At 70.6% G+C, this 115,343-nt stretch carries 63 protein-coding genes and 1 tRNA gene (2 of these 64 running past the window's edge); 41 read left to right on the top strand and 23 right to left on the bottom strand.

The window, feature by feature from the left end; all coding sequences use genetic code 11:
* The 7 genes in view from JYK02_RS35515 to JYK02_RS35485 are tightly spaced (at most 30 nt apart) and all read left to right on the top strand, a layout consistent with a single transcriptional unit that may run on beyond the window.
* Positions 1-1,367, top strand: partial view of a hypothetical protein gene (locus JYK02_RS35515; protein ID WP_207057395.1) — the end only. It extends 6,235 nt beyond the left edge of the window; only the last 1,367 of its 7,602 coding nucleotides appear in the window; its start codon lies off the left edge, out of view; it ends in the stop codon at positions 1,365-1,367.
* Positions 1,368-1,397: 30 nt separating this feature from the next.
* Positions 1,398-1,739 carry a hypothetical protein gene (locus tag JYK02_RS35510; protein ID WP_207057394.1) on the top strand — a complete coding sequence of 114 codons (342 nt, stop codon included), beginning with the start codon at positions 1,398-1,400 and terminating at the stop codon, positions 1,737-1,739.
* Complete coding sequence (locus JYK02_RS35505; protein ID WP_207057393.1) at positions 1,739-1,948, top strand: hypothetical protein; 210 nt, start codon at positions 1,739-1,741, stop codon at positions 1,946-1,948. The genes JYK02_RS35510 and JYK02_RS35505 overlap by 1 nt, the downstream gene beginning before the upstream one ends.
* A complete protein-coding gene (locus JYK02_RS35500; RefSeq protein ID WP_207057392.1) occupies positions 1,945-3,132 on the top strand; it encodes a phage baseplate assembly protein V in 1,188 nt (395 codons plus the stop codon). Before JYK02_RS35505 ends, JYK02_RS35500 begins: the two co-directional genes overlap by 4 nt.
* Before the next feature lie 4 nt (positions 3,133-3,136).
* Positions 3,137-3,331, top strand: coding sequence for a hypothetical protein (locus JYK02_RS35495; RefSeq protein ID WP_158625583.1), 195 nt, complete (start codon positions 3,137-3,139; stop codon positions 3,329-3,331).
* The gene (locus JYK02_RS35490; RefSeq protein ID WP_207057391.1) at positions 3,300-4,919 is read left to right on the top strand and encodes a hypothetical protein; all 1,620 of its coding nucleotides are present in this window, start codon (positions 3,300-3,302) and stop codon (positions 4,917-4,919) included. The genes JYK02_RS35495 and JYK02_RS35490 overlap by 32 nt, the downstream gene beginning before the upstream one ends.
* On the top strand, positions 4,916-7,087 hold the full coding sequence (locus JYK02_RS35485) for a hypothetical protein (RefSeq protein WP_207057390.1): 2,172 nt from the start codon (positions 4,916-4,918) through the stop codon (positions 7,085-7,087). The genes JYK02_RS35490 and JYK02_RS35485 overlap by 4 nt, the downstream gene beginning before the upstream one ends.
* Before the next feature lie 947 nt (positions 7,088-8,034).
* Here the strand turns inward: JYK02_RS35485 and JYK02_RS35480 are convergent.
* On the bottom strand, positions 8,035-8,235 hold the full coding sequence (locus JYK02_RS35480) for a hypothetical protein (RefSeq protein WP_207057389.1): 201 nt from the start codon (positions 8,233-8,235) through the stop codon (positions 8,035-8,037).
* Between the two features lie 107 nt (positions 8,236-8,342).
* On the opposite strand from JYK02_RS35480, the gene JYK02_RS35475 reads away from it, so the two are divergent.
* Positions 8,343-9,038: a hypothetical protein gene (locus tag JYK02_RS35475; protein ID WP_207057388.1), complete on the top strand. Its 696-nt coding sequence runs from the start codon at positions 8,343-8,345 to the stop codon at positions 9,036-9,038.
* A complete protein-coding gene (locus JYK02_RS35470; protein ID WP_207057387.1) occupies positions 9,035-9,256 on the top strand; it encodes a hypothetical protein in 222 nt (73 codons plus the stop codon). Before JYK02_RS35475 ends, JYK02_RS35470 begins: the two co-directional genes overlap by 4 nt.
* A gap of 17 nt (positions 9,257-9,273) precedes the next feature.
* On the opposite strand, the gene JYK02_RS35465 is transcribed toward JYK02_RS35470, so the two are convergent.
* From JYK02_RS35465 to JYK02_RS35440, 6 genes are all read right to left on the bottom strand, one after another.
* A complete protein-coding gene (locus tag JYK02_RS35465) occupies positions 9,274-10,209 on the bottom strand; it encodes a hypothetical protein (RefSeq protein ID WP_207057386.1) in 936 nt (311 codons plus the stop codon).
* 101 nt (positions 10,210-10,310) lie between these two features.
* Complete coding sequence (locus JYK02_RS40630) at positions 10,311-11,852, bottom strand: SUMF1/EgtB/PvdO family nonheme iron enzyme (RefSeq protein ID WP_207057385.1); 1,542 nt, start codon at positions 11,850-11,852, stop codon at positions 10,311-10,313.
* Positions 11,852-12,622 (bottom strand): hypothetical protein, encoded by a 771-nt coding sequence (locus JYK02_RS35455; protein WP_207057384.1) that lies wholly within the window; start codon positions 12,620-12,622, stop codon positions 11,852-11,854. Before JYK02_RS35455 ends, JYK02_RS40630 begins: the two co-directional genes overlap by 1 nt.
* A 12-nt stretch (positions 12,623-12,634) precedes the next feature.
* Positions 12,635-13,159 (bottom strand): hypothetical protein, encoded by a 525-nt coding sequence (locus JYK02_RS35450; RefSeq protein ID WP_207057383.1) that lies wholly within the window; start codon positions 13,157-13,159, stop codon positions 12,635-12,637.
* Positions 13,160-13,171: 12 nt separating this feature from the next.
* Complete coding sequence (locus JYK02_RS40845) at positions 13,172-20,986, bottom strand: hypothetical protein (RefSeq protein ID WP_207057382.1); 7,815 nt, start codon at positions 20,984-20,986, stop codon at positions 13,172-13,174.
* Between the two features lie 231 nt (positions 20,987-21,217).
* Positions 21,218-23,575: an AAA family ATPase gene (locus tag JYK02_RS35440; RefSeq protein WP_207057381.1), complete on the bottom strand. Its 2,358-nt coding sequence runs from the start codon at positions 23,573-23,575 to the stop codon at positions 21,218-21,220.
* Between the two features lie 125 nt (positions 23,576-23,700).
* On the opposite strand from JYK02_RS35440, the gene JYK02_RS35435 reads away from it, so the two are divergent.
* Positions 23,701-24,201, top strand: a complete 501-nt coding sequence (locus tag JYK02_RS35435; RefSeq protein ID WP_207057380.1) for a flavin reductase family protein — start codon at positions 23,701-23,703, stop codon at positions 24,199-24,201.
* A gap of 45 nt (positions 24,202-24,246) precedes the next feature.
* Positions 24,247-24,846: a superoxide dismutase gene (locus JYK02_RS35430; RefSeq protein ID WP_207057379.1), complete on the top strand. Its 600-nt coding sequence runs from the start codon at positions 24,247-24,249 to the stop codon at positions 24,844-24,846.
* 79 nt (positions 24,847-24,925) lie between these two features.
* Here the strand turns inward: JYK02_RS35430 and JYK02_RS35425 are convergent, their stop codons facing one another.
* From JYK02_RS35425 to JYK02_RS35400, 6 genes are all read right to left on the bottom strand, one after another.
* Positions 24,926-25,135 carry a hypothetical protein gene (locus JYK02_RS35425; protein ID WP_207057378.1) on the bottom strand — a complete coding sequence of 70 codons (210 nt, stop codon included), beginning with the start codon at positions 25,133-25,135 and terminating at the stop codon, positions 24,926-24,928.
* Between the two features lie 45 nt (positions 25,136-25,180).
* Positions 25,181-27,898, bottom strand: coding sequence for a serine/threonine-protein kinase (locus JYK02_RS35420; RefSeq protein ID WP_207057377.1), 2,718 nt, complete (start codon positions 27,896-27,898; stop codon positions 25,181-25,183).
* 30 nt (positions 27,899-27,928) lie between these two features.
* Positions 27,929-28,891 carry an SMP-30/gluconolactonase/LRE family protein gene (locus tag JYK02_RS35415; protein WP_207057376.1) on the bottom strand — a complete coding sequence of 321 codons (963 nt, stop codon included), beginning with the start codon at positions 28,889-28,891 and terminating at the stop codon, positions 27,929-27,931.
* Between the two features lie 76 nt (positions 28,892-28,967).
* The gene (locus JYK02_RS35410) at positions 28,968-29,873 is read right to left on the bottom strand and encodes a sigma-70 family RNA polymerase sigma factor (protein ID WP_207057375.1); all 906 of its coding nucleotides are present in this window, start codon (positions 29,871-29,873) and stop codon (positions 28,968-28,970) included.
* Positions 29,874-29,887: 14 nt separating this feature from the next.
* Positions 29,888-30,433, bottom strand: coding sequence for a hypothetical protein (locus JYK02_RS35405; protein WP_242589561.1), 546 nt, complete (start codon positions 30,431-30,433; stop codon positions 29,888-29,890).
* 315 nt (positions 30,434-30,748) lie between these two features.
* A complete protein-coding gene (locus tag JYK02_RS35400) occupies positions 30,749-32,128 on the bottom strand; it encodes an amidohydrolase family protein (protein ID WP_207057373.1) in 1,380 nt (459 codons plus the stop codon).
* A 292-nt stretch (positions 32,129-32,420) separates the two neighbouring features.
* Here JYK02_RS35400 and JYK02_RS35395 point away from each other — a divergent pair, with 292 nt between their 5' ends.
* From JYK02_RS35395 to JYK02_RS35375, 5 genes are all read left to right on the top strand, one after another.
* Positions 32,421-43,772 (top strand): SDR family NAD(P)-dependent oxidoreductase, encoded by an 11,352-nt coding sequence (locus tag JYK02_RS35395; RefSeq protein WP_207057372.1) that lies wholly within the window; start codon positions 32,421-32,423, stop codon positions 43,770-43,772.
* Entirely contained in the window at positions 43,769-49,312 is a 5,544-nt protein-coding gene (locus tag JYK02_RS35390; RefSeq protein WP_207057371.1) for a non-ribosomal peptide synthetase, read from the top strand. Before JYK02_RS35395 ends, JYK02_RS35390 begins: the two co-directional genes overlap by 4 nt.
* 89 nt (positions 49,313-49,401) lie before the next feature.
* Complete coding sequence (locus JYK02_RS35385; protein ID WP_207057370.1) at positions 49,402-53,028, top strand: beta-ketoacyl synthase N-terminal-like domain-containing protein; 3,627 nt, start codon at positions 49,402-49,404, stop codon at positions 53,026-53,028.
* Positions 53,025-53,516, top strand: a complete 492-nt coding sequence (locus JYK02_RS35380; protein WP_207057369.1) for a hypothetical protein — start codon at positions 53,025-53,027, stop codon at positions 53,514-53,516. The genes JYK02_RS35385 and JYK02_RS35380 overlap by 4 nt, the downstream gene beginning before the upstream one ends.
* A gap of 11 nt (positions 53,517-53,527) precedes the next feature.
* On the top strand, positions 53,528-54,004 hold the full coding sequence (locus JYK02_RS35375; protein WP_207057368.1) for a hypothetical protein: 477 nt from the start codon (positions 53,528-53,530) through the stop codon (positions 54,002-54,004).
* A gap of 88 nt (positions 54,005-54,092) precedes the next feature.
* Here JYK02_RS35375 and JYK02_RS35370 read toward each other — a convergent pair whose 3' ends face one another.
* Positions 54,093-54,773 carry a DUF1579 family protein gene (locus JYK02_RS35370; protein WP_207057367.1) on the bottom strand — a complete coding sequence of 227 codons (681 nt, stop codon included), beginning with the start codon at positions 54,771-54,773 and terminating at the stop codon, positions 54,093-54,095.
* A gap of 127 nt (positions 54,774-54,900) precedes the next feature.
* Between JYK02_RS35370 and fabD the strand changes: the two genes are divergently transcribed.
* The 9 genes from fabD to JYK02_RS35315 are packed head-to-tail and all read left to right on the top strand — an operon-like array spanning position 54,901 to position 87,881.
* Positions 54,901-58,278 carry an ACP S-malonyltransferase gene (gene fabD / locus JYK02_RS40175; RefSeq protein WP_242589560.1) on the top strand — a complete coding sequence of 1,126 codons (3,378 nt, stop codon included), beginning with the start codon at positions 54,901-54,903 and terminating at the stop codon, positions 58,276-58,278.
* 20 nt (positions 58,279-58,298) lie between these two features.
* A complete protein-coding gene (locus tag JYK02_RS35350) occupies positions 58,299-58,544 on the top strand; it encodes a phosphopantetheine-binding protein (RefSeq protein ID WP_207057366.1) in 246 nt (81 codons plus the stop codon).
* Between the two features lie 10 nt (positions 58,545-58,554).
* Complete coding sequence (locus JYK02_RS35345) at positions 58,555-59,817, top strand: beta-ketoacyl synthase N-terminal-like domain-containing protein (RefSeq protein WP_207057365.1); 1,263 nt, start codon at positions 58,555-58,557, stop codon at positions 59,815-59,817.
* Positions 59,814-61,076: a hydroxymethylglutaryl-CoA synthase family protein gene (locus tag JYK02_RS35340; protein ID WP_242589559.1), complete on the top strand. Its 1,263-nt coding sequence runs from the start codon at positions 59,814-59,816 to the stop codon at positions 61,074-61,076. Before JYK02_RS35345 ends, JYK02_RS35340 begins: the two co-directional genes overlap by 4 nt.
* Complete coding sequence (locus JYK02_RS35335) at positions 61,067-61,870, top strand: enoyl-CoA hydratase-related protein (RefSeq protein ID WP_207057364.1); 804 nt, start codon at positions 61,067-61,069, stop codon at positions 61,868-61,870. The genes JYK02_RS35340 and JYK02_RS35335 overlap by 10 nt, the downstream gene beginning before the upstream one ends.
* Positions 61,871-61,892: 22 nt before the next feature.
* Positions 61,893-62,630: a polyketide synthase gene (locus JYK02_RS35330; protein WP_242589558.1), complete on the top strand. Its 738-nt coding sequence runs from the start codon at positions 61,893-61,895 to the stop codon at positions 62,628-62,630.
* 8 nt (positions 62,631-62,638) lie between these two features.
* Positions 62,639-74,833: an SDR family NAD(P)-dependent oxidoreductase gene (locus JYK02_RS35325; protein ID WP_207057362.1), complete on the top strand. Its 12,195-nt coding sequence runs from the start codon at positions 62,639-62,641 to the stop codon at positions 74,831-74,833.
* Positions 74,826-80,882: a beta-ketoacyl synthase N-terminal-like domain-containing protein gene (locus tag JYK02_RS35320; protein ID WP_207057361.1), complete on the top strand. Its 6,057-nt coding sequence runs from the start codon at positions 74,826-74,828 to the stop codon at positions 80,880-80,882. Before JYK02_RS35325 ends, JYK02_RS35320 begins: the two co-directional genes overlap by 8 nt.
* A gap of 3 nt (positions 80,883-80,885) precedes the next feature.
* Positions 80,886-87,881, top strand: a complete 6,996-nt coding sequence (locus JYK02_RS35315) for an SDR family NAD(P)-dependent oxidoreductase (RefSeq protein WP_207057360.1) — start codon at positions 80,886-80,888, stop codon at positions 87,879-87,881.
* 78 nt (positions 87,882-87,959) lie between these two features.
* Here the strand turns inward: JYK02_RS35315 and trxA are convergent, their stop codons facing one another.
* Positions 87,960-88,301, bottom strand: a complete 342-nt coding sequence (trxA, locus tag JYK02_RS35310; protein WP_207057359.1) for a thioredoxin — start codon at positions 88,299-88,301, stop codon at positions 87,960-87,962.
* A 168-nt stretch (positions 88,302-88,469) separates the two neighbouring features.
* Here trxA and JYK02_RS35305 point away from each other — a divergent pair, with 168 nt between their 5' ends.
* The gene (locus JYK02_RS35305) at positions 88,470-89,222 is read left to right on the top strand and encodes a VOC family protein (RefSeq protein ID WP_207057358.1); all 753 of its coding nucleotides are present in this window, start codon (positions 88,470-88,472) and stop codon (positions 89,220-89,222) included.
* Positions 89,223-89,415: 193 nt separating this feature from the next.
* On the opposite strand, the gene JYK02_RS35300 is transcribed toward JYK02_RS35305, so the two are convergent.
* Both JYK02_RS35300 and JYK02_RS35295 read right to left on the bottom strand, forming a co-directional pair.
* Positions 89,416-89,514 (bottom strand) — tRNA-Sec (locus JYK02_RS35300).
* A 43-nt stretch (positions 89,515-89,557) separates the two neighbouring features.
* Positions 89,558-90,526 carry an SAM-dependent methyltransferase gene (locus JYK02_RS35295; protein ID WP_207057356.1) on the bottom strand — a complete coding sequence of 323 codons (969 nt, stop codon included), beginning with the start codon at positions 90,524-90,526 and terminating at the stop codon, positions 89,558-89,560.
* 187 nt (positions 90,527-90,713) lie between these two features.
* Between JYK02_RS35295 and JYK02_RS35290 the strand changes: the two genes are divergently transcribed.
* The gene (locus JYK02_RS35290) at positions 90,714-93,107 is read left to right on the top strand and encodes a DUF3857 domain-containing protein (RefSeq protein ID WP_207057354.1); all 2,394 of its coding nucleotides are present in this window, start codon (positions 90,714-90,716) and stop codon (positions 93,105-93,107) included.
* A gap of 4 nt (positions 93,108-93,111) precedes the next feature.
* Here JYK02_RS35290 and JYK02_RS35285 read toward each other — a convergent pair whose 3' ends face one another.
* Positions 93,112-93,420, bottom strand: coding sequence for a hypothetical protein (locus JYK02_RS35285; RefSeq protein WP_207057352.1), 309 nt, complete (start codon positions 93,418-93,420; stop codon positions 93,112-93,114).
* Between the two features lie 29 nt (positions 93,421-93,449).
* Positions 93,450-94,523 carry a metallopeptidase family protein gene (locus JYK02_RS35280; RefSeq protein ID WP_207057350.1) on the bottom strand — a complete coding sequence of 358 codons (1,074 nt, stop codon included), beginning with the start codon at positions 94,521-94,523 and terminating at the stop codon, positions 93,450-93,452.
* Positions 94,524-94,611: 88 nt separating this feature from the next.
* On the opposite strand from JYK02_RS35280, the gene JYK02_RS35275 reads away from it, so the two are divergent.
* Both JYK02_RS35275 and groL read left to right on the top strand, forming a co-directional pair.
* Positions 94,612-94,968, top strand: coding sequence for a response regulator (locus JYK02_RS35275; protein ID WP_120546639.1), 357 nt, complete (start codon positions 94,612-94,614; stop codon positions 94,966-94,968).
* Positions 94,969-95,147: 179 nt separating this feature from the next.
* Complete coding sequence (gene groL, locus JYK02_RS35270) at positions 95,148-96,791, top strand: chaperonin GroEL (RefSeq protein ID WP_207057338.1); 1,644 nt, start codon at positions 95,148-95,150, stop codon at positions 96,789-96,791.
* 85 nt (positions 96,792-96,876) lie between these two features.
* Here groL and sinK read toward each other — a convergent pair whose 3' ends face one another.
* A complete protein-coding gene (gene sinK / locus JYK02_RS35265; protein ID WP_207057336.1) occupies positions 96,877-98,394 on the bottom strand; it encodes a hybrid histidine protein kinase/response regulator SinK in 1,518 nt (505 codons plus the stop codon).
* 169 nt (positions 98,395-98,563) lie between these two features.
* Between sinK and JYK02_RS35260 the strand changes: the two genes are divergently transcribed.
* Positions 98,564-98,953, top strand: a complete 390-nt coding sequence (locus JYK02_RS35260; protein WP_120557645.1) for a demethoxyubiquinone hydroxylase family protein — start codon at positions 98,564-98,566, stop codon at positions 98,951-98,953.
* Positions 98,954-98,971: 18 nt separating this feature from the next.
* Here the strand turns inward: JYK02_RS35260 and JYK02_RS35255 are convergent, their stop codons facing one another.
* Complete coding sequence (locus tag JYK02_RS35255; protein ID WP_207057329.1) at positions 98,972-100,354, bottom strand: GGDEF domain-containing protein; 1,383 nt, start codon at positions 100,352-100,354, stop codon at positions 98,972-98,974.
* A gap of 52 nt (positions 100,355-100,406) precedes the next feature.
* Between JYK02_RS35255 and JYK02_RS35250 the strand changes: the two genes are divergently transcribed.
* The 4 genes from JYK02_RS35250 to nadC all read left to right on the top strand — a co-directional run bounded on the left by JYK02_RS35250 (position 100,407) and on the right by nadC (position 107,014).
* Positions 100,407-101,222, top strand: a complete 816-nt coding sequence (locus JYK02_RS35250; RefSeq protein ID WP_207057323.1) for a chemotaxis protein CheW — start codon at positions 100,407-100,409, stop codon at positions 101,220-101,222.
* Positions 101,223-101,339: 117 nt separating this feature from the next.
* On the top strand, positions 101,340-102,605 hold the full coding sequence (locus JYK02_RS35245) for a response regulator (RefSeq protein WP_207057319.1): 1,266 nt from the start codon (positions 101,340-101,342) through the stop codon (positions 102,603-102,605).
* A 53-nt stretch (positions 102,606-102,658) separates the two neighbouring features.
* Entirely contained in the window at positions 102,659-106,126 is a 3,468-nt protein-coding gene (locus tag JYK02_RS35240) for a valine--tRNA ligase (protein ID WP_207057316.1), read from the top strand.
* A gap of 9 nt (positions 106,127-106,135) precedes the next feature.
* A complete protein-coding gene (nadC, locus tag JYK02_RS35235; protein ID WP_207057314.1) occupies positions 106,136-107,014 on the top strand; it encodes a carboxylating nicotinate-nucleotide diphosphorylase in 879 nt (292 codons plus the stop codon).
* 73 nt (positions 107,015-107,087) lie between these two features.
* Here the strand turns inward: nadC and JYK02_RS35230 are convergent, their stop codons facing one another.
* Positions 107,088-108,707, bottom strand: a complete 1,620-nt coding sequence (locus JYK02_RS35230) for an alkaline phosphatase family protein (RefSeq protein WP_207057313.1) — start codon at positions 108,705-108,707, stop codon at positions 107,088-107,090.
* A gap of 93 nt (positions 108,708-108,800) precedes the next feature.
* Between JYK02_RS35230 and JYK02_RS35225 the strand changes: the two genes are divergently transcribed.
* The 4 genes from JYK02_RS35225 to JYK02_RS35210 all read left to right on the top strand — a co-directional run bounded on the left by JYK02_RS35225 (position 108,801) and on the right by JYK02_RS35210 (position 111,278).
* Positions 108,801-109,211: an acyl-CoA thioesterase gene (locus tag JYK02_RS35225; RefSeq protein WP_207057312.1), complete on the top strand. Its 411-nt coding sequence runs from the start codon at positions 108,801-108,803 to the stop codon at positions 109,209-109,211.
* Between the two features lie 43 nt (positions 109,212-109,254).
* Positions 109,255-110,220 (top strand): class II fructose-bisphosphatase, encoded by a 966-nt coding sequence (glpX, locus tag JYK02_RS35220; RefSeq protein ID WP_207057311.1) that lies wholly within the window; start codon positions 109,255-109,257, stop codon positions 110,218-110,220.
* Positions 110,221-110,265: 45 nt separating this feature from the next.
* The gene (locus tag JYK02_RS35215) at positions 110,266-110,691 is read left to right on the top strand and encodes a type II toxin-antitoxin system RatA family toxin (RefSeq protein ID WP_014396139.1); all 426 of its coding nucleotides are present in this window, start codon (positions 110,266-110,268) and stop codon (positions 110,689-110,691) included.
* 407 nt (positions 110,692-111,098) lie between these two features.
* Complete coding sequence (locus JYK02_RS35210; protein WP_120556713.1) at positions 111,099-111,278, top strand: hypothetical protein; 180 nt, start codon at positions 111,099-111,101, stop codon at positions 111,276-111,278.
* Positions 111,279-111,395: 117 nt separating this feature from the next.
* On the opposite strand, the gene JYK02_RS35205 is transcribed toward JYK02_RS35210, so the two are convergent.
* On the bottom strand, positions 111,396-112,484 hold the full coding sequence (locus JYK02_RS35205; RefSeq protein WP_207057310.1) for an ADP-ribosylglycohydrolase family protein: 1,089 nt from the start codon (positions 112,482-112,484) through the stop codon (positions 111,396-111,398).
* A gap of 80 nt (positions 112,485-112,564) precedes the next feature.
* Between JYK02_RS35205 and eno the strand changes: the two genes are divergently transcribed.
* The 3 genes in view from eno to JYK02_RS35190 are tightly spaced (at most 44 nt apart) and all read left to right on the top strand, a layout consistent with a single transcriptional unit that may run on beyond the window.
* Positions 112,565-113,863: a phosphopyruvate hydratase gene (gene eno, locus JYK02_RS35200; RefSeq protein ID WP_207057309.1), complete on the top strand. Its 1,299-nt coding sequence runs from the start codon at positions 112,565-112,567 to the stop codon at positions 113,861-113,863.
* A gap of 2 nt (positions 113,864-113,865) precedes the next feature.
* Complete coding sequence (gene surE, locus JYK02_RS35195) at positions 113,866-114,657, top strand: 5'/3'-nucleotidase SurE (protein ID WP_207057308.1); 792 nt, start codon at positions 113,866-113,868, stop codon at positions 114,655-114,657.
* A gap of 44 nt (positions 114,658-114,701) precedes the next feature.
* A protein-coding gene (locus JYK02_RS35190) for a M23 family metallopeptidase (protein WP_347402656.1) crosses the window boundary here: on the top strand, positions 114,702-115,343 show its 5' portion. It continues 243 nt past the right edge of the window; the window shows 642 of its 885 coding nt (coding positions 1-642); it begins with the start codon at positions 114,702-114,704; its stop codon lies off the right edge, out of view.

The raw sequence follows: 115,343 nt of genomic DNA, 5'->3' as shown, positions 1-115,343 counted from the left end.
GCGTGCCGTTCCTCGCCACGGATCCGGTGCCCAAGCCGGGCACGGAGGGCCGCACGGTCCCCGGCAAGCCCCTGCCGTCCGCCGTGGCCACGCTCGCGTCGGTGCCCCGCGTGGAGGACCTGGTGCAGATTGGTTCGCTGAAGCAGAAGTTCGCCGCCGGGCCCGTGCTCAACCGCGCGCTCACGGTGACGGCCCCGGACTTCACGCCCTCCCAGAGCGCCAGCGCGGCGGCCTCGCGCTACCTCACCGCCACGGCGGCGCTGGTGAAGCCCGCGCTGGTGGACTTCCTCGTCAAGCCCATCCCCATCATTCCCCGGCCGCTGGTGAAGGCGAAGCGGGGCGTGCAGGTGGAGGGCAACGACGTCACCGCGCGAGGGCCCGCGCTGCTGCTGCTGGGCAACGGCGGCGCGGTCATCTCCACCGCGGTGTCCGGCAACGAGCTGCGCAGCGAGGGCGGCGTGGGCGCGGTGTACCTGCGCCGCGCGGACTCCACCGTCTTCAGCGGCAACCGGTGCCAGTGCCTGGACGCGGTCAACGTCGTCGTCCTGCGCGTGGAGCGCGCGCCGGTGACGTTCACCGGCAACGTGGTGCTGGGCGCGGAGACGGTGACGCCGCCCCGGAAGGTGCTGCGCCCGCCGTGGACGCTGCCCTCGGACAAGCTGACGCTTCAGATCCCCGTGGGCGGCGGCTCCACCCTGGGCGTGCCCCTGGACCAGGAGCTGCTGCTGGGCGGCCTCCAGCGCCGCCGCGACGTGGCGAGCGACGCCTTCTCCACGCTGCTCGCGGAGCTCGTCACCCAGCCCCAGGCCCGCGCGGAGATCCCCTCCAAGGCCGTGCTCGACCAGAGCACCGTGGAGGACGTCCGCTCGAAGCTGCCCGCGACCATGGACGTGCGGCTGGGAGCCCGGACGCTCTACGGCATCGCGGTGACGAAGGATGACTCGCCCACGAGCGCGCTGCGCGACCTGGTGAACCGCGTCGCGATGCACGCGGACCGGCCGGAAGATGTGCAGGGCCAGGTGCGCTCCGTGCTGGCCGCGTCGGACGGCGACCCGAAGAAGGCCCTCCAACTGGTGGACAAGAGCGTGCTCGGCATCGACTCGGCGGCGTCCACCGTGAAGGAGAGCATCCTCAACGTCTCCGTGCTGCACGAGGTGCTGGCGGACTCGTTCTACTCGGGCGGCGACAAGGGCCCCAAGCCGGTGCAGGACGCGGGCGTGCTGCCCGTGCCCGAGGAGCCGCCGCCCGACCCCTACGCCCACTCCGTCGTCATCCTGGGCGGCTCGCGCGTGGCGGCCGTCGGCAACGCGACCACCTCCGGCGTGCACGTGCAGGAAGCCGACGCGGTGGTGGAGCTCAACCCGTAGCGCTGGACCCCCTTCGAGGAAGACACCCCCATGCCCGACCCCTTCGCCCTCAGCGGCCGCGTCGCCCTCCAGCGCACCGCGCTGCCCGAAGTCTCCCTCTCCGCCACGCCGGACGCGGCCGACGCGAAGGCCGCCGCGCTGGAGAACCTGGCCGGCACGCGCGTGAAGCTGGACCTGGACGCCGCCGTGCTCAAGGCCCTGGACGTGCGCATCTCCCGCTTGCCGCCCATCCCCACCGTGCCCGCGACGCTCCAGGACCTGGTGCGCGCCGCGCGCCGCAAGCTCGCCTCCGAAAGGCAGCGCGAGGTGGGCGTCTGGGTGGACACGCGCGCGAAGCTGGCGACGCGGCTCGTGCAGAAGCTGGAGGAGTGATGCGCAAGCTGCTCGAAGCCAGCATGGGCCAGCGCTGCTACCTCTTCACCACGCTGGGCCAGGTGTACGTGGGCCTGGTGGTGGAGCTCATCGACGACGTCGTCCACCTCACCGGGCCGGACGGCATCACACCCGTCTACATCAACCTGTCGGACGTGTCCGGCGTGCGCCAGTACGACGAGGACAACGACCTGGGGACCGCGCGATGATTGAACAACTGCTGCAGCAGCTCATCGAACGCACGGAGAGCCGCTACTTCGGCAAGTACCGCGGCTATGTGACCAACGTCTCGGATCCCCTCAACCTGGGGCGCATCCAGTGCGTGGTGCCGCGCCTGATGGGGGACGTGGCCACCGGCTGGGCCATGCCGTGCACGCCCTACGCGGGCCCGGACCAGGGCCTCTTCGTGGTGCCGGACGTGGGCGCGGGCGTCTGGGTGGAGTTCGAGGGGGGCGACTTGTCCCAGCCCATCTGGAGCGGCATGTGGTGGGGACAGCCGGCCCTCGCGGATTTGGGCCAGCCGGACTCCAGCGCGCGCGTGGCCCCGGACGTCAGCGAGGTGCCCAAGCATGACTACCCCCCGCAGTCCGCGGTGCCGGGCGTGCGGATGCTCAAGTCCGCCACGGGCCACTACATCGTCCTGGATGACCGGCCGGAGTCCGCGCGCGTGGAGATCCACGACCGGCAGGGCAACCGCGTCATCCTGTCCGCGGAGGGCCTGGACCGGCTCATCAGCAACGAGCGCACGGTGAACGAGGGCAACCGCTCGGCTGAAATCGACGGCGACGACCGGCTGGAGGTGGCGGGCAAGCAGGACGAGTCGGTGGACGGCAACCACACCCGCGACGTGGGCGGGGACGTGTCGCTGCACGTGACGGGGTCGCTGACGGAGAAGGTGGACGTGGCGGGCTACAGCCGCGTGGTGGGCGGCACCGGCATGAAGGAGACGGTGGGCGGCCCGCGCGAGGACCGCATCCAGGGCAGCCACACGCGCACCGTGTCCGGCGCGTCGCAGGAGACGGCGGTGGGCGGCTTCGGCGTCACGTCCGGCGGCAACGTGAACCTCGCCGCGGGCAAGGCGGTGAAGGTCGCCGCGACCATGCCGGACATGCCGGGCCCGTCGCTGAACGCCATCTCCATCGACGCGCTGATGGGCAACGTGTCCATCAACACCATGCTGGGCATGTGCCAGGTGGGCGGCATCTCCGCCATCTCGCCCATGGTGCTGGGCGACGGCTTGGCCATCCACTTCACGATGCTGGCGCAGATCCTCAAGGCGGTGAACCCGATGACGGTGGCCGCGTACGGGCCGCTGCTGGATGTCTGGGCCGCGATGACACCGATGCTGGACTGGTCCTACTTCGGCTTCGTCAAGCGCATGCCGGTGGGGTGACGCGATGAAGGAGCCCGGCTGGAGTCCGCTGGAGGCGTCGGTGCTGCGCGAGCGGCTGGAAGAGGTGAAGGCCCTGCTGCTCCAGGCGGCGGCGGTGGGCGTGGCCCAGGACGCCGAGCGGCTGGAGAAGCTGATGGAGCTGGAACAACGCACCCGGGAGGACGCGCGTGGCCGAGTTCAACGACGCCGCTATCGCTGAGCTCCACGGCGCGCTGGAGGTCTGCTGCGAGGAACTGGCGAAGGCGCTGGAGGAGGCGGAAGGCCCCGATTCAACGGGCTCCGGAACCGGGGGCGGCGCCGGTGCCGGTGGCGGGCCCGCGTGGCGGCCACTGGTGATCGGCGTGCCGCCGGGGCTGGAGCAGCTGGTGGGCATCGTCAAGCCGCCGCTCCAGATCATCATCGCGGTGCTCCAGTTCGTGCAGGCGCTGCTCCAGGCGCTGGCGGCCATCCTGCTGGGGCTGCCGGATCCGTTCCGCGCGCTCATCCTCGCGGCCTACGGGCTGCTCAAGGACATCATCAACGACCTGCTCAACGCGGGCGCGTACCTCTACGCGGACGCGCCGGGCATCGGGCCCACGGAGACGAACCTGGCGGAGACGGGCTTCATCCCGAACCTCCCCAAGGACTTCAAGGCGGGCTTCGCGCTGGAGCGGCCGCCGGTGACGCCGGATGGCTTCGCGCGCTGGGCCAGCCGGTTCACCGCGTCGTTCGACGACCCGGGGGACGACTCGCGCCCCACGGTGACGGACGGCGCGCCGGTGCAGGCCGTGTTCATCGTGATGGCGGCGCCGTCGCTGGATGCGCTCCGGCAGGCGCTGTACCTGCTGGGCAAGCTGCTCAACATCAGCGCCTTCAAGAAGGCGTTCGAGAAGTACCCCCGGGGCGCGCTGGATCCGCGCCGCGCCCGGGCCCGTGGCAAGTCGGTGAAGCCGGACTGGAAGTCCGCGCGCATGCGCGACCTGTTCCCGGACCTGGAGCGGCTGACCATCCTGCCGGAGGCGCTCAAGTCACTGCTGCTGGCGGTGGACAACCTGGCGTCGCTCATCCGGAGCCTCGCGGCCGCGATGCAGGACAAGGTGCAGGTGCTGATGAAGCTGGCGCAGGCGGTGCAGGCCATCATCGACCTGCTGGACGCGCTCAAGTCCGCGGGCATGTACGCGCTGCCGGTGTCCACGACGGGCGGGGTCGCGGGGCTGAAGCAGGCCTTCCTCACGGCGACGAACCGGCCACCGGGCGGCTACGTGGGAGGCATCTGCCTGCTGGCGGCGGGGCCCAACCTGGCGAAGGCCGCGATGCTCTGGGAGCTGCTGGGGCTGTCCGCCGCGATGGACCTGGCGTCGGGAGAGCTCACGCTGAAGGACGTGGCGAAGGCCATCGAGAACAGCAAGGCGGCCCAGGTGCTGGAGGCGAGCGCGGACGAGGTGAAGGACGCCTGGGGCAACCTGAAGACGAAGGCCCAGAAGCAGGCGGACAAGTTCGTGAAGGCGGTGGAGGACGCGCCCGAGGACTTCGTGAAGGCGGTGGGGCGCACGCCGGAGGAGCTGAAGGCCGCCGCCGAGCGGGGCCGCTCCACGCTGGTGGAGGTGCTGGACCAGTCGAAGGAGCACGTGGAGGAGCAGAAGGACATCCTGGAGGGCATGCTCTCCACGAAGCACTCCCAGCGCCGGGGAGGACGTTCGCTGGCGATGGGGTTCGGAGGGCCCGGCGCGTCGGAGCGTCCGCCGAGCCCACAGCCGCCCGCGGCCGACACGCCCCCCGGCACGCCGAAGAAAGGAACCGGTCCGTGAGCGCGGTGAAGCGCCTGAGCATGGAGCTGGACGGATGGCAGGCGGCCTGGAAGCAACTGGAAGCCTTCCTGGACCGCCTGGACGGCGTGGCGGATCAGGACGCGCCGCACGTCCAGACGGTGTGCGCGCTGCTGCCGGTATTCAACGTCATCGAGCGGGCCCGCCGTCGCGCGGTCGGAATCGCGCTGGCGCCGGCCGTGGCCAGTTCTCCCCGGGGCGCGGGGCTGCCCGCGGTGTCCGCGGGTTCGCTCGTGGGGACGGAGGGCCGGCTGCCGGGAGTGGAGGAGCTGGAGTTCGCGGTGGGCACCATCGGCACCGACGGCGACGGTCAGCTCACGGGAGCGGCGGTGCTCTCGAGCACCGTCACGCTGTTCGCGTTCCGCGACGAGAAGCACGGCGGCGAGGTGGCGGTGCGCGTGCCCACGTACGACTTCGGACCGCTGTCGGCGAGCGGCGTCGTGTCGGGCGCCATCGACGCGGGCCTCTTCACCACGGGCCAGCGGAAGGATGCCGCGGAGAGTGGCGTCGCGGAGCTGGGGACGTGGACGGGCCTGCGCACCGCGAGGCGGGCGAAGCTGAAGACGACGGCCGAGACGGTGTCCCTCAGCAGCCTGCTGGAAGGGCTGACCGTGTCGTCGCTCTCGAGCGCCTTCGACCCGGTGGCCTCGGGCGCCTCGGCGCGGAAGAGCGAGTGTCTGGCGGACCGGAGCGTGCTGCTCCAGGCGAAGGCCACGGTGGCGGAGCAGGGCGCGGCCTCGGAGCTGACGGATGCGCTCCAGCGCGCGGCGGACTCGTTGCAGGCGTCGGCGAATGACTACGGCACGGTGGCCACGGCGCTCCAGCCCCCGCGCACCGTGACCACGTCCGTGTCGGGACTGGCGTCGCTGAAGACCACGCTGCGCAGGGCGGACTCGCCCGGTGTCCCGGGGCAGCTGTCCAACGAGCTGACGACGCTGGATGTCGAAGCCGGGAAGGGGATGGACGAAGCGGTGGCGGCGCGGCTGGCGTATCCGGACGGCCCGCTGCGGATGCTCCGGACGCTGGAGTGGTCGCTGCGCTTCCACTGGGTATTCCGCCAGCGGTGGTTCGACGCGCGCAACCGGACCGCGCTGGCGCCGCTGCTGCGGCAGGTGCTGAAGCCGTTCTGCGACAGCCTGACGCGGGTGCTCGCGGGACAGTCCACGGGGATTCCGATGGTGGGCCCGGTGCTGCTGGTGAAGGACACGCCCACGCAGGCGACGGCGCTGTCCGTGACGCCGACAGTGGACCTGGGGTTGGTACAGGCAGGGCACGTGGCGCACGTGGGCGGGGACCGGCCCACGCTGGCGCTGGTGCTGGGCTGGGAGGTGAAGGGGGGCACGCCGGGCGAGAAGCGGCTGCGCATCACGCCGCTGAACGTGTCCATCGCGACGGGCGCGAAGCTGCCGGGAGTAGCGGGACTGGTGAGGAGTGGATCGCCGGTGAACGGGAGCGCGGTGTCCATCTCCAAGCAGGAGCTGCTGGACGGGCACGCGGAGGCGGGGCCGCAGGCGGACGGTGTGGTGCAGGAGGCCATCTCCCTGGGCGCGAAGCTGAACCTGCTGCTGGGTCAGGGCGGAGGGGCGCTGGGGCTGGTGCCGCCGGTGGTGGCCGCGCCGTACGCAGGCCAGACGTTCAAGCTGCTACCTCCGGTGGAGGTGGGCGCGACGCGGCTGTTCCTGGACGGGATGCCTGCCGCGAGCACGTCCGGCTCCAGCAAGCCGGTGCAGGTGGCGAGGCCGGGAGAGCTGCTGCTGGTGCGGGGCGCGGACGACGAAGGCACCTGGTGGCAGGGCGTTGCCACGGTCGACACCGTGGACGTGCGAACAGGGGCAGCGGCGCGCGCGGACGATGAGGTGACGACGACGCCCACGCCCCTGTGCTGCGGGGACGACGAGGAGGTCGTGGTCATCACGCTGCGCGACCTGCAATTGCCGAAGGCGCTGGTGCGCGACGTGACGCTGCGGCGCGACTTCAAGGGCTTCGGAGGTCCCAGCCTCGCCACGGGCGTGATGCTGCCCATCGAGCTGGACCCGGGCACGGCGAACATCACCGTGCAGGACGGCGGCGTGACGAAGACGGTGCTGAGGGACCCGGAGCTGCGGGCCGCGACCACGGTCCTCAAGTCCTGGCTGGGAGTGCCGACATGAGCGAAGCGCGAGACGACCTCTTCGCGGTGGCCGCGCTGCTCGCGGACCTGGACCGGGTGCTCCATCCGCTGGAGCGGGGAGAGGGCGGAGACTTCAAGGTGGATCCACCCCTGCCGCCGTCGCTGCCGACACCCGGTGCGCAGAGGCGGGGAGGGGAGACAGGCCGCGCGGTGAAGACCGCGTCGCCCACGCAGGGTCCCAGGTCCATGGGAGCAGCGGAGCCCAGGGACGTGAGTCCTCCGGCGCCCAGGCCGCCTGTCCAGGCCCCGAGCCCCACCAGGACCGAACCCCTCACACCCGTCCGCCGCCGCGTACCCCGGCCTGAAGGAACGCCGGCAGCGACGCAGGAACCCAGGCTCAAGGTCGAAGCTCCATCCCGAATCCAGGAGGAGCCTCCGCGTTTCGTGAAGAACGCAGTCCCTGCGGTCGCCAACGCGCCAGAGCCCCACACGGAGCCCGTGGAGTCGCACCCGGCCCGTCCTCGCATCCAGCAAGCCCCGGCGGTTCCTTCTCAAGACGGTGTCACGCCGGTGAGCCAGGAGGCTCCCGCGGTGTACCCCGAGGCCGAAGCGGCTGTGGTCGCATCGGTGCCCAGAAGGAACCGGGTGCCAAGGCCTTCCGAGGAACGGAGCACCGAACGCCCTCGGATCAGCGCACGCACGCCCGAGTCCTCCACACGTCGTCATCGCGTTGCCCGCGCCGTCGCGCAGCCTCCGCAACAGGTGTCGCCCGTGGCGCCCGGTAAGGCCCCGGTAGGGATAGCGCCACGGCGAAGGCCCCCTCACGCACCGGACCGCTTGCCCGCACCGGAAACGCGAAAGCCCCCACGGGTCCAGGACGCGCCCGGGCCGCGACGTCACGACACCGCCACTCGTTCGGAAGTGATGACCGCGAGGGAATCCGCACCCACGAGACGGACCGGAGCAGGGGAACCCTTACGGCCTGCGTCACGGAGCGCGGGGCGCCCCACCCAGGAGCCGGTGCACATCGAAGTGAAGGCGCTGCTTCCTCCGCCGCGCGTCGAAGCTCCGCCCCTGCAAGAAGCCCTGGATGATGACGTCCAGTGGGTCGAAGCACCGGGCGACGAGCTGGACACCGGTGCCCGGGCCTTCTTCGTGAACGGACGTCGCGTCACGGGCAAGGACCACGAAGCGCTCCAGCAAGCAGAGCAGCGATTGCGGCGCCGGATGACCGGACGCTCTCTGTGGAGGAGGCGAGGATGAACGGACTTCCTCCAAGGCAACGACTGGGGCACTTGTTGCGCTCCCTCTCCAATCACCTTCCAGGTCAGCTCGACGGCCTGCTGGAGCACGCGAGGTTCAAGGATGGCGCCGCCGCGCTCCAGCGGCTGGCGGACCCAGCGCACGTGGAGAAGGCCCTGGCGCGCATGTCGCCCGAGGAGGCCGGCTGGCTCGCGGACCTGCTCACCGAGCGCTGGTCCTGGATCGCCGACGTCCAGCTGGATCCCGAAGTCGCCATCGTCGCGCCCGAGGAACTCTGGATCGGCGCGGAGCCTGTGCGTCTGCCCTTGTCCCTCGCGGCGGTGGGGCTGGATGAGGGCTTCGAAGCACTCTGGGAAGGAGCCGTGCTCCCAGGCCCGCCGTCCTCCAAGGCGACCCTTCTGGCGAAGCCACCTGAAGGCAAGTCCCCCGAAGTCGCGCGGGTCCGGGCCCAGGTCCGAGCCAGCGTGAAGGGCCAGCGCGGCGTGTACATCGCGCAGGCCCAGGTCGCGCTGAGAAGGCCCTCGGTGGTGGTGAGCGACGACCGGCGCAGGCTGCTGGCGCAGGATCAAGCGGGACGCCCTGCCGTGGGCTGCCGCCTGGAAATCGGCGCGGAGGTGCACCGCACCGGTCCCGGAGGCCTGGTGGAGCTGGAAGTCCCAGCGCCAGCGGGTGCGCTGCTCAAGCTGGAAGGCATCCCCGCCGGACGCATCCCAGGAGGCACGCCATGAAGACGATGACGCCCCAGACGCGCAAGACGCCCGACCGCAAGCCGGCCATGAACAAGTCCATCGCGCCCTCGCAGCAAACCAAGACGGACGCCCCCCGGACCCTGCTGGGAAGCGCGGCCGCGGGGCCCACGATGAAGGCCGCGGCCGGAGGCAACTTCAAGGCGAAGAGCGCGCCCAAGGTCGCCGCGAACCCGAGCATCCGGATGCCCAAAAAATAAAATGAAATGAATTGCACTTAGCTGTCCGGAAACTCGGCGCAATAATATTTCTTGAGCGTTTCGAACCGCAGGTCTTTGCAGTCCTTGAAGTCGCTTAGTGAAAGGACAGCCTTGTCGTTGTTTCTTCCCTTGGAGGTGGCATCGAATTCCAGTTTTCGCCCCTCGTAGGCCAGCTGGTATGCCTTCTTGAAGGCCGTCAGCACTTTTAGACATGTAGAGCAGGGCGGTTTGGTTCCCCTGATGACTACGTCCCTCGTTGGTATCAATCCATTGAAGAGACGATTTGCAAGTGCCAGAAGCAGGGTTTGCTCTGCGTGTATTTCTCCGTCTCCGCTCAGGACATGAATCTGTCCTGGCTTGCTGATATTGAGCCACTCGTGGCTAAGACGAGCAGGGTCGTGGTTGCGGAAAAAGATTGCAGCGTTATTGGGGTTTTCATCCTCGATGTTCTTGAGGGAATTCAGGCGAGGAACGATTCCGACCTTCTTGCTGTACTCAGTATTGCTGTTTATTAGGCTGCATCGCTCGGAGAACTCGGCGACGACCTTTTCAAGCATTGGGATATTGTGAGACTGTGAATCGTTGTCCATGGTTTTGATTTTATTCAGTGAGCATTCGAGCAGTTTGGAGAGCTTGGGGGCAACTTCGATCCGTGATTTTTTCTTGCCAAAGAAATCGACGAGATCGATGAACTCCAGGCTGCTGTTTCCGGAGACGAGCATGTGTCCATCAAGCGCCATTGCCTGGATCTCCTGCGGGGCCTTGGCCTTGTTTTTGCTGCTGTTCTTCTTTTCGGCCTCGGCCTTTGCGTAGGCCAGAAACAAGAGCGACGTCATCTGGAGCACGTCTTCTTGTTTCGGCGAGGAAATCTCCGCCAGGGACTCAAGTTGCTTGTTGGATATCACTGGGGTCGCCCGCCTTCTGTGCTGGTTGGGAAATCGGAACCAGATCATGCCGGACTGAAGGCAGGCGCGCCGCGACGTGGCCGGTAGGTCTCACATGCTTGGCATTGATGGGCTGGGAAGCCGAACCGCACAAGGCATTGGATGCCGCGTCAAGCACGCCCTGGGTTGGTCCAGCACACCCACCGCACTGTTCCCACCACCGTCCCAGCCTCCGCCGCCACCTCGCGGCGGGAAGAGCACAGCGGTTGCTCCCGTCCGCCGCAGAGCAGGCCTTCCCGGGTCCACTGCGGCAGCGAATCCACCAGCTTCTCCACCCCCCAGGGAGAAGCACGCGAAGCCCCGTCCTCCATCATCGAACTGCCCCACGGGAACAGCCGCCCATCCGGCCCTCGGGCCGCCATCTCCCATTCCTCGTGGGCCGGCAGCCGCAGCTCCACGCCTTCAATGCGGGCCAGCGCCGAGCACACCTGCTCCGCTTCCGCCCGCGTGCAGGGCAAGGGTTCCTCCGCGTCAGGCCCCACCGTGCCCACCGGCCCCTGTGAAGTCGCCAGCGCCCAGGCCGCCGCGGCCCGGCCCACGGGCACCCGTGCGACGAAGTAGCCCGGTGACTTCACCCGCCGCAGTGTTTCCTCCGCCCCCAGCCAGTGCTCCACGGGCGGCACCCAGCGCGCCTCCAGCCCGGAGCGGCGCAGCCGGTAGATGCCGTCCCGTTCCACCAGTGCTTCCGGCAACGACTCGGGACGCGGTCCCGGATCCACGGGCGTCGTCAGCGCATACAGGAGCAACTGGAGATCGTTCCGCACTTCCACGGGACCGACCAGCGCGCGCAGGAGTGGCTCCATCCGCTCGCGCTTCGCTGAACCCTCCGGGGGCGGCAGCCGGCCCGCGAGCAGCTCGGCAACCACGTTCCGCAGGCCCGCATAGAAGTACCGACCCAGCAGCGCCGCGCCTTTCCGCGTCGACGTGGGGATGTCCGCTTCGCGCACCGCCGGCAGCACCGAGCGGGCCTGCAGCCGCGCCGCCGCCAGCACCGCCGTCATCCGCACCTCCGCGTCCTCATCCACCAGCGCCGAGTTCAGCACCGCGTCGATGTCCGGATTCGACGCCGTGAAGTCGTGGATGAGCCAGCGCAGCACCTGACGCCGCTGCTCCTCGCCGGGCAGGTGCGCGAACAGCACGGAGCGGTCCGGATGCGCCGCCTTCTCCTCCTTCAGCCGCTGGAACGCTTCCTCCGTCCCGTCCGGTACCAGCGACGCCAGCACGCGCTCCGCCGTCCGCGACACGCTGAACTCCGGGTGGAACCGCAGCGCCGCCACGCGGTCCAGCGACGCGCGCTCGCGCAGCGTCTCCGTGGCCAGCAATCCCAGCAGCACCTCGCGCGTCTCCGACGACGTCAGCAGCGCCGCCAGCGCCGGAGCATCCAGCACCGGCACCGCCTTGCGCACGACCGCCCACTGTCCCAACGCATCGCGGCCGGAGAACTCGAGCACCCGCAGCCGGAGCACCGGATTGAACGTGTAGTGCAGCGAGGTGTCCGTCCCCCGGTGCACGTACACCGCGAGCTCCGGCTCACCGGGGATGAGCGGAGGCGTCTGGCTTTCGGACTCGAGGAACCAGCCCATCGCCTCCAGCACCCGGTCCAGCGCCTCGAACGAAACCTCCGGCCGCGCGACGAGGGCAGGGGAGCGCATCAGGCCGGCTTCACTCGCGCATGCAGGGCTTCACCCACCCGCGCCACCGGCCGCCCCTCCACGCCCACGAAGTACGCGCGCGCGGCCCACACCAGGTCACTCCACGAGGCCCGCTCCGCGGCCTTGTTCTTCGGATAGCCCTCCACGTAGGACTCCCACGCGGGCCGCACCGCTTCCGCCCGGGCCTGGACCTTCATCGCCGTCGCCAGGTAGCGCACGAAGCCCTGGACGTTGAAGCCGAACTGCTCCCCGGGCGTGAGCGTCGCCGGGAGCTTCCCGCCCCCCACCAGCTTCGCCGCCAGGTCCGGGTCGCCCAGGCACAGCGCCACCAGCCCGCAGCGGTAGAGCAGCAGGTCGTCCTGCTTCTTCACCGTCTTCGCGATGGCCGCCAGCCACGTCTTCGCGGGCGAAGCCTCCACCAGCCCCCGCGCGGCCCCGCAGGCCTCCGCCGCGTTCGCGAACGACAGCACCTGGATGGCGACGCGCGGAGGATCCACGGACTCGAAGAGCCGCCCGGCCTGAGTGAGCGCGGGCTCGCACATCGGCACCAGCGGCTCGGCCGCCGCGCGGGCCTCCGTGGCACCCGTGAGCACGATGAGCGACGCCAGCACGTCCGCCAGCGTCCGCAGGTGCGTGACCGGGGTGTTCGGCTTCGCCAGCGCCATCGCGGTGAAGCGCTTCATCAGCTCCCGAGCGTGGACGTCCTCTCCCCATTCGGAGGAGAAGAGCCCGGCCCACGTGCCAGGAGCGCTGTTCGAGGACTCGGCCATGGTCATCCCGCCTTACGGTTGCTTCCGCTGCTCGAAGACGGCCATGTGGCGGTTCCACAGGGCGCGGTGCGCATCTTTGACGGGCGTCGCGGCGCGCTGCAATCGATCGAAGAGGCCACCGTCCTCCGCCTCCTTCCGCAGCTTCGCGACGAACTTCGTCTCCGTCTTCAACCCCGCGTCCTTGCTCCGCTGGAGCCGCGCCAGGTTGGCTTCCTCCCACGCCCCCAGGTCCAGTTCGCGCGCCAGCGTCAGCAGCGCGTCCACCTCCGCCTCCGTGCGGGTGAAGCGCTCCAGGAACCGCTCCACCGTCCCGTAGGCCTTCTTCTCTTCCGGTGCGCCGGCCTCGGTGAGCAGCAGGCTCTTGGCCACGCCCACGTCCAGCTTCGGGATGCTCCGCAGGGGAGCGTCACAGAAGGGACAGGCGGACGGCTCCTGGAGGACGGTCCGCCGTCCTCCGTCCAGGTCCACCTTGTTGTGGACGGTGAACGTGGAGCCGCACACGAAGCAGGTGACGGAGGTGGATGGGGCGACGCGCATGTCGGAACCTCATCATGGAGGAGGCCAGATGGGCGGCAAGAGATCGATGACGCGGCGGCCAAAGCTCTCCGCGTCTGTTTCAATGGGCTGACGGAAGTACCGGGGGTCGCCAGGCCCGTAGTAGTGGCCGCCGGAGCCGGGCAGGTTGCGCCACCACCGGCGCGAGAACGGATGCGACTGCCGGCCCAGCGAGTACTGGTAGGCCTGGTACGCCTGGTAGTAGTGGCGCGACTCGTGGACGGCGGTGCCCACCGCGTCGCCCACGTCCAGGTTCTCGTTGATGACGATGACGCCCCTGCGGTTCATGGGCGACAGCCGGCCCTGGGGCGTCACGTTGAAGTTCCACTCCATCCAGCCGTAGTCCCCCGCCGCCAGGTTCTGGAACTCCACCCGGGGACGGCGTGACTTGGGGATGCCCAGCGCGTCCATGGCCGCGCTCACCGACTTCTTGAGCGCCTGCTGCCGGTCGCGCAGCGACAGGGTGCCGTACGTCAGCGGGTCCAGCTCCGGGATGGCCTCCAGCCCCTTCTGGAGGTCGCGCATCTGCGCCAGCTCGAAGGGCTTGAACCGGCGGCTGCGCCAGCTGCGCGAGACGGTGATGTCGAAGTCTCCCCAGCCCAGGATGTTGCCGGTGGGGCCAATGGTGCGCACGCGCTTGGCGGCCTCGAACGGCTCGGTGATGCGGGCGATCTCCCCCGGCTTCACGTTCGGGTCCAGGCTGTGGATGAGGCTCTTCAGCTTGTTGGGGTCGATGTTGTACTGCGCCAGCAGGCCCGGCTTGCGCTTGGAGCCCTTGAGGGCCTTCTCCACCTTCTCCAGCGCCTTCATCGTGGGCTTGACGCGGCCCTTGTGCAGCGCGGCCTTGAACTCCTTCATCAAGGTCTCGATTTCGGCGCGGGCCGCGACGCCCTCGGGGATGACGGCGTGGACCAGGGACAGCTTGCGCCACGCATCCGCGATGCGCTCGACGCGGCCCACCAGGTCCCGGCCCGGCGCGGGCAGGGGCGTCTTGGGCCCGATGCGCAGCTCGATGGAGAGCTGCCATTCATCAATGGCCTTGCCCAGCGCCTCCAGGTGCGCCGGCCCCAGGCCATGCGCCTTCGCCCAGGCCAGGTCGGTCAGCTTGTCGCGCAGCTCGTCCAGGTTCTGGCGGAGGTTCTCTCCCACCGCGGTGAACTTCTCGAGCGTCGGAGCGTGGCCGCCACCCTTGACCTCCACGACATGGAGCTTCGCGAACTTCGGATCCGCGGCGTGGTCGAACTCGACGATGATCTCGTCGAAGCCGCTGCCCTGCGCCTCGCCCAGGGGCTTGAAGTCCAGCCGCCGGAACTTCTCCGTCGGGCCCAGCTGGTTGCCGAGCACCGCCTCCGTCATCTTCTTGGACTGGACGTTCTCCAGCGTCCCGCCGGCCTCGGTGGTGAGGCTGCCGCGCACCTCCCAGCGGTTGCCGGAGCGCTTGGACATGATGAGCTGGAGGTATTCCTTCTCACCGTTGACGCGCGTCACCTCCACCAGCTTGTAGTAGCGGCTCTCCGTGGTGCCGGGTTTGATCTCCTCCCACGCGGGGCCGATCTGCGCCACCGTGTCCTTCGAGTCCAGCTTCAGCGTCGTGCGCTCGCGCTGCGCCTGGGTGAAGACCTCGCGCTCCGCGCCTTCGATGAACGGGTCGTCCTTCAGCGGCGGCTTCTTCGAGAACGGCCCCACGTCCGGGTGCGCGGCATGATGCGCGGTGTTGGGCCAGGCGTCGTTGGCCCGGCCCGTCTGCGCGATGACCGGCTCCGTGTCCGTCACGGTGAGCACCGGCGCCTGCTTCTTCTTGCCGCCTCCGCCCTTCTTGGCCGCCTTCTTCGCCGTCGCCTTCCCGGGCGGGCCTGTCTTCTTGGTGAACAGGCGCGGCGGTTCCTTGAGGTACTGCGGCTTCGCGCGCACGCCCTGGGCGAACTCCGCCAGCTCCAGGGGCGTGAAGGCGTCCACCTCCTTCATGCGCTGGCGCAGGTTCTCCAGCGTCTTCTCGCCCTGCTGGATGCGGCGGGTGGCCTCCGCGGGGTCCATGGACACGCCGCGCTTGCCCTCCAGCGAGGCCAGCAGCGACTCCTGTGCCTCGATCTCCAGACGCAGCTTGTTGCGGTAGAGCTGGACCTGCTTCTCGATGGGCAGCTTGTCCCAGTGGCGCAGGGCCGTTTCGTCCAGCGACTTGACCAGGTCGCGCGTCGCCTTGTCGTGGCGCTGGAGCAGGTGCAGGCCCTCCTCGCCCAGCTCCGACAGGTCCGCGCCCGCCTTGAGGACGATGGTGGGCTTGCCCCGCCGGAACATCGTGACGGCCTGGCCCGTCTTGCTGCCGGTGAGCTTCTGGAAGTCCGCCTCGGAGACCAGCTCGATGGGCGTGTTCGCGAAGGCCTTGCGCTGCGCGGGCGGGATGTGCTCCAGCAGCTCCTTGCGCATGGCGCGCTGGAGCTGCTTCTTGTCGAAGTCGTTCGACAGCTGCTTGATGAGCCCGTCGTCGAACTCGCGCAGGAACTCCTTCATGTTCCCGGCGGGGTTCTCCGCCTTCCACTTCTTGAAGAGGGTCAGCCGCTCCTGCGGCGTGCCCCGGAAGTGGAGCAGGTCCCCGGTGCGCGGCGGCACGTGGGGCTTCGCGATGCCGCCCAGCGCGCCCATGCCGCCGGCGAGGACGGCGCCCGGAGCCGCCTGCATCGCGGTGCCCGCCAGCACGTTGAAGAGCGCGTTGCCGCCCTTGTAGTTCTCGTCGTTGAGGACGTTGCCCAGGAAGGCGGAGGGCACGGACTGCACCAGGCCCTCGGCGCCCTGCGCCAGGCCGTGCGCCGTCATGCGCGCCAGCATCCCGCCTTCCTCGGCCATGCGCGCCAGGAATCCCAGCTTGAGCAGCTTGGAGCCCATGCCCGCCGTCGCCGCGGCGGTGAGCGCGTCCAGCGCGCCCACGCCCGCGTCGGTGGCCGCCTCCTCCCAGCCGTAGGCGGAGCCCTTCATGGCGGCCTTCGTCGCCATCATCACGGCGGCCGTCGCCACCGCCGTGCCCACCAGCACCGTGGAGCTGGCCATGAACGCGCCGAACGCCGCCCAGAACCCCACGCCCGCCGGCGGGAAGAAGATGCTGACGACGACGCCGATGGCGACCACCACGGCCATCACCACCGCGCCCAGGATGTTCACGAGCCGGTCGGTGACGAAGTCCACCTGCTCGCGGTGCATCTTCACTGACTCGTCGGCGTGCTCCGCCTGGACCGCCACGCGCTCGGTCTTCTTCTCCCAGTCGTCCTGCCAGGTGCGCAGCCCGTCGACGGTGTAGTTCGTGTCCCCGGGCCTGGGGCGCATCCGCTCGTGCCGCTCCAGCGCGGCCACCTCGGCGGAGAGCGCGGAGGCCTGATCCAGCACCAGCTGGTACTCCGCGGACGCCATGCCGTTGGTGGAGCGCGCCTCGAAGTCCACGCGGCGCCACGCGCGATCCGCCTTCTCCTGGGGCGTGACGGGCTCGCCAAAGTCCACCAGGTCGAGGATGTCGAACTCCTCGCGTCCGCTGAGGTCCTCGTCCAACCGGTCCCGGAAGCGCTGGTAGGGCGTGCGCGTGTCGCCAGGGTCGGGCGGGTTGTTCTTCGCCCACTCCTCGGCGATGGCTTCAATCTCCGCCTTCGTCTTGCCGGCCAGGACCTCCTTGAGCGCGTCCTCGTCCGTGCCGGCGCCCTGCACGGCGTACTGAACGACCTCCGCGTCGGTGAGGTAGCCCTTCTTCAGCAGCGCGTCGACGGCCTCCCGGTCCGCGCCGGACGTGTCCATCCGGACGGCCTGATCGAACGTGACCTGCAGCTCGGTGCCTTCCACGTAGGCCGAGTCGTACTCGGCGGCCAGCGCCTTCATGTTCGCCGGGGCGTTGGCCTGGGCCTTCGCCTTCGCCTGGACGTCCACCTCCTTGCGTTCCTTCGCGAGGCGGGCCTGGACCTTCTCCGGGCTCCACTTCTCCAGGAACTCCAGCTCGCTGATGCGGCCCTTCTTGCGGTCCTCCTCCGTGAGCGGACCTTCACTGGCGGGCTTGACCTTCGCCTCGTCCAGCCCGCGCTCGATGTCCATCCGCTCCTGCATGTCCAGGTAGCCGTCGCGCCGCGCGTCGGCGATCTGCCGCTTGCCCTCGGCGGACATCGCGTCGCGGATGATCTTGTCGTCGGCGTAGAAGACGCTGGTGTGCTCGATGTGGATGCGCGCCGCATCCACCTGGAGTCCCTTGTCGTCGCGCAGGCCCTCGATGAGCTTGAGCTCGTCGCCCTGCATCTCGTCGTGGAACGCGGCGCTGAGCGCGCTCTCTCCGCCCACGCGCTCGGTCCAGTCCTTGCCGTATTGCTTCTCGTACGCGGCGTCGATCGCCTGGTTGCGCTTGAGCAGCTCCGCGCGGAGCGTCTTGGAGTCCCAGCCGTACTTCTGCGCGTCGGCCTCCGTCTCCTTGCGGATGCGGTCGTAGACGCCCTCCATGGCCTGGCGGTCGGTGCCCAGGCCGAAGAACCACCCACCGCGCATCGCGCGGTCCATCTCGATGGCGCGCGCGTCCTCGGTGCGGCCCTCCACCAGGGCGTGCATCTCGTCCGCGTCGTGCGTCTTGAGCGCGCCGCTGCGCAGCTCGTCGTCCATCTGCGCGACGAGGTCCTTGTTGTACTTCTCGCGGTAGGCCTTCTTGATGGCTTCGATCTGCTCCGGCGTCTTGCCGCGCAGCAGGGTGAGGATGGCGGCCTCGTCCGTTCCCAGGCCCGTGCCCAGGAAGGTGCCCTCCATGGCGTCGTTGAGCTCCACGGCGGCGGCCTTGGCCGCGTTGCCGGAGAGCAGCGCCTCGGCCTTGTCCCAGTCGTGCGTGGTGGTGCTGAAGTAGTCGTCCAGCTCGCTCTTGAGCCGCTCGCGCAGGTTCTCGTTGTGCTCCTGCTGGTAGAGGACCTCGATGTAGTGGCCCTGCAGCGGGTTGAGGTTGGCGAGCGCGTCGAAGATCTTCTTCTCGTCCGTGCCCCACTGGTCCACGCCCTCCCAGACCTTGAGGCTGATGTTGCGGGCGCGGTTGCTGAAGAGGGGCTCCTGCTTGTCGACGACGACCTTCAGGCGCTCCAGGTCGGTGGAGGCGAGCAGCTCCTTCTCCAGCGCCTCCTGCAGCGGCTTCTTGCGCTGGCCGGTGATGCGCACCGCCAGGCCCTCCGCCAGCGCCTGCACGGGGTCCTTGCCGCCCTTGCCGTAGTAGGAGAGCAGGATGGCCTTCTGTTCCTCGCTGAGCGCGTTGTTGCCCTTGATGGCCTCCTCGTTCAGCTCCTCGCCCTGGCGCAGGCGCACCTCCGCGAGGAACAGCATGTTCTGATCCAGCGACGCCTTGTTCTCCTGCGCCCGCGCGGCCTCCCACGCGCGGCTCTCGTCGTGAGCGGCGGCCAGCCAGTCGAGGATCCACCCGAGCAGCCGGTCCCAGAAGCCGCGCTCGTAGCCGATCTGCTTCGCGTGCCAGTCGCGGATGACCTCCTTGGCCTCCTTGCCGGCGTCGCGCAGCTCCTGCTGGTAGCGCTCCACGCTCTGGTCGATGTCGCGCTTCGCCTTCGTGACGACGGCGCCAATCTCCTTGCGGCGGTCGTCCAGCCACTTCTTGGTGGGGCGGTACGCCTCCGTGGCGGCCTTGAGCTTCACCGGATCCTCGCCGGCGTCCTTCTTGAGCTGCCACTCGTCCTGGAGGGCGGCCAGCTCGTAGGCGCGCATCTGGTCCGTCGCGGCCTTCGAGAACGCTTCCTTGAAGCGCTTGCCGTTCTGGTCGTACCGGACGACCCAGTTGCTCACCTTGGTGTCGACCGCGGCGATGAGGGCGTCGCGCTTGCGGCGGGCCTCCGTCAGGTCCACGCCGCCCTGGATGGCGGCGGCCTTGGCCTCGGACTGCGCGTCGATGGAGGCGCGCATGCGCGCCAGGGAGCCCGCGAACGTCTTGCCGCTCTCCTCCAGGCTCTTCTTCGCGTCCTCGTGGGCCTTGCTGAGCGTGTCGGTGGTGGCGGCGTGCGTGTCCACCAGTTGCTTGCGGCGGGCCTCCACCTTCGCGTCCAGGTCCTCCTTCTTGATCTGCGCGGCGTCCGCGACGCGCTGGAGCTCCGCGGCGAAGATGGGGCGTTCCGCCGCGACGAGCGCCGTGCCCCAGGACGCGTCCAGGCCGCCGGGGACGTACGCCTCGCGGGCCTTCTGGACGGCGGCGTCGGCGTACTTGTCCGGGGCGGCGAGCAGCCGCGCCAGCACGTCGCCGATGTCCACGCGCGCGAAGTCAGGGACGTTGATGGGCGCGGGCGCGGGCTGTTCCAGGACGGTGATGCCCTTCGCGGGCTCCTTGGGCTGGACGTTCGCCTTCTTCTGCTTGTCGGCCGCGGCGGTGATCTTCTTCTGGAGGAGCGTCCAGTCCTTGAGCTTGTCGGGGTCGGTGGGCTTCGGGCCGCCGGGCTTGTAGACGAGGTCGCCGAGCGGGCCTTTGATCAGCATGTGCCCGCCGTCGTCGCGCATGAGCTGCGAGCCGATCTCCGGCACGTGGCCCAGCGGGCTCTTCTGCAGGTCGGGGAGCTTCGCTTCCTTGACCTCCAGCTTCCGGTCGCACTTCACGTCCACCAGCGAGGAGGCCTTGCCGGTGGGGTCGTCCGGGATGGCGGGCAGGTCCTTGGGCTGCTGCGCCGGGGTGATGGCCTTCTTGCCCTCGTCCTCCAGTTGCTTGAGGCGCGCGGCGCGGACCGCGTTGGGGTCCACGGCGGCCTGGGTGATCTTGAACGTGTAGCGGGGCGCGGGAGGAAGCTTGGGCTCCGGCACCTTCGCCGTGGTGCCGCCGATGCGGCCCTTCCACGCGGTGACGGGATCCGCGCCCTCGCTCACCGCCGGAGCGGCGGGGATGGGCGCCGCCGAGACGGGCGCCTCCGCCGTGGGCGCGGGAGGCGGCGCCGGAGCCAGGGCAGGGGGCTCCACCGGGATGGCCCCCTTCGGCTCCGGCGCGGTCTCCAGGCCCTGCTGGATGCCCTGGACGCCCTGGGCGTGGGCGTCCGCAAGCTGCTTCTGCGCGTCCATCGCTGCCGGAGCCACGGGGACCGCGAGCGGGGGACGGTCCTCGGGAAGGCCCGTGCCGACCGTGGCATCCGTCTGGATGGGAGGAGGCTTCGCGACGGCGCCAGGCCCGGTGCCACCGGAGGCCGGGCGGATGACGATGCGGACGCCGCTCCGTGCGGCCAGCGCGGACACCACCGTGTCGATGCGCGCGGCTTCGTTCATGCCGCCTGGGGCCGTTCCCGCGGGGACGGCGGCGGGCGCGGGTGCGTGATCCGGCGTGGCCCCTTCGCCGCCCGCGTTGGGGACATCGACGGTGGTGTCTGGCGGGAGCGCGCCGGTGGGCGACGTGCTGCCCCCCAGGCTCGCCGAGCCGGCGTTGGCGTCGAGTGTCGCGGGGCCTGCGGTGAACGGGCCGGGCTCCAGTGGGGTGGAGGGCGTGAGGTCGGAGGCGCGGGCCTCGGCCAGCCACGCGGCCAGGTCCCCGAGCTGATCCGCGGAGCCCGGAGGCAGCACGGACATTCGCGCCGCCTCACGCCTCCGGGCGTCCTCCTCCTGCTGCGCGAGCGTCGCGGGCTGGGCGGCCCCTGACGCCTGCGCGAGCCCGGTGTTCGGCTGGGGCGCGAGCCCATGGATGCCCAGCTCCGCCTCGACGGCGCCGGGCGTGGAGAGCAGCGCGACCTCCGGCGGGTGGCCGGGGCACGGCTCGAAGAGGTGTGAGCGCGGACCGCCCAGCGTCCGCCACGCCGGGTCGCTCCAGCGGCGCTCCTGGTCGCGCGCGGTCTCGCGAAGCACGGACCCATGAAGCGGCGGGGGCGCGCCCTTCAGCGAAGCGAGCCGGGCGGCCAGCTCGCGCGCGGGATTGGACGAGGACGGGCCGCGGGGAACGACGCCCGGTGCACGGGGCAGGGCCGCGGAGGACGAGGGAGTGCGTCCGGAACCCTTCCGGATCGTGGCCTTGGCGGACGCCTTCGAGCCCTGTTCACGGATGCGCACGGTCCCCCCGCACCATCAGTGAAGGGAACGCTAGGCCATCTCCACGTCCAGCACCAGGGAGGCCCGGATGGGATGTCCATGACTGCTCCAGAAGCGGTGGAGCAGGTCGAAGTCGTAGCTCTCCTGGACGCGAGGGGTGACCTTGCGGCCATCCAGCTCATGCGGGAGGCCGCGCGCCAGCAGCCCATGGAGCACGCCGAGCAGCTCGTGCTCCTCCTCCGCGCGGTTGGACCAGGCGGAGACGATGACGCCCAGCCGCAGCGCGCCGCTCTGGGTGACGGCCAGCCGGTACAGCGCGAGCGACACGGCGGGCCGCTTCCCCGCGAGCGCCTCCCGGGTGGGAGAGCCGTGGAGGATGTGGATCTCCTTGAGGAAGTGCTGGCGCAGCTGCGCGTCCAGCGCCTCCTGGAACACCTCCGCCACGCGGCGCAGCCGGGTCCCCGCGTCCGCGGGGGCATCCGCCTCCGGACGCCGGGACAGCCGGCCCAGCTCGTACAGCTCCAGGGCGACGGCGCGCTCCAGGTGCTCCTGGGCCAGCGGCGCACCGGCCTGCTCGGCGAGGAAGATGGCCTTGAGCGCGGCGTTGCGGATGTCGCCGCCCGCCAGCCGGTGCCGCTGGGCCAGCCCCGCCAGGTCGAGCGTCCCCGAGCGGGGCACACCCTCCGGAAGCATCAGCTCCCAGATGCGGCGGCGCTCCTCGACCTCGGGGAAGGGGAACTCGATGCGCGCATGGAAGCGGCGCAGGAACGCTTCGTCGATGGCGGTCTGGAGGTTGGTGGCGAGGATGATCAGCCCGTCGTGACGCTCGATGCGCTGGAGGAGGAAGCCGACCTCCAGGTTGGCGAAGCGATCATTGGCGTTGCTGACCTCCGTGCGCGCGGAGAACAGCGAGTCCGCTTCATCGAAGAACAGCACCGCGCCCGCGCGCTCGCCGTGGGACAGCACCTCGTCGATGTTCTTCTCCGTCTCGCCCACGTACTTGCTGACGAGCCGCGACAGGTCCACGACGTACAGCGGCCGGCCCACCGCGTGGGCGATGACCTCCGCGGCCAGCGTCTTGCCGGTGCCGGAGCGTCCGGAGAACAGGGCCACCGGGCCGGTGTGCAGCCGGAAGCGGCGAGCCAGGCCGCGCTCCTCGGCGACGCGGTCGCGCTGGGCCACGTAGAACAGCAGGCGCTCCAGCGCCGCGCGGGTCGTGTCGCGCACCACCAGGTCCGCGAACGTCCGGGACGTCTCCAGCCGGTAGCCATGGCGCAGCGGCACCTGCACCAGCCGCGACGCCGCGGCGCGAAGGGCGTCCGCGTTCCCTCCCGGAGCTGAATCGAACACGCGGCGGATCTCCTGGAGCCCGCCGCGAAAGCCAGACGCCAGCCGTCCCGCGTCCGCCTCCGTCAATGACAGTCCCCGGGTCCGGGCCTCCTCCAGCCACAGCGCGCGCCGCTGGATGAAGCCCAGGGCCGGGGCCTCGTGGTGCGGCACGGCGACCGGCTGCGCGGAGTCCGCGAGCACCAGGGCCCGCCCGCCGAACCGCTGGCACAGGCCCGACAGCGTCTCCGTGACGGAGAGCGCCAGCGCCCGCTCACACCCGGACACGTCCAGGGCCAGCACGGCGCCGCGCACGGAGGCCAGGCGCCAGACGGCCCGAGCCATGGACGCAGGCTCCTGCGTGCCGGCCCACCGCGCGACGACCAGCGGCATCCCCGCCTCGGCGGCGAGCCCCAGCGCCACGCCCAGGCGTTCACCCTCGCCATGCACGACGGCGAAGTGCCCTGGCGCCGCGCGCTCGCCAGACGGCGGTGCGTCCGCGCCATGCCACTCCAGCGTGAGGTCGCCCAGCACGGAGGGGCGGGGCAATTCCAGCAGGGCCTCGCGGACCTCCGGAGCCAGGTCCACGGGCCGGAGCATGGGAGGAAAGGCGCCAGCGCCCGGCTGCAACAGGCCGCCTCCCACGAGCAGCCCGCTGTCCGTCAGCGACGCCATCAAGCGCTGCGCGCGAGCGGGCGTGCGGCCCAGCACGGTGAGCAGCAGCCGCTCCACGTTCCAGCCCTGCGCGGTCTCGTCCTGGAGCACGGCGAACAGGCGCGGGTAGCGAGGCTCCAGCCAGGCCGCGAGCAAGAGCAGCAGCGCCTCCTCCTCCACGGTGTCGATGCGCAGCGACGCGCGCAGCCGGGCGAAGGGAAGGGGAGGCGAAGCGCCCAGGAGCGGCGTCTCCACGAGCGCGGTGCTGAAGGCCAGCTCCGCCGCGGAGGGTCGCACCGTGGTGCGCACGGCGTCCCAGCCGCTCTCCTGTTCACCCCGAAGCTTCGACGCGCGGGCCTCCTCCAGGTCACACACCTGGACCAGCAGCGCATCCAGACGCCTCAGCGTCTCCCCCCACAACGGATCCATGGGCGCCTCCGGTCGGCCAGCATACGGCAGGGGCCCCGGAGCGGGGGTGCCACTGCGTTGGTATTCCGCCAATGGATTGGAGGAAGTGCTGACCCGGTGGCGGGGCGGGTGGTAGAGACCGGCACATGACTCAGAGCGGTACTGAAGGGGTGTCGGCCCTGGAGTTCCGGGAGGCGATGTCCCGGTGGGCGAGCGGGGTGGCGGTGGTCTCCGTCCGGGACACGGACGGGGTCGCGGCGACGACGGTCAGCTCCTTCAGCTCCCTCTCCCTGACGCCTCCGCTGATTGTCCTGGCGCTCCAGCAGTCCTCCCGCACGCTCAAGCGCGTGGAGGCTGCCCGTCGCTTCAGTGTGAGCGTGTTGTCCACCTCCCAACGCGACGTGTCGGTCCGCTGCGCGAAGGGGGAGGCCGAAGGCCTGGTGTTCGACGAAAGCGCCTTCGTGCAGGACAGCCTGGTGGGTCTGGCGTGCACTCTGTTGGATGTGCACCGTTACGGCGATCACCTGTTGCTGGTGGGCCGCGTGGAGCGCATCCAGCGGGGAGCAGAGGCCGAGCCGCTGCTCTACTGGAACCGGGCGTATCGCGCGCTGACGGCGCACCCGGAGCCAGGGCCCGCCCCGAAGTAGCGAAACCGCAGACGAACCTCACGTAACCCAGAAAGGACGTACCCGATGCCCTTCACGCTGCCCGAGCTCCCGTACAAGAAGGACGCGCTGGCCCCCCACATGAGCGCGGAGACGCTGGAGTACCACCACGACAAGCACCACGCGACGTACGTCAACAAGCTGAACGAGCTGACCGCGGGCAAGCCCGAGGCCGCCAAGTCCCTGGTGGAGGTCATCCTCAGCAGCGACGGCGCCGTGTTCAACAACGCCGCGCAGGTGTGGAACCACACCTTCTTCTGGAACTGCATGACCCCGAGCAACGGCGGTGGCAAGCCGACGGGTGAGGTCGCGGAGGCCATCAACCGCGACTTCGGTTCCTACGAGGAGTTCAAGCGCCAGTTCGCCGACGCCGCCGCCACGCAGTTCGGCTCCGGCTGGGCGTGGCTGGTGCAGGACAGCGCCGGCAAGCTGTCCGTGATGAAGACGGCCAACGCGGACCTGCCGATGAAGCACGGCAAGAAGGCCCTGCTCACCATCGACGTCTGGGAGCACGCCTATTACATCGACTACCGCAACGCGCGCCCCAAGTTCATCGAGACCTTCCTCACCAGCCTGGTGAACTGGGACTTCGTGAACCAGAACCTGAAGGCCACCGACGTCAAGTGATGTGAAGTGACGGGAACCGCGCGGCCCGGCTCGGCACGGTCCGGAGCGGCGCGGTTCCTTGAATCGGTTCGAGCAGGCTTCAGTGCCGCTCGCACCAGACGTCGCGGCACTCGTAGAACTGGTCGTCACAGGCCGCGATCTGCGCCTCCGTCGTCGCGGCGCGCATGCAGGCGGCGCGTCTGTCGATGCAGTACGGACAGGGACCCGCCGCCTCTGCCTGGGTGTTGCTGAAGCCCGCCGCGAATCCCAGACATGCAGCCATCGCTGCCAGCGCCATCTTGAACTTCATCACGACCTCCCGGTGGGTTTGGACCGCAATGACAGCCTCGCACTGTCAGTGTGGCGAATGCCAGGCCTTGGCCAATCCCTCCACCAGGAACAGTCGTGAGAGCGCTTCGTTGTAGCTGTATGCGTAGAACTTTCCGTCCGCGGAGAGCGCCAGCGTCATCACGGAGATGAGGCCCGGCAGGACGCCTCGCGCGGGGACCGTCAGGTGCGGCGTGCTCGCGCCGGTCTTCAGGTCGACCCGGGAGATGCGCACCGGCAGCGAGACGCTTCGAAGGTAGAGGGCTTCGCCGCTCGCGTCCCAGCCCACCACTGACTGGTGCGTGAAGCGGCCGGGGACCGTGCTTCGCGCCTCGCCCGTCGCGGAGAGCACGCGGAGGTTTCCTCCCGCATCCACCGCCGCGAGCCGTGCGCCGTCCGGAGAGATGGCTGTGTCGAAGCCCGTGCCCTCCGCCGTGATGGGCATGGGGGCTCCGGCACCGGGCTCGAACACCCACAGGCGGGCGCGGTGGCCCTCCTCGGTGGCTCTCAGCAGCAATCGCCTTCCATCCGGGAACCAGCGCGCGGTGAGCACCGTGGCGACCGGCGCGAGCGACAGGGGACGCGGCTCTCCCGCGCCCGTGGGCAGCAGCAGGTACTCCATCCGCTCGCCGTAGCGCGCCGTGAACACCTGCTTGCCGTCTGGAGACAGCGCCATGGGGATGCCGTCTCCCAACCGCACCGGCGGGGCGCCATCGGTGGTCCGCAGATAGGCCCCGTAGGTGGGACCCTCCACCTCGCCACCTTCCGCGAAGATGACCGTCCGGCCATCGCGCGACAGGTCCGTCATGAACGAGGAGTCCGACCACGCCAGGTCGCGCTCCGCGCCCTCCTGACCGAACGCGAGCCCGGTGCGGATCACCGGGTGGTCCACCAGCACGGCGCCCTCGCTGGAGATGTCGTGCAGCACCATCCTCCCGGCGATCCGATCCACCGGCCGCGGGGTGCCCCGCAGGTCGACCGCGAACAGCTCGGAGTCGGCTCCCGTGCGGGAGGCGGTGAACCACACCTCGCGCCCGTCCGGAGCCCACGCGAGCCCTCGGATGCTGGCCCAGTCCGCGGAGAGCTCCCGGGGCGGACCGTCCTTCTCCAGCACCCAGACCCCGCCCCGGTCGTCCTTCGGATGCGCGTGGAACAGGAACGCGATCCGTGCTCCATCCGGAGACACGCGCGCGTGGCTGATCCATCCCTGGGACTCGAAGCGCACCGTGCCGGGGGGCTGCTCCAGCCGGAAGTTCTCGCCCACGCGGCGCACCACCGCGAGCGGCCCATCGCTCCGCCCCCAGTCCGCCTCCAGCACGCCGTCGAGCACGGCCCGTGGCGCGCCACCACCCAGCGGCATCAGGCCCAGCGTCCCGCTGCCGTGGTCCGCGTCGAAGAAGCGGGGCTCCAACAACACCGCCAGCTCCCCGCGTGACGATGCGGCGAGCACATCCGCGGGGTGCCCCAGCGGTTGGGACAACGGCCGTTCGGTGCGCGCGCTGTAGAGCTCCGCGCGGCCTCCCTCCCACGCCGCGCCATAGAGCACGGTGTGTCCGTCCGCGGAGAACCGAGCGTTGAGCACGTGGCCCCGGCGGAACGTGATGGGGCGGTAGGTCGGGCGCGACGCCTGAGCCGCGGGGGCCGACTGACCGCGCACGAACGCCACGAGCCCGCCGGCCACGAACAGCAGCACGACGGCCGCGAACGCAACCAGGGCCGCGCGAGGAAGGGGGCGCCGCCGCACGGCCAGGGGCGTTCCGCGAGCCGTGAGGGACTCCAGGGCGAAGGCCAGGTCCTGCGCGGACTGGAACCGGTCGCCCGGGTCCTTCGCCAGACAGCGAGCAATCACCGTCCCCAGCTCTCCCGGCAGCACGGGGGGCTCATCGCGGAGCGCGGCGCTCATCCGCTCCACCGGGCTTTCACCGCCGAAGGGAGCATGGCCGCTCACGGCCTCGTGGAGCACCGCGCCGAGCGAGAACACGTCCGCGCGCGCATCCACGCCCTGTCCGCGGATCTGCTCCGGCGCCATGTACCCGGCGGTGCCCACCACCGCGCCGCTCTGGGTCAGTGACGCGTCCTCGCCGCGCTCGGTGAGCCGCGCCAGGCCGAAGTCGAGGATGCGCGCGCTCCCGTTCGAGCAGAGGAAGATGTTCGCGGGCTTGAGGTCGCGGTGGACGATGCCGCGTGCATGCGCGGCCGCCAGCCCCTGCGCCAGTTGAAGGCCCAGCCGCAGCACCTGCTCCAGCGGCAGCGGTCCGCGCATCAATCGCGTCCGCAGGGTGACGCCGTCCAGCCACTCGGTGACGAGGTACGGCACGTCCTCGTGGGTCCCCACGTCGAACAGGGTGAGCAGGTGCGGATGGGACAGCGCCCCCGCCGCGCGGGCCTCCTGCCGGAAGCGCGCCAGCCGCTCCGCATCCTGGGCGAACCGCGCCGGGAGCACCTTCAGCGCCACGTCCCGGCCCAGCCGCTCATCGCGCGCCCGGTACACGTCCCCCATCGCGCCACTGCCGGCATGCGTGACGATGACGTACGGCCCCACCCGCTCCCCTGGAGCGAAGGAGCGCAGCGGAGGGGCCGCCTCGGCGAGCCGGCCCTCCGCGTGCCACGTCGCCGCGACGGCCGCGAGCAGCGAGCCGCAGGACTCACAGCGTGAGAGGTGGGCCTCGGCGAGGGCGCGCTGCTCTGGCGGCAGGCGGTCCTCCACGAAGGCGAGAATCGTTTCCTCGGAAGGACATCCCGACATGGTGGGACGCGACTCTAGGGGCGTTCGTGCTCACGGCAGAAGCGGGGGCACCGCGACCCGGTACGCGCGGAAGGGCAGGGCGGGCGTCCCCGGCGTGCCGAAGAGGAAGCCCATCTGCGACTCCAGCACCCACGCGCCGTCCTCGGTGAGCGCGGCGGCGGTCGGCTCCACGAACCCGTTGGCGAGCACCTCCTTCACCCCGGCGCCTTCACCGAGCGTTACCATGGAGGCCTGACCGGCCGTGTTCTCCACGACCAGCAGCCGCTCCGAGTCCACCCACTCCAGCCCGTCCGGCGTCACCAGCGCTGGCTCCACCGGGATGGTCACGGGCGCCGATGCGCTTCCATCCGGCTGGATGTCGATGGCGAACAGCGCGCCCGTATCGCTCTTCACGACGTAGAGCCTGCGGGCCCCGTCGTAGGCGATGCCATTGAGGGTGAAGGCGCCCGGCTCGGAGGGCTCGTACGCGGCATCCGCGGACCAGGTCTCCAGCGCCGTCCCTCCCAGGGGCAGCCGGAAGACCGCGTTGCCGAACGAGTCCGTCGCATACACGTTGCCCGCGGCGTCGACGGTCACGTCGTTGCAGAAGCTGACCTCGCTGGGCATGGCGTGGCTGGCCTTCTGGATCCCCGTGGAGAGCGCGTACGCGGTCAGGTACGAGGGCTGCGCGGGCAGCAGGAGGTCGTCGTAGGTGCAGGCCCAGAGCGTGTCATGCGCCTCATCCACCTCGAGCCCGTAGACGCCGAAGGCGGCACGGCCCGGGACGAAGACCTCCGCGCCCAACGCTCCCGGCTTGACGCGAGCGATGGCGCCCGTGCCCAGGCTGCCCGCGTAGAGCGTGCCGTCCTTCGCGGACGCGATGCCCTCCGGATAGAAGTCCTCGCTGGGCCACTGCACCTCGGTGGGGACGGAGCCAGGGGACTGCGGGAAGGGCTCGCAGGCGGAGACGACGGAGGCAAGGGTGACGGCGGACAGCCAGGAAGGGATGCGCATGGGCTTTCCTCGGTGAGGCCCGGAAGGGGCCTTTCGACGCCCTGACACCGGCCGGGAAAACCCTTGCAGCGAAAGTTCAGCCCCCCGGGCCCAGGAGCCGCGTGAGGCTCAAGTCCACCTGGCTCACGACCAGCGCCGCGATGCTGTCCACCGACGACGCACCGACCCCCAGGCGCTCGCAGAGCTGCCGCGTCGTGGTCTCCGCCACCTGTTCGCGGGCGCGGCTGAGCCAGCGCGAAATGGTGGACATATGCACGCGGTACAGCGCCGCGATGGCCTCCAGGGACAGCGCCTCCACGTGGTACAGGCGCATCAGCGTGCGGTCCCGGTCGGACACCTGACCCAGCGCCGCGCGCACGGCCTCCGTGAAGGCCTCGCGGTAGCGAGAGCGCAGGTGATCCAGCTCGGGTCCCAGCTGCTCACCGAAGGCCGTCTCCATGGAGTCCTGGGCCACGGCGTCGGCCCGCGCTTCGGAGCGCTTGAGGTTGAGCGCGATGCGCAGCGCCGCCACCCGCACCCATCCGCCCAGCGCGCCGCCACCGGTGAACTCCGCGATCTTCGGCTCGGAGCCCGGCTCCGCGGTGAACAGCTTCTCGCGCAGAAGCTGCCGCACCTCCGCCACGAACGCGGGCGATCGGTCCACGCCGGACACGAACGCGCCAACCTCGCGGAGGTAGCCGTCCTCGAAGAACTGGAGCGCGGCGCGCTGGTGCCGCAGACACCCGAAGGTCAGGTACAGCTCCGAGAGCGCAGGCGAGTCCCCGGCGAGTGCGGCCAGCAGGGCCGGAGGGGACGTCAGCCGCTCCGCGACGAACACGACGAACTCCCGGGGCTCCACCTCCAGGCCGGCCCAGCGCGAGCCGGCGCGCTCGATGGCCGAGGTGAGCAGCCCCTCCAGCCGCGCGGGCTCCGGAAGCGAAGCCGGCGCGCAGTCAGAGGCCGCGAGGAAGGCGGAAGCCAGCGGGGTGGGAGCAGGGAACACGCCCGGGACGCTACTCAGACATCGCCATTGGCGGAACCCACCAGCCGGATGGCTCCCTTGCCGGATTCGCTGCACGTCGCGTCCACGCTGACGCGCCACGTGGGCACATCCGCGTGGATGGTGACGGAGCCCGTCCACGAATAGCAGCTCGCGCCTGCCCCGGAGATGGAGAGTTGCACCTTGGGATTGGGCAACGTGATGGCCTGTCCCAGCGTGGGAAGCGGACGGGTGACGCTGAGGTAGAGGGACGAACTGGGCGGGGTGGGGCAGGTGCCGGGCACCACACCCGGGACGATCTGCAGCGTGAACAGGTCCTGGGCGCAGGCGGACGGCGCATAACAAGAGCCCTGGACCGGGTTGTAGATCCCGAAGTTGATGCCAGACGTGGCCGGCTGGGTGAAGGACCACTGGCACGTGGCCTTCTGCGTGCGGCAACAGGCGGCGGCGCCGTCCGGACACTCCGTCGTATGGCATCCCGCCGGATTGGTGGGGGAGCCTCCGCCGCAGGGACCGAAGCTCACCGCGTCCGTGCCGGAGCGCGTGCAGTATGAGAGCAGCACGCCGTCACAGAAGGGCTTGTTCGGCGTGCAGACCTGCGCCCCGGTGTCTCCAGGGGCACCCTGGGGACCCTGGGGCCCTTGCGGTCCCGGCTCCCCCTTCGGCCCCGGCGGGCCCACCGGACCTCCGGCGGGACCCGCGGGCCCCTGCGCTCCAGCGGGCCCCTGCGGGCCTTGTGGACCCGCGGGACCTTCCGACGAACACGCGAGGAGGGAGAGACAGAGGACGAGCGGAATCGGCAGGGAGAGCCACTGGCGCATGGGCCCCCCATCTAGACGATGCGCCGTCCCGGGAGAATCCCCCGGCGGTGTGGGTCGCTACGCCGCGGACGTCGACGGCGGCGCGGCCGACTTCAGGCCGTAGCGGAAGCCCATGCCCAGGTGTCCCGGCGGGCCCTGCGTGAGGGGCTTGTTGACCTCCTCCGCCAGGGGGCCGACCTTCGCCGCCACCTGGGCCAGCTTCTGCCGGTCGAAGTTGTACACGTCGATGGCGTTGCCTCCGACCATCATCGACACGTCCAGCGACGGCATCCCGGAGAAGGTGAACTGCATCGACTTCTTCGAGTGCGGCCACGTGCCCTCCAGGTGCGGGAAGTCCGACCCCCAGAGGATGTTCTTCAACCCGATGGCGTGACGCTGCTCCGCCTCCTCGCGGAACATGAACGTCCCCACGTAGCACTGGCGCGCCCAGTACTCGCTCGGCTTCATGCGCAGCGTCTGGCGCACCGCCGCGAACCACGGCATGTCGTAGTAGAAGTCCAGCTCCGCCAGCTTCTGCGGCGCCCAGTACGCGGACTGCTCGGTGAACACCACCTTGAGCTTCGGGTGCCGCTCGAACACGCCGCCCCACATCATGTACCAGAGGGGCGCGGAGCCGTAGAAGCTCAGCTCCGTCATGCGGATGAGGAACGCGTCCGGCGACGTGCCGTACGGCGGCTGGCCGCCACCCGCGTGCACGTTCACGGGCATGCCCAGGTCCTCGCACACCGACCAGAGCGGCTCGTAGATGGGGTCGTTGTAGCCGCGCATCTCCGTCAGCAGCAGCAGCGGCAGCAGCACGCCGCCCGTCAGCCCGGAGGCATGCGCGCGCTTGACCTCCTCCACCATCAAGCCCACGTCATGCGTCGGGAGGATGGCCACGCCCGCGTGACGTCCCGGGTTGGTGGCACAGAACTCCGACAGCCACCGGTTGTACGCACGCGCTCCCGCGGCCACCAGCTCCACCGGATACAGCTCCGGCTGCTTTCCCGGCTCCCCGCCGCCCATCTGGCCAATGCCTCTCCGGCCATGCGCGTACCCCGCGCCAAAGGGCGGCTCGTTGTCCACGTTGCCGTCCGGGAAGATGACGTCACCCACCACGCCGTCCTTCTCCAGCACGGCCAGCCGACGCGCCGGGTCCCACAGGCTCTCCGACGCGTCCGCGAACGACACGTTCGCCGTGAACTCGGACGCGGCCTCCTCGGAGAGGCCAATCGTCTTCATGCTCTCCACGAAGGTGTCCGACGAAGCCTCGGCCGGCGCGCCAGCAGGGGCGGCGGGCTTGCCGTCCGGAGTGCCCCGGCTCTCCTTCAGGTAGTCCTCGAACGCGTTCCAGTGCTTCTTCTCCAGGTAGTCCCGGAACGTGCGGGCCGGCGGTCCGGCGTGGCCGTCCGAGGTGACGACGACGTAGCGGCCATTCGAAAGATGCGGCTCGGTCATGTGGTGTCCTGTGGGAACGGTGCTGCGGGGTGGGCGGGAACACGCGGAGACAGCGCGTTTCGGAGGTTAAACAGAGAGAGCAGCATAAGCCTTCCTGGGGAGGGATTGCAGTCGGGATCCGCCCGCCGAACGGGAATCAAGGGGATGCCGGTGAAGTTCAGGTCACGGGATTAATCGGCGAGATCTGGTTTCCACCTGCATTTCCATTTGTTATCTAGCCGGACCCGGAGCGGGGATCCGGGGTGGGCCATTTCAATGAGGGACGGCCGGGGGATGGCCGCGAGTGCTGCTCGTGAGTCGAGACGGAACCAGAGGCCCGACGCTGTCGGAGGGGGAGAAGAGGGAGCTGCTGATCCGCCTGCTTCAGGGCCGCCGTCCGGGGGCCCGCGCCCAGGCCATTGCCATCGTGGGAATGAGCGGCCGCTATCCGCAGGCCGAAAAGCTTGACGCACTGTGGGAGCACCTGAAGGCCGGCCGCAGCTGCATCAGCGAAGTCCCCGCCTCGCGCTGGGATTGGCGGCGCTTTCACTCGGAAGACCCGGACGCGCCGGAGTCCATCTACAGCCGGTGGGGCGGGTTCCTCGCGGACGCGGACGCGTTCGACGCGGCGTTCTTCAACCTCTCTCCGCGCGAAGCCGACGCGATGGATCCGCAGGAGCGGCAGTTCCTGGAGGTGGCGTGGGCCACCTTCGAGGACGCGGGCTATGACGTGACCGCGCCGTCGCTGGACCGCGACGTGGGCGTGTTCGTGGGGGTGATGAACGGCGGCTACGGCTGGGCGGCGTCGGAGGCGTGGCACTCCGGGCAGCGGACCGCCGCGCGCAGCCCGTTCTGGTCCGTGGCCAACCGCGTCTCGTACCACCTCAACCTGTCCGGCCCCAGCTTCGCGGTGGACTCGGCCTGCTCGTCGTCCTTCACGGCGCTGCACCTGGCGTGTGAGAGCCTGCGTAGGGGCGAGTGCCGCGCGGCGATCGCGGGAGGGGTGAACCTCATCCTCCACCCGATGCACTTCCACGCCCTCACCAGCATGAAGATGCTGTCCCGGGGGGATGCGTGCCGCGCCTTCGGAGAGGGCGCGGACGGCTTCGTGGACGGCGAGGGCGTGGGCGCCGTCCTCTTGAAGACGCTGGATCAGGCGCTGGTCGACGGGGACCGGATCCACGCGGTCATCCTCGGCAGCGCGGTCAACGCCGGGGGCAAGACGAGCGGCTACACCGTCCCGAATCCGCACGCGCAGCAGCGGGTCATCTCCCGAGTGCTGGCGGAGACCGGCGTCCACGCGCGCACGCTGAGCTACGTGGAGGCGCACGGGACGGGCACGTCGCTGGGGGACCCCATCGAGGTGGCCGCGCTCCAGCGCGCGTTCCGCGAGCACACGCAGGAGCGGGGCTTCTGCGCGCTGGGGTCGCTGAAGGCGAACATCGGGCACCTGGAGTCCGCGGCGGGCATCGCGGCGCTGACCAAGGTCGTGCTCCAGCTGCGTGAGGGGATGCTCGTCCCGTCGCCGCACTCGGAGCGCCCCAACCCGAAGATCGACTTCGACGCGTCGCCCTTCTACGTGCAGCGCGGGCTGACGGAGTGGCGCAGGCCGGAGGTGGAGGAGGGCGGGCGCGTACGGCAGGTGCCGCGCCGGGCGGGGATCAGCTCCTTCGGAGCGGGCGGGGCGAACGCGCACGTCCTGGTCGAGGAGTACGTGGCGCCGCCCCAGCGGGACGAGCCCGCGTCCGGGCCGGTGGTGCTGGTGCTCTCCGCGAAGACCCAGGAGCGGCTCCGGGTCCATGCGCGGCAGGTGGCGGCGTTCCTGGTGGAGAACGCGCGGGCGCGCGGCCAGGGGGCGCGTCACGCGGCGCTGGCGGACATCGCCTTCACGTCGCAGGTGGGACGGCAGGCGATGGAGGAGCGGATCGCCGTCGTGGCATCGACGGAGGAGGCGCTGGCGGACGCGCTCCAGGCCTTCGCTTCCGAGCAGCCTGCTTCGACGCCGGTCTTCCACGGCCGTGTCCGGGGGCTTTCGGATACGGGCGCGCAGGTCCCGGCGGAGGGGGCTGACGCCGAAGCGCTGGCGCGTGCCTGGGTGGCGGGTGCGCGCGTGGACTGGCGGGCGGCCCTGCATGCGGGGCGTTCGCGGCAGCGCGTGTCGATGCCGACGTATCCGTTCGTGAGGAAGCGTCACTGGATTGGCGAGCACCGAGCGCCCACGGTCCAGCGCGCGGCGGAGCCCGTCGCTTCCGCGCCCGCCGTGTCGCCCCCGCCCACGGTCCAGGGCGCGACGGAGCCCGTGATCGCCGCGCCCGCCGCTGTCCCGCCGTCCGCCGTCCCCATCCGGCCCACGCCTTCCGCCGCGGAGGTCGCTCCGGCGTCCCCGCCGCCCCCCCGACATGAGGTCCCCATCGTGAACAGACCCAAGATCCAGTTGCGTCGTCCCGGGCAGACCTCCGCGAGGGAGACGCCGCGCGAGGAGGCTCCCGCGGTCCCTGCCGAGCCCGTCCGCGCCGCCGAGCCTGAAGCCATCGCGCCGTCGGCTGCGCCCACGGTGAATCCGGCGGAGGCCCAGGCCCGTTCGGAAGGTCTCAAGCAGACCGTGAAGGGGGCGCTGGCGCGCGTGCTCTTCTGCGAGCCCGGCGACATCGACGAGGAGAAGAACTTCCTCGAACTGGGGCTGGATTCGATCCTGATGGTGGAGCTGACCAAGGGGTTGAGCCAGGACCTCCAGCTCAAGCTCAAGGTCAACAAGCTCTACGACCACCCGTCGGTCCTCCGGCTCGCCGAGTACCTGGCCGCGCAGGTCCCCGCCGCCGCGTCGGCACCCGCGCCGCGTGCCTCCGAGTTGGACGCGCGTGCCGCCACCCCCGCGCCGCGTGCCGCCGAGGCGGTCCCTCGCGAGTCCATCCCTACGTCGCCAACCGCGGCGCAGGAGCCCCACAGGTTCATCGCTCCGCGCGCTGCCGGACAGGAGGCCCACGCGGCCAGCCACGCGACGCGTGAGCCCGGATCCGAGGCTCGCGGTGGCATGCCGTCGACGCGTGCCCCCGAGGTGACTGTCCGCGCTCCCGCCGCGCCGGTTCGTGTGTCCGAGCCTGCGCCTCGCGCTTCGGAACCTGTGGCTCGCACGCCCGAAGCTCCGGCGCGTGTGCCCACTCCGGTGGCTGACCGCATGCGCTCACCTGACACGCACGCGCTGGAGGCCGAGCCTCCTCCGTTCCATGTGACGCTGAAGCGCAAGCCGGTGGCGAGCGCTCCCGAGCCCACTCCGGCTCCCGCCGTGGCCGCGTCCACCGACGTCGCCATCATCGGCATGTCCGCGCGCTTCCCGGGCGCCCGGAACCTGGACGAGTACTGGGAGCACCTGGCGGCAGGCGTGGACTCGGTGACGGAGATCCCTCCGGAGCGCTGGGACGTCCAGCGCTACTACGATCCGGATCCGAAGAAGAAGGACCGCTCCACCAGCAAGTGGGGCGGCTTCCTGTCGGACATCGACAAGTTCGACCCGCTCTTCTTCAGCATCTCCCCGGCCGAAGCCCGGCTGATGGACCCACAGCAGCGCCTGTTCCTCCAGGAGTCCTGGAAGGCGCTGGAGGACGCGGGCTACTCGCCGGAGCAGCTCAGCAAGGCCCGCTGCGGCGTCTACGTCGGGGTGATGAACAACGACTACAACCGGCTCGTGGGCCTGGCGGATCCCGACCGCAGCCCCGCGCTCCAGCTGCTGGGCAACTCCAACTCCATCCTCGCCGCGCGCATCGCGTACCTCCTGAACCTCAAGGGGCCCGCGCTGGCGCTGGACACCGCCTGCTCGTCGTCGCTCGTGGCCACGCACCTGGCCGTGCGCAGCCTGCTCGCGGGTGACGTGGACCTCATGCTCGCGGGCGGCGTGACGCTCTACATCACCGAGGATCCGTACATCCAGATGAGCAAGGCCGGCATGCTCTCGCCCAACGGGCGCTGCCGAGCCTTCGACGACCGGGCGGACGGCTTCGTCCCCGGCGAGGGCGTGGGCGTCGTCGTCCTCAAGCGGCTCGCGGACGCGCTGCGCGACGGCGACCACGTGTACGGCGTCATCCGGGGCTCCGGGACCAACCAGGACGGCAAGACGAACGGCATCTCCGCGCCCAGCTCGGACGCGCAGACGGAGCTGGAGCTCCAGGTCTACCAGCGCGCCGGCATCAGCCCGGAGACCGTGACGTACGTGGAGGCGCACGGCACGGGCACGAAGCTGGGCGACCCCATCGAGGTGGAGGCGCTCACGGAGGCCTTCTCGCGCTACACCGACCGCAAGCAGTTCTGCTTCCTCGGGTCGGTGAAGTCGAACCTGGGCCACACGTCCGCCGCCGCGGGAGTCGCCGGCCTCATCAAGGTCCTGCTGTCCTTCCAGCACCGGCAACTGCCGCCCTCGCTCCACTTCGAGCGGCAGAACAGCAACATCGACTTCGCCGCGACGCCGTTCGTCGTGAACACCGCCCTGCGGGACTGGACTGTTCCCGGCAACGGTCCCCGGCGCGCGGCCCTCAGCGGCTTCGCCTTCAGCGGCACCAACGCGCACGTCCTCCTGGAGGAGCCCCCCGCACGGCCCGCCGCGCCCCGGGAGGCGAGGGGCACCGCGCGCCTGGTCGTCTTCTCCGGCAAGACGGAGGACGCCCTGACGCGGCGGCTGGAGGACATGGCCACCTGGCTGCGCCGCCACGGTGAGTCGCACCGGCTGGGCGACATCGCCTACACGCTGCTCGTAGGCCGGGCCCACCACAAGGTCCGCACGGCGTTCGTGGTGCGCAGCCACCGCGAATTGCTCGACGGCATCGAGGCGGCCCTGGCCGGCCGCGAGGTGGCGTACCCGTTCACGTCGGATCCGCAGGACGCGGCGCGGAAGGTGGATCCGCTCCTCAAGGAGCTGGGGCGGACGCTGATGGCGGAGCTGACCTCGCCGGACGCACAGGCCGGGGAAGGGGCCCAGGAGAAGCTCTCCTCACTGGCGTCGCTCTACGTGAAGGCCGCGCCGCTGAACTGGGCCGCGCTGTTCTCCGGCCCGCACCTGCGCGTGCCGCTGCCCACGTATCCCTTCGCGCAGGAGCGTCACTGGGTCACGCCCGTCATGGGCGCGGCCCTTCCCGAAGCGCCCCGGACGGCGGAGGCGCGGACGGCGCCCGTCCGTCGCCGCACGGTGCTGGAGGCCTCGTCGCCGCTGATGGCGGATCACCGCGTGAACGGCGCGAGCGTGCTGCCGGGCATGGCCTACCTCGAACTGGCGCGTGAGGCCTTCGCGGCCTCGCACGGCGAGGGGCCGGTGTCACTCTCGCAGGTGCTCTGGCTCCAGCCCTGCGTCCTCGACGGTGGGCAGAAGGTGCTGTGGACCACGCTGGAGGAGAAGGGCGGCCACGCGCTCTTCGAGGTCCGCTCCGGCGAGGGCGAGGACGCACTCCTGCACTGCCGGGGACGCATCGAGGCGGCGGTGGAGCGCGCCGGGAGTGAGCCGTTCGCGCTCCGTCCGTTCCAGGCCCGGAGCACGAACCACATCGACGGCGACGTGCTGAACCAGCGCTTCGCCCGGATGGGGATCCACTACGGCCCCACCTTCCGCGCCCTGCGCGAGGTATGGAGCGACGCACGCGAGGCCCTGGGCCGCCTGGAGGGCGCCGCGCCGCGGGACAGCCGCTGGAGCCTTCCGCCGCAGCTGCTGGACTCCGCCGCGCAGGCCGTGGCCGCGCTCACGTCGTCGTCCGGCGCGCTGATGCTGCCCTTCTCACTGGGCGGCGTGGACGTGCGTCGCCCGCTGCCTTCGTCAGGCAGTGCGTACGCACGCGTGCGGATGCAGGACCCCGCGCGCTTCGACGTCGCGCTGCTGGATGAGCAGGGCGAGGTGTGCGTCGAGCTGCGGGACCTGGGCTTCCGCGAGCGCAAGACGCGGGCACAGGGCTTCTTCTACCTGCCTCGCTGGGCGGAGGCGCCGCTGCTGGCGCAGGACCGGGAGCTGGGGCGCGCGGTCATCGTCGCGGGAGCGGACAGCCTGGGCCTGGAGGACGGCCTGGCGGCGGTCCACGCACGCGCGGGCGTGCTGCGGGTCCGCGTGGGAGCGCGCACGCGGCGCGAAGCCGAGGGCCGCTGGGAGTGGTCCAGCGCGGATGAGGCCGGCGTCGAGGCGTGGTGGAACGAGGCCGGGCAGCCCCGGCGGATCTACTTCCTCGCGGGCATCGACGCGCGGGCGGCCGCGCTGGAGGACGTGGAGGCGCTGGAGGCCAGCCAGGAGCGCGGTGTCCTGGCGCTGTTCCGGATGCTCAAGGGCCTGTCGCGGCTGGGCGTGCTCCAGCAGCGCCTGGAGCTGGTGGTCGTCACCGCGGACGTGTTCCCCGTCACCGGCACGGAGCAGGCGCGTCCGTCCGGCGCGAGCCTCCACGGCCTGTGCAAGTCGCTGGCGAAGGAGCACCCGCAGCTGGCGGTGAGCTGCATCGACGTGGGCGCGCGTGACGTGCTCAACGCCCCGGGCGTCCTCGTCTCCCAACTGGTCGCGGAGCCGGAGCACAAGGGCCGTCTGAATGTGGCGCTGCGCGAGGGGCGCCGTCATGTCCGGCAGCTCGTCCCCGCGCGGCTGGAGGCAGGGGACGGCGTCCTGCGCCAGGGCGGCGTCTACGTCATCGTCGGAGGCCTGGGCGGCATCGGGCTGGCGCTCGCGGAGGATCTGGCCGGGCGCTTCCAGGCGCGGCTGGTCCTCACTGGCCGCGGCCCCCTGACGGAAGCACAGCGCGAGCGCATCGCGGCCATGGAGGCGCGCGGAGCCCGCGTGCTTCACGTCCGCGCGGACGTCACGCGCCCCGCGAGCATGCGGGACGTGATGGCCCAGGCGAAGGCGCGCTTCGGGGCGGTCCATGGCGTGGTGCACTCCGCGCTGGTCCTCCGCGACGCGCCCATCGAGCGCATGGACGCGGCGGCGTTCGTGGAGGCGATGGACGCCAAGGTCCGGGGCAGCGCGGTGCTGGCCCAGGTGCTGAAGGACGAGCCGCTCGACTTCCTGGTGTTCTTCTCGTCCATCCAGTCCTTCTCGGGGAACGCGGGGCAGGGCAACTACGCCGCGGCCTCCCTGTTCCAGGACACCTTCGCCGGGTGGCTGGGCCGCTCCGCGCGCTTCCCCGTGAGCGTCGTCAACTGGGGCTACTGGGGCTCCGTGGGCGCCGTCACGGATCCGAAGTACCAGCGCGCCATGGAGCTGCGAGGCGTGCACTCCATCGAGGTCGCCGAGGGCCTGGAGGCCCTGCGCCAGGTGCTCGCGAGCAGCGCGCCCCAGGTGGTCGCCTTCAAGGGCAGCCCGGAGGCGCTGGCCAAGCTGGGCGTCTCTCAAGAAGAGCCCGTCGCGGTCGCGGGCCGCCGTCAGGCGCAGGCGCGTGAGGTCCGGCCTCCGGAGCCGGTCCGCGCGCCCGTGGAGGCACGTCCGTCGCCGAGGCCGGTGCCCGTACGGACGGGGCCGTCGCTCGCGGAGGTGGAGCGCCGCATCGGCCAGCTCACCAGCGAGGCGCTGAGCGTCAGCTCCGACGTCATCAACCCGGAGGTCCCGTTCTCGGACTACGGCGTCGACTCCATCACCGGCGCCGGGATGATCGAACGGATCAGCGAGGCGTTCGACCTCGAGCTGCCCATCACGGTCGTCTTCGACTACTCGAGCGTCCGCGCCCTGGCCCGCCACATCCTGTCGCTCCTCGACGCGGCGAAGCCCCAGGAGGCCGCCGTGGTGCCGCCCGCGCGTGAGCCCGAACCGGCCTTCGTCCCGCCGGAACCGCCGCCCGTGTTCGCGCCGGTTCAGCAGGTGGAATCTCCGAGGCCGTCCCTCCCGATGGTGCCGCCTCCCGCGCCCCAGTCGCAGCCGGTGCGTGAGGCCCCCGCGTCCCGTCCGTCCTCGCGCTCCATCGCCGTCATCGGCATGTCCGGGCGCTTCCCCGGCGCGCCGGACCTGGACACCTTCTGGAAGCGGCTGGCCGCGGGCGACAACCTCGTCGGCGAGATTCCCAAGGAACGCTGGGACATCGACGCGTACTACGACGCGGATCCGCGCAACCTCGATGCGACGAACTGCCGCTACGGCGCCGTGCTCGATGACATCGACAAGTTCGACGCGGCCTTCTTCAACATCGCGGGGCGCGAGGCGGACCTGTCCGACCCGCAGCAGCGCGTGTTCCTGGAGGAGGCGTGGAAGGCGCTGGAGGACGCGGGCTACGCGGCCCGGTCCATGTCGGAGAAGCGCTGCGGCGTCTACGTCGGCGTCGACGTGGGCGACTACGGCTTGCGCATGGCCCAGGCCGGCATCAAGCGCGAGGCCCAGGCCATCTGGGGCAACGACACGTCCATCCTCGCGGCGCGCATCGCGTACTTCCTCAACCTGAAGGGCCCGAGCATGGCCATCAACACGGCCTGCTCCTCGTCGCTGGTGTCCATCCACCTGGCCTGCCAGAGCCTGCTCGCTGGTGAGACGGAGATGGCGCTCGCGGGCGGCGTCTACGTCTCCACGATGCCCAACTTCCACATCTACGCGAGCAACGCGCAGATGCTGTCGGTGGACGGCAAGTGCAAGTCGTTCGCCGCGGGTGCCAACGGCTTCGTGCCGGGCGAGGGCGTGGGCGTCGTCGTCCTCAAGCCGCTGGAGGCGGCGCTGCGCGACGGCGATCAGATCCACGGCGTCATCCGCGCCTCCGCCATCAACCAGGACGGCAAGACGAACGGCATCACCGCGCCCAGCGCCGCGTCGCAGACGGAGCTGGAAGCCTCCGTCTACGAGGCGGCGGGCTGCGACGCGGCGACCATCACCTTCGTGGAGGCCCACGGCTCGGGCACGCGCCTGGGCGACCCCATCGAGGTCAAGGCGCTCACGGACGCGTTCCGGCGCTGGACGGACAAGCGCGGCTACTGCGCGCTCGGCTCGGTGAAGACGAACGTCGGGCACACCATCGCCGCGGCCGGCATCGCGGGCGTGCTGAAGGTGCTGCTGTCGCTGCGGCACGGGGCCATCCCTCCGTCGCTCCACTTCGACACGCCCAACGAGTTCATCGACTTCAAGAACAGTCCCTTCGTCGTCAACACGCGGCTGAAGCCCTGGGAGCCCGCGCCCTCCGCGCCGCGCAGGGCCGCCGTCAGCTCCTTCGGCTTCAGCGGCACCAACGCGCACCTGCTCATCGAAGCCCCGCCCGAGCAGCCCGCGCCGTCCGCCGTGCACGGCCCTCAGCTCCTGCCGCTGTCGGCCCGGACGCCAGAGGCCCTGAAGGCCGCCGCCACGAGGCTGGCGGACTTCCTGCGCCGTCAGCAGCCCGCCCGCCCCAGCCAGGGCAGGGGAGACAGCTCGCGCATCCGCGAGGCGCTGCTGGAAGCCGCCGCGGGCATCCTGGACGTCCCGGCCTCGGCGCTGGATCCGGAGCGTCCCTTCGAGGAGGCCGGCTTCGACGTCGTCCAGCTCGCGGCGTTCGCGGATGAGATTGGCCGCCGGCTGGACGTCGAGGTGCGCCCGCGCCTCTTCATCGAGTGCCCGACCCTGGCGTCGCTGGAGCGGCACCTGATGGAGCGTCAGCGCGGCGCTGGCGTGGAGGTCCTGCCGGAGGGCAATCCCGTCTCGCTCTCCGACGTGGCGTACACCCTCCAGGTGGGCCGCGAGGCGATGCCGGAGCGTCTGGCGATCGTGGCCCGGGACATCCGCGAGGCCATCGACGCGCTGACTCGCTTCGCCCAGGGACAGACGGCTGCCGGCCTCTTCACCGGCAAGGTGGACGCGGCCCTGCCGCTCGCGGGCCTCCTCTCCGAGGGCCGTGCCGGTACGGCCTTCCTCCAGGTCGCGATGGAGGAGCGTCAGCTCTCCACGCTGGCGCAGCTCTGGAGCATGGGCGTGGAGCTGCCCTGGCGCACGCTCCACGGCGGCGAGCGGCCCCGGAAGGTGTCGCTGCCCACGTACCCGTTCGCCCGGGTGCGCCACTGGTTCCCGGAGTCGCGCCCCGTCACGCAGGAGGCCGCGTCGCTGCTCACGCCGCGCGTGGAGCAGGCGCTGCGCGACAGCACGGTGCGCGAGCTGCCTCCGCCCGCGAGCCGCGAGGACTACGAGCGCTTCAACTCGCTCATGCTGCTGGGCTTCTTCCAGCGCATGGGGGTCTTCCTCCGCTCGGGTGAGCAGTACACGGTGGACGGCCTGCGCTCGAAGCTCCGCGTCGCGCCGGGCTACACGCGCCTGTTCTCCGCGCTGCTGAACATCCTGGCCCGGGCCGGCTACGTGCGCTTGAGCGGCGCGGACGTCACCACGCTGCCGGAGCTGGACGCGGCCGCGCCGCACCTGGAGCGGCAGAGCCTGCAGGCGCGCGGTGAGCGGCTGGTCGCGCAGGCCCCGATGACCGCTCCGCACGTGGCCATCATGTGGGCGTGCTCGGAGCGCTACGGCGAGGTGCTGCGCGGGGAGATCCCCGCCACGGACCTGCTGTTCCCGCAGTCGTCGATGCGGCTGATGGGGCCCATGTACAAGGGCAACCCCGTCGCGGACTACTTCAACGCGCTGGTCGCCGACAGCCTGCGCCAGTACGTCGCCGAGCGGCTCGCGCAGCTGCCCGACGGCGGGAAGATCCGCATCCTGGAGGTGGGCGCCGGCACGGGCGGGACCACGGACCTGGCCCTGAAGGCGCTGAGCCCGTACGCGGACCGCATCGTCTACACGTACACGGACGTGTCGCGTTCGTTCGTCCAGTACGGCCGCGAGAACTTCCGCTACGGGTTCATGGAGTACTCGGTGCTGGACATCGAGAAGGACGTGGTGCCGCAGGGCTATACGGCGGGCGCCTACGACGTGGTGCTCGCCGCCAACGTCCTGCACGCGACCGAGGAGCTGCGCCAGACGCTGCGCAACGTGAAGACGCTGCTGCGCCCCGGAGGCTGGCTGCTCCTCAACGAGGTCACCACCGTGCACGACTTCTCCACGGTGGCCTTCGGCCTGCTGCCCGGCTGGTGGCGCTTCAAGGACGACCTGCGGCTCCAGGACGCGCCGCTGCTGAGCAGTGAGCAGTGGCGGTCCGTGCTGAGCGCGGAGGGCTTCCCGAAGGTCGTCGTGCTGGGCCACCCGGATCAGCACCGCTCCGACCTGGGACAGAACATCATCATCGGTGAGCGTGACCGCCGGAGCCTCGCCACCGCAGCGAGAACTCTGGTAGCGGCGCCGGCCGTTGTCACGAATGGCCATGCCAGCGTGGGGCAGGGGACCCCGGTCTCCACTCCGAGGGGCGCACGGCCGGACCTGGAATCGGTGATCGCCTCGTGCGTGGAGGCCGTCGTGGCGAACGGCGCCGTGCAGTTGGATCCGTCCAAACCGTTCCAGGACTTCGGCGTGGACTCCATCTTCGCCGTCAGCATCATCGAGCGCATCAACGCGGCGCTCGGCATCGCGCTGCGCTCCACGGACCTCTTCAACTACGCGAGCGTCTCGAAGCTGGCCGAGCACATCCGCGCCACCTTCCCGGCCGCCGAGCCGGGAGCACGGTCCGCGCCAGCGCCTGAGCCTGTCTCTCCAGCGGCGCCCATCGTCGTGCAGGCGAAGCCCGAACCGGCACCGGCCGCCGGTGACGACGGACTCCTGGGCCTGCTGGACCGCATCGAGGCGGGCGAGCTGAACCTCGACGCGGTGGAGCGCTTCGTGGGGGGCGCGTCATGAGCCGCCAGGAGGCCATCGCGGTGGTGGGCCTCTCCGCCCGCTACCCCGGGGCGCGGGATGCGCGCGAGCTGTGGCGCAACCTCGTCGAAGGGCGGGACTCCATCCAGGAGGTGCCCCGCGAGCGGTGGGACCACGCCCGCTGGTACGACCCGGATCCGGACGCGCACAACAAGAGCGTGAGCCGGTGGGGCGGCTTCATCCACGACGTGGACCGGTTCGATCCGCTCTTCTTCAACATCTCTCCGCTCGAAGCGGAGTGGATGGACCCGCAGCACCGCCTGTTCCTGGAGGAGGCCTGGAAGGCGCTGGAGGACGCGGGCTGCGCGGCGGGCACGCTGGAGGGCCGGCGTTGCAGCGTCTTCGTGGGCTGCAAGGAGGGCGAGTACGTCCAGAAGCTCCAGGGGCAGGAGCTCAACGCGTTCACGCTGAGCGGCAACAGCGCGGCCATCCTCCCGGCCCGGCTGTCGTACCTGCTGAACCTCCGGGGCGCGAGCGTCCCGGTGGACACCGCGTGCTCGTCCTCGCTGGTCGCCGTCCACCTGGCCTGCGAGAGCATCCGCAGCGGCTCGTGTGACATGGCCATCGCGGGAGGCATCGCGCTGATGCTGACGGCGCGCACGCACGTGGTGCTCGGCAAGGCAGGCATCCTGTCGCCGCAGGGCCGCTGCCGGACCTTCGACGACGCGGCGGACGGCATCGTGACAGGGGAGGGCGTGGGCGTCGTCGTGCTCAAGCGCCTGGAGCAGGCGCTGGCGGACGGGGACCGGATCCACGGCATCATCCGGGGCTCGGGCATCAACCAGGACGGCAGGACCAACGGCATCACCGCGCCCAGCGCGCCGTCGCAGCGCGCCCTGGAGCTGGACGTCTACGAGCGCTCCGGCGTGCACCCGGACACCATCGGCTACGTGGAGGCGCACGGCACCGGCACGAAGCTGGGCGACCCCATCGAGCTCCAGGCGCTCACGGAGTCCTTCCGCCAGCACACCGGCCGGAAGCAGTTCTGCGCCATCGGCTCCATCAAGACGAACATCGGACACACGATGGAGGCGTCGGGAGTGGCGGGCCTCATCAAGGTCCTGCTGTGCCTCCAGCACCGCACGCTGGTGCCGTCGCTGCACTACACGCGTTCGAATAGGCACCTGGACTTCCCCAGCACGCCCTTCTTCGTGAACACGGAGACGCGCGAGTGGCGCACCGACGGACATCCGCGAAGGGCCGCGCTCAGTTCTTTCGGCTTCAGCGGTACCAACGCGCACCTCGTGGTGGAGGAAGCCCCGGAGCTGCCCGCGCGTCCGAAGTCCACCGAGCAGCGGCTCCACGTCCTCCCCGTGTCAGCGCATTCAGCGCAGGCACTGCGGCAGCGGATGGCGGACCTGCGTGGGTGGCTGGATACGGAAGGGGCCCAGGCAAGGCTGGACGACCTCGCGCTGACGCTCCAGGTGGGCCGAACCCACTTCGCGCTGCGAGCCGCCTTCCTGGTCCGAAGCACGGGCCACCTGAAGGACCTGCTCGACGCGTCCCTGCGAGGCGAAAGGCCAGAGGGGCTGTGGGTGTCCACCGCCGGAGCGCAGCCGAACGCGCGCAAGGACGCAGGACTCCTCACGCTGGGCAACACCCTGCTGGCCGGTTCACGAGCGCCCATGGCGGAAGCGGAGGCCTGGCGCCGCATGAGCGTGGTGGCCGGTCTCTACGTGAAGGGCTACGCACTGGACTGGCGAGGGGCGCACGGACCGGAGACCCGGCGGATCCCGCTGCCCACGTACCCCTTCGCCCGTGAGCGCTACTGGTCGGAAGGAGGACCGTGGAGCGACGCCGCGTCCCCAGAAGGTTCCAACGCGCCTGCTGCTGCACGGTCTTCCGCCGCAGCCCTGGAAGGCTCGCCCGCGCTGCGGTCCTCCGCCACAACGCTGCAAGCTTCCTCCGTGCCCGCTTCGGCGCGGTCCTCCGCCGCAGTGCCTACGGAGGGCGTGCTGCCTGTCCTTCGCGGGATGATCGCTTCGCTGTTGAAGCTGCCGGAGGCCACGCTCCAGCCGGATGAGGAGCTGATGGTCTACGGCTTCAACTCGCTGATTGGGGCCCGGCTGCTTCGCCGCCTGGAAGAGACCCATGGCGTCGAACTCACCAACGCGGCGCTCCTGGAGGCCGGAACGCTCCGGCGACTGGCGGAACTCGTCGCCCGGGAGATGGGCACGGCGGCAGTCGCCACGCCACCACCGGCTCCAGTCTCAATGCCCACTCCCGTGCGTGCGCAGCCCGCCGCCGTGGAGGAGAAGCCCGGCCCGGCCCGTCATCCGATGTCCGCGGGACAGCTGGGCCTGTGGATGATCCAGCAGCTCTCCCCGGAGAGCAGCGCCTACAACGTGCCGTGCGCCTTCCGCATCCGGGGCACGCTGGATGTTCCGGCTCTCAAGGCCGCGCTCCAGCGGCTCTGGACCCGGCATCCCAGCCTGCGCGCACGCGTCGTGGTGGAGGACGCGCAGCCCCTGCTGGCGATGTCTCCGGCGTCTTCGGAAGTACCGTTCGAAGTTCACTCACTGCCCGTCGCCGCGCCGGAAGACGAGCATGCCTTCCTGTCTCGCCTGGGCTTCAAGCCGTTCGACCTGTCGCGAGACGTGCTCGCACGCGTGCACCTGGTGCAGCGGCCGGGCCGTGAACCGCTGCTGGTGCTCGCGGCGCACCACCTGGTCATGGACGGAAGCTCGCTCCAGCTCCTCGTGAGGGACCTGGAAGCGCTCTACCGCGCGGAGCGGACGCATGGGGACGCGGCGCTCGTGCCCCTGACCGCCACCTACGCGGACTTCGTCGCGTGGCAGGCGCGGATGCTCGCGTCCGACGAAGGCCTGCGCCACCGCGAGTTCTGGCGAAGCCGCCTGCTGCCGCCCCCCCCCGCGCTCCAACTGCCCACGGACCGGCCGCGTCCTGCGAAGCGGCGCCTGGAGGGCCGGGTCCACGCGACGACGCTCCCGCTGGAGCTGGCCCTGGACGCGCGCCGCCTGGGCGCCACGCAGCGCATCTATCCCTTCAGCCTGTTCCTCGCCGCCTTCAAGGCGCTGCTGCACCGCTACACGCAGCAGGAAGACCTCGCCGTGGGCGTACCCGTCGCAGGCCGGCCGCGGACCGAGTTCGAGGACGTCGTCGGCTACTTCGTCAACGTGGTCTGCGTGCGCAGCCGCGTGGCGTCCGACCTGCCGTTCCTCGACTACGCACGCTCGCTCCAGACCACCCACCTGGAGGCGCAGGAGCACGCGGACTTCCCCTTCACGGAGATGGTGCGTGAAGCAGGCGGGGCGAGGGATCGCGGCCTCATGCCGCTCATCCAGGCCCAGTTCGTCTACCAGAACTGGCTCTCCCAGGACGGCCTGGGCACCGGCGCCGCAAACGGCCTCGCGCTGGACGCCGTCCTCGACCTCCAGCAGCAGGGCGAGTTCGACATCTCCCTGGAGCTGGTGGAGACCGAAGGCCGCGTCCATGCCTTCTTCAAGTACGCCCCCGACCTCTTCGACGCCGCGACCGTCGAGCGCATGGCCACACACTACGAGGGCCTGCTGCGCTCGGCACTCCGCGACCCGCGTCAGTCCATCGGAGCACTGGAGCTGCTGGGGCCCGTGGAGCGCTACCAACTGGAGACCGAGTGGCGGCGCACCGCGCGGCCGTTCCCTCGCGAGAAGTGCGTCCACGAACTCTTTGAAGAGCGCGTGGCGCACGGCCCGGACGACGTGGCCGTCACCTTCGAGGGCCGCCGGCTCACCTACGGCGAGCTGAACACCCGGGCCAACCGCCTCGCGGCGACGCTGCGGCAAGCGGGCGTGGGTCCGGACTCCATCGTGGCCATCGTCGCGGAGCGCTCGCTGGAGTTGATGGTCGGGCTGTACGGCATCCTCAAGGCCGGCGGTGCGTACCTCCCGGTGGATCCGCGCTACCCGGCCGACCGCATCCGCTACATGCTCGACGACAGCCGCACGGACGTGGTGCTCGTCAGCGACGCGCGCTTCACGCCGGAGGGCTTCTCCGGCCGCGTGTTCGACCTGCGCGACGCGGCGACGTTCAGCGGCGACGGCGCGAACCTCACGCCTCGCGCCCGGCCGGATTCGCTCGCCTACGTCATCTACACGTCGGGCTCCACCGGCCGTCCGAAGGGCGCCATGCTGGAGCACCGCGGCCTCGTCAACCGGCTCAAGTGGATGCAGAACCGCTATCCCCTGGGCCGGGGCGACGTCATCCTCCAGAAGACGCCGTACACCTTCGACGTCTCCGTCTGGGAGCTCTTCTGGTGGTCGCTGGAGGGCGCGAGCATGGCGCTCCTGGCCCCGGGCGCGGAGCGGGACCCGCGCCAGGTCGCGGACGCCATCGCCCGCGAACGCGTGACGGTGCTGCACTTCGTGCCGTCCATGCTCGGCGTCTTCCTGGAGTACGCGCGGACGCTCGACGACGTGTCGTCGCTGTCCAGCCTGCGCCAGGTGTTCGCCAGCGGCGAGGCCCTGACGGTGTCCCAGGTGGAGCGCTTCAACGCGCTCCTGCACCGGCACAACGGCACCCGGTTGGCGAACCTCTACGGGCCCACCGAGGCCAGCATCGACGTCTCCTCCTTCGACTGCTCGGAAGCCGAGCATCACGAGCGCATCCCCATCGGCCGGCCCATCGACAACATCCAGCTCCTCGTGCTGGACCGGGGCGGGCGCATGCAGCCCATCGGCGTGCCGGGGGAGCTGTGCATCGCGGGCGTGGGGCTCGCGCGCGGCTACCTCCACAACCCGACGCTGACGGCGGAGCGCTTCGTCGCCCACCCCTTCGCGCCGGGCGAGCGGCTCTACCGCACGGGAGACCTGGCGCGCTGGCTGCCCGACGGCAACCTGGAGTACCTGGGGCGCCTGGACCGGCAGGTGAAGGTGCGCGGGCTGCGCATCGAGCTGGGCGAAATCGAAGCCGCGCTCTGCGCGCTGCCCGGCATCCAGCAGTCCTTCGTCATGGCCCTGTCCGCCGCGGAGGGCGCGGGCCACGACCGCGTGGTGGCGTACTGGGCGGGCGACGCGGCCCAGCCGTACACGCCCGAAGCGCTCCGGAAGCTGCTGGGCCAGCGGCTGCCGGAGTACATGGTTCCGTCGGCCTTCCTGCGGCTCGCGTCGCTGCCTCAGACGGCGCACGGCAAGGTGGACACGCGCGCGCTGCCGCCGGTGGAGCAGGGGACCGCTACCGACGAAACCACCCGCGGCGAGGACGCGCGGCCGGGCCTCGAGGGCACCATCGCCGGCATCGTGCGGCAACTCCTGGGCGGCCGTGGGGTGGGGCGGAAGCAGAACTTCTTCGACCTCGGGTGCCACTCGCTCCAGCTCGCGCAGGCCGCCATCCGGCTGAGCGCGGCGCTGGGACGCGAGGTGCCGGTGGTGGCCCTGTTCGAACACCCCACGGTGGAGGCCCTGGCCCGTCACCTCTCTCCCGGCGGACAGGAGCGGGGGCTGGCGGAGAGCGCACGGCGCGGACAGCGGCAGCGGCGGATGCTCGCCGCGCTCGCGGCCTGTCCCGAGGACCCACGGGCCTGAGGCGGCGACAGGCACGGCTGGAACTGGAAACAGACCTTTGAAGCCGCCGGGTCCTCGAGGCGAGGGCCTGGCGGGATGGAGTGCGAAGCGTGCGTGACGATTCGAACGAGTCAGTGAACGGGCTGGATGTCGCCATCGTCGGCATGGCCGCGCGCCTTCCTGGCGCGAAGGACGTGGATCAGTTCTGGAAGAACCTCTGCGACGGCGTGGAGTCCATCCGCGTCTTCTCCGACGAGGAGCTGCTGGCGGCCGGGGTGGACCCCGCGGCGCTGAAGGACCCGAACTACGTCCGGGCCTCGCCGGTGCTGGACGACATCGAGTCCTTCGACGCGAGCTTCTTCAACTTCAGCCCGCTGGAGGCGAAGGTGATGGACCCGCAGCGGCGGCTCTTCCTGGAGTCGTGCTGGCACGCGCTCGAGGACGCGGGCTACACGCCGGAAGGCTTCGCGGGGACCATCGGCGTCTACGCGGGCGCGGGGCTCAACACGTACCTCCTGCAGAACGTGCTGGGCGACGAAGCGCTCGTGCGCAACATCGGCCTGCAGCAACTGCTCATCGCCAGCGACAAGGACTTCCTGCCGACGCACGTCTCCTACAAGCTCAACCTCACCGGCCCCAGCGTCAACGTCAACACCGCGTGCTCCACGTCGCTGGTGGCGCTGCACTTCGCCCGTCAGGCGCTCATCCTGGGCGAGTGCGACATGGCGCTCGCCGGAGGCGTCTCCCTCAACGTCCCGCACCTCGCCGGCTACCACCACGTGCAGGACAGCATCCTGTCCCCGGACGGGCACTGCCGCGCCTTCGACGCGCAGGCCCGGGGCACGCTGTGGGGCAACGGCAGCGGCGTGGTCGTCCTCAAGCGGCTGGCGGACGCGCTCGCGGACGGCGACGACATCCGCGCGGTCATCAAGGGCTCGGCCATCAACAACGACGGCTCCACCAAGGTGGGCTACACGGCCCCCAGCGTGGAGGGCCAGGCGAAGGTCATCGTCCAGGCGCTCGCGACGTCGGACGTGGCGCCGGAGTCCATCAGCTACGTGGAGGCCCACGGCACGGGCACGGAAGTGGGTGACCCCATCGAGCTGGCCGCGCTGACGCAGGCCTTCCGCCTGCACACCGACCGCAAGGGCTTCTGCGCCATCGGCTCGGTGAAGACCAACATCGGTCACCTCAACGCGGCCGCGGGCGTCGCCGGCCTCATCAAGGTCGTGCGCGCGCTGGAGGAGCGCAAGCTGCCGCCGAGCCTCCACTTCCAGACGCCCAACCCGAAGATCGACTTCGACAACAGCCCCTTCTTCGTCAATACCGCGCTCACGGACTGGAAGCGCGGGCAGACGCCGCTGCGCGCGGGGATGAGCTCGCTGGGCATCGGCGGAACGAACGCGCACGTCATCCTGGAGGAGGCGCCGGCGCGGCCCCCTCGCAACGAAACCTCCCAGGACGAGCAGTTGCTGGTGCTGTCCGCGCGAAGCCCGGAGGCGCTCGACCGCGTCACCGTCCTGCTGGCGGATCACCTGGAGGCGCACCCGGAGCTGTTCCTGCGCGACGTGGCCTTCACGCTCCAGCGCGGACGCCGCGCCTTCACGTACCGCAGGGCCGTGCGCGCCCGCACGGTGCCAGACGCCGTCCGCGCGCTGCGGGAGCGCCGGTTCGCGTCCCCGGACGCGGGCTCGGTGCCCGCCTCGTGGCAGGCCCTGCTCGGACCCTGGCTCGCGGGCGACGAGGTGGACTGGTCCATGCTGCACGACGGCGCCTCGCCCCGCCGCGTGCGCCTGCCGCTCTATCCCTTCGAGAGGCAGCGACTGTGGGTGGAGCCGCGCCCCCCGGAGGCCCAGGCCCCCGTGAAGGACAAGGACGCCTTCTGGCGCAAGCGCCCGGACATGGCGGACTGGTTCTACCGCGCGCAGTGGAAGCAGTCCGCGCTGCCGCTGGAGCCCGCGCCCACGGCGCGTGAGACGTTCCTCGTCTTCTCCGACGGCGCTCCGCTCACCCGCAAGCTCATCGAACGGCTGGGCCGCCGGGGCACGGTCGTCACCGTGACGCCCGGCGCGACGTTCGCGAAGCTGGGCGACGCGGCCTTCAGCCTGCCGGTGTCCGACCGCAAGGCCTACGAGCTGCTGGTGCTGGAGCTGCGAAGCCGCCAGCTCCTGCCGGACCGCGTGCTCCACTTCTGGGGCCTTCAGGCCGTGGACGCGCCCCGGCCCGCCAACGACCTGGACGCGCTGGTGGCCTCGCAGGAGCAGGGCCTCTTCAGCCTCCTGTTCTTCGGTCAAGCGCTGGGGCAGCTCGCGGTGACGCGCTCCATGCGGCTGCTCGCGTTCTCCAACGACGTCTTCGACGTCACCGGCGAGGAGGCGCTGCGCTACGAGCAGAGCTCCGTGTCGGGCATCTGCAAGGTGCTCCAGCAGGAGTACAACAACCTCCACTGCCGCGCGGTGGACCTGTCCGTGCCGGAGGGCGGCGCCTGGAAGGTGGACGCGCTCGCGGACGCGCTGGAGCGCGAGGTGCTGTCCTCCATCGGGGACGTGCTGTGCGCGTACCGGGGCACCCGCCGGTGGATCCAGTTCTACGAGCCCGTGCGCGTGACGGCCGACGCGCCGAAGCCGCCGCTCGTCCACAAGGGCGAGACGTACCTCGTCTATTACGGCCTGGAGGGCATCGGCTTCCTCACCGCCCGGCGCATGCTGGAGCAGGGCGCGCGGCTCATCATCCTGGAGGAGCCGGACTTCCCGGAGCAGGACGCGTGGGGGCAGTGGCTGGGCGCGAAGCGCCGCGAGCCGATTGGCGTCCGCGTGGGCAACGCGGTGGGCCTCCAGGCGGCGGGCCATGACTTCGTGCTGAAGAAGGCCCGCCTGGACGACGTGGAGGCCATGCGGCGCGTGCTGGCCGACGCCGAGAAGGAAGCAGGCCCCATCCGCGGGCTGCTCCACGCGTCGGGCGCGTCCAACTTCGAGCGCATCAAGCCCCTGCGCGACGCGGACCGCGAGCTGTGCAAGCAGCACTTCGCCTCCATCCCGCACAGCCTGCGGATGCTGGACGAGCTCCTGCGCGAGCGCGACCTGCGCTTCCGCGTGATGATGAGCTCGCTGGGCTCGGTGCTGGGCGGCCTGGGCTTCATCGCCATCGCGAGCGCCAGCAGCCTCGCGTCCAACTACACCGTCCTCCAGAACCGCCAGCACGCGCAGAAGTGGGTGGTCCAGTACTGGGACTCGTGGGACATCGAGTGGAAGAAGGCGAAGGAGATCGTCCACCCGTCGATGTACGAGCGGCTGGCGCCCAGCGTCCTCACCGAGCCCGAGGGGCTGGAGTCCTTCCACCGCCTCTTCGCCATCCCGGACTCCACCCAGGTCGCGGTGTGCGCGACGGACCTCCAGGCCCGCTACGACAAGTGGGTGAAGCTGGAGGCCGTGCGGCAGGAGCCCGGCACGGCGGAGCTGCTCAAGCGCCCTGACCTGGACACGCCCTTCGTCGAGCCGCGTGACGAGATGGAGCGCACCATCGCGTCCGTCTACCAGGAGTTCCTGGGAGTGGACCGCGTGGGCGCGGACGACGGCTTCCATGAGCTGGGCGGCCACTCGCTGCTGGCCACGCAGATGGTCTCCCGGCTGCGCGAGGTGCTGCAGGTCGACGTGGAACTGTTCGTCGTGCTGGCGCACCCCACCGTCTCCAGCCTGGCGGCCCACCTGTCCACCGTGGCGTCCGGAGCCCGGGCATGAGCCACCCTGAAAGGAACGCGATGCAGCCCGAGTTGGTGAAGATGAGCATGGAGGACTTCGAGTCCATGGACGACCTGGCGCTGTGCCGGGCCTGCGTCTGGGACGCGAGCATGAAGATGCGCGGCACCGACAACGAGACGCGCTCGCGCGTCTATGGCTCGCTCACCGAGGGCCAGCGCGCGGTGTTCATGTTCTGGGTGCTCAACGCCCGGGGCCCGCGCGGCTTCACGCAGCTTCACGAACAGCTGCCGCACCTGGTCTACGAGGACTCGTTCTGGGACGGGCTGCGCGCCGCCGGCCGGCTGGTGGGCGTGCAGGAGCTGGTGACGCTCACCGACGCGTTCCTCGCCCTGCGCGACCAGGAGGGCAACGAGGACGCCATCGCGAAGCTCGACAACGCGCTCGCCCAGCTCATCCGCCGCGAGCTGCCGCGCTTCTCCGCCTTCATCCGCGCCAATCCGGGCCAGTTCGTGCAGCTGGACAGCTAGGGGACACGCCCATGGGAACCACGTTGATCCGCATGACGCGCCAGGAGCTGGCCTCGCTGGACGACACGGCGCTCTGCCAGAAGTGCGTGCAGCCCGCCGCGCTGGCCATGCGCGGCCGGGGCAGTGACGTGCGCGAGGAGGTGTACGGCTCGCTGACGCCCGGTCAGCGCGCGGTGTTCATGTTCTGGGTGCTCTACGCGCACGGCCGCGGCTGGACGCAGATGTGCGCGGAGCTGCCGCACCTGGTGGGCGAGGACTCGTTCTGGCTCGAGCTCAAGCTGGCCGCGAAGCACCTGAACCTGGACGAGCTGCTGGCGCAGACGGAGGCCTTCGAGAAGCACCTGCGCGCGGCCCGCGCGGCGAACCGGCCCCTCCAGGGCAAGGAGCAGGACGACGCGCTGCTGGCGAAGACGCTCGCGCGGGACATCCACACCGTCGCGAAGTACATCCGGGCCAATTCCGGTCAGTTCGTCGAGCTGAAGGACTGACATGCGCCGCGGACCTTCCCCAGCGCAGCGCGGGACTCCCCGGCCGGCCACGTTCGAGCGTGCCGGCCAGGGCTCCGCGTGGGACCTGCTAGCGCTTGCAGGTCTCCTCGACCATCACCACCCACTGGCCGCCGATGTTGGCCTCGCCGGTGTGGGACATCTCCTTCGCGCTCTTGCGGTGGAAGACGCCACGGGCGCCGGACTTCATGCCGCCCATGTTGTACTCGCCCACCCAGGTGAAGGTGTCGCCCTGCCAGCCGGTGGACAGCTGCTCGCTGCGGCCACCGAAGTTGTCGTGCCAGAGCGCCAGCAGCTGGTTGCTGCCCGGGTCGAAGCCGAGCGCGTAGTCACCCACCACGGGGAACTGGTTCTTGGCGGTCTTCTTCTCCTCCAGGCGGATGGAGACCCAGAAGCCGCTCAGGTCCTTCTTGCCCGTCCACGTCGTCTCGATGGGGTACGCGGGCACGCCCGGCATCGGAACGCGCGTGCCGGAGCACTTCCACTTGCCCTCGAAGTCCTTCAGCTGCGCCAGCATCGGCGAGGGCTGCGGCAGGCCGGGCGGCGGGCCCTGCTGAGCGGCGCCAGCGGGCGGCGCGGCGGTGGGGGCCGCGGGAGCGGCGGTGTTCGCGACCGGCTTGGCGGCCGGCGCGGCGGGGGTGGCGGGCGTGGCGCCGGGCTTCGCGGCGGGAGCCTGGGGCTCCGCGGCCAGCGCCGCCTGGGCGGACAGCAGGGTCAGGCACGTCAGGGAGACTGCGAGTCGGTTTGTCATGGTCATGGTGTTTTCCTCGGACTACAGGGAGAGACCATAACGGCGGGTTTGCGATGACAGAAATTGTTTCGTCACCGGGTGCATGTCTGGCTATCGGCCAGCGCGACGAGGTTCGGGGGAGCTGGTCATGAGCGCGCCATGGGTCTTCCTGTGTTCGGGACAGGGGTCGCAGTACCTGCAGATGGGGGTGGACCTGTACCGACACGACCCGGTGTTCCGGGAGTGGGTGCTGCGGCTGGACCGCGTGGCGACGCCGCTCATCGGCACGTCGGTGGTGGGGCTGTTGTATGGGGACGGCCGCTCCGGAGCGCCGCTGCCTCGCGCGCTGCACAGCAACGCGTCCATCTTCACGGTGGAGTACGCGCTGGCGCGCTCGCTGATGGCGCGGGGGCTGGAGCCGGCGATGACGCTGGGCGTGAGCCTGGGGGAGATCGTCGCGGCGGCCATCGCGGGCATCTACGAACCGGAGGCCGCGCTGGAGGCGTGCGTCCGGCTGGCCCGGGCGGTGGAGGGCGCGTGCGAGGCGGGCGGGATGCTCGCGGTCCTGCATGATCCGGCGCTGATGGAGCGCGAGCCCGGGCTCTTCCAGGGCGTGGAGTACGCGGGGCGCAACGACGCCTTCCAGTTCGTGGTGTCCGGCCGCGTGGAGGCGCTGCGCGCGGTGGATGCGCGGCTCCAGGCGCGGGGCATCACGACCTTCGAGCTGCCGGTGGCTCACGCGTTCCACTCGTCGTACATGGACCCCGCGCGGGAGCGCTACCTGGCGGACCTGCGGAGCCTGCCGCAGCGGCCCGCCCGCATCCCGGTGGTGTCGGGGCTGGACGGCGGCATCCGCCGCGAGCTGCCCCCCGAGCACCTGTGGGGCGCCATCCGGGGCCCCATGGCGTTCTCCGACGCCGTTCGTGGGCTGATGGCCCGGGGCGAGTACGCCTTCATCGACGTGGGGCCCTCCAGCTCGCTGGCGAACCTGTTGAAGGCGGGCGTCGCGAAGAGCGGACGCCCCGCGGTGTTCTCCGTGATGACGCCGGCCCACGGCGAGGTGGAGCGCTTGAAGCAGCTGGAGCGCTCGTTCGTGCCTCCTCCTGCCGTGTCCTCACCTCCACTCCAGCATGAGAAGAAGAGCATGATCGCGTACGTCTTCCCGGGGCAGGGCACGCAGCGCAAGGGCATGGGGGCGCGCCTGTTCGAGCCGTACCGGTCGCTCACGGACAAGGCCAGCGAGATCCTGGGCTACTCCATCGAGGAGCTGTGCCTCCAGAACCCGGACAACCGCCTTGGGCAGACGCAGTACACGCAGCCGGCGTTGTACGTCGTCAACGCGCTGTCGTACCTGGAGAAGAAGGCGAAGGACGGGGAGCCGGACTTCGTCGCCGGTCACAGCCTGGGTGAGTACAACGCCCTCTTCGCCGCGGGCAGCTTCGACTTCGAGACGGGCCTGCGGCTGGTGAAGCGCCGTGGCGAGATCATGGCCGAGGCCAAGGGCGGCGGCATGGCGGCCGTGGTCGGCCTGTCTCGCGAGCGCATCGAGGAGGTGCTGCGCTCGTCGGAGGAGTTCGGCGCGCTGGACGTGGCGAACTTCAACACGCCGAACCAGGTGGTCATCGCCGGGCCCGCGGACGTGGTGCAGCGCGCGAGCCCGGCCTTCGAGGCGGCGGGGGCGAAGGCGTACGTGCTGCTCAAGGTGAGCGCGGCCTTCCACTCGCGCTACATGGCCCCGGCGTCGGAGACGTTCCGCCGGTTCCTGGCGGGCTTCGACTTCCAGCCGCCTCGCATCCCGGTCATCTCCAACGTGGAGGCGCGGCCCTACGAAGCGGCGCGGTGCCGCGAGTTGCTCGCCATCCAGATCGCCAGGCCGGTGAACTGGACGGGCACGGTGCGCTACCTGCTCGCGCAGCCGGGAATGAAGATCGTGGAGGTGGGCCCCGGCATCGTGCTCGCCAACATGCTGAGGGACTTCGAGGGTGAAGCTCCGTCCGCACCCGTCGCGGCGGCACCAGTCCCCACCCCGCCTCCCGCGCCGTCCGCGCCCGAGGTGAGCGCGCCGGTGGCACCTCCACCTGCGGCTCCCGAGCCCCGGCGCAACGGGGTCCCCCGGCACGAGTCGCGTGAAGCCGCTCCGGTGGCGACGGAGGGCTTTTCCGCGCAGTCGCTGGGCAGCGCGGAGTTCCGGGCCGACCACGGCATCAAGTACGCCTACGTGGCGGGCGCGATGTACCGGGGCGTGGCCTCCAAGGAGATGGTCGTCGCCATGGGCAAGGCCGGCATGCTCGGCTACTTCGGCTCCGGCGGCGTCCCGCTCCGCGACACCGAGGCCGCCATCCTCCACATCCAGCGGGAGCTGTCGCGAGGGCAGGCCTACGGCATCAACCTGCTGAGCAGCCCGCAGAACCCGCAGCTGGAGGAGGACACCGTCGACCTCTTCCTCCGCCACGGCGTGCGCCACATCGAGGCCGCGTCGTACATGGCCGTGACCTCCGCGCTGGTGCGCTACCGGCTGGTCGGCCTGGAGCGCGACGCGCGCGGCAACGTCGTCCCGAAGAACCGCATCGTGGCCAAGGTGTCCCGCCCGGAGATCGCGGAGGCCTTCCTGCGTCCCGCGCCGGAGCGGCTGGTGCGGCGCCTGGTGGAGCAGCGGCGCATCACCCCGGAGCAGGCCGAGTGGTCCCAGCGCGTCCCCCTGGCGGACGACCTCTGCGTGGAGGCGGACTCCGGCGGCCACACGGACCAGGGCGTCGCGTACGCCCTCACGCCCGCCATCATCCGCCTGCGCGACCGCATGATGGCCCAGTACGGCTACGCGAAGCGCGTGCGCGTGGGCGCGGCGGGAGGCATCGGCACGCCGGAAGCCGCCGCGGCGGCGTTCATGCTGGGCGCGGACTTCATCCTCACCGGCTCCATCAACCAGTGCACGGTGGAGGCGGGCACCAGCAACGAGGTGAAGGAGCTGCTCCAGGGGCTCAACGTCCAGGACTTCGACTACGCCCCCGCCGGCGACCTGTTCGAGCTGGGCGCGCGCGTCCAGGTGGTGAAGAAGGGCCTCTTCTTCTCCGCCCGCGCGAACAAGCTCTACGACCTCTATCGCTTCCACGACTCGCTGGAGCAGATCGACGCGAAGACCCGCGAGCACCTGCAGACCGCCTACTTCCGCAAGAGCTTCGACGCCGTCTACGAGGACGTGAAGGCCTACTACCCGCCCTCGGAGATTGAAAAGGCGGAGGCCCTGCCCAAGTACAAGATGGCGCTCATCTTCAAGTGGTACTTCGGCTACAGCACGCGGCTCGCGCTGGGCGGCTCCAAGGACAGCCGCATCGACTACCAGGTCCACAGCGGCCCGGCGCTCGGCGCCTTCAACCAGTGGGTCAAGGGCACGCCGATGGAGCGCTGGGAGAACCGGCGCGTCGCGGAGATTGGCGAGCTCCTCATGCAGCAGACCGCCCAGGTCATCACCGACCGGATGCGCGCCTTCGGTGCGCTCCCGCGCGGCAACGTTCACGCAGCAGCTTGAGCAGGACAGGAACAACGACGATGAGCACGGACCTCTTCCAGGTGATTTCGGAGAACATCCTCAAGGTGCTGCCGGACGTGGACGCGCGGCTGATCACCCCCGAGCGGCAATTGAAGGAGCTGGGCGCGAACTCCATCGACCGGATGGAGATCGTCATGGGCACGATGGAGGACCTGGGCATCAACGTCCCCGTCACGGAGCTCAGCCAGGCCAAGGACATCGGCTCGCTGCTGGGCATCTTCCAGCGGCACCACGCCCAGCGCTGAGCCCCGCACCGTGAGCGACCGCCGCATCTTCATCACCGGCATGGGGGCGCTGACCGCCCAGGGCATGGGCGTGCCCGCGCTGGCTCGAGGCCTGCGCGAGGGCCGCGTCGCCATCCGTGCGCCCCAGCAGCCCGCCCTGGCCGGCGTCCCGGCCGCGGCGGAGCTGGACGGCTTCACGCTCGCGGACGCCCTCAAGTCGTTTCCAGAGGGGGCCGGGCCGCTCCTGGACAAGGCCCGCCGCCTGGCCCTGCGCGCGCCGCGCCCCATCGAGTGCGCCACCTTCAGCGCCCTGGAGGCCTGGCTGGACGCGGGGCTGCACGCCGCGCCGGTACCCGCGGAGCGCGTGGGGCTGGTGGTCGCGGGCAGCAACCTGTCGCTGCGGCTCCAGCACGACACGGCGAAGAAGTTCGTGGCGAACCCGGAGTTCATCGACCCGCGCTACGCGATGCGCTTCCTGGACACGGACCACGTGGGGATCCTCAGCGAGGTGCTGGGCATCCGGGGCGAGGGCTTCACCGTGGGGGGCGCGTCCGCCAGCGGGAACGTGGCCCTGCTCAAGGCGTGGCAGCTGCTCCAACTGGGCGAGGTGGACGCCTGCCTGGTGGTGGGACCCCTGGCGGACCTGTCCCCCATGGAGCTGCGGGCGCTGCACCACCTGGGCGCGCTGAGCCCGGGCGGCGGCCGCGAGGCGGATCAGGTGTGCCGGCCCTTCGACGCCGGACGCGACGGCTTCGTGCTGGGGCAGGGGACGGCCTGTGTCGTCCTGGAGCGGGAGGACTCGGCGCGCGGGCGCGGGGCGCCGCTGCACGCGGAGCTCGCGGGGGCCAGCCTGGTGCTGTCCGCCAGCCACTCCGCGGCGCCGGACGTCGCGGGTGAGGTCGCGGCGATGCGCAACGCGCTGGCCCGTGCGGGCGTGGCACCGGAGGCCGTGGAGTACGTCAACGCCCACGCCACGGCCTCCACCGCCGGTGACGAGGCGGAGGTGCAGGCCCTGCGTGACGTGTTTGGCGGACACCTGGGCCGGGTGTGGCTCAACGCCACCAAGGGGCTGCTGGGCCACTGCCTCTTCTCCGCGGGCGTCGTGGAGTGCATCGCGACGGTGCTCCAGCTTCGCGAGGGCTTCCTCCACCGCAACGCGAACCTGCGCGAGCCGCTCGCCCAGGACTGCCGCTTCTGCGGCGACGCGGCCACCGGGCAGTCCGTCGGTGTGGCGCTCAGCAATTCGTTTGGTTTCGGCGGCATCAACACGAGCGTGGTCATCCGCAGGTCATGAACGGACACGAGGCGCAGCGCATGGAGTTCGGCATCGAGGCGATGAACGCGTACGGCGGTGAGGCCTACCTGGACATCCGCACGCTCTTCGAGAAGCGGGGGCTGGACCTGACCCGCTTCGACAACCTCCTGATGGAGAAGAAGGCCGTCGGCATGCCCTGGGAGGACGCCATCACCAACGGGGTGAACGCCGCCAAGGCGCTGGTGGACGCGCTCACTCCGGAGGAGCAGGCCCGTATCGAGCTGGTCATCGCCTCCACGGAGTCGGGCGTCGACTTCGGCAAGGCCATCAGCACGTACATCCACGACCACCTGGGCCTGCACCGCCGCTGCCGCGTCTTCGAGGTGAAGCAGGCCTGCTACGGCGGCACGGCCGCGCTCCAGATGGCGCTGGGCTTCGTCGCGTCGGGCGTGTCCCCGGGCGCCAAGGCGCTGGTCATCGCCACGGACGAGGCGCGCAACGGCTCGCGCAACACGTACCACGAACCTTCACAGGGCACCGGCGCGGTGGCGCTGCTCGTGGGCTCCGAGCCGAAGGTCCTGAGCATGGACCTGGGCGCCAACGGCTACTACAGCTACGAGGTCATGGACACGTGCCGGCCCCAGGTCGGCATCGAGGCGGGTGACCCGGACGTGTCGCTGCTGGCGTACCTGGACTGCCTCCAGAACAGCTTCAAGGGCTACGCGGAGCGCGTGGAGGGAGCGGACTTCCGCACGAGCTTCGACTACCTCGCGTTCCACACGCCGTTCGCCGGCATGGTGAAGGGCGCGCACCGCAAGATGATGCGCGCCTTCGGTGGGCCGGGCATGGGCGCCGCGCAGATTGAAGAGGACTTCCAGCGCCGCATCGTCCCGGCCACGCGCTACTGCACGCAGGTGGGCAACATCTACTCGGCCACCGTGTTCCTGGCGCTGTGCGGCCTCATCGACAACGCCAACGCGCAGGACTTCCACCGCGTGGGCCTCTTCTCGTACGGCTCCGGGTGCTCGTCGGAGTTCTACAGCGGCACGTTCGACCGGAACTCGCAGCGGGTCCAGGCGCGCTTCGACATCGGCGGGCACCTGGCGCGCCGGCATTCGCTGTCCATGGACGAGTACGAGCGCATCCTCGACCGGAGCATGGAAATTGGCTTCGGCACCAAGGACGCCGAGGTCCAGGTGGGCGACCTGTCCAACCTCTACGCGCGCCAGTTCGAGGGCCGCAAGCGCCTGCGCCTGGTCCGCGTGAAGGGCTTCCACCGGGAGTACGCATGGACCTGAGCGGCCATGGCGGACTCCAGACGCTGCGCGTGGACGCGGCGGACGGCGTGGTGACGGTGACGCTCCACCGCCCGGAGGCGCGCAACAGCATCAACGCCACGCTCCTGGAGGAGCTGCACGCGGTGCTGGACGCCGTGGAGGCGGACGTGCGCCAGCAGTTGATCGTCCTGCGGGGCCAGCCGGGCACGTTCTGCACCGGCATGGACTTCGACGAGGTGTCCACGCTGCGCCCGGACGCCACGGCCGCGGAGCAGGAGGTGCTGACCCGTCCGTACATGCAGCTCTTGCGGCGCATGGCGACGATGCCGCGGGTGATCATCTCGCACGTGGACGGCGAGGTGCTGGCGGGGGGCGTGGGCTTCGTGGCCGCCAGCGACCTGGTGGTGGCCACGCCGCGCTCGCGCTTCAGCCTGTCGGAGGTGCTCTGGGGGCTCATGCCCGCCATGGTCATCCCGTACCTCATCCGGCGCGTGGGCTATCAGCCCGCGTACCGCATGGCGCTCACCACGCAGCCGGTGTCCGCCGAAGCGGCCCTGGCGATGAACCTCGTGGACGAGGTGAGCGACTCACCGGAAGCCGCGCTGCGCCGGCTGAAGGCGCGGCTGTCGCGCGTGCAGCCCGCGACGGTGGGGAACCTCAAGCGCTACTTCCGCCAGGTCTGGGTGCTGTCCGACGAGGTGGAGGAGCTGGCCGTGTCGGAGATCTCCCGGCTGATGGTCCACGGCGACTTCCAGAAGAACCTGCGGGACTTCGTGGAGCACCAGTTGTTGCCCTGGGAAGCGAAGGACCGCTGAGGCGCGGGAAAGGGGGCGTGTGATGGACGACGTGGTGAAGCTGACGGTGGAGGGGAGCATCGCGGTGGTGCGCATGGAGGAGCGCGCCCAGAAGAACACCTTCTCCCGCGCGCTGGTGGAGGGGCTTCAGGGAGCGTTCGCGCAGGTGGCGCGGCGGCCGGACCTAAAGGTCGTCGTGCTCACGGGCTACGACACCTACTTCTGCTGCGGCGGGAACAAGGAAGAGCTGCTCGCGATGAACGAGGGCCGGATGCGGTTCACCGACATGGCCTTCTACGACCTGCTCCTGCGGTGCGAGCTTCCCGTCGTGTCGGCCATGCAGGGGCACGGCATCGGCGGCGGGCTGGTGTTCGGCTGCACCGCGGACGTCATCGTGATGGCGCTGGAGGCCGTCTACTGCACGAACTTCATGCGCTACGGCTTCACGCCGGGGTTCGGCGCCACCTGTGTCATCCCCCGGAAGTTCGGTGATGTGCTCGCCAGCGAGATGCTCTTCACGGCGGCCAACTACACCGGCGCCCAGCTCAAGGAGCGCGGCGCGCCCATGCACTTCGTCTCGCGCAAGGACGTGCTCGCGGTGGCGATGGCCAAGGCGGAGGAGCTGGCGGACAAGCCGCTCGTGTCCCTCAAGCTGTTGAAGCAGCGGCTGACGGCGCGGCTCCGCGCGGAGCTGGCGGACGCCGTCGACGCGGAGCTTCGGATGCAGGAAACGACGTTCACCCTCCCCGAGGTCCGGGAGCGCATCGAAGGTCAGTTCTAGGAGGCAGCATGCGCAGCAAGTCGGGTGTGCCAGGGGAGTCGATCGCCATCATCGGGATGGCCTGCCGGTTCCCGGGGGCGAAGGACGTCGAGGCCTATTGGCACAACCTCGTCGCGGGGGTGAGCTCCATCCAGCCCCTGCCGCGCGAGCGCTGGGTGACGAAGCCGACGAGCCAGGGCCAGTGGAGCGGGCTCGTGGAGCACGTGGACTCGTTCGACGCCGCCGCCTTCGGCATCTCGCCCGCCGAGGCCGACAACATGGACCCCCAGCAGCGCCTGGTGCTGGAGGAGGCCTGGCACTGCTTCGAGGACGCGGCGGTGCCGCTGGACCGGCTGCGCGAGAAGAAGACGGGCGTCTTCATCGGCACCATGAGCAGCGACTATCTCCAGGAGCTGGGGATGGCCGGCGTCACGGCGAGCCGCTACGCGTCCACGGGCGGGTTCGCGTGCATCGTGGCGAACCGGGTCTCGTACGTGTTCGGCTTCCGGGGGCCCAGCATGGCCGTGGAGGCGGCCTGCACCTCGTCGCTCGTGGCGCTGCACGAAGCGAAGGAAGCGCTGCTGCGCGGTGAATGCGATTACGCGCTCGTGGGCGGCGCCAGCCTCAACCTGCACCCGTGGAAGTTCGATGCCTTCGAACAGCTCCGGCTGTTCAGCCCGGAGGGCAAGAGCAAGACCTACGACGTGGACGCGGACGGCTACGCGCCGGGAGAGGGCATCGGGCTGGTGCTGCTCCAGCGGCTGAGCGACGCTCGGGCCGAGCACAACCGGGTCCTCGCGCTCGTGCGCGGCACGGCGGTGAACCACAACGGACACGGCCGCGGCCTCACCGCGCCCAGCATGCCGGCCCTGCGCGACGTGACGCTGGCCGCCAGCGAGGACGCGGGCTTCGGCCTGGATACCGTGAGCTACATGGAGTCCCACGGGACGGGCACGTCGCTGGGAGACCCCATCGAGTTCGAGGGGCTCACGCAGGCGTTCCGCAAGCACACGCAGGCGCGCAACTTCTGCCAGTTGGGGTCGGTGAAGCCGAACGTCGGCCACCTGGAGCCCGCGTCCGGCGTGGCGAGCCTCATCAAGATCCTCCTGATGCTGAGGCATCGGTGGATCGCGCCCAGCATCGACGTGAAGACGGTGAACCCGCTGGTGGACTTCGACGCCAGCCCGTTCCAGTTCGCGCGGGCCTCGGTGCCTTGGAAGAGCATCCGGGAGGACGTGCCGTTGCGAGCGGGCATGACCTGCTTCGGCTTCGGCGGTGTGAACGCGCAGGTGCTGGTGGAGGCCGCGCCGCCGGACACCGCGCAGCGTGAGCCGGTCGGGCAGGGCCCGCAGGCCTTCACGTTGTCGGCGAACTCCGCGGCCAGCCTCTCGAACCTGGTGGAGGCGTGGAGCGCGTTCGCTTCGGGGAAGGACTTCGACGGGCTGCGGCTGGAGGACGTGTGCGGGACGCTCGCGCGGGGGCGGCAGTCGCTGCCGTACCGGCTGGGCGTCGTCGTGGAGGAGCGGGACGGCGTGCGCCGCTTCCTGGCGCAGGCACCCCAGGCGGAGCGCCATGGCCCGCGGTCGTGGGAGCTGCGGGTGGGGTCCGGCGTGGGAGGGCAGGGGGCGGCTTCGCGGCTGGTGTCAGGCGGCGCGCTGAGGCGGTGGATTGAGGAGACGAAGCAGGCGGAGGCGCTGGCGACGCCGGAGGGTGGCTTCGTGGCGGCGCATGCCTATGTCGCCGGGCTGCTGGCCACGGGCTTCGTGCCCGAGCGCATCACGGGCCATGGCGATGGCGTGTGGCCGGCCCTGGTCGTCAGCGGGGTCATGCGGCTGACGGACGCGCTGCGGGTGCTGCGCGGAGAGTTGTCGCCGGGCGAGGTGGAGCTGTCGCGGCCATCGGTGCCCTTCGTGGATCCCGTGAGCGGCGGCGTGTGGATGCGGTACGCGCTGGACGCGGAGTACCTGCGCGACCTGGTGGCGCGGGCCCATGGCGTGGTGGATACGCTCGTGCCGTGGGTGGAGAGCGCGCGGCTGCTCATCCGCAAGCAGCACTCCTTCCGCAAGCTCGCGGCCGAGTGGGCTCCCGCGCTGGGTGGGCTGCACGCGGGGCTGACCTCGCTGCTGGATGGAACCCATCCGCTGCGGGATGTCGAGGACCGGCACCAGCGGCTGCTGTTCGCATTCGTGAGTGCGGTGCTGCTGCGGTCGCTCCAGCAGAAGTGGGAGCTGGACACCGCGCTGGAGCGGCTGGATCCGATCCTGCGCGAGCTGTTGGAACTGGTGTCCGGCGAGGTGATTCCCCGCAGGGAGTTGGTGGAACTGCTCGCGGTGGAGCAGCCGGACTTCGAGCGCATCGCGAAGCTGGCGCACGCGCGTCAGCGCCGTCTGCGGCCGGGTGCCGTGTGCCCGCTGCTGGAGGGGCGCAGCGGACGGCTGCACGAAGCGGGGGACTTCGCGCAGTGGCTGGGTCGCGCGCAGGCGCTCCCGCAGGCGCCGGATGCCGGGGAGGACTTCGCGTGCCTCGCGCTGGGTGAGACGGCCCTGCCGCGTCCGGCGGAGCTGATCGTGCAGACCGCGCAGGCTCGCACCCTGGATGACAGCTTCTGGGACACGGCGTTGAAGCTGTGGCTCCGGGGCGTGGACGTGCGCTGGGACGAGCTCTATCCGGATGGCGCCTACGCGAAGGTCGCCCTCCCGCTGTACCCGTTCGTGCGTCGTCGCCACTGGATTGAAGACTCGCCGCTGCGCGCCGAGCGCGAGGGCCGGGTGTCCGTGACCACTGCCGCTCCGAAGTCTCCTGTCCCCACGCAGGTGGAGGTTCCCTCCGTGTCGAAGTCCTCGCCTCCGCCTGCTCCGCAGGCCGCACCCGTCGCGCCGTCGCTTCCGGCGGCTCCTAGCGCCCCGGCGATCGACGCACGGGCCTTCACCCGGAAGGTCCAGGCGGAGCTGTTGGCCGCGGGCACGGAGATCCTCCGCGTCGATGCAGGAGCGCTTGGGGCCCACGACAGCCTGGGGGACGTGGGCTTCGACTCGCTGGGGCTCAAGGACTTCGCCGCCCGCATCGAGCGTCAGTTCAAGGTGGACTTCAACCCGTCCCTGTTCTTCTCGCACCCGACCATCGCGAGCATCGCGGAGCACCTCTGGGAGCAGTACGGCGAGGAACTCGCGAAGGCTCAGGCGCCCGCGAACGCCGCATCTGCCGGAGCACCGGCCTCTGCCGGAACGCCAGCGTCTGGCGCAGCCACTACGTCCGCCGGAGCGCCAGCGTTTGGCGCTGCGCCCGCGTCTGGCGTAGCCACCACATCTGCCGGAGCGCCCGCGTCTGGCGTAGCCGCCGCGTCTGCCGGAGCGCCTACGTCTGGTGCAGCACCGATGTCTGCTGGGGCACTGCCGTCTGCCGCAGTACCTGCGCTGGGGGGCGTTCTCGCGTCTGCCTCAGCACCCGCGTCTGCCGCAGCACCTGCGCCTTCGCTTCACGCGGCGCCCCAGGTTTCGGCGAGGGTCGCGACGGAGGCTCCGCGTGCGACGGCCGTGGCCCCTGAACCCCTTGGCGTCCAGCGAGCCGATGGCACGGAGCGGGGCGTGGCGATCATCGGGATGTCCGGCGTGTTCCCCGGCGCCCGCGACGTGGACGAGCTCTGGCGCCGCCTGCGCGCGGGGGATCACCTCATCTCCGAGGCGCCCACGAACCGGTGGGACTGGAGGGCGTGGGGCGAGGAGGACGGCGCCTACCTGCGCTGGGGCGGCTTCGCTCCAGGTTTCGACTGCTTCGACGCGTCGTTCTTCGGTGCCTCCCCGCGCGAAGCGGAGCTGATGGATCCGCAGCAGCGCATGCTGTTGCAGAGCACCTGGAAGGCGCTGGAGGACGCGGGGCTGCCGCCCTCGAAGCTGTCGGGGCGCAACGTCGGCGTCTTCATGGGCGTGTGGTCGCAGGACTACCACCACCGCCTGTCGCATCACGGCCTCCTGCACGCGCAGGTGGAGACCGGCAACGCCCTGACGATGCTGGCCAATCGCATCTCCTACTTCTTCAACTTCCGGGGCCCCAGCGAGGTCCACAACGCCGCCTGCGCGAGCAGCGTCGTCGCGCTCCACCGCGCGGTGCAGTCGCTGCGGTCCGGTGAGTGCGACATCGCCATCGCGGGCGGCGTCAACGTGCTGGCCCTGCCGGAGGTGACGCAGAACCTCGCCCAGGTGGGCATCCTCTCCCGCGACGGGCGCTGCAAGACCTTCGACGCGTCGGCGAACGGCTACGTGCGCGGCGAGGGCTCGGTGGTGGTGGTGCTCAAGCGGCTGGAGCAGGCGGAAGCGGACGCGGACCCCATCCACGCGGTCGTCCGAGGCTCCCGGCAGAACCACGGCGGCCGGGCCAACTCGCTGACCGCGCCGAACCCGAAGGCCCAGGCGGAGCTCATCATTGGGTCGCTGGACGAAGCCGGCTTCGAGCCCGAGACCGTCACGTACATGGAAGCGCACGGCACGGGCACGGAGCTGGGTGACCCCGTGGAGGTGGAGGGCCTGAAGACCGCCTTCACCCAGCTCGCGAAGCGGCGCGGCCGGGCACTGAAGCAGGCGAACTACTGCGGCATCGGGTCCATCAAGACGAACGTCGGGCACCTGGAGTCGGCTGCGGGCCTCGCGGGCGTGGTGAAGGTGCTGATGGCCATGCGCCACGGCGAGCTGCCGGCGAGCCTCCACGTCCAGAAGCTCAACCCGCTGGTCCGGTTGGAGGGCAGCCCCTTCTACATCGTCCACAAGACGCAGCCCTGGAAGCGCCTGACGGACGCCGAGGGGCGCACGATTCCCCGGCGCGCGGGCGTGAGTTCCTTCGGCTTCGGTGGCGCCAACGCCCACGTGGCCCTCGAGGAGTACGTGGCGGCCCGGCCCCAGGACGTCACGTCGTCCGGCCCCTGGCTGTTCCCGCTTTCCGCCCGGAGCGCGGACCGGCTGAAGGATCAGGCCGCGCAGTTGATCCGGTTCATTGAAGAGCGCCAGGGCATTGCTCCGGCAGGTACCGGCACGCGGGGAAGCGCGGAGGACATCGTGCTGACCGCCGCGTCCGCGGTGCTCGGGATTCCGGTGGACGAACTGCGCCGCGAGGAGGACTGGGGCGCGAGGGCGCTCGGGCCCGCGGGGGTTGCGGAGCTGCTGGGCCGGGTGAACGAGTCCTGCGACGTGGAGCTGTCCTCGTCGGTGCTGAGTGGAAGCCTGTCGCTGAAGCCGCTGGTCCAGGCGTTGGAGGCGCGGGGTGTGGGCCGTGCGGCGGCACCGGCGGCGCAGGGGCCGGTGGAAGAGCTTCCGCTCGCGGACGTCGCCTACACGTTGCAGGTCGGCCGCGAGGAGATGGAGGAGCGGCTGGCCATCGTGGCGGGGAGCACGACGGAGCTGCTCCAGAAGCTGCATGCGTTCCTGTCGGGGCGTCAGGACGGCGACACGTTCGTGGGCAGTGCGAAGGGCGCGGGCCGCCGCAACACGCTCCTGAGCGACGACGAGGACGCGCAGGTGATGCTGCGAAGCTGGGCGCGCAAGGGGAAGCTGCCCCGGCTCGCGGAGCTGTGGGTCGGAGGGGCAGGCATCGACTGGGCGGTCCTCCCGCAGGGTGAAGGCTGCCGCCGCATGCCGCTGCCGACGTACCCGTTCGCGCAGGACCGCTACTGGCTGGACGCGCCGAAGACGGCCCGGACCTACCTCCCGTCGCCGATGGCTCAAGCCAGTCTGACTCCGGAACCCGCGGCATCGCGATCCGGACAAGCGGCACCCCAGGCGTTTGACCACGCGTCGAGCCACGGCCCCACGTCCGCGTTCGCGCCAGCGGTGGTGGCATCACCTCCAGCGTTCGCGCCCGTGACACCTCCCTCGGCGTTCACGCCAGCGGGTATGGCCTCCGCGCCAGGATTCGCGCATGGAACGGTGGGTGAGCGTGCGATGGGGCAGGGTCCCTCGCCGATGTCCGCATTCGCGCCCGCCGCGGCCGAGGCTCCTCGAACGGCGCCGGTCCCCTCCTACGGTCATTCCGGTGCGCAGGCGCCTGCAAGCGCGGCGTCGACTCGGCCCGTGGCGCCGCAGCCTCCGGTGGACCTGGGCCGGGCGGTCGAGGGTGAAATCGTGCGCCTCGTCGCGGAGATCCTCGGGATGCCGGAGGACCGCATCGACCGCGAGCAACAGTTCGCGGAGTACGGGATCAACTCCATCATGGGCATCGGTCTGGTCAACAGCCTCAACCGGACCCTGGGCCTGTCCCTGCGCACGACGACCCTCTTCGACTACCCGAACGTCTTCCGCCTCCGGGACTTCCTCCTGAAGACCCACGGCGGCGCCGTGGAGAAGGCCTTCGCCGCGAAGGCCCCGCCGCCGCAAGCAGCACCGCCCGAGGTCCAGCTCGCGGACCGCCAGGTCTTAGAGGCCCACATCCCGACGCCCGAGCCCTCACCCGTGGCGTCATCGGACATCGCCGTCATCGGACTCGCCGGGCGCTTCCCGGGAGCCCCGAACGCGCGTGCCTTCTGGAAGCTGCTGGAGTCCGGCCGCAGCGCCATCACCGAGGTCCCCGCGAGCCGCTGGGACTGGACCCGGCACTACGATCCGGATCCGATGAAGCGCGACAAGACCCACTGCAAGTGGGGCGGCTTCCTCACCGACATCGATCGCTTCGACGCGCGCTTCTTCGGCATCACCGGCCGCGAAGCCGAGCTGGCCGAGCCCCAGCAGCGCGTGTTCCTGGAGGAGTGCTGGAGCGCGCTTGAAGACGCCGGCTACGCCACCGACGAGGCGTCGAAGCTGCGCGTGGGCGTCTTCGCCGGAGTGAACGCGGGCGACTACACCCTCAACCTCCAGCAGGCCGGAGTGCAGACCGAAGCGCAGGCGCTGGCGGGCAACGACTGCTCCGTCATCCCCGCGCGGCTGTCCTACTTCCTCAACCTGAAGGGCCCGAGCATCTCGCTCGACACGGCCTGCTCCTCCTCGCTCACGGCGGTCCACCTCGCCTGCCGGAGCCTGCTCGCGGGCGACTGTGAGATGGCGGTGGCGGGCGGCGTGTTCATCGCCGTGACGCCGTCGTTCTACATCAAGACCAGCAACGCCGGCATGCTGTCCCCGCGCGGCCAGTGCCGCACGTTCGACGACGGCGCGGACGGCTTCGTCCCCGGAGAGGCCGCGGCGGCGGTCGTCCTCAAGCCGTTGGCGGCGGCCCTGCGCGACCGAGATCACATCTACGGCGTCATCAAGGGCACGGGCGTCAACCAGGACGGCAAGACGAACGGCCTGACCGCGCCCAGCGCCCTGTCACAGGAGGAACTGGAGCGCTCCGTCTACGAACGGGCCGGCGTGCACCCGGAAACCATCAGCTACGTGGAAGCGCACGGCACGGGCACCCGGCTGGGCGACCCCATCGAAGTGCAGGCCCTCACGAACGCCTTCCGGGCGTCGACGGACCGCACGCGCTTCTGCGGTCTGGGTTCGGTGAAGACCAACGTGGGCCACACGGCCGCGGCGGCCGGCGTCACCGGGCTGATCAAGCTGCTCCTGTCCCTGGAGCACAACCTGCTGCCGCCAAGCCTGGGACTGGAGCGCGAGAACGAGCACATCGACTTCCAGTCGAGCCCCTTCTACGTCGTCCGCCAGCTCCAGCCGTGGCCGCGCCAGGAAGGCCGTCCGCGCAGGGCGGCGCTCAGCTCGTTCGGGTTCAGCGGCACCAATGCCCACCTCGTGCTGGAGGAGGCGCCCGCTGTCGCCCACGCCACGGGAGAGGTGCCGGACTCCCATGTCCTCATCGCGCTGTCCGGGCGGACGGAAGAAGCCCTCCTGCGCCGGATGCGGGACCTGGACGGATGGCTGGAGGCGGAGGGCACGACCGTCTCGCTGGAGGACGTCAGCCATACGTTGCTCCTGGGCCGCCGCCACTTCGCGGTGCGAGCCGCCTTCGTCGTCCGCGATGTCGCCGAGCTGCGCGAGCAACTGCGTGAAGCCCTCCGGCAGTCGGCGGGTGCGCGGGGGACATGGTTCGCGGAGGTGGCCAACGTCACGTCGCGTCCGCCGGTGGACGCGGCGTCGGACGAGGCGCGCTGGCGGGAGGCACGCGCCTCCGGAACGCGCTTCGTGGAACAGCTCCACATGCTCGCCACGGGCTGGTTGAAGGGCGAGTCCGTGGAGGGCACGCGCCTGTTCGCGGGCCGTGCGCGCCGGCGCGTGTCGCTGCCGACGTATCCCTTCGCCCGGACGCGCCACTGGATTGGTGAGCCCGCGCGAGACGCGCACCTGCTGCTCGGAGCGGTGGAGGCGGGAGGCACCCTGGACACGGGGCTCGTCTTCACGCGGCGCCTGCCCGAGGAGGCCTGGGTGGTGGCGGAGCACCGGGTGCGGGGACACGCCATCCTCCCCGGCGTCGCGTACCTGGAGATGGCGCACGAAGCGGCGCGCCAGGCGCTCGGGCCCGGGCAGTACACGCTGCGTCGCGTGGTGTGGCTCCAGAAGCTCGCGGTGGAAGGCGCGGGGCGCGACGTCCGCTTGACGCTGCGCCGGGGCGAATCCGGCCGGCTGGACTTCCTGGTGCAGAGCCAGGGGACCGAAGGCGATGGCTGGACGACCCACGCGCAGGGAGAGATCCACACGGGCTCGCAGCCCGAGGCGAGCGCACGCGTGTCGTTGGAGGAGCTGCGCGCGCGGTGTGAGCGGAGGCTCGATGCGCCGGAGCTGTACCAGCGCTACGAGGGAATTGGCCTGCGTTACGGCGAGAGCTTCCGGAGCGTGAAGGAGGTCCGCTGTGGCGCGACGGAAGCCCTGTCGCATCTCGCGGTGAACGGGAAGCAGCGGGAGGAGTGGAACCAGTGGGGTCTGCCGCCCGGCATGCTGGACGGCGCGATGCAGAGCGTCCTCGGAGTGGTGGAGCAGGCACCCGGGACCACGGTGATGCCCTTCGCGGTGGAGGAGGTCGTGCTCCGCCGGGCCGTCCCGGCCGAGGCCTTCGCCGCCATCAAGCAGCTAGGTCGCTTGCGCTACGACGTCGCGATCCTCGATGCGAAGGGAGAGGTCTGCGTCGAGCTGAACGAGGTGACGCTGAGGGAGTGGCGCGACACGAAGCCGCAGGCCGCAGCGAAGCCCGAGTCCTCCGCGAAGGCCGAAGCGCTCCTGTACGCGCCCAGGTGGGAACCCGCGCCTGCACCGGTGCGAGCCCGTGAATGGAACGCCTCGACGCAAGGCGCGCGAGTGGTGCTGGTGGGCCACGAAGGCAGCGCCGAGCTGGAAGAGGCACTGGCGCAGGCGCACGCGGCGGACGGTGTGGTGCGGGTGCGGCTGTCGGAGCGGACGCATCGCCACGGTCCAGGCCAGTGGGAATGGAACCGGCGCGACGAGGCCGGAGCGCAGCAGTGGCTGCAAGAGGCCGGAGGCCTGACGCGGCTGTACTTCCTGGGAGGCGTCACGGCCCGCGTGGAAGACGAAGCGGCGCTGGAAGCCAGCCAGGAGCGGGGCGTGGTGGCCCTCTTCAGTCTGGTGAAGGCGCTGAGCGCGCATGGTTGGGCCCTCAAGCCGTTGGAGTTGAGGGTGGTGACGGTGGGCGCGCACCGGGTGGTGGAGGGCGAAAGCCCGCGTCCGTGGGGCGCGAGCGTGCAGGGCTTCGCGAAGGCAGTGGCGAACGAATACCCGGCGCTGCGTGTCAGCTACGTGGACGTGGGGACAGAGGACGTCGCGCGCGGCCAGTGGGTGGACGGAGTGGTGGGGGAGGAAGGGGACGGGAAGGGAGCGGACGTAGCGCTGAGGCAGGGACGCCGGTACGTGCGGCGGCTGCTGCCAGTGAAGCGGTTGCAGCAGGGACGGGTGCCACTGAGACAGCGCGGCGTGTACCTGCTGGTGGGCGGAGGCGGCGGCATCGGGCTGGCGGTGGGCGAGTGGCTGGCGAGGAAGTACGCGGCACGGCTGGTCATCGTCGGAAGGCGCGCAGCCGAGGGCGACCTCGCGCGGAAGCTGAAGGGACTGGAGGCCGCCGGAGCCGAGGTGGAGTACGTGCGGGCGGACGTGACGAAGCCGGGCGAAGCGGCTCGGGTCGTCGCACAGGCGAAGCAGCGCTTCGGCACCGTCCACGGCGTCTTCCATCTCGCCGTGGTGATCCAGGACCAGCTCCTGGAGCGCATGACGGAAGGCATGCTGCGCACGGTGCTGGACTCGAAGGTGAAGGCGAGCGTGGCGGTGCACGCGGCGCTGGAGGGAGAGCCGCTGGAGTGCGCGGTCTTCTTCTCCTCGGGCCAGTCCTTCTGGGGCAACGTGGGCGCGTCGAACTACTCGGCGGGCTGCACGTTCCAGGACGCGTACGCGGCGTGGCTTCGCGAGGTGAGGAACGTGCCCGCGTTCGCGCTGAACTGGGGCTCGTGGGGAAGCCTGGGCCTCGTGGCCGACGAGGGGCTGCGCAGGCGGCTGGAGAACCAGGGCATCCTGCCCATGGATGCCCACGAGGGCATGGAGGGCATGGAGGCGGTGCTCGCGGGCGCGGCGCCGCAGATGATGATCTTCAAGGGCACGCGCCCGCTGCTGGAGCGGCTGGGCGTGGACTTCAGCCGGAGCGTGGAGGTGTACGCACCGGCGCCTCCAGGCCTCGAAGCCCGCGCGCTCCAGGAGGCGCCGGTCTGGGAGCAGCAGGCCGGTGGCCGGCTGCCCGGCGTCGAGGACGCCTATGCCCAGGTGGAGGCCTGGGGCCGCGCGATGTTGCTCGGCGTGCTGAAGCGTCTGGGCGCCGTGGTCCACGCGGGCGAGGAGTGGGACGCCCAGGCGCGGGCGCGGCAGGTGGGCGTGGTGGAGGACCACGCGCGCCTCTGGCAGGCGATGCTGGGCGTGCTGGAGCGCGGCGGCTACGTGGAGCGCCGGGGCTCCTTCATCCGCGTCACGCCCCGCGCGGAAACGTCACCGGATGCGCGCGAGCTGGAGGCCTGGCGTGGGCACCTGCTCGCCACGCATCCGGAGTTCCGGCCGCACCTGGACCTCATGTGGGCGACGCTGTCCCGAGCCCATGAAGTGCTGCGCGGCGAGCTGCTGCCGACGGAGGTGCTGTTCCCGGACTCCTCCAGCGCGCTCGTGGAGGCCTATTACCGGGGCCATCCGCTCGCGGACTACTTCAACCGCCTGGTGGCCATCATCTGCCGCTGGTTCGTGGAGGAGCGCCGCCGCTCCGGAAGCCAGGAGCCCGTCCGCATCCTGGAGGTGGGCGCCGGCACGGGGAGCACCACGGCGTTCGTGCTGGAAGCGCTCAAGGGCGTCGGCGCGGTGGAGTTCGTCTTCACCGACGTGGGCCTGGGCTTCGTCAACGCGGCCCGCAAGCAGTTCGGCGCCGCGTATCCCTTCGCCACCTTCCAGGTGCTCGACGTGGAGAAGCGCCCGGAGGCCCAGGGCCTGGTGCCGGGCTCCTTCGACCTCGTGATGGGGACCAACGTGCTCCACGCGACGAAGAACATCCGCAGGACGCTGGAGCAGGTGAAGGTGCTGATGAAGCACCACGGCTGGCTCGCCATCAGCGAGCTCACGGATGTCCCCGAGTACACGACGCTGACGTTCGGCTTCCTCAAGGGCTGGTGGCTCTTCGAGGACGTCGCGGACCGGCTCCCCGACGCGCCCCTGCTGAGCATTCCCGGCTGGAGCACGGCGCTCCAGGACACGGGCTTCCGGCCGCTCGTGGCCTGCGGTCAGCCCGGCGGGCTGGGGCATGGCCTTGCCCAGCACGTCATGATTGGCGTCAGCGACGGATGCGTGGGCGCGCCCGCCATGGTGTCCGCGCAGCCGCCGGCGACCGTTGTGATGCCCGCACCCGCGAAGCCTCCTGCGCCTCCGGCTCCCGCGCCGAAGCCTCCAGCCCCCGCGCCGCGCGTGACGGGCTCCAGCCAGGAGCAGCGCCGGCAGGTGGAGCGGGAGATCATCCAGGTGGCCGCGGTGGTGCTGCGCATCCCGGAGCATGAGCTGCTTCCGGAGCTGCCCTTCGCGGAGCTGGGCGTGGACTCCATCCTCGCGGTGGACCTGTCGGACAAGCTCAACCGGGCCCTGTCCGTCGCGCTGCGCAGCACGGACCTGTTCAACTACGGCTCCGTCCGGCAGCTCGCCCGGCACATCCTGGAGCTGCGCGCGAGCGTGCCCTCGAAGCCCGTCGCGGGTGGCGAGGACGAAATGCTCTCGATGCTCGCGGCGCTCGAATCGGGCGACGTGTCCATCGACGAGGTCGATGATTTCCTGGAGCGCAGACATGGATAGGGAAGCCCTCCGTCGCAGGGACATCCTGGAGAAGGTGGCGCGCAGGGAGCTGTCGCGCGAGGAGGCGATGCGCCTGCTCAAGGAGACTGCTCCCAGCCCCAGGCCTGTCGCCCCGGTTGCGGCGAACAGCGCGGCCGGTTCGCGAGACATCGCCATCATCGGCATGTCGGGCCAGTTCCCCGGCGCGCCGGACGTCGAGCGGTTCTGGGAGAACCTGCTGGAGGGCCGTGACTCGGTCACGTCCATCCCGAAGGACCGCTGGGACGGAGATGCCTTCTACGACCCGGATCCGCGCGTGCCCGGCCGCAGCACCTGCAACCGGGGCGGCTTCCTGTCGGACGTGGACCGGTTCGACCGGGAGTTCTTCGGCATCTCTCCGCGCGAAGCGCAGCTCATGGATCCGCAGCAGCGGCTGTTCCTCCAGGAGGCGTGGCGGGCGCTGGAGGACGCGGGCTACTCGGACACGGCGCTGGCGGAGCGCTCGTGCGGCGTCTACGTCGGCTTTGGCTGGAGTGACTACCGGCTGGCGATGGCCGAGCGCGACATGGTGCCGGAGGGCTACGCCCTGGGCGGCATCTCCGGCGCCATCCTCGCGGCCCGCATCGCGTACTTCCTGAACCTGCGCGGGCCCGCCCTCACGGTGGACACGGCCTGCTCCGCGTCGCTGGTGGCCATCCACCTGGCCTGCGAGAGCCTCTGGAGCGGCACGGTCCGCATGGCGCTGGCGGCGGGTGTGTCCCTCTTCATGACGCCGGACGTGCACGTGCTGGCGTCGAAGATGGGGATGCTCTCCACGGACGGGCGCTGCAAGACCTTCGATGACGAGGCCAACGGCTTCGTCCCCGCGGAGGGCGTGGGCGTCGTCGTGCTCAAGCCGCTGGAGGACGCGCTGGCGGACGGCGACAGCATCCACGCGGTCATCAAGGCCACGGGCATCAACCAGGACGGGAAGACCAACGGCATCACCGCGCCCAGCGCACCCTCGCAGCTCGCGCTGGAGACGGGCGTCTACACGCGCTTCGGAATCGACCCGGGGACGCTTGGCTACGTGGAGGCGCACGGCACGGGGACGAAGCTGGGAGACCCCATCGAGATCCAGGCGCTCAGCGGCGCGTTCGCGCGGTTCACGGACCGCAAGCAGTTCTGCGCCATCGGCGCGGTGAAGACGAACATCGGTCACTCCATCGCGGCGGCGGGGGTGGCGGGGGTGATCAAGACGGCGCTGTGCCTGAAGCACCGCCGCATCCCGCGCTCGCTGCACTTCCACAAGCCGAACCGGCACATCGACTTCGCGCAGACGCCGTTCTACGTCCCCACGGAGACGCGAGACTGGCCCGCGGAGGCAGGCCGGCCCCGGCGCGCGGCGATCAGCTCGTTCGGCTTCAGCGGGACCAACGCGCACCTGGTGCTGGAGGAGGCCCCGGCGCGCAAGGACGGCCGCCCCTGGCCCGTCCATCTGGCCCTCTTCTCCGCGAAGACGGAGTCCGGCCTGCGCCGGGTGCTGGAGCGCTTCCTGGCGTGGTTGCCGGAGGGGTTGTCGGAGCGCTCGCTCGAGGACGTCACGTACACGTTGCAGGTGGGGCGCACCCACTTCCCGGTCCGCTGCGCCCTGGTCGCGCGCGATGCCGCCGAACTGAAGGCCCAGCTCCAGGCCGTGCTCCGGGGCGAGGCGGTGGAGGGAGCGGGCTCGGCCAACCTGGAGTCGAATCCGGTGCCGTGGGATGCCGCGAGGCAGTCACGCGGAGAGGCGCTGCTCGCGGAGACGGCGGCGCTGGCGCCGGACGCGGAGGCCGCCTGCCGCAACGGGCTCCTGGCGCTGAAGGACCTGTACCTCCAGGGCTATGCGCTGCCCTGGGAGACGCTCCACCACGGCGGGGGACGCCGCCGTGTGTCCCTGCCCACGTACCCGTTCGAAGGCGAACGTTACGGCCTGCCCGGACCACATCCGTCACCGGGGACGGGGAGTGTCTTGGCTGCTCCCACTGCCCCGGTCGGCCCCATTGCCAGCGCAGGGAGCCCTGTGGGGCCTGCGCTCGCCGCGAAGGACTCACCGGCGTCCACAGCTCCGGGGGATGATTCAACGGAACGTCTACGGAAGGACCTGGCGCGGCTCGCGGCGGAGGTCCTCAAGCTGGAGCCGCGTGAGCTGGACCTGCGCAAGCCGCTGAGCGTCTACGGCTTCGACTCCATCCTGTTCACGGAGCTGGTGGGCACCCTGAAGCGGGTCTACGGCGTCGAACTCGACGCGACCGTCTTCTTCGAGCACCCGACGCTGCTGTCGTTCGCGGATCATCTTCACGGCCTGTTGCCGGAGTCCGTTCTGCGCGGCGACACGGCCTCCTCGCGTCAGGCGGACAGCACCCCCGTTGCTGTGGCCACTCATGGTGTTGCCGCAACAGCCGTGGCCGAGACACCTGCGGAAGTGGTGACGGATGAGCCCATTGCCATCGTCGGGATGGCGGGCCGGTTCCCCCAATCTCCGGAGGTGGACGCATTCTGGGAACACCTCCTCGCGGGCGACGACCTGGTGACGGAGGTCCCCTCCGAGCGCTGGGACTGGCGCGCGTACTTCGGCGACCCGGCGAAGGAGCCCGGCAAGACGCGCGTGAAGTGGGGCGGCTTCATCGACGACGTGGACCGGTTCGACGCCCTGTTCTTCGGCATCTCCCCCAAGGAAGCCGAGGTCATGGATCCGCAGCAGCGTCTCTTCCTGGAGACCGCCTGGAAGGCCATCGAGGACTCCGGCCACCGCACCGCGGAGCTGTGGGGCTCCAGGACCGGCGTCTTCGTGGGCATGGCCGCGACGGACTACCCGAGCGTGCTCGCGCGCCAGGGCTCTCCCATCGTGCCGCAGTCAGTGACGGGCTCGTCGCGCTCCATCCTGCCCAACCGCCTGTCATACCTGCTGAACCTGCGAGGGCCGAGCGAAGCGGTGGACACGGCCTGCTCCAGCGCCCTCGTCGCGCTGCACCGCGCGGTGCAGGCCCTGCGGCGCGGTGAATGCGATCAGGCCCTGGTGGGCGGCGTCCACGTGATGCTCGACCCGGACCTGTTCGTCATCGCGGACAAGGGCGGGCTGCTCAGCCCGGATGGCCGTTCCAAGACCTTCGACGCGAGCGCCAACGGCTACGTGCGTGGAGAGGGCGTCGCGGTGGTGGTGCTCAAGCCGCTGCGGAAGGCGCAGAAGGACGGGGACACCATCCACGGCCTCATCCGTGGCGTCGCCATCAACCACGGCGGCCGTTCAACGTCCCTGACCGCGCCGAACCCCGTCGCCCAGGCGGAGGCCATGGTCGAGGCCTATTCCGAAGCGCGGATCGACCCCGCCACCATCACCTACGTCGAAGCGATGGGCACGGGGACGGCGCTGGGAGACCCCATCGAGCTCAACGCGCTGAAGAAGGCATTCACGGAGCTGTACCGGCGCTGGGACCATCCGCCCGCGAGCCAGCCGCACTGCGGGCTCGGCTCGGTGAAGACGAACATCGGCCACCTGGAGCCCGCCTCGGGCATGGCCAGCTTGGTCAAGGTGCTGCTCTCCCTCCGCCACGGCGTGCTCCCGGCCACCCTCCACGTGCGCGACGTGAACCCGCGCATCCAACTGGAAGGCAGCCCCTTCTACCTGAACCGGGAGGCCCGTCCCTGGCCGCGCTTGAGCGACGCGAAGGGGAACGTCGTGCCCCGGCGCGCGGGGGTGAACTCGTTCGGCTACGGCGGCGTGAACGCGCACGTCGTCCTGGAGGAGTACCTGCCGCCGCCCCAGCGTGAACCCGCGCGACGGAGCGAACCCGGAGTGCTCGTCCTCTCCGCGAGGGATCAGGAGCGGCTGCGGGCCTACGCGACGCTGCTGCGGGATGCGCTGGGCCACTCAGCAGCGCCGCGAGCCGGTGCATCCTCCGAAGGTTTGAGGGAGGACGTGGCGGCGCTGTGCGCGGAGCTGCTGGGCGTGGACGCGGCGGAGGTCCTCGCGGACGACTCCATCCTCGGCGCGCTGCTCCAGCGCAACGTCATCGGAAGGCTGGTGGAGCGCATCGAGGAGAAGTGGGACGTCTCCCTGCTGCCCTCGGAGTTCGTGGGCGTGGAGGGACTGGGGGCGCTCATCGAACGCATCACCCGGAAGCGTCCGCAGACCGTGCCCGCGTCCATTCCCGAAGGACCGACCCCGGATGCCTTCGCGTCGGTGCTCTACACGCTCCAGGTGGGAAGGGATGCCCACGACGAGCGGCTGGCGCTCGTCGTGTCGAACGCCAGCGAGGCCCGCGAAGGACTGGACGCCTATCTGCGCGGACAGGCATTGCCGGGCCGGCTGTACCAGGGCCACCGCAAGCGAAGCGCCGAGGCACTGAAGGCCCTGGGCGCGAAGGCGGAAGCCCCGGCGCTGGAAGACCACCTGAAGCACCACCACGCCGCACCCCTGGCGGAGGCCTGGGCCCTGGGCGCCGAAGTGGACTGGTCCCACTGGTACGCGGAGGCCCCGCCACGAAGGGTGCCCCTGCCGACCTATCCCTTCGCCCGCACCCGCTACTGGGCGGAAGCAGGAACCCCGCCCGCCGCGCCGGAAACGCGCTTCACCCACAAGCTGTCGGGAGAAGAGTTCTTCGTGCGCGACCACATCATCCAGGGCCAGCGGTTGCTGCCGGGCGCGATGACGCTGGAGCTGGCGCGAGCAGCGGCCGTGAAGCTGCTGGGCGCCGCGACCGTGAGAGGACTGCGTCAGGTGAGCTGGCGCAGGCCGGTGGTGGTCGATGCCCCACGAGAGATTTCACTGCGGTTCGGCGGCGGAGACGACGGTCTGGACTTCGAAGTCACCATGGACGGGGAGGGCGCGCGCGAGCACGCACGAGGCCGGTTGCTCCTCGGCGCGCAGCGTCCGGCCCCCGCGCCCATCGACGTCGCCTCGGTGCTGCGCAGGTGCCCTGATCGGAAGTCTGGCTCCACCTGGTACGAAACCCTCCGCCAGTCCGGCTCCGGCTACGGCCCCAGCCTGCGAGTCATCGAAGAGCTCGCGTCCGGTGAGCACGAGTCCATCGCGCGGCTGCGCCTGCCCGATTCGCTGCGGGAACACCGCCAGGACTTCGTGTTGCATCCGGCGCTGGTGGATGGCGCGTTCCAGTCGCTCGCGGGCCTGCTCCGGCCTGGAGCGTTCGTCTATGTGCCCGTGGCGCTGGAGGAGCTGGAGCTGTTCGGCCCGCTGCCTCCCGACTGCTATGTCCGCGCCGAGGAGGTGGCGACACCACCCGCCGATGGCCTCCGGGCCTTCCACCTTCAGGTCCTCGACCTGGAAGGCCGTCACGTCGCGCGGCTGCATGGTCTGTCCGTCAAGCCGCTGGAGCGAGGCCTCGCGCGGCCCGCGGCGCCGTTCTACTGCGAGCGGCGATGGGAGCTGTCGCACGCGCAGACTCCCGAGGCCGTCGCGGACGCGGGAGGCCCGCTGCTCGTCTTCGGTCCGGATGCGGCTTCGGTGGACCGGGTGAGGACGCACCTGGATGCGCTGGGAGTCGCCGGCACGGAGGTCCTCTTCGTGCGGCCCGGCGAGCGATTCGAGCGCATCGGGCGGGACGTCTTCACGGTGGCCCCTGGACGTGAAGAAGACTTCGACCGGCTGCTGGACGCGCTGGGCGAAGGACGGCTCCCGGGGCGGCTCCTGCACCTGTGGTCCGAGCCCTCCGTGGGCACGGACGCGGAGGACCTGGAGCAGCAGTTGCTGCTCGGCTTCTACTCGGTGGCCTCGCTCTGCAAGGCCCTGGCGAGCCGCAAGCCGAAGCAGCGGATCCAGCTCCTGCACGCCCACGCCTCCGGGCGGGACGGCAGCGAACCGCTCCACGCGGCCGTCGCGGGGCTGCTGCGCACCGCGAGGATGGAGAGTCCGGCCCTGGCGCTCCGGAGCGTGGAGCTCGCGGACACCGAGCGTCCGTCGCTGACCGCCGCGCGGAGCCTGGCGGTGCTCCTGCGGGAGCTGGGCAGCGTGGATGGGCAGGACGTGGAGATCCAGTACCGGGAAGGGCGTCGTTACGTGAGCAGCCTGGGCGTGCTGCGGGAGAAGCGCTGAGCCATGTCGGTGACGAGCAACGGTGTCGCGCAGCAGTCCCTGCTCCGTGAGCGGGGGACGTATGTCATCACGGGCGGAGCGGCGGGCATCGGCCGGCTGTTCGCCGAGTTCCTGGCGAAGCAGGTCCATGCCCGGCTGGTGCTCGTGGGCCGCTCGGCTCCGGAGGCTCGCACGGCGGAGCTGCTGGAGCGCCTGCGGAGCCTGGGCGGTGAGGCGGAGTACCTCCGCGCGGACGTGTCGGACCGGGCCCAGGTCCAGGGACTCGTCCAGCGGGCGAAGGCCCGGTTCGGACCCCTGCACGGACTCATCCACTCCGCGGGCGTGCTGCGCGATGCGCTGCTGATCAAGAAGACGCGGGAGGACATGCGCGCCGTGCTCGCGCCCAAGGTGCAGGGCGTGATGGCGCTCGACGAGGCGCTGAAGGACGAGCCGCTGGATTTCTTCGTCCTCTTCTCGTCGCTGTCAGCGGTCATCGGCAACGTGGGTCAGGCGGACTACGCGTACGCCAACGCCTTCCTGGACCGCTTCGCGGAGCGACGTGAGCGGCTCCGGGCCCGGGGCGAGCGCACCGGGAGGACGCTGTCGCTGAACTGGCCGTTCTGGCGCGAGGGCGGCATGTCGCTGGATGCCGCGTCCGAGAAGTACATGACGCAGGTCATGGGGCTGAACCCCATCGGCACCGCCACCGGCCTCCAGGCGTTCATGGACGGTCTGGCTTCGCCGCTGTCGCAGTTCGTGGTCGTGGAGGGCGACCGGCAGAAGGCAGGCCGCACCCTGGGACTGCCCGGCTCGGAAGCCCCCGCACCGCGTGCATCCTTGGAGCCTGCGCCTGCCGCCGGTTCCAGCGACCTGCTGGCGCGAACGGAAGCCTTCCTGAAGACGCTGCTCTCACGGGAGACGAAGGTGCCCGTCGAACAGTTGGATCCGACCGAACCGCTCGAGCGCTACGGCGTGGACTCGCTGGTCATCGTCGGAGTCAACACTGCGTTGCAGCAGCACTTCGGTGACATCTCCCGGACGCTGCTGTTCGAGTACCAGACCACGCGCGAGCTGGCCGAGTACTTCGTCCGTCAGCACGGCCCCCGGATGCGGGAGCTGGTGGGCGCCGCCGCCACGGAGGTGAAGGCCCCGGCCGCTCCGGTGCGGGAGCCCGAGCGCGACGTCCGCCCGGCCGCGTGGGAGCGCGCGGATCCGATGGAGGACGCCATCGCCATCGTGGGCGTGAGCGGGCGCTATCCGATGGCGGATGACCTCTGGGCCTTCTGGGACAACCTGAAGGCGGGGCGCGACTGCATCACGGAGATTCCGCTGGGGCGCTGGGAGTACCCGCCCTACTTCGACGCGGACAAGGACGCGGAGGGCAAGAGCTACTCGAAGTGGGGCGGCTTCCTGTCGGACGTGGCGGCGTTCGACGCGCTCTTCTTCAACATCTCCACGCGCGAAGCGGAAGGGATGGATCCGCAGGAGCGCCTCTTCCTGCAGACGGTCTGGTCGCTGTTCGAGGACGCGGGCTACACGCGGCGCACCCTGGCCCCCAAGGCGCCCAGGACGGGCGTGTTCGTCGGAGTGATGTACGGCCAGTACGAATGGCTGGGCGTGGAGGCCGCGCTGCGGGGCCTGGCCTCGCGGGCGCAGTCGGGGCACTGGTCCATCGCCAATCGCATCTCCTACTTCTTCAACTTCCAGGGCCCCAGCCTGGCGGTGGACACGGCCTGTTCGTCATCGCTCACGGCCATCCACCTGGCCTGTCAGTCCCTGCGCTCGGGCGAGTGCGACGTGGCGGTGGCGGGCGGCGTGAACCTGTCCATCCATCCGCACAAGTACACGCTGCTGAGCCAGGGCCGCTTCGCGTCCAGCGATGGACGGTGCCGCTCGTTCGGAGAGGGCGGCGACGGCTACGTGCCTGGCGAGGGCGTGGGCGCGGTGCTGCTCAAGCCGCTGAGCAAGGCGCTCGCGGACGGGGACAGGGTGTACGCGCTGGTGAAGGGCTCGGCGCTCAACCACGGCGGCAAGACGAACGGCTACACGGTGCCCAACCCGAACGCCCAGGGCGACGTCATCGCCGAGGCGCTGCGGCGCGCGAAGGTCGACGCTCGGGAGCTGGGGTACCTGGAGGCGCACGGCACGGGGACGTCGCTCGGGGACCCCATCGAAGTCACCGGGCTGACGCGCGCGTTCGGAGCACCGGCGGCGGAGCATGGGCGCGTGCCCATGGGCTCCGTGAAGTCGAACATCGGCCACCTGGAGGCGGCGGCGGGCATCGCGGGGGTGACGAAGGTCCTGTTGCAGCTGAAGCACGGGCAGCTCGTGCCTTCGCTCCATTCGGAGCCCGCGAATCCGAACATCCGGTTCGCGGACGCGCCCCTCGTCGTGCAGAAGGAACTGGCCCCGTGGCCCGCGAAGGCGCACGGGCCGAGAAGGGCGGCCATCAGCTCCTTCGGCGCGGGAGGCGCGAACGCGCATGTGGTGCTGGAGGAGTTCCGCGAGGAGAAGACCGGAGCCCAGGCGCCGGAAGGCCCGTGGCTGTTCCCGCTGTCCGCGAAGGCACCGGACCGTCTGCGGGAGGCCGCGGAGCGATTGATCCGCTACGTGCGGGAGCGCATGGAGCCCGAAGGCGTTCGTCCCTGCGACGTGGCCTTCACGCTCCAGGTCGGGCGCGAGGTGATGGAGGAGCGCCTGGCCATCGTGGCCGACAGCAAGGCGGCGCTGCTCACGAAGCTGGAGGCCTTCCTGGAGGGCCGTTCCGCGGACGGGCTGTATCGGGGCGCGGGCCGCAAGTCCGCGCTGCTGAGCTCGGACGAGGACGCACGGCGCCTGCTGGAGGGCTGGCAGCAGCGGGGACGGCTGACGAGCCTCGCGGAGGCCTGGGTGGAGGGCGCGGCGATCGACTGGCGTCTGCCGGGGCACGAGGCCTGCCGGCGCGTGTCGCTGCCCACGTATCCCTTCGCGCGCGAGCGGCACTGGGTGGAAGCCGCCGCGATGGAGGGAGGTCTGGTGGGGCCGCATCCGCTGCTCGGGCGGTTGAAGCCGGAGGCGAGCCTGGGCAGCGGGCTGGTCTTCCAGCAGCGCTTGTCGGACGCCGCCTGGGTGGTGGCGGAGCACCAGGTCCGAGGCCGCGCCATGTTGCCGGGAGTGGCCTACCTGGAGATGGCCACCGTGGCGGCGCGTCAGGCACTGGGCCCCGGGAAGTACACGCTGCGGAGCGTGCGGTGGTCACAGCCCCTGGTCGTGGAACGAGCAGGCCGCGAGGTCCGGCTAACGCTCCGCAAGGACGAAGCGGACCGGATGGAGTTCGAGGTCCGCAGTCAGCAGCGCGGAGACGCCGAATGGACGACGCACGCGAGCGGTGAGGTCCTGGCCCATGACGCCGAGGGCGGAGACGACGCGGCGGTGTCACTGGACGAGGTGCGTGGCCGTTGTGTCCGGCACCTGGCAGCAGGCGAGGTGTACGCGCGCTTCGAGGCCTTGGGCCTGCGCTACGGCGAAGGCTTCCAGACGGTGCGGGAGGTGTGGAGCAACGAGGAAGAGGTCCTCGCGCGCCTGGAAGCCAGCGCCGCGCAGCAGGAGGCCTGGGGCCGCTGGGCACTGCCCCCCGGCGTGATGGATGGAGCGCTGCAGAGCATCCTGGGGCTGAGGACCGGCGACGGCCTCGCGGTGCCCTTCGCGGTGGAAGAGGTCGCGGTGCGCGGCCCCGTGCCGCCAGAGGTCTACGTCCACGTCCGTTCATGCGGAGACCTGCGCTACGACATCACGCTGTTGGACCGCGACGGAGAACCCTGCGTCGAGCTGAAGGAAGTCGCGCTGCGCGAGTGGCGCGAGACGGCGTCGGAGGTCCCAGCCAAGGCCGAAGCGCTCCTGTACGTCCCGAGGTGGGAGCAGGCTTCGGTGCCTGCGCGAGCCCGCGAATGGACCTCCACGACGCAAGGCGCGCGAGTGGTGCTGGTGGGGCACGAAGGCAGCGCCGAGCTGGAAGAGGCACTGGCGCAGGCGCACGCGGCGGACGGTGTGGTGCGAGTGCGGCTGTCGGAGCGGACGCACCGTCACGCTCCGGGCCATTGGGAGTGGAACCGGCGCGACGAGGCCGGAGCGCAGCAGTGGCTGCAAGAGGCCGGAGGCCTGACGCGGCTGTACTTCCTGGGAGGCGTCACGGCCCGCGTGGAAGACGAAGCGGCGCTGGAAGCCAGCCAGGAGCGGGGCGTGGTGGCCCTCTTCAGCCTGGTGAAGGCACTGAGCGCGCATGGCTGGGCCCTCAAGCCGTTGGAGTTGAGGGTGGTGACGGTGGGCGCGCACCGGGTAGTGGAGGGCGAGAGCCCGCGTCCGTGGGGCGCGAGCGTGCAGGGCTTCGCGAAGGCAGTGGCGAACGAATACCCGGCGCTGCGTGTCAGCTACGTGGACGTGGGGACCGAAGACGTCGCGCGCGGCCAGTGGGTGGACGGAGTGGTGGGGGAGGAAGGGGACGGGAAGGGAGCGGACGTGGCGCTGAGGCAGGGACGCCGGTACGTGCGGCGGCTGCTGCCAGTGAAGCGGTTGCAGCAGGGACGGATGCCACTGAGACAGCGCGGCGTGTACCTGCTGGTGGGCGGAGGCGGCGGCATCGGGCTGGCGGTGGCGGAGTGGCTGGCGAGGAAGTACGCGGCGCGGCTGGTCATCGTCGGAAGGCGCGCAGCCGAGGGCGACCTCGCGCGGAAGCTGAAGGGACTGGAGGCCGCCGGAGCCGAGGTGGAGTACGTGCGGGCGGACGTGACGAAGCCGGGCGAAGCGGCTCGGGTCGTCGCACAGGCGAAGCAGCGCTTCGGCACCGTCCACGGCGTCTTCCACCTGGCGATGGTCCTCCACGACTGCGCGCTCGAGCGCATGACGGAGGACGTGCTGCGCTCGGTGCTGGACTCGAAGGTGAAGGCGAGCGTGGCGGTGCACGCGGCGCTGGAGGGAGAGCCGCTGGAGTGCGCGGTCTTCTTCTCCTCGGGCCAGTCCATCTGGGGCAACGCGGGGCAGGCGAACTACGCCGCGGGGAGCACGTTCCAGGATGCCTTTGGCGCCTGGGTGCGTGAAGCGAAGGGCCTCCCCGCGTTCGTCCTGAACTGGGGCTACTGGGGCAGCGTCGGCGCGGTGGCCAATGCGCACCATCAGCAGCGCTTGGCCCAGCAGGGCATCCTGCCCATCGAGGTCGCTGAAGGCATGGAGGGCATGGAGGCGGTGCTCGCGGGAGCGGCGCCGCAGGTCATGCTCTTCAAGGCCACGCGGCCCCTCCTGGAGCGGCTGGGCGTGGACTTCAGCCGGAGCGTGGACGTGTACGCGCCCGGAACCCACGGGCTGGATGCACGAGCCCTGGAAGAGGCAAGCACCTGGGGCCGGCGGGCGGAGTCGAACGTGCAAGGAGCGGCCACGGCCTACGCCGACGTCGAACAGTGGGGCCGGGCACTGCTGCTGAACGCATTGAAGCGCCTGGGCGCCGTGGGCTCCTCGGGCGAGGAATGGGACCTCCACACGCAGGCCCGGAAGGTGGGCGTGGTCGAGGAGCACTCCCGCCTCTGGCAGGCGCTGATGGGCGTGCTGGAGCGGGGCGGCTATGTCGAGCGTCAGGGCACCCGCATCCACGTGAGGCCGCAAGCCACCCAGTCGCCCGATGCGAATGGCCTGGAGGCCTGGAAGCAGCGGCTGCTCACCGCGCATCCCGACCTGGGCCACCTCATCTCCCTGCTGGCCCTCTGCCTGGACGCCTATCCCGACGTGCTGACCGGCCGCCGCGAGGCCACGGCGGTGCTCTTCCCGCAGGGCTCCATGGAGAAGGTCGAGCGCGTCTACAAGGGCAACCCCATCGCGGACTTCTTCAACGGCCTGGTGGCGAACGCGATCCGCGCGTACGTGCAGGCCCGCGTCGCGGAAGCCCCCTCGGCCGTGGTCCGGATCCTCGAAGTGGGAGCGGGGACCGGCGGCACCAGCGAGCACGTCCTGTCCGCGCTCAAGGCGCTGGGGCCGCACGTGCGCTACGTCTACACGGACGTGTCCGCGGGCTTCGTCCGGTACGGAGCGGAGAAGTACGGCACGGCGCACGCCTTCCTGGAGCCGAAGGTCCTGAACATCGAAGCGGACCCCAGCGCGCAGGGCATCGAGCCCGGGAGCGTGGACCTGGTGCTGGCCACCAACGTGCTGCACGCGACCCGGAGCATGGGCCGCACGCTGGGCCACATCCAGCGGATGCTCCGCGCGGGCGGGCTGGTCGTCATCAACGAGCTCACCCGTGTCTGGGACTTCACGACGCTCGTCTTCGGCATGACGCAGGGCTGGTGGCTCTACGAGGAAGGCGAGGGCCGCATCGAGCACTCGCCGTTGCTCGATGCCGCGGGGTGGACCGCGCTGCTGGGCCAGGCGGGCTTCGCGAAGGCGGCCTTCGTCCCGCACGCCACGGGGGCAGGTCAGGACGTGGTCATCGCCAGGAGCACCGGACAGGTGGTGCTCGCCGCCCAGACGGTGGCCGTGAAGGCCACCGCGCCCGAAATCACCCGTCGGGACAAGCCCGTCCCCGCGAAGCGGAAGCAGGCCCCCGCGCCGGTCCTGGACCCGCGCGCGAAGACGCTGGCCTACGTCACCCACGTGTTCGCCACGCTCCTGAAGATTGCCCCCGAGCGCTTTGATCCGCAGGCGACCTTCGAGACCTACGGCGTGGACTCGCTGGTGAACCTGTCGGTCATCAAGCAACTGGAGAAGGACTTCGGGAAGCTGCCCGCCACGCTGCTGTTCGAGAACATGACGCTCGACATGCTGGCGACGTACTTCATGGCGGAACACGCGGAGCGCGTGCGCACGCTGTTCCACGAAGAAGCCCCGGAGCCCGAGCCGGTCCAGGCGAAGCCGCCCGAAGTCCCGCAGCCCCGGTTGGGCGACAGCCCGGAGGGCGACCTGGAGCGCATCCGCGCCTACGTGGAGGGCCTGTCCGGAGCGGAGCTGGACGCGGCGCTGGCACAGGTGCTGGGAACCCCCGCGCTCCAGGACCGCTAGGAACGACAAAGGCTCCATCGTCCGGAACACTCGGACGGTGGAGCCTCGGTACTTCAGGGAGCCCGTGGCTCCCCGCGCTCACGCCTGCGGCGAGAGGATCTTCGTGATGGCGCCTTCGAGGCGGCTCTTGGGCACCGCGCCGACGATCTGCTCCACGACCTTGCCGCCCTTGAACACCAGCAGGGTCGGCAGCGAACGGATGCCGTACTCCTGGGACGTGTCCTGGTTGGCGTCGACGTCGAGCTTGGCGATCTTCATCTGGCCCTTGTACCGGGTCGCCAGCTCAGCGACGGCGGGAGCAATGGCCCGGCAGGGAGCGCACCAGGCAGCCGTGAAGTCCACGAGCACGGGAACGTCCGACTCCAAGACTTCCTTCTTGAAATTGGAATCCCCGATATCCAGTACATCCGTGCCAGCCATGTTTCCTCCTGGTACCTTTGCGCCCGAGACACATGCAGGGGCCGCGACCATCCTGATCCGGAACCTAAGGGCCACGCAGCGAAAAAGCACGGCTTTGGCGGCCCGGCGGCGGAACCAGTGTCGGAGAGTGGAAGACGACCCCATTCGCGGAGCGAAAGGCAGGGCCAGATGCGAGAGGGAAGGGCCATCTTGGGGCGCGTGGTGTGGCGGGAGCTGACGACGCCGGAGCCGGAGAAGGCGAAGGCGTTCTACGCCGACCTCTTCGGTTGGACGTACGAGGAGGCGGCCCCTGGGGCGGGCACGGCCATCCGGCTGGGGGAGGTGCCCCTGGGGGCCATCCGTCAGGCCCAGCGGGTGGGGTTCGGGACGGGCTGGGTGAGCTTCGTGTCGGTGGACAACGTGGACGCCTCGGTGGTGATTGCCTCCGCGGACGGGGGAGGGGCGTTGCCGGGGCTGAGGGACGTGCCGGGGCTGGGGCGGGTGGCCCGGGTGGTGGACTACGCGGAGGCGATGCTCGCCGCGGTGAAGAGCCCTCCGGGGACCCCGGTGCCGCCGAAGGCCGGTGTCGGCGCCTTCTGCTGGGAAGCGCTGATCACCCCCGATGTCGCCCGGGCGAAGGAGTTCTACGGCAAGGTCTTCGGCTGGAGGATGCAGACCGCAGCGGACGGAAGCACCGTCTTCGCGGCGGACAGCACCCCGGCGGGCCAGGTCGCGAGCATGGAGGAGTCCCCGGACGCCAGGCAGCACTGGCGCACGCACCTCCGGGTGGAAAGCCTGGACGCCACGCGTGAGCACGCCGTGCGGCTGGGAGCGAAGGTGCTGATCCCCCGCAGGGCGAACCCCACGGGAGGAAGTCTCGCGGTGCTGACGGATCCCACCGGCGTGGAGTTCGGGCTCCTGGAGCCCGCGCGCGCGGACTGAGCGCGCTGCGGATCAGGGCGACTGATCTACGAGGTCTGAGGATGACGCGCTCGGTAGAAGCGCCCACGCCGAGCAGAGATGCTCGCGAGGGTTAATCGCATGAACTGTTTTAGCTCCTGCCGGCCGAGTATTGCCTTTGGGACGCCTCAGTCCGCACTCATCGTCGCTGTAACGCATGACAAGCACGTTGAAGTGGCGGTAGGGCACGGGAATCGAACTCGCCAGGGACTGCTCTCGCAGCCCCTCACCGGTTTTGAAGACCGGGCCGGCCACCAGGTCCGGAGGCCCTACCGCTTCGGATTACCGCCGCTTTGGCGCCGCTCCGTCAACCGCCGTCACGGCTTGCGCGCGAACACGAGGGCGTACTCGTCGCAGTTGAACAACGCGGTCCACTGGCGCTGCTCCGGCGTCATCCGCATGGCCTTGTGCACGTCCGCGCGCACCTGGTGCAGCGACGTGCTCCCGGGCTGCTTCTCCAGCTGCGTCATGCCCCGCAGCGCCACCAGCGCCGTGTTCACCGCCGGGTACACGTCGTCCGCGATGGACTCCACCTTCGCGTCCTGGAACCCCGCCCGCCGCAGCTCCGACAGGTAGCGCTCCGTCGACCACACGTTCTCCTCTGGGAAGGCGATCAGCCCCCGCCAGTAGCGGTAGCGCAGCCGCTGCCGCAGCCCGGCGTTCGACTCGCGGTCGGTCTTCTGCGCCATGTCCGCCATCACCAGCCGGCCTCCCGGCTTCAGCACGCGGAACGCCTCGCGCAGGAAGTCCTGCCGCGTCCGGAAGTGCATCGCGGACTCCAGCGCGAACACCACGTCGAACGCCGCCTCGCCGCCGGGCAGCGCCGTCGCGCTTCCCACCTCCAGCCGGACCACGCCCTCCAGCCCCGTCAGCTTCAGCCGCTCGCGGCCCACCCGGACCTGGTTGGGCGTGATGTTCACCCCGACGATGCTCGCGGGCTTGAACTCCTCCGCCCACAGCAGGTCCTGATCCGCGTACCCGTTGCCACAGTCCATGACCGCGTCGCCGGGCCCCAGCTTCGCCGTCCTCGCCAGGAGGCGCGCCATCTCCGCCTGCGCGGACCGGAAGAGCTCCCCCACGCGCTCCACGTTGGAGTCGTCCACCTTCTCCACGTTCTTCCAGTAGCCCAGGTTGATCCAGAAGGGCTCCCGGCCCGTCTCCACCCGGATGTCCTGCGGCGAGGGCATCCCCGCCACCCAGGCCCCTGTCTGGGTCGTGTAGAAGCGCTCCGGGTCCGCCAGCAGCGCACTCTTCAACCGCGTCGCGACCTGCCTCACATTGACCATCCCAAGCCTCCTTGGACTTCGGACTTCCAATCGACGGCGGAACCCTAGTCCGGGTCGCTGCGATTCCAGACCTGGCTCGCAAGTCGGTTTTCACTGGTGAAAGGAGCGGGGGACGCCCGCCCGCCGTCCCAGGGGGCGTCTTGCCCGGCGCGTCACCCGGGCTTCATGATGGACGCCCTTTTCCGCCATGCCCCGAATCTTCCGTCCTGTCCTCCTGGCACCGGGTCTCTCTCCGGCGTCCGTCCTGCTGCTGTGCCTGTGTCTGTCCTTGAGCACGGGGACCGCACGGGCGGCGACGCCCGCGTTGCCCTTCCGCGTGGGGCCTCCGGCGGCATGGGTGAAGCCGCTGCCCATTCCCGCGGACTCCGGCCCGGCTTCCGCGGGTGAAGAGGAGACGAGCGTCTCCCGGTTGCTGGTGGAAGAACAGGTGCGCGTGTCGGGCCATTCGCAGGAGCACTACCTGCACTCGGCGCGGAAGGTGCTGTCGCCGCAGGGCATCGACAGCGTCACGGACATCCAGCTCTCGTTCGACCCGACGTACCAGAAGCTCACCGTCCACGGCATCTGGCGCATCCGCGACGGCCGCCGCGAGGACCTCTTCCAGCCCGCCGAAGCCCGCGTCATCCAGCAGGAGCCCGAACTCCAGAACCGCCTCTACAACGGCGCGCTCTCCGTGGTGCCCTTCCTGCGCGACGTGCGCGTCGGCGACACCGTGGAGGTCGCGTACACGCTCGAGGGCGCCAACCCCGTCTTCGGCGGCCGCTTCTCCGACTTCGTCGTCGTGGGCAAGCCCTTCCCCGTGGGCCACTTCGCCTACCGGCTGCTGTGGCCGGAGGGGCGCTCGCTCTACGTCCGGGACTTCGCCGCGCCGGGCCTGACGCGCTCGGAAGCGCTGCTGGGCAACGAGCGGGAGATCATCCTGGAGCGCCGCCACGTGCCCGCGGTCCACTCCGAGGACAATGTCCCCGGCTGGCAACCCGTCTACCCGTGGCTCCAGCTCAGTGAGTACAAGGACTGGAACGACGTCGCCCGCTGGGCCTCGGCGCTGTTCCAGGTGCCCGCACGCTCCAAGGCGCTGGAGCAGGAGATCCGCCGGCTCTCGAAGGAGCCCACGCCCGAGGCGCGCTTCGTCGCCGCGCTGCGCTTCGTCCAGGACGAGGTGCGCTACCTGGGCATCGAGATGGGCCCCAACTCGCACCAGCCCCATCCGCCCGATGAGGTCCTCCAGCGCCGCTTCGGCGACTGCAAGGACAAGTCCCTGCTGCTGGTGACGCTCCTCAAGGGGCTGGGCATCGACGCGCAGCCCGCGCTCGTGAACACCGGCCTCACGCAGCTCCTGGACGGCTGGCGTCCCACCGCCCGCGCGTTCGACCACGCCATCGTGCACGCCACCGTGGGGGGCCGCGAGCTGTGGGTGGATCCCACCGCGACCCTGGAGCGCGGCGGGCTGGACAGCTACGAGCCGCCTCCCTACGGCCGGGCCCTCATCGTCGCCCCCGGCACGACGGAGCTCTCCGTCATCCCCGCGCCGACGTTGAAGGAACCCTCCGTCTTCGTGGACGAGACCTACGTCGCGACGGACCGCGACGGGCCGGCGACGCTCGACGTCGTCACCACCCGCACGGGCGAGTCCGCCAACGCCATGCGCCGCATGCTCGCGGGCACGTCCGTGTCCGAGCTGTCCCGCTTCTATTTCAACTACTACGCGAAGAAGGACGCGAAGATCACCGTCGCCAGCCCCATGACGGTGGACGACGACACGGTGAAGAACGTGCTCGTCGTGCACGAGCACTACCGCATCGAGGACTTCTGGTCCTCCGACGCCCGCCGGGACTTCAGCGCGCACACCTTCCACGCGTACCTCAAGGAGCCGGGCTACTCCCGCCGCGCCTTCCCGCTGGAGGTGGAGCACCCCGTCTTCGCCCGCCACCGCATCACGCTCAAGTCCGGCGAGCCGCTCCACGACGGCGCGGACCATGACGTCGTGGACGGGCCCGCCTTCCACTTCGAGGCCGACACGCGCGCGGACGGCAAGACGCTGGTGCTCGACTACCGCTACCAGAGCCTCGCGGACGCCGTGCCGCCCGAGCGCATCGCGGAGTACGTGAAGGCCGTGCGCGCCACCGAGGACAATCGCGGCTACTACGTCCAGCTCGGGAGCCGCGAGCGCCGCCTGCGGACCTCGCCACCGCCGTCCGGCGAGGCCGGCGCCATCCTCCTGGGCGTCATCGCGACGTGCGTCGTCCTCTGGTTCGTCATCGCGCAGGGAGGCCCGGTGGAGCTCTGGCGCAAGGGTCGCGCCTGGGGCCGGCGCCGCGCCTTCGCGCGCAAGTTCGACGCCAGCCACCAGGGCGACAGCGCCTGGTCCGCCATCCCCATCACCGGCCCGCAGGAGCTGCTGTCCACGCTGGGCCGGCTGCGCTGCGCCTGTGGGGCTACCAGCGACGCTCCACGGGAGTCGCTCCGCCACGAAGCCGTCGTCCTGGGCGAGCGCCACCTCACGCTGGTGCAGTGGCAGTGCCCCACCTGCGCCCGCGCCCGCCGCGCCTACTTCGAGGACAAGGGCTCGCGCGCCGCCTGACGCTTCAGCCGCCGCTGCCCGACTGGCAGATGCCCGGGCAGTCCGCGCTGCCCCCGGGCTGACACGTGTCGGTCGGATCATCCACGCAGGTGCTCCCCGACACGTTGCCCGCGCAGCCTCCGAAGAGCCCGCCACAGCACTCGACGTAACCTTCCGGCACGTCGCACGGCGTCGGGTACGCCTGGCACGTCCCGGTGTCCGAGCGCGCGAACACCACCACCTGGGGACACGCGCGCGGCTGCTCGTTCCCGCCGCCCGTACAGCCCGCCAGCCCCAGCACCGCCATCAGTCCCAGCCTCGTCCATGCATGCATGGCGCGCATCAGGGCAGGGGAGACGCGCGCTAGTCCAGCCCCCGCTCCCACAGGTCGTCCTCATCCAGACCCATGAGGTGACCGACCTCGTGCATCACCGTGATGCCGATCTGTTCGATGAGCTCCTCGCGGGTGCGCGCGAAGCGCTCCAGGTTCTTCTGGTACAGGACGATGGAGGGCGGGAAGTGATCCGCCGCGTCCATCACGCTGCGCTCGCCCACGGGCGTGCCCCGGAACACCCCCAGGATGCACGGCGACAGCGGCGGCTGCTGACCCAGCAGGTCCTCGTCCGACGGCAGGTCCTCCACCGCCAGGGTCACGTTGTCCATGTACTGCTTCACCTGCGAGGGCAGGGCGCGCATCGCGTCCTCCACCGCGCGGTCGAACGCCGCCTCCTCCAGGGCCACCGGCGGCGGCAGCTCCTCCGGCGCCAGCGCCTGCGCGCGCGTGAAGCGCTTCTTCGCCTCGCGCGCGTCCTTGCGCCGCTCCGCGATGAGCCCCAGGTAGTGGTGCGCCCACGCCTCGTCCGGCGCGTCCTTCAGCACCCGCTCGAAGGCCTCCTGCGCGGGCGCGAAGCGGCAGAGTTCGAAGAGCGCGATGCCCCGCTCCAGCTGTGCGTCCGGGGAGCGCGGCATGTGCGTCAGCGCCTGGTCCAGGCTCTTGAGCGCGGACTCGCACTCGCCCAGCTGGTTGAGGCCCATGCCCTCCAGGAGGAGGAACTCATAGACGAGCTCCACGTCGTCGGCCTTCTGCGCCAGCTTGCGCCCGCGGCCGCACCACTCCAGCCCCTCTTCCACGGCCTCTCGGTCCTCGCCGGTGCGGCAGACGAGGAACTCCGCCGCGCCGAAGAGGATCTCCAGGTCCTCCGGAGCGACCTTCAGGGCGGCGCCGTAGGCACGGCCCGCGTCCTCCAGGCGGCCCACCTCCACCAGCGCGGCGGCCCGGTAGTGCAGGGCTTCTGGTGAGTCCGGAACGTCCCGGAGCAGCGCGTCGGCGCTGGCGAGCGCTGCCTCGAAGTCCCGCGCCTCGAAGGCGTCCGCCACCCCCTCCAGTCGCGCGTCCACGCCCATCGCCTCCCCCTGCTTCGCCGTGCGCTTCGCCATACGGGCAGGCAGCTAAGAAGCCGTCCTTCGCGTTGTCAACGACCGGAGTCGCTGTTACCTTCCAGCGCCCCGTTTTGGCCCGAACCCCGTGAACATCCTGGTCGTCGACGACGATTACGAGCTGTGCACCATGCTCTCTCGCTACCTGGAGATGCATGGCTACACCGTGTTCTCGGCGTCGGACGCGCTCCAGGCGCTGGACATCATGGAGCGTCATCCCGTGGGGCTGGTCATCACCGACTACCTGATGCCCCACCTGGACGGCATCCACTTCACGGAGATGCTGAAGGCGGACCCCCGCTTCCAGAACATCTCCGTCCTGATGATGACCGCCAGCACGGACGCCAACATCTCCGACCGGGGCCTGCGCAAGGGCGTCGCCATCACCCTGCAGAAGCCCCTGGACATGGGGCAATTGCTCAACCTCGTGCGCTTCGCGGAGTAGGGCGTCCGGAGGTCGCCTGAACCCCCCACCCGGGCGGGCCAGGAGGCGTCCTCAGCCCCACACGCCTGCCCCTTTCCGTTGACATCGTTGGCGCGACCCTTATGTTGGCGCTCGACATGGCCGAGTGCTAACGGCCATCCCCATTTGTAGAAATTCCCCAAGTATTATCGGAGGTTACGATGGCAGCGAAGGAAATCTTCTTCCACCAGTCCGCGCGGGATTCCATCCTGCGCGGCGTCCGGATCCTCGCGGACGCGGTCGCGGTGACGCTCGGTCCCAAGGGCCGCAACGTGGTCATCGAGAAGAGCTTCGGCTCGCCCACCATCACCAAGGACGGCGTCACCGTCGCCAAGGAGATCGATCTCGAGAACCGCTTCGAGAACATGGGCGCGCAGATGGTGAAGGAGGTCGCGTCCAAGACCTCCGACAAGGCGGGTGACGGCACGACGACGGCGACGGTGCTGGCGCGCGCCATCTATGAGGAGGGCCTGAAGCTGGTGGCCGCCGGCCACAGCCCCATGGACTTGAAGCGCGGCATCGACAAGGCGGTGGAGGTGGTGGTGGCGGAGCTGAAGAAGCTCTCCAAGCCCACGAGCGACAAGCAGGCCATCGCGCAGGTGGGCACCATCTCCGCGAACGGTGACGAGACCATCGGCACCATCATCGCGGACGCGATGGAGAAGGTGGGCAAGGAGGGCGTCATCACCGTCGAGGAGGCGAAGGGCCTCGAGACGACGCTCGACGTGGTCGAGGGCATGCAGTTCGACCGCGGCTACGTGTCGCCGTACTTCGTCACGAACCGGGACCGCATGGAGGTCGTCATGGACGACCCCTACATCCTCATCAGCGAGAAGAAGGTCTCGTCGATGCAGGACATGATCCCCGTGCTGGAGCAGGTGGCGCGCTCCGGCAAGCCGCTGCTCATCATCGCGGACGACATCGAGGGCGAGGCCCTGGCGACGCTGGTGGTGAACAAGATCCGCGGCGTGCTGAACGTGGCCGCGGTGAAGGCGCCGGGCTTCGGTGACCGCCGCAAGGACATGCTCAAGGACATCGCCACGCTGACGGGCGGCATGGTGGTGAGCGAGGAGCTGGGTCACAAGTACGAGAACCTGACCCTCAACGACCTGGGCCGCGCCAAGCGCATCACGGTGGACAAGGACAACACCACCATCGTGGACGGTGCCGGCCAGAAGTCGGACATCGAGGGCCGCATCAAGCTCATCCGCACCCAGATTGAAACGGTCACCAGCGACTACGACCGCGAGAAGCTCCAGGAGCGCATGGCGAAGCTCGTGGGCGGCGTGGCGGTCATCAACGTCGGCGCGGCGACCGAAGTGGAGATGAAGGAGAAGAAGGCCCGCGTGGAGGACGCGCTGCACGCGACCCGCGCGGCCGTCGAAGAGGGCATCGTCCCCGGCGGCGGCGTGGCCTACATCCGCAGCCTCAAGGCGCTGGACGGCCTGAAGCTGGGCGGCGAGCAGGACTTCGGCGTGGAGATCATCCGCAAGGCGCTCCAGGAGCCCCTGCGCAAGATCTCCAGCAACGCCGGCATCGAGGGCGCCGTCGTCATCAACAAGGTCAAGGAAGGCACCGGCGCGTTCGGCTTCAACGCGCGCACGGAGGTCTACGAGGACCTGGAGAAGGCCGGCGTCATCGACCCGACGAAGGTCGAGCGCACCGCGCTGCAGAACGCCGCCTCCGTGGCGTCCCTGCTGCTCACCACCGAGGCGATGATCGCCGAGCGCCCGAAGAAGAAGGCCAAGGGCGGCGCGGGTGGCGGCGCCATGCCGGAGTACGGCGGCGACGACATGGACTACTGAGCCGGCTGAAGGCTCGGTAGTGCCGTAGGGTTTTCCGGCCCCGGTGGGCTCCGCGTGAAGCGGGGCGCCCGGGGCCGGAGTCTTTTCAGGACGCGGCCTTCTTGAAGGCCAGGCTCAGCTCGCGGCTGAGCGCCGTGGTGTCGGAGAGCAGCTTGGGCAGGCACGCGGCGGCCCCGGCGCGCAGGGACGCCAGCGCGGTCTCCATGGTGAGGTGCTCGGCCAGCACGACGAAGGGCGCGCCCTGGCTCAGGCCCTTGGCCAGCTCCAGCGCCTTCTTGCCGTACGCCGGCGCGAAGTCCCACGACACCACCACGCCCGCGGGTGGCTCCAGCGCGGCCACCTCCGCGCCCACGACGATGCGCGCCTCCAGCCCCAGGAGGCCCAGCGCTTCCGAAATCAGGCGCGCGGTGGCCGGGTTGTCCTCCAGCACGTCCACCCGGCGCGCGGCGACACTGGGAGCCGGAGCGGGCGGGGCCGCGGGCGTGTACAGCGCCTGGCGCAGCAGCGCGCGCACCTGGCGGATGTCGTCGAAGGGCTTGAGCAGGTAGTCCACCACGCCCAGCTGCAGCGCCTGCTGCGTCGTCACCAGCGAGGGGTAGCCCGTCATCAGGATGACGCGCGACGCGGGGTCCAGCTTGCGCGCGTGCTGAGCCAGCTCCAGACCGGACAGCCCGGGCAGGTTCTTGTCCGTGACGATGAGGTCCACGCGCGAGGAGCGGAGGATTTCGAGCGCGGCCTCGCCCGTGGCCGCTTCGATCACTTCGCACTCCTTCTCCATCAGGTCCTTGAAGACCATCCGGATGATGCCCTCGTCGTCCACCACCAGGAGCCGCTTGCGCGGCGGGCGGGGCGCGTCCGTGGGCGGGAAGAGCACGCGGAACACCGTGGCCGGAGGCGGCACCTCGCGCAGCGTCGTGGGCGGCACCAGGGCGATCTGCGCGTGGTGCTCCTGGGCGATGCGCCGACAGACGGCGAGCCCCAGGCCGGTGCCGCGTTTGCTGGCGGAGACGTAGGGCTCGAAGATGCGCGTCTTGAGGTCGTCCGGGATGCCCGGGCCCCAGTCGGACACGTAGAGGGCCGCGGACGCGCCCTCGCGCGCGAGCGTCACCTTCACGCGGCCCCGGCCGGACATGGCGTCGCGGGCGTTGTTGAGCAGGTTGAGCGTGAGCTGCTCAATCAGCCGCGCGTTGCCCTGGATGGTGAGGTCCTCGGGGGCCTCCACCTCCAGCGAGATGCGCGCCGAGTCCGGGTTGACGCTGAACACCTTCGCCGCCGCCCAGATGGGCGCGGCCAGGGACAGCCGCTGCTGCGGGGCCGGCCGCTCGCTGGCCAGGCGGATGAAGTCGGAGACGATCTGCTCCATCCGCTCCACCTGCGCGAGCAGCAGCTTCAGGGGGCCGCTGGAGCCCCCTTCCTCGGCCAGCAGTTGGGCGTAGGCCTTGGCGCCCAGGAGCGGCTGGCGCAGCTCATGGAGAACCTCCGCGGCCACCTGGTGGGTGTGGGCGTTGGCGCGCTGCAGGGCCACCGCCGCGAGGCGTGCCTTGTCCAGGTCCCCCGCGTCCAGGGCCTGGAGCAGCTGCGCGAGCGGCGAGGGGGTCTCCATGGTTGGAAGCATGACGGACGCGGGTGTTCACGCGCAACGCACCCCCGGCGGGATTCGGTTGACCCCGCTCGCGACCGAACGGATGCTCGCGACCGCCCTCCAGCGGGGCCCGACGGGACACGGAATGCCCGCTCGCCTGCTGGGGACTCTCCCTGTCGCAGAGGCCCTCATGCCGCAGACGAACCCGTTCCACTCGCTGGTGCCCCGGAAGCTGACGGACTCCGAACTGGCCCGCTCCATCCGGCTCAACATCGAGGCGGAGCTGGACGCCATCAACCTCTACGCCGCGCACCTGGACGCGACGGACAACGAGGAGGCGAAGGCCATCCTGCGGCACGTCATGGACGAGGAGCGCGAGCACGCGGCCCTGTTCTGGCAGCTCATCGCGCGGCTCGACCCCGAGCAGGCCCAGCACGACCGCGAGGCGGGGCAGAAGTACCGCCTCATCACCACCGGCGCGTCCCACGAGGAGGTGGAGGCGGTGAGCGAGGGCGGCGGTGCCCAGCCCGCCGAGGTGGAGCTGCCCAAGCGCCTCACCGTGGGCAGCCTGCGCAAGTAGCGCGCAGGCCCGAGCCCGTCAGCCCTGCGCGGGCGGCGGGCCCTGGCGGCGCTCGGCCGGGGTGGCTTCCAGGTCCTGCGCCGCCATGTAGACGACGTTCCGGGTGCCGCGCTTGCCCCGGTACATGGCCCGGTCGGACAGGTCCAGCAGGTGGTCCTTGTCCTGCGCATGCTCCGGGAAGCTGGCCACGCCGATGCAGGTGGTGAGCTTGAGCGCCAGTCCCTCGCGGCCCAGGAACTGGTGGGTCTCCATGGTGCGGCGGATGCGCTCGGCGACCTTGAGGGCCCCGCCGGAGTCGGTGCCACGCAGCAGCACCACGTACTCGTCGCCGCCGAAGCGCGCCACCACGTCCGGGTCGCGCACGCAGCCCTTGAGCACGCGCGCGGCCTCCACCAGCACGCGCGAGCCCACCAGGTGCCCGTGCGTGTCGTTGATGGCCTTGAAGCGGTCCAGGTCCAGGAACAGCAGGGAGAAGGGCCGCTGCGTCTGGAGGGCCTCGTTCACCTCGCGGTCCAGCACCAGGTGCAGGTAGCGCGTGTTGAACAGGCGGGTGAGGTCGTCGACGTACGCCAGGTCCTCCACGGCGGCGAAGCGGCCCAGGTTGCGCAGGGCCAGCGCCCAGTTGCGCACGAGGAAGCTCACCGTCTCCGGGTGGTGCTCCGGGGGCGCGCTGTCGTGGAAGAGCACCGCGTGGCCCAGCACCGTGTCGCCGTCCACGGCGGGGAAGGTGAGGGTGCGCGGCCAGGGCACCTGCAGGCCGTCGAGCGACAGGGGCGTGCGCGTGCTCGCGAGCCGCTCCACGAGCTGCGGCACCAGGGCCTCGTGCAGGTCCTCCGGCAGGCCGCGCATGCCGTGCGAGCGGAAGCCCGAGGCGCTGGGGTCGCGCTCCAGGAGCATGACGGCGGAGGCGTTGGCCATGGACTCCAGCGCGTCCGCGGTGGCGGCGGCCAGCCGCTCACGGTCGAGCGTGGTGGCGATGCGCTGGCCCGCCTCCAGCAGCGCGACGTGCTGGCGCAGCGACGCGTTCTCCCGCATCAGGTCGCGCGTGGTGAGCGCGCGGCGCAGGGCGTGCTGCAGGGCCTCCGGCGCCACCGGCTTGACCAGGTACTCCGCCGCGCCGCTCTTGATGGCGCGCACCGCGGGGGCGACCTTGTCCAGGCCGGTGATGACGACGACCTCCACGCCGGGATAGCGCTCGCGCACGTGGCGGAGGATCTCCATGCCGTCGCCGCCGGGGAGGATGAGGTCCGTCACCACCGCGTCGACCCGGCCCGCGGCGAGCGCGGCCTTCGCATCCGCCACGGTGGCGACCGCCGTGACGATGTGTCCCGCGGCCGTGAGGTAGTCGCCGTAGAGGTTGCGGGCGATCTTTTCGTCGTCGACGAGGAGCAGTCGCGCCATGACTGTTCAGGGCTTAGCACCCAACCCTGGAAGGCTGCTAGGGTCCCCCTCCGTGTCGCCCTTTGAAAGCGGACGGCGGCTCTGCCTTCTGGTGGAGGCCGGTGAGACGCGTTACGCGGTGGAGGCCACGTCCGTCATCGAGGTCGCGATGCCGGGGGCGCGCGGCGCCAGCCTGCGCGGCGTGCTGGAGGTGAAGGATCTCTCCACGCTGCTCGGCGGCCCCCCCGAGGACGTGCCGGGCATGGTGGTGGTGCTGGACGTCAGCCCCACGCTCGCGGTGCGGGTGCGCTCCGTGGTGGAGGTCGCGGATGTCGCGCGGGATCCGTTCTTCCTGCTGCCTCCGGGCCTGGCGGACTCGCTGGCGCCCCTGAGCCGGGGCGCGGTGCTGCACAAGGACCGGCTGTACCTGGAGCTCATCGTGGAGGCGCTGCCGCACCGCGCGGGCCCCCGGGTCACGCCGCCGGAGCTGCGGCCCGTACACTGGGTGGACGTGCCCCCGGAGCGGGCGCTGGTGCTGGAGTCCCAGGGCGTGCTGTTCGGCGTCCCGCTGGCCAACGTGTCCCAGGTGGTGCCCCGGGGCGAGGCCTTCAGCGTCCTTCCGGTGCAGAGCGGACCCGTGGCGGGGGTGTATCCGCACGCGCAGGCGCTGTGGCCCATCTGTTCGGTTCCGGCGCTGCTGGGGGCGCCGGCCCGGGTGGAGGAGCTGTTCGTCCTGACGGAGCTGGCGGGGCGGAACGTGGGGCTGGCGGCCACCCGGGTGCTCGGCGTGCTGCAGAAGTTCAAGCCGGCCGAGCTGACCGGAACGTTCCGGGCGCCGGGGCTGCCGGATCCGGTGATGTTACTGGACCTGCAGCGCATGTTTTCTTGATCGGCCCAAAGCGCGAATCCTAAGCTTCTCCGATTGACACAGGGCGTGCAGGCAGGCTTGCTCGCCCGAAATCTCAAACGAATTCAGGGGGGTATGCGCCCCCCGAGGCCGGAGCCGATGCCCAAGAATCTACTGATCGCCGACGACTCGCTCACCATCCGCAAGGTGATCGGGATGATCTTCGCGACGGAAGACTTCCAGGTGACCGCGGTGGACAACGGGCTGGACGCCATCTCCCGCACGCGCGAGCTGCGCCCGGACGTGGTGCTCGCCGACGTGATGATGCCGGGCAAGAGCGGCTACGAGGTCTGCGAGGCGCTCAAGAACGACCCCGCCACGCAGGCCATCCCGGTGCTGCTGCTGGCCGGCACCTTCGAGGCGTTCGACGAGAACCGCGCGAAGGCCGCCCGCGCGGATGACCACATCACCAAGCCCTTCGAGAGCCAGATCCTCCTCGACAAGGTGAAGGCGCTGGTGGGCCAGAAGTCCAACACCATGCCCGCGTCCGCCGCGACGCGCGTGCTGCCCCAGACCGCCGCACCGGTGGCCCCGGCCGGTGCGCCGCCCGCCGCCGCCGTGCCTCCGGGCGCGCGTCCCGCGGGTGCGCCGCCTCCGGGCGCCGTGCCTCCGGGTGCCCGTCCTCCGGGACCGGGCGTGCCGCCGCCGGGTGCGCGTCCTCCGGGCGCGGGGGTGCCGCCGCCTCCGGGCGCCGCGCGTCCGCTGCCGGGCGCCGTGCCTCCGGGTGCGCGTCCTCCGGGTGCGCCGCCTCCGGGCGCCGTGCCTCCGGGTGCGCGTCCTCCTCCGGGTGCCGTGCCTCCGGGCGCGCGTCCTCCGGGTGCGCCGCCTCCGGGCGCCATGCCTCCGGGTGCGCGTCCTCCGCCGGGTGCCGTGCCTCCGGGCGCGCGTCCTCCGGGTGCACCGCCTCCGGGCATGGCCGCGCGTCCTCCGGGCCCTGGCGCCCCGAACATCCCGGGCGGCTTCCCGCGTCCTCCGGGTGCGGCGCCGCTGCCGTCCGCGCCTCCGCCCGCCGCGGTCCCTCCGGCGGCCCGGGCCCGGGATCCGTTCGGCCTGGGAGCCCCGTCCGCTCCGCCCGCCGCGCAGGCGCGCACGGAGAGCATCCGCATCGAGGACTCGCTGCCCGAGCCCAGCGGTGCGGAGGAGATCTCCCTGGACCTCGGCGGGCCCCCGGCGCCGGCCGCCACGCCCATGCAGCAGGCCCGTCCGGCCGCGGATGGCGGAGAGGCGTTGCTTCGCGAGGCGCTGTCGAAGGCGTCCCGCGAGGTCATCGAGAAGATTGCCTGGGAGGTCGTCCCGCAGCTGGCGGAGACGATCATCCGGCAGGAGCTGGAGCGGCTCATCAAGGACCGCGAGACCCAGCACTGATTCGCAGTCCCCCCTGATTCCCCGCCGGCCCCGTCGGGGGCCGGCCGCTTGCAATGACTGACACGACTGAACTGTCCAAGGCCTACGAGCCCTCCGAGGTGGAGGCGCGGTGGTACAACCACTGGCTGGAGCGCGACTACTTCCGCGCCGAAGCCCCTTCCGCCAAGCCGCCGTTCAGCATCGTGCTGCCGCCGCCCAACGTCACGGGCAGCCTGCACATCGGCCACGCGCTCACCGCGACCATCCAGGACATCCTCACGCGCTGGAAGCGCATGAGCGGCTTCAACGCGCTCTGGCTGCCGGGCACGGATCACGCGGGCATCGCCACGCAGATGGTGGTGGAGAAGGAGCTCAAGAAGACGGAAGGCAAGAGCCGCCACGACCTGGGCCGCGAGGCGTTCCTCGAGCGCGTCTGGACTTGGAAGGGCAAGTTCGGCGCGCGCATCGGTGAGCAGCACCGCTACCTGGGCGCGTCGCTGGACTGGAGCCGCGAGCGCTTCACCATGGACGAGCAGTCCTCGGCCGCGGTGCGCGAGGTGTTCGTCCGGCTGTACGAAGAGGGCCTGATGTACCGGGCCCAGAAGCTCATCAACTGGTGCCCGTCCTGCCGCACGGCCCTCTCCGACCTGGAAGTGGAGCACGAGGAGAAGAACGGCTCGCTCTGGCACATCCGCTACCCGGTGAAGGACAGCGACCGCTCGCTCACCGTGGCGACGACGCGCCCGGAGACGCTGGTGGGCGACACGGCGGTGGCCGTGCACCCGGACGACCCGCGCTACCTGGGGCTCGTGGGCCGCAGCGTGTCCCTGCCGCTCACCGACCGCGAGATCCCCATCATCGCGGACGCGGAGCTGGTGAACATGGAGTTCGGCACCGGCGTGGTGAAGGTCACGCCCGCGCACGACTTCAACGACTACCAGACGGGCCTGCGCCACAAGCTGCCGATGCTGTCCATCCTGGACGAAGCGGCGCGGATGACGAAGGACACCGGCAAGTACGCGGGCCTGGATCGCGCGGAAGCGCGCAAGCAGGTGCTGGCGGACCTGACGGAGCTGGGCCTGCTGGAGAAGGAGGAGCCGCACAAGCTGAGCGTGGGCACCTGCCAGCGCTGCGCCACGGTGGTGGAGCCGCGCCTGTCGCCGCAGTGGTTCATCAAGATTGAGCCGCTGGCGAAGCCGGCCATCGAGGCGGTGGAGCAGGGCCGCACCAAGTTCGTCCCGGAGTCGTGGACGAACACATACTTCCACTGGATGAACAACATCCACGACTGGTGCGTGAGCCGCCAGCTGTGGTGGGGCCACCAGATCCCCGCGTGGTACTGCACGGCGTGCACGCCTCCCGAGGAGCGCTCGAAGGACACGGCGGACGTCATCGTGTCGCGCACGCCGCCGGAGTCCTGCCCGAAGTGCGGCGGCAAGGAGCTGACGCAGGATCCGGACGTGCTGGACACCTGGTTCTCGTCCGCGCTGTGGCCGTTCTCCACGCTGGGCTGGCCGAAGCAGACGGCGGACCTGAAGACCTTCTACCCGACGTCCGTGATGGAGACGGGCCACGACATCATCTTCTTCTGGGTCGCCCGGATGATGATGATGGGCCTGCACTTCATGGGGGATGTGCCCTTCCGCACCGTGTACCTGCACGCGATGGTGCGCGACGAGAAGGGCGAGAAGATGTCCAAGACGAAGGGGAACGTCATCGATCCCCTGGACGTCATCCTCGGCGCGAAGGCGGACGCGCTGCAGCCTTCGCTGCGCAACCGCTTCCCGCAGGGCATGCCCGCGCACGGCGCGGACGCGCTGCGCTTCACGCTCGCGTCGCTCACGCAGCAGGGCCGCGACATCAAGCTGTCGATGGACCGCCTGGGTGGCTACAAGGCGTTCTGCAACAAGCTGTGGAACGCCAGCCGCTTCGCCCTGATGAACATGGGCGACTTCGACCTGGACCGGACGCCGCTGGAGGGCCGCAAGCTGACGCTGGCGGACCGGTGGATCCTCTCCCGGCTGCAGAAGGCCACGGAAGCGACGCGCGCGTCGCTGGAGCAGTTCGGCTTCGCGGAGGCGGCCTCCACGCTGTACCAGTTCCTGTGGGCGGAGTTCTGCGACTGGTACATCGAACTGGCGAAGGGCTCGCTGTACGGCGAGGACGCGGAGGCCAAGGACACCACGCGCGCGGTGCTGGTGACGTGCCTGGACCGCATCCTGCGGCTGATGCACCCGTTCATGCCGTTCATCACCGAGGAGATCTGGCAGAAGCTGCCGATGTCCCGGCCCACGGAGAGCATCTGCATCGCGGAGTATCCTGCGCCGGAGTCGGCGTGGGTGGACGCGGCCGCGGAAGGCGAGATGGCGCCGGTCATCGCGGCCATCGAGGGGCTGCGCACGCTGCGCGGCGAGAGCAACCTGCCGCCGTCCGCGAAGGTGAAGGCGGTGGTGCAGAGTCCGGACGCGACGACGCGCGAGCTGCTGGATCGGTGGCGCGCGTACCTGATGCCGCTCGCGGGTCTGTCCGAGGTCGTGGTGGGCCCGCCGGGCGCCAAGCCTCCGCAGGCGGCGGCGTTCGTGAGTGGCAACCTGGAGATCTACGTGCCCCTGGCGGGCCTGGTGGATCTGGACGCGGAGCGCGACCGCCTGAAGAAGGAGATCGCCCGCGCCGAGCAGGAGCTCGCGAGTTTGCAGCGCAAGCTGGACAACCCCAACTTCGTGGCCCGTGCTCCGCCGGACGTGGTGGAGAAGGACAAGGCCCGGGTGACGGAGCTCCAGGAGCGCACGGTCAAGCTGCAGGATCACCTCCAGCGCATCGCCCCGGAGCCCCCCATGTCCGAGACGCCGTCACCGTTACCGGGCAGCACCGAGTCCGAAGCCCCTGAAGCGTCCGAGAGCATCGCGCCCGAGAGCGCGCAGGTGAAGGTGGCCGCCGAGCCGCGGGCACCGAAGGACGAAGGGGTGAACCTGGGGCAGGAGCTCAAGGGCGAGATTGAAGCCGAGGAGGCTTCGAAGGCGCCCCAGGCCGCGGATCCGGTGGTGGAGGAGGCGCTCAACAAGCTGCGCGAGGGCACCAAGGAAGGGCTGTCCCCGGCGGATCACCACGACCTGGGCGTCGCGTACATGAGCATGGGCCTCGTGGACGACGCGATGCGCGAGTTCGACAGGGCCAAGGAGGGCGGCGACGCCCGCGAGGCGCCGGAGGACTCGGCGAAGCCGGTGAAGAAGGCGGCGGGCAAGAAGGCTCCGGCGAAGAAGGCCGCGGGCAAGAAGGCGGCTCCCGCGAAGAAGGCGGCGGCGAAGAAGGCCCCCGCGAAGAAGGCGGCGGCGAAGAAGAGCGCCGCGAAGAAGGCCGCGGGCAAGAAGCCGGCCGCGAAGAAGGCTTCCGCGAAGAAGGCGGCGGGGAAGAAGAGCGCCGCGAAGAAGGCCGCGGGCAGGAAGCCCGCCGCGAAGAAGGCGGCGGGAAAGAAGGCTTCCGCGAAGAAGGCGGCGGCGAAGAAGACCACCCGGGGCAAGCCGGCGCGCAAGACGCGCCGGTAGGAGGCGGAAGTGCAGCAGGATTATCTCGATCGGCTCATCGCGCTGTCCCTCGACGAGGACCTGGGCGCGGCGGGGGACGTCACCTCGCTGGCGGTGGTCCCCGCCGACGCGGAGGGCAGTGGTGAGCTGGTCGCGAAGGAGCAGATGATCGTCGCGGGCCTGGACGCCTTCGTCCGCGTCTTCCACATGGTGGACGCGGAGGTGGAGGTGGAGCTCCTCAAGCGCGACGGCGATGAGATCAAACCGAAGGTCGCCGCCGCGCGGGTCCACGGCAAGCTGCGCTCGCTGCTGGCCGCGGAGCGCACCGCGCTCAACCTGGTGCAGCGCGCCGCCGGCATCGCGACGCTGGCCCAGCAGGCGATGACCTCCGTGCGAGGCTCGAAGCTGCGGGTGCTGGACACGCGCAAGACGCCGCCGGGCATGCGGGGCCTCGCGAAGCACGCGGTGCGCATGGGCGGCGCGTCCAACCACCGCTTCGGCCTCTTCGACGGCATCCTCATCAAGGACAACCACATCGCGGCCGTGGGTGGAGACATCACGGAAGCGGTGCGCCGCGCGAAGCTGAACGGTCCCCGGCTGGTGAAGGTTGAAGTGGAGGTCACCAACTTCAAGCAGCTGGAGGAAGCCATCGCCGCGGGCGCGGACGTCATCATGTTGGACAACATGGACGACGCGCAGATCCGCGAAGCGGTGAAGCTGACGGCCAGCCGCGTGCCCATCGAAGTATCGGGCGGCGTCACGCTGGACCGGCTGCCCCGCTTGGCGAAGCTGGGCGTGGACTTCGTGTCCATGGGCGCGCTGACGCACTCGGCGCGGGCCATGGACCTGTCGCTGGAGATCGCGACGACGAAGAAGCCCGCGCGAAAGTCCCGCTCCGCGCAGGGCTGAAGCGGCACTTCATTCCACGCGGTGGGAAGGGCAGGGCGGACCGGTGAGACCGGATCCGACCTGCCCTTTGCTTTCAGCGGGCGCCGGTGAGCGCCTCCGCGCGCGGCTTGCCCTCCGCGGACGCGGGCATGCCCATCTCCAGCAGCGCGGACAGGGTCGGGGCCACGTCCACGGGGTTGATCTCCTCCAGGTACAGCCCCGGCTTCACGCCCTTGCCCGCGAACACCACGGGCACCTGCGTGTCGTACGAATACGGCGTGCCGTGGTTCGTGCCGCGCGGATAGTCGCTGATCACCTGGAACGGCTTCGCCATGAACACCACGTCGCCGCTGCGCATCGGGTAGTAGCCCCGGCGCATCGCCGCCACCAGCCCATCCGGATCCGGCGCCGTGGCCAGGTCGTCCTTCGCCACCGCCCACACCGTGTACGGCTGCTTCGCCAGCCACGCCGCCGCCGCGCGCCGCACCGCCACCGCGTCCACCTTGCCGTCCTCCAGCGCCTTGCCGCCCAGGTACACGTCCAGTTCCAGCAGCTTCACCGTCACGTCCACGCTGAACTTCGCCTTCAGCTCCTGCGCCAGCCCCTTCGCCGCCTCCACCGGATTCAGCCGCGCTGCCGGCACGCCCGCCTGCGCCCACGCCTCCGGAATCTCCGCGCCGCCGTGGTCCGCCGACAGCGCGACGACCAGGTTCGCCTTGCCTCCGGCCGCGCGCTCGGCGGCGGCGATGAGCTCTCCCATCGCCTGATCCAACCGCAGCATCGTGTCCTGCATCTCCCACGAGTACGGCCCGAACGCGTGGAACACCGCGTCCGTCCCGCTGAAGCTCACCGCGAGGATGTCCGGCACGTCGTCCTTGCCCAGGCCTTCGCCTTCCATCGCCGCCTTCGCCGCCTGCACCAGCAGGTCATGCGAGAACCCCGACACCGCGAACGCCCGGTACGACGCGGGCCCGGGCGCCTGGAGCCCTCCCTTCAATGCATGGGGGAACACGCGCCCCATGCCGTAGGCGTCCGGCTCCGCCGTGCGGTCGTCGTCACCCACGTACTCGGCGCGGGGCCGCGACAGCTCCCACGTCTTGCTGAACGCCGCGTCCGGCAGCTTGCGCGCGTTGAACGCCTGCAACCACGCGGGCTCCGCCTTCGCGTACCAGGTGCTCGTCACCATCCGCCCCGTGGCCTCGTCGAACCACCACGCCTGGCCCTGCCGCCCGGCCAGCGGAATGGCCGCGCGCGACTTGTACGACAGCGCCACCACCTTGCCCCGGCCCTGCGTGGACACGCGCAGCCGGTCCGCCAGCGTCTCCGCCATCAGGTTCACCGGGCTCGTGTCCGCCCCCGGAGCCGTCTCCCCGTTCAACACCGGATGCGTCGGGTCCGTGTAGACCTGCACCGCCTGTCCGGCCGCGCGGTCGTAGACGTCGTTGTCCACGATGCCGTGGCGCCAGGGGTTCGCGCCCGTGGCCAGCGTGGCGTGGCCCGGGGCGGTGCGCGCCTCCGCGTAGGCGTACCGGGCGTAGGGGTAGTACGCGCCCGTGGAGAGCAGCCGGCCCAGGCCTCCGGTGAGGCGCGGACGGTTCCGCAACAGGAGGTCGCTGCCCATCGCGTCCACGCTGATGAACAGGGTGAGCTTGGGGGCCTTGGCGGCGGCCGGCAGGGCGAACAGGACGAGGAGGGCGGCGAGGAAGCGCGACATGATGCGGCAGCCTCTCCGGCCGGATGAACAGAAGCAACCAACATGCGCGGCCACCGCTTGGACACGTCACCCCGCCCTGATATGGGCGGCCCAATGGTCGAGGCACGGCTGCGCGTCATCTACGGCGACACGGATCAGATGGGGGTCGTCTACTACGCGAACTACTTCCGCTACTTCGAGTTCGCCCGCAGCGAGTTCTTCCGTGCCCACGGAGGCAGCTACCGCGAACTGGAGAGCACCGGACTGCTGTTGCCCGTGGTGGAGGCCAGCGCCCACTACAAGGCCTCCGCGCGCTACGACGACCTGCTCCTCATCCGCACCACCCTGGACGAGTTGCGCCGTGCGTCACTCGTGTTCACCTACGAGCTGCTGCGCGATGGGGACTCCCCCACGCTCTTGTGCACCGGCCGCACCCTGCACGCCTGCGTGGGGCGCGACGGCAAGCCCCAGCGGCTGCCCGAAGCCATCGCCCGCCTGAAGGCCGCGGACGACACCGACACCTGAACCCTTTCCCTTCCCGAATTCCCGAACGAGGAGCACCCGAAAAATGGATCGCAACCTGGCAATGGAGGTCGTGCGCGTCACCGAGATGGCGGCCATCGCCTCCGCCCGGCTCATGGGCCGCGGCAACAAGGACGAGTCCGACCAGGCCGCCGTGGACGCGATGCGCCGCGCCTTCGACGCGCTGCACATCGACGGCACGGTCGTCATCGGCGAGGGCGAGCGCGACGAGGCGCCCATGCTCTACATCGGTGAGCGCGTGGGTGCCCGCGACGACGGCGCCCCCCAGGTGGACATCGCCCTGGACCCGCTGGAGGGCACCAACCTGTGCGCCTACGGCCGCCCGGGCTCCATCTCCGTCGTGGCCATGTCCAGCCACGGCGGCCTGCTCAACGCGCCCGACACGTACATGGAGAAGCTCGCCGTGGGGCCGCGCGCCAAGGGCGCCATCGACCTGACCAAGTCCCCCACGGAGAACCTGCGCTCCATCGCGGAGCGCATGAAGCTCTACGTGGAGGACCTCACGGTCATGATCCTGGACCGCGAGCGCCACGCCGACCTCATCAAGGAGGTCCGCGCCGCGGGCGCCCGCGTGCGCCTCATCGAGGACGGTGACGTGGCGGGCGCCATCGCGACCTGCTTCGAGGGCTCCGGCGTGGACGTGCTCATGGGCATCGGCGGCGCGCCCGAAGGCGTCATCGCCGCGGCCGCCATCCGCGCCACCGGCGGCGACCTGCAGGGCCGGCTCGTGCCGCGCAACCAGGGCGAAATCGAGCGCGCCAAGAAGATGGGCATCACCGACATCCACAAGATCTACACCGCCGAGGAGCTGGCCCGCGGCGAGGTGATGTTCGCGGCCACGGGCGTGACGAGCGGCGACTTCCTCAAGGGCGTGCGCTTCTTCGGCGGCGGCTGCGAGACGCACTCCGTCGTCATGCGCAGCAAGACGGGCACCGTGCGCTTCATCCAGTCCATCCACAAGTTCGACAAGAAGCCGGGCTACGCGCCGTAAGCTGTCCCCCAGCCTGAGCCCTTCACGCCTCCCGGAGACACCGTCATGGCCGGCGCCACGCGCACCATCACCATCAACGCCCCCGTCGAGAAGGTCTTCGACATCATCACCAACTACGACCGCTACGCGGAGTTCCTCCCGGAGGTGAAGAAGGTCTCCACCTCGCAGCGCCAGGGGAACACCGTCCAGGTGCACTACGAGGTCGATGTGGTGAAGCGCATCCGCTACACCATCCGCGTCACCGAGGAGCGCCCCAAGCGCATGTCCTGGACCTTCGTCGAGGGCGAGGTGATGAAGGACAACAAGGGCAGCTGGACGCTGGAGCCCGAGGGCGAGGGCAAGACGCGCGCCACCTACAACGTGGAGATGGCCCTGGGCGCCCTCATCCCCAAGGCCATCATCAACACCCTCACGGAGACCCAGCTCCCCAAGATGCTGGAGGCCTTCAAGCGCCGCGCGGAAGCGCCCTGACGTTTTGCGTCGGTGCCTGACGTTTTGCGTCAGGTTTCCGCCCGCCAGCCTGTCCCGCCACACGGCCCGTGCCGTGCAAGGGAGCAGGAGGGCGGGCGGGCCCTTTTCGGCTGGGGCCGTGCCGCGCGAGGGCTGGGGGGCCACCTGAAATGAGTCGTATTGCGGCGCGCGGCGGACGCATTAGGATCAGGCGAATTTTGAACGTCCACGGACGTCTCCCTGACATCCGTGGCACGGTTGCCCTGTCCCGGATGTCGGGAGCTGGACGAGCAGCCATGCGGAATCAGGGCGGCGTCCCCAGAAAGAAACCGGGGTTCTTAATTTGCATCAAAGAGATGTGGAAGTGGTAAGGGGGCGGGACGGCGGGCGTACATCGGGGTACGTAGGCTGAGGGAGAGACCGAACCCATGCTCGACGCGTTCATCATTGAAGAAATCAAGCGCCGCGAGCGGCTTCGCCGCGAGGATTACGAGCGGCCGGTGGTGGAGCTCCCACTGCCCGCACCCGATGACCGTCCCCAGCGGAGGACGGACACCGAGGAAGAGAAGCCGTCCCGAGGCGTCGTCGTCATCGACCTCCTCGGCTGATGACCCATCCCACCCGTGGCCCCGCGGCCACGGCGTGTCTTCAAGCCCGCGGCTGGGCCGTCCCTCACACGGCGGCCCCCGCGGGCTTCGCATTTGCGGGGTTGGGGCCGGGCGCCCTCAGGCCGGGGCCAGCAGCAGCAGGTGCCGCGGGTGGTACACCTCCCACAGCACCGTCCCTTTCTGGAGGGGGTTGTAGGGCTGCAGGGCCAGGAGGACCTTCTCGCGCCACTCCTCAGGCAGCGCGCCTTCCCCGTGGAAGGCGCCCACCAGCGCCCCGGTGACGGAGGCGTGGACCTCCGTGTCGCCGCCCCGGTGGATGACGTCCAGGAGCGCGGCCTCCGCGGTGGGCACGTGAAGCAGCTCCCAGAAGGCCAGCCGGAACGCGGCACGCACCGCGTTATTGCCGGGCCGGTGCATGTGCAGCTCCGGCCCGTAGAGTTGCGGGTCGTCCTTGGCCGCCAGGGCCAGGTCCTCTCGCAGGAGGGCCGCGGCCTGGGACACCTCCTGGACGTAGTCCTTCTCCTGCTTCCCCAGGGCGGCGGCCGCCAGGGAGATGCCCACCTCCGCGGCCGGCAGCAGGTCCGCGGCCTTCAGGTTCGGCCCGCCCGTCACCGCCTTGGCGACGGCGGCGCACAGCCCCGCGCTGGCCAGCTGGCTGCGCGGGTCGAAGTGGGTGAGGGCGGTATCCTCCAGCGCGGCCTTCGCCAGGGCGAAGGAGTCCTTCGCCAGGTGCACGCCCAGGGGCACCACGCGCGGCAGGGCGCCGGCGGGGGCCAGCCGGCGGAAGTTCTTCTGCCAGACGCGCTTGCCGGCGTCCTTCACCTGCGGCGGGAGGCTGGCGTCACACTCCTGGAACAGCTCCTTCATGGGCTCGCTGACGGAGATGGCGTGCGGCTGCCAGGCCCGGTAGCGCTTGAGCGCGTCTCCCGCGTCGTAGCGCTTCATGTCGCGCAGGCTCAGGGCCAGCGCCACCGCGAGCTGGGTGGGCTCCGTCACCTGCCCCTTGCGCAGGTCGTGCTGTCCACCTCCGTGCATGCCCTGGTACGGCCCCTCGGCGAGCTGGGGGAAGGCCGGTGCGTAGAAGGGCCTCCCCGCGGTGGGGACGGCCAGGGCGTTGCCGATGGCGAGGCCCAGCAGGGCACCCCGGGCGCGTTGACCGGGAAGCGGGTCGGGGCCCGTGACGCGACGCTTGGGAGGAGGAGGCATTCGGCGGCTGGACACTGTAGCAGGCGGCCCATGCGAGCGTGCTTGCCCGTTCCGGCCGTGCCTCGTAGAAACGGCCGCCTATGACCGAGATCGCTCAAATCCTGGCGCGTGAAGTGCTCGATTCCCGTGGCAACCCGACCGTGGAGGCCGAAGTGCTGCTCGTGGGCGGCTCGCGTGGCCGCGCGACGGTGCCCTCCGGTGCGTCCACCGGCGAGCACGAGGCGCACGAGCTGCGTGACGGCGACAAGGGCCGCTACCTGGGCAAGGGCGTGCAGAAGGCCGTGGACCACGTGCGCGACACCATCGGGCCCGCGCTCATCGGCATGGACGCCGTGGACCAGGTCGCCGTGGACCGGCGGATGATCGAGCTGGACGGCACGTCCACCAAGTCCAAGCTGGGCGCCAACTCCATCCTCGCCGTCTCCATGGCCACCGCGCGCGCCGCGGCGGACGCGCACGGCCTGCCGCTGTACCGCTACGTGGGCGGCCTGCAGGCGCGCACGCTGCCCGTGCCGCTGATGAACATCCTCAACGGCGGCGCGCACGCGGACACCCGCGTGGACGTGCAGGAGTTCATGGTGGTGCCCGCCGGCGCCAAGACGTTCGCGGAGGGCCTGCGCTGGGGCGCGGAGGTGTTCCACGCGCTCAAGAAGATTCTGAAGGGCCGCAAGCTGGCCACGGGCGTGGGCGACGAGGGCGGCTACGCCCCGGACCTGCCGGCCAACGAGGAGGCGCTCAAGCTCATCATGGAGGCCATCGACGCCGCGGGCTTCAAGGCGGGCGAGCAGCTGTTCCTGGCGCTGGACGTGGCCGCGAGCGAGTTCTTCGACAAGGGCTCCAAGAAGTACAAGCTCAAGGGCGAGGGCAAGGAGTACGACTCGCAGGGCCTGCTGGAGTACTACCGGGGCCTGTCCCAGAAGTACCCCATCATCTCCATTGAAGACGGCATGGCGGAGGATGACTGGGAGGGTTGGAAGAAGCTGACCGACGCGCTGGGTGACAAGGTGCAGCTCGTGGGCGACGACCTCTTCGTCACCAACGTGGAGCGCCTGTCCAAGGGCATCGAGACGGGCACGGCGAACTCCATCCTGGTGAAGGTGAACCAGATTGGTTCGCTCACGGAGACGTTCGACGCCGTGCGCATGGCGCACAAGGCGGGCATGACGTCCATCATGAGCCACCGCTCCGGCGAGTCCGAGGACACCACCATCGCGGACCTCGCGGTGGCGCTGGACTGCGGGCAGATCAAGACGGGCTCGGCGTCGCGCTCCGACCGCGTGGCCAAGTACAACCAGCTCCTGCGCATCGAAGAGGAGCTGGGTGCCGGGGCCCGGTACGCGGGCCGCACCGCCTTCCGCTCGCTCGCGAAGAAGCAGTGACCGTGAGCACTTCGCGCCCCCGCATCCTCGTCTCCAACGACGACGGCTACTTCTCCGAAGGGCTGCAGACGCTCGTGGAGGCGGTCAGCCCCCTGGGGGAGGTGTGGGTGGTGGCGCCTGACCGCGAGCAGAGCGCCGCCTCCCATGCCATCAGCCTGCACCGGCCGCTGCGCATCAAGGAGGTGCGCGAGCGGTGGTTCTCCGTGGACGGCACCCCCACGGATTGCTCGTATCTGGCGGTGAACCACTTGCTGAAGGACAATCGTCCCCAGCTCATGGTCTCCGGCATCAATCACGGCGCGAACCTGGCGGACGACGTCATGTACTCCGGCACGGTGGCGGCGGCCATGGAGGCCGCGTTCCTGGGCATTCCGGCCATCGCGTTCAGCCTGGTGACGCGGGGACCGTTCGACTTCAAGCCGGCGGGCCGCTTCGCGCGGGCGCTGGTGACGGAGGCGCTGTCGCGGCCCCTGCCGCCCCGGATGCTCCTCAACGTGAACATCCCCGGCGGCGTGGAGCCGGACGGCTACGTCATCACGAAGCAGGGGCGGCACTCCTACGGCAACAACGTCGTGGAGAAGGAGGACCCGCGCGGCCGCAAGTACTACTGGATTGGCGGCACGGAGTACGCGCACCACGACATCCCGGGCAGCGACTGCAACGCGGTCTTCGACGAGAAGCGCGTGTCGGTGACGCCGATGCACTTCGAGATGACCGACCACGGCCGCATCGCCGAGCTGTCGGGGTGGAACCTGCAGGGCTTCAAGCGGCACGGTCCGGGCGGCGGTGCCTGAGGTTGGGGCCGGGCGGCTCCAGCCGAGCGGGAAGGGCGCTCTGGGTGTTGCTCGCGGCCGCGCTGTTCGGCGGCTGCGCGAGCACCCAGGCCGCTTCCTCCGCCCAGCTGGACACGGCCGGTGTGCGGCCTGAGTCGACGAGCAACGGCAAGCCGCTGTCATTCGCGCTGAGGCCCACGCACGAGGAGCCGGAGCTGGTGGCGGTGCGCCACCGCGTGGCCCCGGGCGAGACGATGTACCGCATCGCCAAGACGTACGGCATCACGGTGGAGGAGCTGGCGCGGGCCAACGGCATCAAGGACCCGCGCGAGCTGGCGGTGGGGCAGGACCTGATGATTCCGGGCAGCGAGCCGCCGAAGTACGGCGACCCGGGGCCGCTGTCCGACGAGGAGCCGGAGCTGGTGCTCTCCAAGCCGGGGCAGGCGCCGGTGTCCACGCCGCGCCGCTCGGTGCCGGCGGTGTCGCGCCGCGAGGAGCCGCCGCGAGCGCGCGTGGTGTCGGGGCGTCCAGGCGCGCCGTCGCGTCCGAGGCTCGCGACGCAGGGGATGCTCGACTGGCCGTTGCGAGGCGTGCTGTACGGCCGCTTCGGCAAGAAGGGCAAGGAGCCGCACGACGGCATCGACCTGGCGGCGCCCGCGGGCACGCCCATCAAGACGGCGCAGGAGGGCACGGTCCTCTACGCGGGC

It is taken from the genome of Corallococcus macrosporus (genome assembly GCF_017302985.1).
Lineage (GTDB): Bacteria > Myxococcota > Myxococcia > Myxococcales > Myxococcaceae > Corallococcus > Corallococcus macrosporus_A.
Note: the sequence above shows the minus strand (reverse complement) of the source record. Positions and strands in the feature narration are given on the sequence as shown.

What these genes read in the sequence shown, in the direction of transcription:
- JYK02_RS35510 (WP_207057394.1), top strand. Translation starts at nt 1,398, where the DNA reads ATGCCCGACCCCTTCGCCCTCAGCGGCCGCGTCGCCCTCCAGCGCACC.
- JYK02_RS35505 (WP_207057393.1), top strand. Translation starts at nt 1,739, where the DNA reads ATGCGCAAGCTGCTCGAAGCCAGCATGGGCCAGCGCTGCTACCTCTTC.
- JYK02_RS35500 (WP_207057392.1), top strand. Translation starts at nt 1,945, where the DNA reads ATGATTGAACAACTGCTGCAGCAGCTCATCGAACGCACGGAGAGCCGC.
- JYK02_RS35495 (WP_158625583.1), top strand. Translation starts at nt 3,137, where the DNA reads ATGAAGGAGCCCGGCTGGAGTCCGCTGGAGGCGTCGGTGCTGCGCGAG.
- JYK02_RS35470 (WP_207057387.1), top strand. Translation starts at nt 9,035, where the DNA reads ATGAAGACGATGACGCCCCAGACGCGCAAGACGCCCGACCGCAAGCCG.
- JYK02_RS35465 (WP_207057386.1), bottom strand. Translation starts at nt 10,209, where the DNA reads ATGATCTGGTTCCGATTTCCCAACCAGCACAGAAGGCGGGCGACCCCA.
- JYK02_RS40630 (WP_207057385.1), bottom strand. Translation starts at nt 11,852, where the DNA reads ATGCGCTCCCCTGCCCTCGTCGCGCGGCCGGAGGTTTCGTTCGAGGCG.
- JYK02_RS35455 (WP_207057384.1), bottom strand. Translation starts at nt 12,622, where the DNA reads ATGGCCGAGTCCTCGAACAGCGCTCCTGGCACGTGGGCCGGGCTCTTC.
- JYK02_RS35450 (WP_207057383.1), bottom strand. Translation starts at nt 13,159, where the DNA reads ATGCGCGTCGCCCCATCCACCTCCGTCACCTGCTTCGTGTGCGGCTCC.
- JYK02_RS35440 (WP_207057381.1), bottom strand. Translation starts at nt 23,575, where the DNA reads ATGGATCCGTTGTGGGGGGAGACGCTGAGGCGTCTGGATGCGCTGCTG.
- JYK02_RS35435 (WP_207057380.1), top strand. Translation starts at nt 23,701, where the DNA reads ATGACTCAGAGCGGTACTGAAGGGGTGTCGGCCCTGGAGTTCCGGGAG.
- JYK02_RS35430 (WP_207057379.1), top strand. Translation starts at nt 24,247, where the DNA reads ATGCCCTTCACGCTGCCCGAGCTCCCGTACAAGAAGGACGCGCTGGCC.
- JYK02_RS35425 (WP_207057378.1), bottom strand. Translation starts at nt 25,135, where the DNA reads ATGAAGTTCAAGATGGCGCTGGCAGCGATGGCTGCATGTCTGGGATTC.
- JYK02_RS35420 (WP_207057377.1), bottom strand. Translation starts at nt 27,898, where the DNA reads ATGTCGGGATGTCCTTCCGAGGAAACGATTCTCGCCTTCGTGGAGGAC.
- JYK02_RS35415 (WP_207057376.1), bottom strand. Translation starts at nt 28,891, where the DNA reads ATGCGCATCCCTTCCTGGCTGTCCGCCGTCACCCTTGCCTCCGTCGTC.
- JYK02_RS35400 (WP_207057373.1), bottom strand. Translation starts at nt 32,128, where the DNA reads ATGACCGAGCCGCATCTTTCGAATGGCCGCTACGTCGTCGTCACCTCG.
- JYK02_RS35390 (WP_207057371.1), top strand. Translation starts at nt 43,769, where the DNA reads ATGAGCCGCCAGGAGGCCATCGCGGTGGTGGGCCTCTCCGCCCGCTAC.
- JYK02_RS35380 (WP_207057369.1), top strand. Translation starts at nt 53,025, where the DNA reads ATGAGCCACCCTGAAAGGAACGCGATGCAGCCCGAGTTGGTGAAGATG.
- JYK02_RS35375 (WP_207057368.1), top strand. Translation starts at nt 53,528, where the DNA reads ATGGGAACCACGTTGATCCGCATGACGCGCCAGGAGCTGGCCTCGCTG.
- JYK02_RS35370 (WP_207057367.1), bottom strand. Translation starts at nt 54,773, where the DNA reads ATGACAAACCGACTCGCAGTCTCCCTGACGTGCCTGACCCTGCTGTCC.
- fabD (WP_242589560.1), top strand. Translation starts at nt 54,901, where the DNA reads ATGAGCGCGCCATGGGTCTTCCTGTGTTCGGGACAGGGGTCGCAGTAC.
- JYK02_RS35350 (WP_207057366.1), top strand. Translation starts at nt 58,299, where the DNA reads ATGAGCACGGACCTCTTCCAGGTGATTTCGGAGAACATCCTCAAGGTG.
- JYK02_RS35340 (WP_242589559.1), top strand. Translation starts at nt 59,814, where the DNA reads ATGAACGGACACGAGGCGCAGCGCATGGAGTTCGGCATCGAGGCGATG.
- JYK02_RS35335 (WP_207057364.1), top strand. Translation starts at nt 61,067, where the DNA reads ATGGACCTGAGCGGCCATGGCGGACTCCAGACGCTGCGCGTGGACGCG.
- JYK02_RS35330 (WP_242589558.1), top strand. Translation starts at nt 61,893, where the DNA reads ATGGACGACGTGGTGAAGCTGACGGTGGAGGGGAGCATCGCGGTGGTG.
- JYK02_RS35325 (WP_207057362.1), top strand. Translation starts at nt 62,639, where the DNA reads ATGCGCAGCAAGTCGGGTGTGCCAGGGGAGTCGATCGCCATCATCGGG.
- JYK02_RS35320 (WP_207057361.1), top strand. Translation starts at nt 74,826, where the DNA reads ATGGATAGGGAAGCCCTCCGTCGCAGGGACATCCTGGAGAAGGTGGCG.
- JYK02_RS35315 (WP_207057360.1), top strand. Translation starts at nt 80,886, where the DNA reads ATGTCGGTGACGAGCAACGGTGTCGCGCAGCAGTCCCTGCTCCGTGAG.
- trxA (WP_207057359.1), bottom strand. Translation starts at nt 88,301, where the DNA reads ATGGCTGGCACGGATGTACTGGATATCGGGGATTCCAATTTCAAGAAG.
- JYK02_RS35305 (WP_207057358.1), top strand. Translation starts at nt 88,470, where the DNA reads ATGCGAGAGGGAAGGGCCATCTTGGGGCGCGTGGTGTGGCGGGAGCTG.
- JYK02_RS35295 (WP_207057356.1), bottom strand. Translation starts at nt 90,526, where the DNA reads ATGGTCAATGTGAGGCAGGTCGCGACGCGGTTGAAGAGTGCGCTGCTG.
- JYK02_RS35290 (WP_207057354.1), top strand. Translation starts at nt 90,714, where the DNA reads ATGCCCCGAATCTTCCGTCCTGTCCTCCTGGCACCGGGTCTCTCTCCG.
- JYK02_RS35285 (WP_207057352.1), bottom strand. Translation starts at nt 93,420, where the DNA reads ATGCATGCATGGACGAGGCTGGGACTGATGGCGGTGCTGGGGCTGGCG.
- JYK02_RS35280 (WP_207057350.1), bottom strand. Translation starts at nt 94,523, where the DNA reads ATGGCGAAGCGCACGGCGAAGCAGGGGGAGGCGATGGGCGTGGACGCG.
- groL (WP_207057338.1), top strand. Translation starts at nt 95,148, where the DNA reads ATGGCAGCGAAGGAAATCTTCTTCCACCAGTCCGCGCGGGATTCCATC.
- sinK (WP_207057336.1), bottom strand. Translation starts at nt 98,394, where the DNA reads ATGGAGACCCCCTCGCCGCTCGCGCAGCTGCTCCAGGCCCTGGACGCG.
- JYK02_RS35260 (WP_120557645.1), top strand. Translation starts at nt 98,564, where the DNA reads ATGCCGCAGACGAACCCGTTCCACTCGCTGGTGCCCCGGAAGCTGACG.
- JYK02_RS35255 (WP_207057329.1), bottom strand. Translation starts at nt 100,354, where the DNA reads ATGGCGCGACTGCTCCTCGTCGACGACGAAAAGATCGCCCGCAACCTC.
- JYK02_RS35245 (WP_207057319.1), top strand. Translation starts at nt 101,340, where the DNA reads ATGCCCAAGAATCTACTGATCGCCGACGACTCGCTCACCATCCGCAAG.
- JYK02_RS35240 (WP_207057316.1), top strand. Translation starts at nt 102,659, where the DNA reads ATGACTGACACGACTGAACTGTCCAAGGCCTACGAGCCCTCCGAGGTG.
- JYK02_RS35230 (WP_207057313.1), bottom strand. Translation starts at nt 108,707, where the DNA reads ATGTCGCGCTTCCTCGCCGCCCTCCTCGTCCTGTTCGCCCTGCCGGCC.
- JYK02_RS35225 (WP_207057312.1), top strand. Translation starts at nt 108,801, where the DNA reads ATGGTCGAGGCACGGCTGCGCGTCATCTACGGCGACACGGATCAGATG.
- glpX (WP_207057311.1), top strand. Translation starts at nt 109,255, where the DNA reads ATGGATCGCAACCTGGCAATGGAGGTCGTGCGCGTCACCGAGATGGCG.
- JYK02_RS35215 (WP_014396139.1), top strand. Translation starts at nt 110,266, where the DNA reads ATGGCCGGCGCCACGCGCACCATCACCATCAACGCCCCCGTCGAGAAG.
- JYK02_RS35210 (WP_120556713.1), top strand. Translation starts at nt 111,099, where the DNA reads ATGCTCGACGCGTTCATCATTGAAGAAATCAAGCGCCGCGAGCGGCTT.
- JYK02_RS35205 (WP_207057310.1), bottom strand. Translation starts at nt 112,484, where the DNA reads ATGCCTCCTCCTCCCAAGCGTCGCGTCACGGGCCCCGACCCGCTTCCC.
- eno (WP_207057309.1), top strand. Translation starts at nt 112,565, where the DNA reads ATGACCGAGATCGCTCAAATCCTGGCGCGTGAAGTGCTCGATTCCCGT.